Annotated in this window: 105 protein-coding genes, 6 tRNA genes and 1 pseudogene (2 of these 112 cut by a window edge); 42 read left to right on the plus strand and 70 right to left on the minus strand. The window is 63.7% G+C overall.

Translation table 11 applies throughout. The annotated features are described in order from the left end of the window. Both C7453_RS08585 and C7453_RS18685 read right to left on the minus strand, forming a co-directional pair. Window positions 1-940: the 5' portion of an O-antigen ligase family protein gene (locus C7453_RS08585; RefSeq protein WP_245948934.1), read on the minus strand. Its footprint begins 407 nt before the window's first position; the window shows 940 of its 1,347 coding nt (coding positions 1-940); its start codon is at window positions 938-940; the stop codon falls past the left edge of the window. 159 nt (window positions 941-1,099) lie between these two features. Next, the gene (locus C7453_RS18685) at window positions 1,100-1,432 is read right to left on the minus strand and encodes a hypothetical protein (RefSeq protein ID WP_141288970.1); all 333 of its coding nucleotides are present in this window, start codon (window positions 1,430-1,432) and stop codon (window positions 1,100-1,102) included. A 270-nt stretch (window positions 1,433-1,702) separates the two neighbouring features. Here C7453_RS18685 and C7453_RS08590 point away from each other — a divergent pair, with 270 nt between their 5' ends. Then, a complete protein-coding gene (locus tag C7453_RS08590; RefSeq protein WP_114727145.1) occupies window positions 1,703-2,914 on the plus strand; it encodes a tyrosine-type recombinase/integrase in 1,212 nt (403 codons plus the stop codon). A 31-nt stretch (window positions 2,915-2,945) separates the two neighbouring features. Here C7453_RS08590 and C7453_RS08595 read toward each other — a convergent pair whose 3' ends face one another. The 3 genes from C7453_RS08595 to C7453_RS08610 all read right to left on the minus strand — a co-directional run bounded on the left by C7453_RS08595 (window position 2,946) and on the right by C7453_RS08610 (window position 5,962). Then, window positions 2,946-3,329 (minus strand): helix-turn-helix domain-containing protein, encoded by a 384-nt coding sequence (locus C7453_RS08595; protein WP_114727146.1) that lies wholly within the window; start codon window positions 3,327-3,329, stop codon window positions 2,946-2,948. 45 nt (window positions 3,330-3,374) lie between these two features. Then, window positions 3,375-3,644, minus strand: coding sequence for a hypothetical protein (locus tag C7453_RS08600; RefSeq protein ID WP_114727147.1), 270 nt, complete (start codon window positions 3,642-3,644; stop codon window positions 3,375-3,377). Between the two features lie 1,067 nt (window positions 3,645-4,711). Continuing rightward, window positions 4,712-5,962: a site-specific integrase gene (locus tag C7453_RS08610; RefSeq protein ID WP_245948935.1), complete on the minus strand. Its 1,251-nt coding sequence runs from the start codon at window positions 5,960-5,962 to the stop codon at window positions 4,712-4,714. Window positions 5,963-6,429: 467 nt separating this feature from the next. Here C7453_RS08610 and C7453_RS08615 point away from each other — a divergent pair, with 467 nt between their 5' ends. Further along, window positions 6,430-7,212: a hypothetical protein gene (locus tag C7453_RS08615; RefSeq protein WP_114727149.1), complete on the plus strand. Its 783-nt coding sequence runs from the start codon at window positions 6,430-6,432 to the stop codon at window positions 7,210-7,212. Here the strand turns inward: C7453_RS08615 and C7453_RS08620 are convergent. From C7453_RS08620 to C7453_RS08625, 3 genes are read right to left on the minus strand one after another with little or no spacing between them, the layout of a single operon-like run. Next, a complete protein-coding gene (locus C7453_RS08620) occupies window positions 7,138-7,986 on the minus strand; it encodes a hypothetical protein (RefSeq protein WP_114727150.1) in 849 nt (282 codons plus the stop codon). The two genes, C7453_RS08615 and C7453_RS08620, sit on opposite strands and share 75 nt — an antisense overlap. 4 nt (window positions 7,987-7,990) lie before the next feature. Then, entirely contained in the window at window positions 7,991-8,251 is a 261-nt protein-coding gene (locus C7453_RS18690) for a hypothetical protein (RefSeq protein ID WP_141288969.1), read from the minus strand. Next, window positions 8,248-8,499, minus strand: coding sequence for a helix-turn-helix domain-containing protein (locus C7453_RS08625; protein ID WP_307723117.1), 252 nt, complete (start codon window positions 8,497-8,499; stop codon window positions 8,248-8,250). Before C7453_RS08625 ends, C7453_RS18690 begins: the two co-directional genes overlap by 4 nt. Before the next feature lie 345 nt (window positions 8,500-8,844). On the opposite strand from C7453_RS08625, the gene C7453_RS08630 reads away from it, so the two are divergent. The 22 genes from C7453_RS08630 (at window position 8,845) to C7453_RS08730 (ending at window position 23,396) form a co-directional block, all read left to right on the plus strand. Next, complete coding sequence (locus C7453_RS08630) at window positions 8,845-9,069, plus strand: hypothetical protein (RefSeq protein WP_114727152.1); 225 nt, start codon at window positions 8,845-8,847, stop codon at window positions 9,067-9,069. Then, window positions 9,066-9,491 (plus strand): hypothetical protein, encoded by a 426-nt coding sequence (locus tag C7453_RS08635; protein ID WP_114727153.1) that lies wholly within the window; start codon window positions 9,066-9,068, stop codon window positions 9,489-9,491. Before C7453_RS08630 ends, C7453_RS08635 begins: the two co-directional genes overlap by 4 nt. Then, window positions 9,488-9,760 (plus strand): hypothetical protein, encoded by a 273-nt coding sequence (locus tag C7453_RS08640; RefSeq protein WP_114727154.1) that lies wholly within the window; start codon window positions 9,488-9,490, stop codon window positions 9,758-9,760. Before C7453_RS08635 ends, C7453_RS08640 begins: the two co-directional genes overlap by 4 nt. Continuing rightward, window positions 9,757-10,050, plus strand: a complete 294-nt coding sequence (locus C7453_RS08645) for a hypothetical protein (RefSeq protein ID WP_114727155.1) — start codon at window positions 9,757-9,759, stop codon at window positions 10,048-10,050. Before C7453_RS08640 ends, C7453_RS08645 begins: the two co-directional genes overlap by 4 nt. Next, window positions 10,047-10,175: a hypothetical protein gene (locus C7453_RS19630; protein ID WP_255318199.1), complete on the plus strand. Its 129-nt coding sequence runs from the start codon at window positions 10,047-10,049 to the stop codon at window positions 10,173-10,175. Before C7453_RS08645 ends, C7453_RS19630 begins: the two co-directional genes overlap by 4 nt. Before the next feature lie 8 nt (window positions 10,176-10,183). Continuing rightward, entirely contained in the window at window positions 10,184-10,441 is a 258-nt protein-coding gene (locus tag C7453_RS08650; protein ID WP_170143166.1) for a hypothetical protein, read from the plus strand. Next, window positions 10,441-10,635, plus strand: coding sequence for a hypothetical protein (locus C7453_RS08655; protein ID WP_114727157.1), 195 nt, complete (start codon window positions 10,441-10,443; stop codon window positions 10,633-10,635). Before C7453_RS08650 ends, C7453_RS08655 begins: the two co-directional genes overlap by 1 nt. Next, on the plus strand, window positions 10,632-10,850 hold the full coding sequence (locus C7453_RS08660; protein ID WP_141288967.1) for a hypothetical protein: 219 nt from the start codon (window positions 10,632-10,634) through the stop codon (window positions 10,848-10,850). Before C7453_RS08655 ends, C7453_RS08660 begins: the two co-directional genes overlap by 4 nt. Window positions 10,851-10,888: 38 nt before the next feature. After that, the gene (locus C7453_RS19140; RefSeq protein ID WP_182977150.1) at window positions 10,889-11,395 is read left to right on the plus strand and encodes a MerR family transcriptional regulator; all 507 of its coding nucleotides are present in this window, start codon (window positions 10,889-10,891) and stop codon (window positions 11,393-11,395) included. Window positions 11,396-11,545: 150 nt separating this feature from the next. Then, window positions 11,546-11,749 carry a hypothetical protein gene (locus C7453_RS18695; protein ID WP_141288966.1) on the plus strand — a complete coding sequence of 68 codons (204 nt, stop codon included), beginning with the start codon at window positions 11,546-11,548 and terminating at the stop codon, window positions 11,747-11,749. A gap of 17 nt (window positions 11,750-11,766) precedes the next feature. Next, a complete protein-coding gene (locus C7453_RS08670) occupies window positions 11,767-12,618 on the plus strand; it encodes a hypothetical protein (protein WP_114727160.1) in 852 nt (283 codons plus the stop codon). After that, window positions 12,615-12,929: a hypothetical protein gene (locus C7453_RS08675; protein WP_114727161.1), complete on the plus strand. Its 315-nt coding sequence runs from the start codon at window positions 12,615-12,617 to the stop codon at window positions 12,927-12,929. Before C7453_RS08670 ends, C7453_RS08675 begins: the two co-directional genes overlap by 4 nt. Continuing rightward, the gene (locus C7453_RS08680; RefSeq protein ID WP_114727162.1) at window positions 12,926-15,460 is read left to right on the plus strand and encodes a DUF927 domain-containing protein; all 2,535 of its coding nucleotides are present in this window, start codon (window positions 12,926-12,928) and stop codon (window positions 15,458-15,460) included. Before C7453_RS08675 ends, C7453_RS08680 begins: the two co-directional genes overlap by 4 nt. Before the next feature lie 315 nt (window positions 15,461-15,775). Further along, entirely contained in the window at window positions 15,776-16,507 is a 732-nt protein-coding gene (locus tag C7453_RS08685) for a hypothetical protein (RefSeq protein WP_147280867.1), read from the plus strand. A 139-nt stretch (window positions 16,508-16,646) separates the two neighbouring features. Next, on the plus strand, window positions 16,647-16,901 hold the full coding sequence (locus C7453_RS08690; RefSeq protein ID WP_141288965.1) for a MerR family transcriptional regulator: 255 nt from the start codon (window positions 16,647-16,649) through the stop codon (window positions 16,899-16,901). Then, window positions 16,901-17,371: a DUF5681 domain-containing protein gene (locus C7453_RS18700; RefSeq protein ID WP_141288964.1), complete on the plus strand. Its 471-nt coding sequence runs from the start codon at window positions 16,901-16,903 to the stop codon at window positions 17,369-17,371. Before C7453_RS08690 ends, C7453_RS18700 begins: the two co-directional genes overlap by 1 nt. Window positions 17,372-17,563: 192 nt before the next feature. Next, window positions 17,564-17,788 (plus strand): hypothetical protein, encoded by a 225-nt coding sequence (locus C7453_RS08700; RefSeq protein ID WP_114727166.1) that lies wholly within the window; start codon window positions 17,564-17,566, stop codon window positions 17,786-17,788. Next, the gene (locus tag C7453_RS08705) at window positions 17,788-18,216 is read left to right on the plus strand and encodes a DUF2824 family protein (protein WP_114727167.1); all 429 of its coding nucleotides are present in this window, start codon (window positions 17,788-17,790) and stop codon (window positions 18,214-18,216) included. The genes C7453_RS08700 and C7453_RS08705 overlap by 1 nt, the downstream gene beginning before the upstream one ends. Then, the gene (locus C7453_RS08710; protein ID WP_114727168.1) at window positions 18,213-18,839 is read left to right on the plus strand and encodes a hypothetical protein; all 627 of its coding nucleotides are present in this window, start codon (window positions 18,213-18,215) and stop codon (window positions 18,837-18,839) included. Before C7453_RS08705 ends, C7453_RS08710 begins: the two co-directional genes overlap by 4 nt. Window positions 18,840-18,844: 5 nt before the next feature. Continuing rightward, window positions 18,845-20,395, plus strand: a complete 1,551-nt coding sequence (locus C7453_RS08715; RefSeq protein ID WP_114727169.1) for a hypothetical protein — start codon at window positions 18,845-18,847, stop codon at window positions 20,393-20,395. Then, on the plus strand, window positions 20,385-22,832 hold the full coding sequence (locus C7453_RS08720) for a lytic transglycosylase domain-containing protein (RefSeq protein ID WP_114727170.1): 2,448 nt from the start codon (window positions 20,385-20,387) through the stop codon (window positions 22,830-22,832). The genes C7453_RS08715 and C7453_RS08720 overlap by 11 nt, the downstream gene beginning before the upstream one ends. Before the next feature lie 246 nt (window positions 22,833-23,078). After that, on the plus strand, window positions 23,079-23,396 hold the full coding sequence (locus C7453_RS08730; protein WP_141288962.1) for a hypothetical protein: 318 nt from the start codon (window positions 23,079-23,081) through the stop codon (window positions 23,394-23,396). 18 nt (window positions 23,397-23,414) lie between these two features. Here the strand turns inward: C7453_RS08730 and C7453_RS08735 are convergent, their stop codons facing one another. Continuing rightward, complete coding sequence (locus C7453_RS08735) at window positions 23,415-24,206, minus strand: DNA/RNA non-specific endonuclease (RefSeq protein WP_114727173.1); 792 nt, start codon at window positions 24,204-24,206, stop codon at window positions 23,415-23,417. Between the two features lie 82 nt (window positions 24,207-24,288). On the opposite strand from C7453_RS08735, the gene C7453_RS08740 reads away from it, so the two are divergent. Then, the gene (locus C7453_RS08740; RefSeq protein WP_114727174.1) at window positions 24,289-24,600 is read left to right on the plus strand and encodes a DUF3761 domain-containing protein; all 312 of its coding nucleotides are present in this window, start codon (window positions 24,289-24,291) and stop codon (window positions 24,598-24,600) included. Between the two features lie 186 nt (window positions 24,601-24,786). Here the strand turns inward: C7453_RS08740 and C7453_RS08745 are convergent. From C7453_RS08745 to gatC, 4 genes are all read right to left on the minus strand, one after another. Then, a tRNA-Ser gene (locus C7453_RS08745) sits at window positions 24,787-24,879 on the minus strand. 95 nt (window positions 24,880-24,974) lie between these two features. Continuing rightward, complete coding sequence (gene gatB / locus C7453_RS08750; RefSeq protein WP_114727175.1) at window positions 24,975-26,423, minus strand: Asp-tRNA(Asn)/Glu-tRNA(Gln) amidotransferase subunit GatB; 1,449 nt, start codon at window positions 26,421-26,423, stop codon at window positions 24,975-24,977. Further along, on the minus strand, window positions 26,423-27,910 hold the full coding sequence (gene gatA, locus C7453_RS08755; RefSeq protein ID WP_174787983.1) for an Asp-tRNA(Asn)/Glu-tRNA(Gln) amidotransferase subunit GatA: 1,488 nt from the start codon (window positions 27,908-27,910) through the stop codon (window positions 26,423-26,425). Before gatA ends, gatB begins: the two co-directional genes overlap by 1 nt. Then, entirely contained in the window at window positions 27,907-28,194 is a 288-nt protein-coding gene (gene gatC, locus C7453_RS08760) for an Asp-tRNA(Asn)/Glu-tRNA(Gln) amidotransferase subunit GatC (protein WP_114727176.1), read from the minus strand. The genes gatA and gatC overlap by 4 nt, the downstream gene beginning before the upstream one ends. Window positions 28,195-28,270: 76 nt before the next feature. Here gatC and ruvX point away from each other — a divergent pair, with 76 nt between their 5' ends. Continuing rightward, a complete protein-coding gene (gene ruvX / locus C7453_RS08765) occupies window positions 28,271-28,750 on the plus strand; it encodes a Holliday junction resolvase RuvX (RefSeq protein WP_114727177.1) in 480 nt (159 codons plus the stop codon). 101 nt (window positions 28,751-28,851) lie between these two features. Here ruvX and C7453_RS08770 read toward each other — a convergent pair. After that, a tRNA-Val gene (locus C7453_RS08770) sits at window positions 28,852-28,926 on the minus strand. A 144-nt stretch (window positions 28,927-29,070) separates the two neighbouring features. On the opposite strand from C7453_RS08770, the gene C7453_RS08775 reads away from it, so the two are divergent. Beyond that, complete coding sequence (locus C7453_RS08775) at window positions 29,071-29,997, plus strand: N-formylglutamate amidohydrolase (protein ID WP_245948936.1); 927 nt, start codon at window positions 29,071-29,073, stop codon at window positions 29,995-29,997. A gap of 24 nt (window positions 29,998-30,021) precedes the next feature. Here the strand turns inward: C7453_RS08775 and C7453_RS08780 are convergent, their stop codons facing one another. From C7453_RS08780 to C7453_RS08795, 4 genes are all read right to left on the minus strand, one after another. After that, on the minus strand, window positions 30,022-30,378 hold the full coding sequence (locus C7453_RS08780; RefSeq protein ID WP_114727179.1) for a YidB family protein: 357 nt from the start codon (window positions 30,376-30,378) through the stop codon (window positions 30,022-30,024). Between the two features lie 288 nt (window positions 30,379-30,666). Beyond that, window positions 30,667-30,741 (minus strand) — tRNA-Val (locus C7453_RS08785). Window positions 30,742-30,809: 68 nt separating this feature from the next. Beyond that, window positions 30,810-32,714 (minus strand): hypothetical protein, encoded by a 1,905-nt coding sequence (locus tag C7453_RS08790; protein WP_114727180.1) that lies wholly within the window; start codon window positions 32,712-32,714, stop codon window positions 30,810-30,812. A gap of 81 nt (window positions 32,715-32,795) precedes the next feature. Beyond that, window positions 32,796-33,764 (minus strand): mitochondrial fission ELM1 family protein, encoded by a 969-nt coding sequence (locus C7453_RS08795; protein WP_114727181.1) that lies wholly within the window; start codon window positions 33,762-33,764, stop codon window positions 32,796-32,798. A gap of 103 nt (window positions 33,765-33,867) precedes the next feature. On the opposite strand from C7453_RS08795, the gene C7453_RS08800 reads away from it, so the two are divergent. Further along, complete coding sequence (locus C7453_RS08800; RefSeq protein ID WP_114727182.1) at window positions 33,868-35,052, plus strand: DEAD/DEAH box helicase; 1,185 nt, start codon at window positions 33,868-33,870, stop codon at window positions 35,050-35,052. A gap of 199 nt (window positions 35,053-35,251) precedes the next feature. Continuing rightward, window positions 35,252-36,283, plus strand: coding sequence for a M14 family metallopeptidase (locus C7453_RS08805; RefSeq protein ID WP_114727183.1), 1,032 nt, complete (start codon window positions 35,252-35,254; stop codon window positions 36,281-36,283). A gap of 59 nt (window positions 36,284-36,342) precedes the next feature. Here the strand turns inward: C7453_RS08805 and C7453_RS08810 are convergent, their stop codons facing one another. The 5 genes from C7453_RS08810 to C7453_RS08830 all read right to left on the minus strand — a co-directional run bounded on the left by C7453_RS08810 (window position 36,343) and on the right by C7453_RS08830 (window position 41,937). Then, a complete protein-coding gene (locus tag C7453_RS08810; RefSeq protein WP_114727184.1) occupies window positions 36,343-37,494 on the minus strand; it encodes a lactonase family protein in 1,152 nt (383 codons plus the stop codon). Between the two features lie 41 nt (window positions 37,495-37,535). Next, window positions 37,536-38,963 (minus strand): cytochrome c, encoded by a 1,428-nt coding sequence (locus C7453_RS08815; RefSeq protein ID WP_245948937.1) that lies wholly within the window; start codon window positions 38,961-38,963, stop codon window positions 37,536-37,538. Further along, window positions 38,960-40,618, minus strand: a complete 1,659-nt coding sequence (locus C7453_RS08820; protein WP_114727185.1) for a GMC family oxidoreductase — start codon at window positions 40,616-40,618, stop codon at window positions 38,960-38,962. Before C7453_RS08820 ends, C7453_RS08815 begins: the two co-directional genes overlap by 4 nt. Before the next feature lie 3 nt (window positions 40,619-40,621). Further along, a complete protein-coding gene (locus C7453_RS08825; RefSeq protein ID WP_245948938.1) occupies window positions 40,622-41,251 on the minus strand; it encodes a sorbitol dehydrogenase family protein in 630 nt (209 codons plus the stop codon). Window positions 41,252-41,421: 170 nt separating this feature from the next. Continuing rightward, the gene (locus C7453_RS08830; protein ID WP_114727187.1) at window positions 41,422-41,937 is read right to left on the minus strand and encodes a GlcG/HbpS family heme-binding protein; all 516 of its coding nucleotides are present in this window, start codon (window positions 41,935-41,937) and stop codon (window positions 41,422-41,424) included. Window positions 41,938-42,595: 658 nt separating this feature from the next. Between C7453_RS08830 and C7453_RS08835 the strand changes: the two genes are divergently transcribed. Beyond that, window positions 42,596-43,978: a carbohydrate porin gene (locus C7453_RS08835; protein ID WP_170143167.1), complete on the plus strand. Its 1,383-nt coding sequence runs from the start codon at window positions 42,596-42,598 to the stop codon at window positions 43,976-43,978. A 318-nt stretch (window positions 43,979-44,296) separates the two neighbouring features. On the opposite strand, the gene C7453_RS08840 is transcribed toward C7453_RS08835, so the two are convergent. Continuing rightward, the gene (locus tag C7453_RS08840; RefSeq protein ID WP_245948939.1) at window positions 44,297-45,295 is read right to left on the minus strand and encodes a LacI family DNA-binding transcriptional regulator; all 999 of its coding nucleotides are present in this window, start codon (window positions 45,293-45,295) and stop codon (window positions 44,297-44,299) included. A 346-nt stretch (window positions 45,296-45,641) separates the two neighbouring features. Between C7453_RS08840 and C7453_RS08845 the strand changes: the two genes are divergently transcribed. From C7453_RS08845 to C7453_RS08855, 3 genes and pseudogenes are all read left to right on the plus strand, one after another. Then, window positions 45,642-46,340: a gluconate 2-dehydrogenase subunit 3 family protein gene (locus C7453_RS08845; protein WP_245948940.1), complete on the plus strand. Its 699-nt coding sequence runs from the start codon at window positions 45,642-45,644 to the stop codon at window positions 46,338-46,340. Window positions 46,341-46,353: 13 nt separating this feature from the next. Then, on the plus strand, window positions 46,354-48,132 hold the full coding sequence (locus C7453_RS08850) for a GMC family oxidoreductase (protein ID WP_114727190.1): 1,779 nt from the start codon (window positions 46,354-46,356) through the stop codon (window positions 48,130-48,132). 62 nt (window positions 48,133-48,194) lie between these two features. Beyond that, a pseudogene (locus tag C7453_RS08855) lies at window positions 48,195-49,461 on the plus strand (c-type cytochrome). A gap of 125 nt (window positions 49,462-49,586) precedes the next feature. Here the strand turns inward: C7453_RS08855 and glyA are convergent. Then, window positions 49,587-50,885: a serine hydroxymethyltransferase gene (gene glyA / locus C7453_RS08860; RefSeq protein ID WP_114727191.1), complete on the minus strand. Its 1,299-nt coding sequence runs from the start codon at window positions 50,883-50,885 to the stop codon at window positions 49,587-49,589. 208 nt (window positions 50,886-51,093) lie between these two features. On the opposite strand from glyA, the gene C7453_RS08865 reads away from it, so the two are divergent. The 3 genes from C7453_RS08865 (at window position 51,094) to C7453_RS08875 (ending at window position 54,603) form a co-directional block, all read left to right on the plus strand. After that, complete coding sequence (locus C7453_RS08865; protein ID WP_114727192.1) at window positions 51,094-52,554, plus strand: APC family permease; 1,461 nt, start codon at window positions 51,094-51,096, stop codon at window positions 52,552-52,554. Window positions 52,555-52,653: 99 nt separating this feature from the next. Further along, window positions 52,654-53,649 carry a porphobilinogen synthase gene (gene hemB / locus C7453_RS08870; RefSeq protein WP_114727193.1) on the plus strand — a complete coding sequence of 332 codons (996 nt, stop codon included), beginning with the start codon at window positions 52,654-52,656 and terminating at the stop codon, window positions 53,647-53,649. A 174-nt stretch (window positions 53,650-53,823) separates the two neighbouring features. Beyond that, entirely contained in the window at window positions 53,824-54,603 is a 780-nt protein-coding gene (locus tag C7453_RS08875) for an arginyltransferase (protein WP_114727194.1), read from the plus strand. A 27-nt stretch (window positions 54,604-54,630) separates the two neighbouring features. On the opposite strand, the gene parC is transcribed toward C7453_RS08875, so the two are convergent. The 32 genes from parC to C7453_RS09035 form a co-directional block, all read right to left on the minus strand. After that, on the minus strand, window positions 54,631-56,850 hold the full coding sequence (gene parC / locus C7453_RS08880; protein ID WP_114727195.1) for a DNA topoisomerase IV subunit A: 2,220 nt from the start codon (window positions 56,848-56,850) through the stop codon (window positions 54,631-54,633). Window positions 56,851-56,929: 79 nt separating this feature from the next. Continuing rightward, window positions 56,930-57,679, minus strand: coding sequence for a DNA repair protein RecO (gene recO, locus C7453_RS08885; RefSeq protein WP_114727196.1), 750 nt, complete (start codon window positions 57,677-57,679; stop codon window positions 56,930-56,932). Between the two features lie 41 nt (window positions 57,680-57,720). Next, a complete protein-coding gene (tsf, locus tag C7453_RS08890; RefSeq protein WP_114727197.1) occupies window positions 57,721-58,626 on the minus strand; it encodes a translation elongation factor Ts in 906 nt (301 codons plus the stop codon). Window positions 58,627-58,744: 118 nt separating this feature from the next. Beyond that, on the minus strand, window positions 58,745-59,533 hold the full coding sequence (gene rpsB / locus C7453_RS08895; protein WP_114727198.1) for a 30S ribosomal protein S2: 789 nt from the start codon (window positions 59,531-59,533) through the stop codon (window positions 58,745-58,747). Window positions 59,534-59,701: 168 nt separating this feature from the next. Next, on the minus strand, window positions 59,702-63,130 hold the full coding sequence (gene dnaE, locus C7453_RS08900; RefSeq protein ID WP_114727199.1) for a DNA polymerase III subunit alpha: 3,429 nt from the start codon (window positions 63,128-63,130) through the stop codon (window positions 59,702-59,704). Between the two features lie 161 nt (window positions 63,131-63,291). Then, window positions 63,292-63,993 (minus strand): ABC transporter ATP-binding protein, encoded by a 702-nt coding sequence (locus C7453_RS08905; protein ID WP_114727200.1) that lies wholly within the window; start codon window positions 63,991-63,993, stop codon window positions 63,292-63,294. Beyond that, window positions 63,986-65,236, minus strand: a complete 1,251-nt coding sequence (locus C7453_RS08910; RefSeq protein WP_114727201.1) for a lipoprotein-releasing ABC transporter permease subunit — start codon at window positions 65,234-65,236, stop codon at window positions 63,986-63,988. Before C7453_RS08910 ends, C7453_RS08905 begins: the two co-directional genes overlap by 8 nt. A gap of 3 nt (window positions 65,237-65,239) precedes the next feature. Then, the gene (proS, locus tag C7453_RS08915; protein ID WP_114727353.1) at window positions 65,240-66,556 is read right to left on the minus strand and encodes a proline--tRNA ligase; all 1,317 of its coding nucleotides are present in this window, start codon (window positions 66,554-66,556) and stop codon (window positions 65,240-65,242) included. Between the two features lie 418 nt (window positions 66,557-66,974). Then, the gene (locus C7453_RS08920) at window positions 66,975-68,621 is read right to left on the minus strand and encodes a ribonuclease J (RefSeq protein ID WP_114727202.1); all 1,647 of its coding nucleotides are present in this window, start codon (window positions 68,619-68,621) and stop codon (window positions 66,975-66,977) included. 267 nt (window positions 68,622-68,888) lie between these two features. Next, window positions 68,889-69,671, minus strand: coding sequence for a biotin--[acetyl-CoA-carboxylase] ligase (locus tag C7453_RS08925; RefSeq protein ID WP_114727203.1), 783 nt, complete (start codon window positions 69,669-69,671; stop codon window positions 68,889-68,891). Beyond that, window positions 69,671-71,095, minus strand: coding sequence for an NADH-quinone oxidoreductase subunit NuoN (gene nuoN, locus C7453_RS08930; protein ID WP_114727204.1), 1,425 nt, complete (start codon window positions 71,093-71,095; stop codon window positions 69,671-69,673). The genes C7453_RS08925 and nuoN overlap by 1 nt, the downstream gene beginning before the upstream one ends. Before the next feature lie 23 nt (window positions 71,096-71,118). Beyond that, the gene (gene nuoL, locus C7453_RS08935) at window positions 71,119-73,059 is read right to left on the minus strand and encodes an NADH-quinone oxidoreductase subunit L (protein WP_114727205.1); all 1,941 of its coding nucleotides are present in this window, start codon (window positions 73,057-73,059) and stop codon (window positions 71,119-71,121) included. A 7-nt stretch (window positions 73,060-73,066) separates the two neighbouring features. Next, window positions 73,067-73,390, minus strand: coding sequence for an NADH-quinone oxidoreductase subunit NuoK (gene nuoK / locus C7453_RS08940; protein ID WP_012227311.1), 324 nt, complete (start codon window positions 73,388-73,390; stop codon window positions 73,067-73,069). Beyond that, entirely contained in the window at window positions 73,387-74,145 is a 759-nt protein-coding gene (locus C7453_RS08945) for an NADH-quinone oxidoreductase subunit J (RefSeq protein WP_114727206.1), read from the minus strand. The genes nuoK and C7453_RS08945 overlap by 4 nt, the downstream gene beginning before the upstream one ends. A 60-nt stretch (window positions 74,146-74,205) precedes the next feature. Beyond that, the gene (nuoI, locus tag C7453_RS08950; protein WP_114727207.1) at window positions 74,206-74,694 is read right to left on the minus strand and encodes an NADH-quinone oxidoreductase subunit NuoI; all 489 of its coding nucleotides are present in this window, start codon (window positions 74,692-74,694) and stop codon (window positions 74,206-74,208) included. Next, window positions 74,694-75,719, minus strand: coding sequence for an NADH-quinone oxidoreductase subunit NuoH (nuoH, locus tag C7453_RS08955; RefSeq protein ID WP_114727208.1), 1,026 nt, complete (start codon window positions 75,717-75,719; stop codon window positions 74,694-74,696). The genes nuoI and nuoH overlap by 1 nt, the downstream gene beginning before the upstream one ends. A 6-nt stretch (window positions 75,720-75,725) precedes the next feature. Then, window positions 75,726-77,792, minus strand: a complete 2,067-nt coding sequence (gene nuoG / locus C7453_RS08960) for an NADH-quinone oxidoreductase subunit NuoG (protein WP_114727209.1) — start codon at window positions 77,790-77,792, stop codon at window positions 75,726-75,728. Between the two features lie 5 nt (window positions 77,793-77,797). Beyond that, the gene (gene nuoF / locus C7453_RS08965; protein ID WP_114727210.1) at window positions 77,798-79,123 is read right to left on the minus strand and encodes an NADH-quinone oxidoreductase subunit NuoF; all 1,326 of its coding nucleotides are present in this window, start codon (window positions 79,121-79,123) and stop codon (window positions 77,798-77,800) included. 15 nt (window positions 79,124-79,138) lie between these two features. Further along, the gene (locus C7453_RS08970) at window positions 79,139-79,777 is read right to left on the minus strand and encodes a complex I 24 kDa subunit family protein (RefSeq protein WP_114727211.1); all 639 of its coding nucleotides are present in this window, start codon (window positions 79,775-79,777) and stop codon (window positions 79,139-79,141) included. A gap of 5 nt (window positions 79,778-79,782) precedes the next feature. Beyond that, complete coding sequence (locus C7453_RS08975; RefSeq protein WP_114727212.1) at window positions 79,783-81,033, minus strand: NADH-quinone oxidoreductase subunit D; 1,251 nt, start codon at window positions 81,031-81,033, stop codon at window positions 79,783-79,785. A 52-nt stretch (window positions 81,034-81,085) separates the two neighbouring features. Continuing rightward, window positions 81,086-81,724 (minus strand): NADH-quinone oxidoreductase subunit C, encoded by a 639-nt coding sequence (locus tag C7453_RS08980; RefSeq protein WP_114727354.1) that lies wholly within the window; start codon window positions 81,722-81,724, stop codon window positions 81,086-81,088. 19 nt (window positions 81,725-81,743) lie between these two features. Beyond that, entirely contained in the window at window positions 81,744-82,319 is a 576-nt protein-coding gene (locus tag C7453_RS08985) for a NuoB/complex I 20 kDa subunit family protein (protein ID WP_114727213.1), read from the minus strand. A gap of 35 nt (window positions 82,320-82,354) precedes the next feature. Further along, window positions 82,355-82,720 (minus strand): NADH-quinone oxidoreductase subunit A, encoded by a 366-nt coding sequence (locus tag C7453_RS08990; RefSeq protein WP_114727214.1) that lies wholly within the window; start codon window positions 82,718-82,720, stop codon window positions 82,355-82,357. Between the two features lie 285 nt (window positions 82,721-83,005). Beyond that, a tRNA-Asp gene (locus tag C7453_RS08995) sits at window positions 83,006-83,082 on the minus strand. A gap of 112 nt (window positions 83,083-83,194) precedes the next feature. Beyond that, window positions 83,195-83,269: transfer RNA gene (locus C7453_RS09000), tRNA-Val, on the minus strand. 76 nt (window positions 83,270-83,345) lie between these two features. Further along, window positions 83,346-83,630: an HU family DNA-binding protein gene (locus C7453_RS09005; RefSeq protein WP_114727215.1), complete on the minus strand. Its 285-nt coding sequence runs from the start codon at window positions 83,628-83,630 to the stop codon at window positions 83,346-83,348. 171 nt (window positions 83,631-83,801) lie between these two features. Beyond that, window positions 83,802-86,183, minus strand: a complete 2,382-nt coding sequence (lon, locus tag C7453_RS09010) for an endopeptidase La (RefSeq protein ID WP_245948958.1) — start codon at window positions 86,181-86,183, stop codon at window positions 83,802-83,804. A 357-nt stretch (window positions 86,184-86,540) separates the two neighbouring features. Then, window positions 86,541-87,800, minus strand: coding sequence for an ATP-dependent Clp protease ATP-binding subunit ClpX (gene clpX / locus C7453_RS09015; RefSeq protein WP_114727217.1), 1,260 nt, complete (start codon window positions 87,798-87,800; stop codon window positions 86,541-86,543). A 210-nt stretch (window positions 87,801-88,010) separates the two neighbouring features. Next, window positions 88,011-88,649 (minus strand): ATP-dependent Clp protease proteolytic subunit, encoded by a 639-nt coding sequence (locus C7453_RS09020; protein WP_114727218.1) that lies wholly within the window; start codon window positions 88,647-88,649, stop codon window positions 88,011-88,013. A 198-nt stretch (window positions 88,650-88,847) separates the two neighbouring features. Next, window positions 88,848-90,185 carry a trigger factor gene (gene tig / locus C7453_RS09025; RefSeq protein ID WP_114727219.1) on the minus strand — a complete coding sequence of 446 codons (1,338 nt, stop codon included), beginning with the start codon at window positions 90,183-90,185 and terminating at the stop codon, window positions 88,848-88,850. A 147-nt stretch (window positions 90,186-90,332) separates the two neighbouring features. Beyond that, window positions 90,333-90,417 (minus strand) — tRNA-Leu (locus C7453_RS09030). A gap of 29 nt (window positions 90,418-90,446) precedes the next feature. Beyond that, a complete protein-coding gene (locus C7453_RS09035) occupies window positions 90,447-91,964 on the minus strand; it encodes an NAD(P)H-hydrate dehydratase (protein ID WP_114727220.1) in 1,518 nt (505 codons plus the stop codon). 148 nt (window positions 91,965-92,112) lie between these two features. Between C7453_RS09035 and C7453_RS09040 the strand changes: the two genes are divergently transcribed. Then, complete coding sequence (locus C7453_RS09040) at window positions 92,113-92,565, plus strand: CopD family protein (RefSeq protein ID WP_114727221.1); 453 nt, start codon at window positions 92,113-92,115, stop codon at window positions 92,563-92,565. A gap of 79 nt (window positions 92,566-92,644) precedes the next feature. Here the strand turns inward: C7453_RS09040 and C7453_RS09045 are convergent, their stop codons facing one another. Further along, window positions 92,645-94,477, minus strand: a complete 1,833-nt coding sequence (locus C7453_RS09045) for a glycoside hydrolase family 15 protein (protein WP_114727222.1) — start codon at window positions 94,475-94,477, stop codon at window positions 92,645-92,647. Between the two features lie 254 nt (window positions 94,478-94,731). Here C7453_RS09045 and C7453_RS09050 point away from each other — a divergent pair, with 254 nt between their 5' ends. Continuing rightward, entirely contained in the window at window positions 94,732-96,375 is a 1,644-nt protein-coding gene (locus C7453_RS09050) for a DEAD/DEAH box helicase (protein WP_114727223.1), read from the plus strand. A gap of 212 nt (window positions 96,376-96,587) precedes the next feature. Then, window positions 96,588-97,868, plus strand: coding sequence for a class I SAM-dependent RNA methyltransferase (locus tag C7453_RS09055; protein ID WP_114727224.1), 1,281 nt, complete (start codon window positions 96,588-96,590; stop codon window positions 97,866-97,868). A gap of 170 nt (window positions 97,869-98,038) precedes the next feature. On the opposite strand, the gene C7453_RS09060 is transcribed toward C7453_RS09055, so the two are convergent. Beyond that, window positions 98,039-100,108 carry a M13 family metallopeptidase gene (locus C7453_RS09060; protein WP_114727225.1) on the minus strand — a complete coding sequence of 690 codons (2,070 nt, stop codon included), beginning with the start codon at window positions 100,106-100,108 and terminating at the stop codon, window positions 98,039-98,041. Window positions 100,109-100,554: 446 nt separating this feature from the next. Here C7453_RS09060 and C7453_RS09065 point away from each other — a divergent pair, with 446 nt between their 5' ends. Both C7453_RS09065 and C7453_RS09070 read left to right on the plus strand, forming a co-directional pair. Next, window positions 100,555-101,331, plus strand: coding sequence for a DUF2987 domain-containing protein (locus tag C7453_RS09065; protein WP_114727226.1), 777 nt, complete (start codon window positions 100,555-100,557; stop codon window positions 101,329-101,331). A gap of 242 nt (window positions 101,332-101,573) precedes the next feature. Beyond that, on the plus strand, window positions 101,574-102,245 hold the full coding sequence (locus tag C7453_RS09070) for a glutathione S-transferase (RefSeq protein WP_114727227.1): 672 nt from the start codon (window positions 101,574-101,576) through the stop codon (window positions 102,243-102,245). A gap of 49 nt (window positions 102,246-102,294) precedes the next feature. On the opposite strand, the gene C7453_RS09075 is transcribed toward C7453_RS09070, so the two are convergent. The 11 genes from C7453_RS09075 to C7453_RS09125 form a co-directional block, all read right to left on the minus strand. Further along, on the minus strand, window positions 102,295-104,475 hold the full coding sequence (locus tag C7453_RS09075; RefSeq protein ID WP_245948941.1) for a beta-N-acetylhexosaminidase: 2,181 nt from the start codon (window positions 104,473-104,475) through the stop codon (window positions 102,295-102,297). 88 nt (window positions 104,476-104,563) lie between these two features. Beyond that, window positions 104,564-105,364, minus strand: coding sequence for a glucosamine-6-phosphate deaminase (gene nagB / locus C7453_RS09080; protein WP_114727228.1), 801 nt, complete (start codon window positions 105,362-105,364; stop codon window positions 104,564-104,566). Between the two features lie 127 nt (window positions 105,365-105,491). Next, entirely contained in the window at window positions 105,492-105,875 is a 384-nt protein-coding gene (locus C7453_RS09085; protein WP_114727229.1) for a HesB/IscA family protein, read from the minus strand. Window positions 105,876-105,921: 46 nt separating this feature from the next. Further along, window positions 105,922-106,350 (minus strand): SUF system Fe-S cluster assembly protein, encoded by a 429-nt coding sequence (locus C7453_RS09090; RefSeq protein ID WP_245948961.1) that lies wholly within the window; start codon window positions 106,348-106,350, stop codon window positions 105,922-105,924. A gap of 37 nt (window positions 106,351-106,387) precedes the next feature. Beyond that, complete coding sequence (gene sufU, locus C7453_RS09095; RefSeq protein WP_114727230.1) at window positions 106,388-106,831, minus strand: Fe-S cluster assembly sulfur transfer protein SufU; 444 nt, start codon at window positions 106,829-106,831, stop codon at window positions 106,388-106,390. Window positions 106,832-106,842: 11 nt separating this feature from the next. Next, the gene (locus C7453_RS09100) at window positions 106,843-108,093 is read right to left on the minus strand and encodes a cysteine desulfurase (protein WP_114727231.1); all 1,251 of its coding nucleotides are present in this window, start codon (window positions 108,091-108,093) and stop codon (window positions 106,843-106,845) included. 2 nt (window positions 108,094-108,095) lie between these two features. Next, window positions 108,096-109,361 (minus strand): Fe-S cluster assembly protein SufD, encoded by a 1,266-nt coding sequence (gene sufD / locus C7453_RS09105; protein ID WP_114727232.1) that lies wholly within the window; start codon window positions 109,359-109,361, stop codon window positions 108,096-108,098. After that, the gene (gene sufC, locus C7453_RS09110) at window positions 109,358-110,131 is read right to left on the minus strand and encodes a Fe-S cluster assembly ATPase SufC (protein WP_114727357.1); all 774 of its coding nucleotides are present in this window, start codon (window positions 110,129-110,131) and stop codon (window positions 109,358-109,360) included. Before sufC ends, sufD begins: the two co-directional genes overlap by 4 nt. 15 nt (window positions 110,132-110,146) lie before the next feature. Beyond that, a complete protein-coding gene (sufB, locus tag C7453_RS09115; RefSeq protein WP_114727233.1) occupies window positions 110,147-111,637 on the minus strand; it encodes a Fe-S cluster assembly protein SufB in 1,491 nt (496 codons plus the stop codon). A gap of 15 nt (window positions 111,638-111,652) precedes the next feature. Further along, on the minus strand, window positions 111,653-112,123 hold the full coding sequence (locus C7453_RS09120) for an SUF system Fe-S cluster assembly regulator (protein ID WP_114727234.1): 471 nt from the start codon (window positions 112,121-112,123) through the stop codon (window positions 111,653-111,655). A 147-nt stretch (window positions 112,124-112,270) separates the two neighbouring features. After that, window positions 112,271-113,584, minus strand: a complete 1,314-nt coding sequence (locus C7453_RS09125) for a DUF445 domain-containing protein (protein WP_114727235.1) — start codon at window positions 113,582-113,584, stop codon at window positions 112,271-112,273. Between the two features lie 184 nt (window positions 113,585-113,768). On the opposite strand from C7453_RS09125, the gene C7453_RS09130 reads away from it, so the two are divergent. Next, a protein-coding gene (locus tag C7453_RS09130; RefSeq protein WP_114727236.1) for a phosphoenolpyruvate carboxylase crosses the window boundary here: on the plus strand, window positions 113,769-115,343 show its 5' portion. Its footprint extends 1,239 nt past the window's final position; the window shows 1,575 of its 2,814 coding nt (coding positions 1-1,575); the start codon lies at window positions 113,769-113,771; the stop codon falls past the right edge of the window.

The raw sequence follows: 115,343 nt of genomic DNA on the forward strand, positions 1-115,343 counted from the left end.
CCAACCAAGGATGCTCCTCCAGCATGACCCCGGCACGGATATAGATCTGCCCATAGGGGCTGTCGGAAAAATGCTGCATCTGCTCCAGGAAACGAACCACCAGCTTCGCGTAGGCCGGCGGCGACAGCACGGGCAGCAGGGCCAACCCCACCGCGCCCACCAATCCGGCGGCCAGCACCGGCCAGCGCAGCCGGCGGATCAGCACGGCCATGACGACCAGTCCCAGCCCGAACAGCAGCGCGGGCATACGCTGCCCGATCAGAATCATCGTCAGTGTCAGGAACATGATCAGCCCGATACCAGCCAGCCGCGTCCGCCACGCCGGCGCCTCCAGCCATCGCACGGCAAAAACCATCAGGCCCGGAAAAACGACCATCAGCAGTGCCGCCCCCGCACGCGGCTTGTAGAACGGCCCGGTCAGCGCGCCATCCACCCAGCGCGGATACCCCCACAGATTGGTTCCCAGCAGATATTGCTGCCAGCATTCCACGACCAGCCACAGAGCGGCCAACGTCACCGACACCCCCAGCCAGCGCCGCACAGCGCCATCGCGCAGCACCCAGCGTTCCAGCGCCACGCAGAACAGCAGGAATCGCCCCAGCACGAACGCCTCGGCCACTGCATGGCCGGTGCCATGCATCACCGACGACAGGATCGCGCATCCCCAGAACGCCAGGGCGAACACCGGCCACCCCCGCCACCAGCCGCGATCACGCACGCACACGCAATGCAATAGAAACAGCACGGCGACACAGGTCATGAATCCGTCACTGATCGCCCGCCCCCGCAACAGGAAGAACGGCAACATCAGGGTCATCGCCACGGCGATTCCGCGCATCACGCCATCGGGCACGCCCAGGCGCCCGTCTACCTTTTCCACCATCATCCCCACATAACGCCGCTTGCCTGTTCGTAGTCCCCCATACAGGCGCACACGCATCCCTGGCGACCAGACAGTCCGGCACGAATTGTTTCAACACCTGACGATGAAACGCGCATGCGCGGCAATCTGCTCCGCCCCGATGTCAGAGCGCCACGCCCGTCCGTTCATCATCCGCTCCTCCTGAAACCATTCTTCACTGGTCAGGCGCGATTGAATTCAGGAGAAAGCGCCAACGCCTCCAGCAGCGTGCCGCTTGACCAGCTGTCCGCCCATAAACACGCAGTTCGACAGGTCAGGGAAAGCCGGGTAGGACAAAAAATCGCAGCATCCAGGCAGATAGCCGCAGGTTGATCCCTGCCCATTATTCTGTTGCCGAAATGCGGAGACGATGAACGGCACCGCCCGTTCCACTAAACAGACCCTCATCGGCATGACGGCGTATGAAATCAGGCTCTTTCCTGACGGACGCCCCGCAGGAGAATCGTTCAGACCCTTCCCGATAAAAATATGGAATACCGCGCGGCCAATCCTCCTGGGATCACGCAGCACGGTCGTGTCCGACAGAGTTTTCCACCAAATTTGTGAAAAAGGCATACGGCATGCCGAACAGGCACACCATGCGTCAGACCAGTATCTATTTTCAGGAAAGGAAAGTTGGCGGAGGGGATGTCCACCTAATCCATGTCCCCCACTGTGTCTGAGCGTTCCATATTTCTTAGTATTAATAGGATATTGTGTGGTTCATTGTGTCCGGATGTCCCTGGTTGACCCCTGAAAGCCCGGTTTCTAAGATGGGTACCAAGAGGGGTACAGAACAACATGAGCCGGCGCTCACCACATCAGTTGACCGTGCGGCAAGTCGCCGCGTTAAAGGAAGGTGCCCAGGCGGACGGCGGCAACCTATGGGTCGTCGCAAAAGGCGGATCCAAGGTATGGACCTTCCGCTACACCAGCCCCAAGACGGGCAAGCGCCGCGAGATGGGGCTAGGCTCGGCAGTGAATGTCAGCCTAGTCGAGGCCCGTAAGCGCGCCGCCGACTGCCGCCATGCCCTGCTTGTCGGCGTTGACCCCTTGGAGCAACGGCGCGCCGAAGAGGCAGCGGCCAAGCGGGAACAGGGCCTCACCTTCCAGCAGGTGGCCGAGCGCTACATCACTGAGCAGTCGCCTGGGTGGCGGGACATGCGAGCAGCGGCAACCTGGACGGCATCGCTCGAACTGAATGCCTTTCCGGTTTGTGGCGCCACACCGGTAGAGGCCATGGGCACAGATGCCGTGCTGGAGGTTCTTCGCCCCATATGGGCGACCAAGACGGAGACGGCGAGTCGCATACGCGGCCGAATCGAGCGCATCCTTGACTATGCGCGGACCCATGGTTGGCGCAGCGGGGAGAATCCGGCTCGATGGAAAGGCCATCTGGCTGCCATCCTACCAAAGCCGACAGCCGTGGCGAAGATTGAGCACCATGCGGCTGTGGACCGAAAGGGAATCAGCAGGGTGATGGCGGCCCTGGCCATGTCCAGTGGCGTGGCCGCGAAGGCTGTGCGATTCGCCTGCCTGACGGCGGCCCGATCCGGCGAAGTGCGGGCAGCGGTGTGGTCGGAGATCGATCTGACCGAAGGGACGTGGGCCGTGCCAGCACACAAGATGAAGGCCGGGAAAGAGCATCGGGTTCCACTGACCAACGGTGCGCTGGCTATCCTGCGCGAGGTCGAGCCGCTGCGAGACCCGAGGGCTGGCGACCTGGTGTTCCCCGGTCAGAAGCGCGGGAAGCCGCTATCCGATGTGGCGTTGTCCAAGGCCCTGCACTTAGCGGCAGGGACGAAGGATGTCACTGTCCATGGTCTGCGGTCCACCTTCCGCGACTGGGCGGCCGAGGAAACCGACTATCCCCGGGAGGTGGCCGAAATGGCCCTAGCGCATGCGATCGGAGACAAGGTGGAGGCCGCATACCGCCGGGGGGATCTGTTCGAGAAGCGCCGGCAGATGATGGATGACTGGGCGCGGTGGGTGGCTTCATCAACCCGCAACTGATTACGTCGTCATAATCAGCCGAACGCAAAGCTTACGTTTTCTTCGCCGCAGCCTCGGCGATCCCCTTCATGGCAGCGAGGACGATCGGCCGCTGATCCGTAGGGATCTTCCGGATGAGCGCCAGAAGATCCAGTTCCAGCTTATTCTGCGCGGATGCCAGTATCTCGGGATCATGGCCGGTCAGCAGCCACTCGATCGAAGTGCCGAGAGCCTGGGCGAGCCCCTCGAGCCTTTCTTTTTTGGGGGATGCACGTCCCGTCTCATATTGAGTGATCGCCCCATGGGTCAGCCCGGCAGCCTCTCCGAGCTCTCTCGTGGTAAGGCCCAGAAGGTCCCGCTTTTCTCGGATGCGCGCCCCGATTTCGGGGGCCCTTTCGCTGCGTGGGCGTCGGCGGTGAAGATGCGTCTGGTTCATGACCCATCCTCGCCCGGTCAGTTGGGGCCGTAAAGGTCGCGGCCCCTACCGCCCCAACTCCTGGCAGATGATCTCCGCGTTGGTCAGCAGGCGCTTGGTCTCGTCGGCCGTGGCCTCCGCCATCACCTCGGCGGGGAGCGGCATCGGGATCAGGTCCAGGAACGCCCGGTCCTTCTGGAGACGGCGCAGGATCGCCGCGGCTTCCACCCGCTGCACTGTTGGCATGGCTACCAGCATGGCGGTCAGCAGCATGGCATGTGCCTGATTCTGGCCCTTCAGGCGAGCGATGGCATCTTCGAGTTCGGCCGGTGTCACGGTGCGGTAGCCCTGTCATTGGTGCCGGGCCGTGCCCGTAGCATGTCCTATGACAGACCGTGGTGGACGCTGGGAAGGCCGCCCCCTTTGGATTGACCGCATGACCCCGGGGAAGCGCCGCGCGAGTGGAAAGATTCGAGCACGCTGCCGTGCCGGCCGCTGGGCGGCTCGGCTTGGGCGGACGCATGTCAGACCCGGCACAGTGCGCATGTGCTGGCGGAGCGTCTTTCCGAGATGTCTAAACGAGCGGCAGGTGCGGTGCAGGAGGTCGTTCCTCAGATGTGAGGAACGGGAGAGCCTACCGAGCCCAAGCCTCGGACAGCATAAGGCGCGCCAGGCCTGCGTTGTCTCCCGCACCAGACTGCCGCGTCGTCCTGCTGTGTCCGTTCGGGCTGTAAACCGTGATCATCCCGCCTTTTACGATATAGTGTCCGATGATCTCGCCGTCTCGATGGACGGCAATTTTGTCCCCGCTCATACGGACTTCTCCTCCGACGAATTTTCTATCTTAGGGGGCCAAATAGGCACTCCGACATACTCGAAAAGTTCCGCAGCTATTTCCGGCGGAACCGACACGCGCCCATTAGGGGCCATCTCCGAAAAAGCGATCCATTGCTTGGCAGTGCTGGACCACCATCCCCAAAGTTGGCACCCTAACTCTCGAGACAGATCGCGGAGTGCATGCGGTCCATCTCTGAGAGGTTCAGGCGGAAGGCCGTTCCAATGTACCGTAGCCAAGCGATTTCCCTTCCCTGGATGACGTCACTCAATCTTCATCCTCGCGCGGCCCGCTCATCTCGTAAAGGCTGTATGGCGACACGTGGCTCCGCCGAAACTGCGCCGACATTACAAAATCGGGTCGGACCGGTCGGGCCGGTCGGGCCATCCCTTGCGGAATGGCGGTTTTCTGCTGTTTATCGAGCGCGAGTCTCTGGCCCGATCATCAAATCGCAAGTCGGGCCGGTCGGGCCAAAGCCGAGGAGATATAGACATCGTGAAACTGGTGATGATGCTGGCGTGTAGGCGGCAGGAAACCAGCATTTTAACCAGGCCGGCGCCTCACCATTTCAACTGCGATTTTGCGGGCAGCGTTGTCCGATTTTCGCCATGGCCTCGCGCGCGAGCCGCTCCTGATCCACGGCGAGCGTATATCGCTGGACTTCGGCAAGCGTCTTGTGACCCGTGATGGCGGCGATCTGGTGGGCTGTGCATCCGGCCTCTGCAAGGCGCCGCGCTGCTGCCTTCCGAAGCCCGTGAGGGCTTAGGCCGGCAGGAAGGCCCGCCGCCTTAACCCATCCCGCGAAGCGATTATAGAACCCGACGGGTGACGATGGGTTGCCCTGTACAGTATCCAGGAACGTTCCTTTTGCTGGGTCGGACCGCCCAATCTCAACCGCCAGCGCCGGATGGATAGGGATGAGCAGGCTTGCTCCGGTTTTGACCTGCTGAACTGCAAGCAGTCCATCGCCAATGTGCGCTCGCCCCATGGCGACTACATCGCTGCGACGTTGCCCAGTATATAAGAGCAGGGCGAGCGCCATCCGTTGGATGCTGCCGGAGGGCCAGCGAGCTTCATACCGGGCGATTTCGTCCTCGGTCCAAGATTTCGCACCGGCCGCTTTCTCTTTGAGCCGCTTAACACCTAAAGTCGGATCGGATTGAACCCGACCATCCGCCACAGCGAAATCGAATAGGAGCCGAAATAGCCGTAGCCAGTGGTTTGCAGCCGCCGGCGTACTGGCCCGGCGGGCGACGAATCGTCGGATATGCTGGGGCTCGAAGTGGGCCAAGAGATGCATGGCGTAGTCCTCGGCCTGCATCCGCATGAGGATACGACGATAGTTCGTCTGGGTTGGCGCCTTGAGTTGCTGGAACTTGGCCGACCGAAGCCAATCTTCTATCAGTGCGGTCAGAGTGTCGGTCGCACGTCTTGTTCTTTCCTCAGTTTGTGCCTGCTGGCCGAGTTCGGCCCGAAACGCTGCCCAGAACTCAGGTGAATTGGTTGCCGGCAGCGGCCCCTGGGGCAACCTCTGGTGCCGGAAAGACAGGCGAACATGACTGACCTCTTTGTCCCTCAGTTCGTCGACCCACTTGTCCAAATCCTCAATCAAGAAAGACTTCCGCTTTGGAGTAATGCGGATTTCTCTTATTGCCGGAGCAACGATGCTCATGAATGTCGATTGCGATATCGAGAGGTAAAGGGCGGAATCCTTTGCCGACAATAAACGCGGACGAACCTGAACCAAACGAGTGCCGAGGTCGGTTGGTTGCCTTCTCATGGCTTCAGGTCCCCTGGGTGACGGCCGCGCTTCTTCCATTCAGCAGATCAAACGTTTCCCTGCTGATCTGGGTCATGTCGAGATACCGATCGGCTTTACACTTTCCTGTGCGTAAGATGCTCAGCCCCTGTTGGCGACTGAACGCGTCCTGCGGAGCAAGGTAGCCAAAGGGCAAGTACGGCTTCTGTCGGCGAAATCGGCAGCGACGTCATCTTGAGCTAATGCAGTCCCCATCCTGATAGCAGTCGATACGGCTAATAATGACGCTAGATGGCCGTAGTGGCGTTTTTTTCGCTGCTCGGCTTCGTAATGGATGCAGGAATTTCTGACCACTAACGAATTAATTGTTTATAAACAGATAAATTTACTAAATATTAACCATATAATTTACATTTATAAAATTACTTTGAAAGAATAAAGTATTAAATGAGGGTGATCAAACCATTATTTTTAGAAATAAGTAATAAATTCCACGGGCAATCTCGCCCCAGAGGAATATTGCTTATATGGAAACGCAACTCCGTCCATTGCTGGACGCGATTGAGATCAACCACGGTCCAAAAATTGAACTCGGCAGATACTTTCTTCAACTTGCAGAGGAAGCTCGCAAACTTGGTATATCGTTGCATATGGGGCGCGGTAGCGATCGCTTGAATGAAGTGAACAAGCACCACCAAGACACCTGGGAGCCATTGGCCCCCGTCTATAATCCTGATCTATCAGGCATTAACGAGGATAATGCCATCTACGTCGAAGGACAGCATGAGGGTGATCCCGTGGCTACGCTGATTCTGCGCCGGTACGACTGGCCGAAAAGCACGTTACGCGAGGAATGGGAGGCTGGCCGCTTTGCATATCGCGATCCAGATGCCCAGATGGACCCACAAGAAAAATGGATTGCTGAAGCCCCGATGGCGTCCTCTATTTCTGGCCGCGTCGTATTCGCTGGTGGATTGTGGTGCCATCCGAGCTTTCGTCGCAAGCGGGTACCCGTGTTGACGGTGGCGCTGATGCGGAGCATTTCACTTGCCGTTTGGAATCCAGATTTTGCCATTGGCATGATAAAGACCGGCCCCTTGGCGCGGATGTTGCTACCCCTTTATGGGAATCCACCGGTACAGCCTGGCATGAAAATTACCGGTGCTTGGAGCACTTTTGAGAGCATCTTGAGTTGGGAAACGCCCGCAGTGCTGACGAATCATGTGCTGAGAAATTTAGCACCTGCGAACCAACCTAACCATCGGGACAGAGCAAACGAAGGTATCCGAAGCACTGGTTCGCCACGGTAAAACCAACCGTTCATAGCGACACCAAAATCTGGAGCCATCGAGGCGTGTCATAAGCGCCTCGATGAGTTCCAATCGCGCTGTTTGCTGGTGGGTCGCGGCAAAATAGCTACGAGTGGTCGGGATGGTATAATCTCTGTCAGGCAAGTCCCGGACGTCACGTCCTAAGAAGTTGTCGCAGGAGACATCTCCATATGACCTGTAGCTTTGCGGCCATGCTTCGATCAAGCAGCGGTCCCGGCCGGGCATCCATACCACGCCGCCACCTCCGAATGCGGCGTCTTCGGCAAGACTGGCTATATTCTGCGTGGTGACATAGCGGTTTTCTTGCTTCCAAATTTCGAATGCCGCTCGCAAGCTGGCTCGTTTCGGGTCCTCCAGCCGATCAAGGGATAAGCCGATTATGCTAGGAGAGCCAGGCAGTTCCTCTTTGTCCGACGTTGCAGCTTGCAGAGAAACCAGTCGAGCGACAGTGTCGTTGATATTCCGTATCACTTCCAAGGGAGAAAAGGACGTGCCAACGCGTTCGAGAACAAAACGCAGCTTTCCATCATACAGGATGATCTCAAGTACGGTTTGGAGGCAGGCCGCCGGGAACAATGCCGGTTGAAAACGAATGCGCGTATAGCTTGGAAATGTCGCTACGGCTGCGAAGCCAAGGTTTTTGATTGCGTAAGAAATCAGATCGATGTCTTGTCCAAAATACCCAATGTATTGAAAAAACTCTTGGGTTCCTGGGTAAAATATTTTTCCGTCCGGTCCAATGAGTAGGATCATTTTTCTATTTTCTCTTTAATGAATCAATAATATTTTTCGCCATATCAATGAATTCTTCAGATATCCGTATAATTACAGTATTACCCCTAGCCTTTCCGGGATCATCTGAGAACTCAATGAAAATATCATCCCCTCCAGTTGGGTATATTCTATCAATATGCATCTTCGAACGAACGGGCTTGGCGGTTGCTTTGCGGGGATGGCTCGTCGCCGAAAAACTTTCGCGCAGAAGGGCGGCTAGTTCTGCCGGCACGTGCTTGCTCACGTAGTGATTTCCTTCCTCAACCGCACCCCAGCCCCTCCGCCGTTCTCGGCTATGAACTCCACCCCGGCGGTCTCCAGGGCGGCGCGTATGGAGGCCAAATTGCTCGGATGGGGCGTGCGGGCGCCACGCTCAAAGTCTTTGACCGTGGGCCTGGAGATGCCAGCAGCTTCTGCCAAGCGCTCCTGGCTCCATTCGAGCATGGCTCGGGCGCCTCGGCACTGAGCTGGCAAGAGGTTAGGATGCGGCACTATTTACCTTTTTGGTTGACTTTAAATCTATAGTCACCCAATTTGGCAAAGGTTGCGTGCCGACGCAACCAAAAGCGGCCGAACGTGGAGCTTGCACCCTCCTCGTCCGGCCTAACCACAACCGCTCGAGCAGGAGCAGGCAATGGCTGAACACGCCCATAGCGTACGGGTAGACGCCTGTACAACCCAAAATCGCACGCCGTCGCATTGGCAGGACATTGTTCTTGCTTTGTTTTCCCCGATTTTGGTGCTGATCGCACTGGCGGGAATGGCCCGTACGGAAACTCTGGCCGGTCATACGGCTCGGCCCGCTCACGCGCCCCTGGTGCTGGCGGAGGGCGCCCGATGAGCCAGGAACGCATGGACCGCATCGCGGCCGCCGGCTTCAAGGCCCAGAGCATCGCGACCCTCCTGACCTGGGCAGGAAATGCGGCCGGCCAGGTGTGCTTCGAGCCTACCAGAGAGCGGATGTCCGCCCTCGGATGCGCCATCCAGTGGGCCGGCGAAGAACTCTCCCGGCTGTCGGACGAAATCACCACCGGCATCGAGGAACTGGAGGCGCGGTCATGAGCGCCGTAACAGCACAAGACCTCGAACAATCGTATGACGCCGTCACGAGCATCGGCACGCTGTTGCAGATTGCTGGCCGCGAAATGCGGGAGCCAGATGGCGAGATGGACAGCGTCCGGGCGTCGGGAATCGGGCACGCCCTGGTGTGGTGCGGCGAAGAACTGTCCCGCCGCAGCACGACCATTGCCGAAGCCGCGGGCGACTATGTGCATCAGACCGTCCCGCCTCGGCAGGGCCAAAAGGATGCCGCCGACCAGGTTCACTCCGTCGTGTGCGGTATGGCCACTTTACTCGATTCATTGGAACGCATGGCAGCCGAGAAGAAGGATAAGCGGCTCTCACGCGCCTCATCAGAGCTCAAACGCCTGTGGGTTGCTCTCGACACGGCTTGGCTGGATTTGGGCAAGGAATATGAAGCATGAGCGGGCGCCCAGCAGCCAGCCGGAAGGATCCGGTTGCTCCGCCGCCGGCAGATGGCGCCGCTTCCCTCGACCGGCAGACTTTCCACACGCGCGACCTGCGCGATATCGCCCTGGCGATCGGGCGGGACATGAACCTGGTGCAGGACGCGCCCGAAGACACGGTGTCGGAATGGCACGGCGCGTTGCTTTGGCTGGCGGCCTATGCCGAGCGGATTGCGGAGGTCGCGGAGAGAGACGCGGAAGCCCTGCGGAAAGGCGGTGCAGCATGAGCATTCAATCCGCCGCGCAGGCCGCGCTGACTTGCAGCCGCCGTGTCACGCGCGCCATCCCCTCCAACCGCCTTCAAACATCGGTAGAGGAAGACGTGATGGACACGGCTATCAGTCGGTGGCGGCGGGCGTGGGATGCCGCCTGGTCGAGCCCGGCCCGCTCCAAGCGTGACCTGATAGCCCGCGCCCGCCTGGCCGTGTCTGATCCTGACGGGATGGACGCTGCTGAAGGCGAGCGTCTGGCCCGCGACGTGCTGGCCGTCCTTGGCGACGGGAGGATCGCGCGATGATCGGTTCCATCTCGAGGCAGGTGGCGCTGTTCGTCCTGCTGCCCCTGTCCTGCTGGGCGATGCGCTCGGCCGGCGCACTCAGCCAGTTCACGTTGCGCCTGGCCCGGCGGGAGGGCGCGCTATGAATGAGGGAATGCGCGCCTTCATCCTCGACCGGGTGCATGACCGGAAGGTCACGGAGCAGGAGCGGGATATCCTTGATGCCCTGCGCGACAAGGTCATCCTGGCGCAGGATGCCCGACGCATCGCGGAACTGATAGTGATGCTGAACTGCGGGGATCTGCAGCCCGAGGACAGCGAGCCGGAAGCCATCAAGTGGCTCGCGAAACGCCAGCTCGAGCGGCTGGAGATCCTCGAAGCCATGCTGCTCCGCGACGAGAGGACCGCCTGATGGGCCGCCCCCGCAAAGTCTGGCCCGAGGCGCGGGTCAAGGAACTGGTCCGGCTGCGCGAGGCCGGACGCACCTGGAAGGAAATCGGCGCGAAGCTCGACCTGCCGCACATCACCTGCTCTCGTTACTGGCAGGAGGTGCTGGGGCGCCCGGCGTATCGCGTGCAATTGGAAGATCGGAGGCCGGTGACATGAGGCGGAAAGCCTCGCCCGTGGCGACGCCTGATCGCATTGCTGCAATCACCCAGCAGACACGCGACCTCGGCATGCTGTCGGTGCTGATGATCGGCGCCAGTCGGGCGGCGCTGCTGGATGATCATCCCAGGCCCAGCGATTACGCGATGGCCATGGAGTGGGTCGGGGTCGAGATCGATCGGCGGGTTGCGGCGATTGAGGAGATGCTGTCGTGATAGGACGGATTACATTTTCTACATTGGGAAAATCGTGCTTGCACACTCGTCCCATTTTTCTTAATGATCAAAGCACGGCGCGCGAAAGCGTAGGCGGCCAACTTCCAGCTCAGGTCAAAGAGTTTCTCGGTCAGTTCGAGAAAGTTGCGTCGTCATGCTTTCGCCGTGACGGGTCACAATTAGCCTCGGTTTTGAGCACGCAAGATGCGTGTGAGGTTGTGTCCGTCGTGCCGGTTTGGATTTTTCCGAAGCATCGTCAGGCGCAACTGGGCCGGGGTCTCGTAAACCCATCCAGGAGCATTATGACGACTATCCTGAACAAAAATCCTGTTACAGCAAGCCATGTTGTGATCGAAGAACCGTATTTCGTGACGGTCGACAACTGGTGTTCCAGAACAGGAATCAGCAAGAGCGACACCTATCGCAAGTTAGGTGCCGGGATTTTGCGTGCCAAAAAGGTCGGACGCCGTACGCTGATCGATTTTCAGCATGGCTTGGCCTGGCTTCGAGCACGGCCTGACGCAGAGATCACGACGACAAAATGAAAGCCTGAAACGGAAAAACGCCAGCCTGCGATTTGCAGACCGGCGTCCCGTTGAAGGCTTATCGATTGAGGCTACCGAACACCTCGATTGATACGGTTCGTCGGGCCGCTCGTCCAGAAAAAATCGCGGTTGGCACATAGGAAAAGTGCCATGCCGAGCTTGAAAAAGCGCGGGCGCCCGAAGTGCGTCCGCAGTGGGGGAAGTGTGCCCCGCCTGATCCTCCTGTCCGATGCGTGCCGCCCCGATGGCGAGCCGCGCGTCGGTGTGCTGATGCCGGGTTGCCGGCTGCCTGTCCTCATTCCGTCGATTGCGGCCGCCAGTGCTGCCATCGAGGTCGGGAGGGCTACGCGATGAGTAAATGCGCGCACCAGATGAAACTGCCCGTGCCTTATCTGAGCAGCGGGAAGGAAGCGCCACAGGACATCGTCCCCGAATGGATCATCGACTGGGGTTCGGTGCTGCACCTTTGGGTGCTGGAAATGGAGAGTGACGACGGACCGGTCTATGCGCCGTGCGTGGTCTTCTGCGACGACACCTGGTCAAAGATCGGGCCGATATCGTCGCTGGAGGTAGTACGGCAGACCTGCCATCGGTGGGCCGCCATCCACGACCGTACGGTTCGGGATATGACGCGCCCCCGTCGGCAACTCATGTCTCAGGCAGAAGCCACAGTCGATATCGAGCCATCCGAGCTTGATGCGGATTTGCCGGGCGATCCTTGGTCCTATGATGAGGAGGTTGGCCGCTTTCGCCTCAATCTTGCCTGTCTGGGTGTCGAAATTGCGGGAGAGGTTACCGGGAGCGATCTGCCGATCGACCAGAAGGCTGAGGCGCTTGGTCCTGGCCTTGCGCGCGTCGAGAGCATTTTCCGCAGTTGCAGTGCGATCCAGCCGCATCACATCGCGCCGTGGTTGGCCAAGGTTCGCGCTGCTGCTGTGTCCTGGCTGACCGAAATGGATGCGGTCGATGTCCTCGAAACCGACGAAGACCTCGGCCGCTCCATGGCGGATGAAGTGCGGCGGGACGACCTCACCCTTGATGAGGCTCTTTCCCGCCTGGGTAACGACATCGTCGATTTCTACCGAAGCCTTCCTGTGCAGGAGACTCGGCCCAACGAGGATCCATTTTCTCGTGCGAGGAAGGCTTGGTCGGCAGGGGTGGACCGCCTCTCCTATTTCGCGGCGCTGATCCCCGCCCAACAGGCGATGGAGGGGTCGGAATGAGCACCACCATTCCCCGTCTCGACTTCGACCACATCAACCGTACCGCCATGAACGTGCTGCCGACCCTCCTGGCGCGCTGGCTGCCGGACGGCCGGCGCCAGGGCCACGAGTGGGTGGCGCGCAATCCTCGCCGCGGCGACCGCTCGCCCGGCTCTTTCAAGGTCAACATGAATAACTGCCGTTGGTCCGACTTCGCGACTGGGGATCGCGGTGGCGATCCCGTGTCCCTGGCTGCCTACCTGTTCGACCTGAAGCAGGGGGAAGCCGCCCAGCGGCTGGCCGCCATGCTTGGTCTGGGAGGTGAGGCATGAACGCTGTGCCACCCAATGCGTCGGCCGCGCTGTCGGCAGGAATTCCTGCTGACCCGTTCCGGCCGCTGACCCCGGCGGAGAGGCAGAATGCAACACCCGCCAGCGGCAAGGATGAGGTGTGGGAGCCGCTTTCTCCGGCGCCGTGCGAGCCGGACTTGCCGCGCGGAGCGTCTGGCATGTGGGTCTACCACGACGAAGAGGGCCGGCCGCTTTGCGCCCGGTTCCGCGTGGATCGTGAGGACGGCGGGAAGGACATCCTGCCGCTGACCTATGGACGTCGGGTATGGATCGATCGGACGGGCCAACGTCGGGATATTACCGGCTGGCATTGGAAACAGGCGGCCAAGCCTTTGCCGCTCTATGGCTTGGATCGGCTGGCGGCCCAGCCTGATGCGCCCGTGCTGCTGGTCGAGGGTGAGAAGACGGCGGATGCGGCCCAGCGCCTGTTCCCTGACTATGTGGTGATGACGTCGCAGGGCGGTGGCAAGGCGGTCGGCAACAACGACTGGTTGCCGCTGGGTAGCCGCACGGTGACGATCTGGCCGGACAACGATGAACCGGGCATGGCCTACGCAGATGCCGCCATCACAGCGATGCGCGAGGCCGGAGCGCTGATCGTGCGGCAGGTCGCCCTGCCGGCGGGTCTGCCGGACGGATGGGACGTTGCCGATGACGTGCCGCCGGAATTGACCAGTGGGGAGATCGCCGGCGTCGAATTCCTTCGGCCATGCCTGGACCAGGCCCCGCTGGCCGAGGCCAACGTGAAGATGCCCCTTGGCTACGCCATGACCGGCAAAGGGCTGCAATTCCTGCCCGAGCAGACCGGTGATGTGCCGGTATTCCCCGTCTGGATCTCGGCTCCGTTCGATGTGGTGGCCGAGACGAACGACGGTGACGGCTTCGGCTGGGGGTTGCTGATCCGCTGGCTGGACCGTGACCGGCGCGAGCATCAATGGGCCATCCCGAAACGGATGGTGCATGGCGAAGGGAAGGACATCGCCGGAGAGCTTGAGGATGCCGGCCTGAATTGTTCTATCTCGGCCACGCGCTACCTGCGCCAGTTCATCGCCTCGGTTCACACGAAGACCCGGCTGCGGTGCGTCGATCGGGCGGGCTGGCACCGCACCGACGACGGGCATGCCTTCATCCTGCCGGGTGGCTTCACCATCGGTGGCGGCCGGCGCTCGGTCGTGTTCCAGTCCAGCCGGGCCACTGTCGGGCGCGAGTTCACTCCCGGCGGCACGCTTGCGGACTGGCAGAAGCAGGTGGCGGCCTATGCGGTGGGCAACAGCCGGCTTGCCCTGTTTGTCTCGGCTGCCTTCGCGGGGCCGCTGCTGGACATCATGGGCGAGCAGTCGGGCGGCATCCATCTGGTTGGTAAGTCCCAGTCCGGCAAGAGCACGTCCGCCTTCATTGCCGGCAGCGTGTGGGGCAAGGGCGACCGTGACGGCCAGATCAGGGCATGGCGCGGCACGGCGAACGGACTGGAAGGCATTGCCAGCGAAACCTCCGACACCGTCCTGATCTTGGACGAGATGGGACAAGCCGAACCGCGCGAGGTGGGCGAGATCGCCTACATGCTGGCGAACAACACCGGCAAGCAGCGGGCCGGGCGGAATGGCGACGCCCGGGCACGCAAGACCTGGCGGGTTCTGTTCCTCTCGACCGGCGAGGTCACACTGGCCGCCAAGATGGGCGAGGCCGGGAAGCGTGCCATGGCGGGCCAGGAAGTGCGCCTGGTCAATATCCCCGCCGATGCCGGTGCGGGTATGGGCGCCTTCGAGCAACTGCACGACATGCGCTCGGCCGGCGCGCTGGCGGACCATTTGCGGGTGGCATCCCGTACCTTCTACGGCGTGGCCTCGCGGCATTTCCTCGAGGCACTGGTGCGGGACCGGGCCGCCGATCCGAAAGCACTGGAAACTGTGGTTCGTGCCATCCGGTCGCAGTTCGAGGAAGCGTATGCGCCCGCTGGCAATGTCGATGGGCAGGTGCGCAGTGTCGCGGCCCGGTTCGCCCTGATCGCGGCGGCCGGCGAGCTTGCGACCGACTATGGCGTGCTGCCCTGGGAACGGGGTGAAGCCATGAAAGCCGCCGGCGTGTGCTTTCTGGCATGGCTGGGAGAGCGCGGCAGCGTCGGGGCCAGCGAAGACGTGAAGGCGGTCGAGCAGGTCCGGGCCTTCATCGAGCAGCACGGCGAAAGCCGGTTTACCAACCTGGAACGGTTGGCATCGCTCGCGTCGGATCTGGGCGCCATCCCTGACAGCAAGACCATCAACCGCGCCGGTTTCAAGCGGAAGGTCGAAACGCCGGACGGTGATCGCTGGGAATACCTGATCCTGCCGGTAATGTGGAAAACGGAGATCTGCAAAGGACTGGACGCCGCAAACGTCGCCAAGGTGGTGCGTGATGCGGGCTATCTGGTGCCAGGGAATGACGGCAAGTCAGCTCAGTCTATCCGCATTCCCGGCGAGGGGCGGCTTCGGCTCTATGTCGTGATGAGCAAAATCATGGGAGGGGCCGATGCTTAAGGCGGCCTACTCCCATGTGCTTCATTCAATTTTCCGGTGTTCCGGGTGTTCCGGGTGTTCCAGTCTGCTGGACTCCGCAGCATTCCGCCGTTTTTGGCGTGTCCGGTCTGGAACACATCCCAAAGTGGCCAGTGTTCCAAGTGTTCCCGTAACACTCCGAGACAGAGAACTGGAACACCTGGAACACGTCGTTTCTTGCCCGGTGTTCCACCGCGCCATCCCTGAATGCGTTGGGAAACAGCCGTTTTCTCGACATGGAACACCTGGAACACTTGGAACACCACATTCCAGTCATGTCGGGGCGGAGGACGGCGCATGGTGAGCCCGAACCTCCTGCGTTGGGCAGAAGATCAGGCACCGACGCCCTCAGATCCAAGGCGGTCTGCCCCCATCGATCTGGCGGCCGTAACCGATGACGAGCGTGCCGCTGCGCTGGCTGGAAACTCCAGGGGCGTGATCCGGGAACTTGAATGGTGCGGGGCCACGGTCCTGCTCAAGGATGGCGTGCCGGTCATCAAGGGAGCGGCGAACGTCGAGCCGGAGACGATGGTGCTGGCTCGCGAGTATCGGCGCGAGATTGCCATCGTGCTGGACTGCTGGGCCCGGGAATGGCTGCCACCCCGTGATCCGCTCTCCGCTGACGATCCGGCGTCAGTCTCAGCCGCTGCCGATAATGGGAACCATATCGAACGAGACCCCGTCACCGCCAAGCTGCGCATCATCGGAGAGGCGCCAGATGAGCGGTGGCTGACAGACCGTGGCTGGACGTGGTGTCGCACCCGGCACCGGTGGATGGCGCCCTACCCGCACGACGTTGCAGACCCGACGCCGGAATGGTTCGTCCAACTCGCGCCCAGGCAGAGCGTGAACGGCAAGTCGGCGCCCGACATGGACCCGACCGAGGTGCCGTGTTCGCTATGTGGTCTCGCCCATTGGTGGCGCAGGCATGATGTTTCCAGCCGGGAATGGGTGTGCCGGACCTGCCATCCGCCCCCGCCGGGCATCGGCATCACTGCGCCGAGAAAGGAGATCGGCACCGAGCGGTGATGCGACGGCATGCCGCTGGCCGCCGAGTCGAGGCGCCTATCTGGGACGCCCAGACACGTCCTGGGACAACTGGGGACACAAGTAATTAGCAATAAATATTTGTCTTTTACTTGTTTGCATAAAGGTGTATCGTCTCGTTATGCCTGAAATGCAGAAAAACAGCGGTCCCCGCCGAAAACCTTCTCCGTTGGAGAATGCTGGACTGACGCCCCGTTATATGCCGCTCAGTCTGTCTTCTCCTTTCTTGGGCCTGACCCGGTGCAAGCTGTATGACCTGCTGGGGTCGGGCGAGATCCGGGCGGTCAAGGTCGGGAAGCGCACCTTGATCGATATCGAACATGCTCTTGCATGGCTCGGGTCACTGCCGCCGGCCCGCTTCGGGAAGCAGTCGTGATGGCTGACGTGGCAGCGAGTCAGCAGCCAGAAAAGAAACGTGGAGGCCCTGGGCGTCCATTTCCCAAAGGACAGTCAGGCAACCCTGATGGCCCGAAGAAAGGACGTCGGCATCCTGCCTTTGCTGCTCTCGACCAGATCGGTCAGGAGAACGCCGAACGGATTGTCCAGGCTGTGACCGCATCGGCACTCAGGGGCGACATGCGGGCGGCCGAGATCATGCTCCGGCGGGTCTGGCCCGAGCGGAAGGGGCGCCCCCTCAGCCTGTCATTGCCGCCGTTGACCGATGCGGCCGACCTCTCTGCCGCGATGGCCACCATCATCCAGGCCGTGACTGCTGGCGAGATCACGCCGGATGAGGGGCAGGCATTGTCGGCACTGATCGAGGCGCAGCGGAAGACGATCGAGACCCACGACTTGGCCGCGCGGATGGATGCGATTGAGCAGCTATTACCCAAAGGCAAGCCATGAATCTGAAAGCCCGCTTGAATGCACTGGAAGTTTCTCTTAGCCCGCGCCCGTCCTGGCGCGTGCTTTTCCATCCGCCTGGGATCGATGGCAATCCCGAAGCGTGCGCAGCGTGGCTGGCCCAGCAGCCGCCGGCCCCGCGCGGGTGCCTGACGATCATTATCAGGAACTTCAGCAAACTTGAGGAAGAGGCGGATGGCGTCCAGTCAACTTAATCAGCGCCTCGATGCGCTCGAACGCAGGATCGCACCGCCAGACCAAGGCACACATGTGGGCTTCATCCCCTCATCGGTCACCGATGAAGAGGCCGAGGTTCTGAGCGGGCAGATCGCCAAGAAGGCCGCCGATCTCGGGAAGAAACACATCGTCGTGCGGTTCGTCGCCGCGCCGGCGAGGCATCAATTCGAAGGGGCGGCGTGATGATCGCGCTGCCGCCTATCCCCGGTGCCGCGCTCAACGATCTGGATGCGATCAACGCGGTTTTGACGCACCCGGCCGTGTTCGGAGAGGTCGCGCGCCTGAAGGATATTGGCTCGGGCCTCATCGTCTCGGTGCCTGGCGTCGTCGTGGGTTTCCAGGAGGTGCGGCCCCGTGTTCATGAATGCCACCAGGCCGTGATTCCTGAAATGCGGGGGCGTCCCGCGCTGGAGATCATGCGCCGGGTTCGGGACTGGTGGTGGGCCACACAGCCGTCCGATCTGATGATCGCCCCTATCCCCGAGCACAAGAAGCCGGCGCGCTTCCTGATGCACCTGCTCGGTTTTCAACGCATCGGCCCATATCGCGCCGTCAGCAATGACGGGATCGAGCGCGAATATGTCGCCTATCAAATGGAGCGTCCGCAATGAGTGATATGTTCGGCATCGGCCAGGGGGTGCAGGCGGCGACTACCGCCGCTTCGACCGCTGCCCAGATGGTCATGACCCAGAACGCGATGAATCGCGCCAACTCGACCGCAAAGGATGTCGCATCCAACATCCAGCAGGCGGGCAGCTATGCAAACAACCTGCTCAATCCCTATGCCACAACCGGCACCAATGCTCTGAACAGCCTGTCGAATGGCCTGACAGAAAACTACCTTCAGTCCACGCCCGGCTATCAGTGGAACCTGAACCAGGGCGAGCAGGCAGTGACGAACAGCGCGGCGGCGCGGGGGCTGGCGAACAGCGGCGCCGCACTAAAGGGGGCTGCGACCTATGCCAGCGGGCTAGCCGACAGCACCTATCAGAACCAGTTCAACGACACGAACGCCTTGGCCAACTACGGATACAACGCCCTGAATACGCAGAGCACCAACACGATGAACACGGCCAACCTTGCTGCACAGGCACGCATGGCCGGCGTGGGGGCGACCATGAGCGGCACTACCGCCATGTCGAACGCTCTGACGAACGGGCTGAATAGCCTGGGCAACCAGGCGTCCGGGCTCAGTTCCAATTATCTGGCCTACAAAAGCCTGCTGGGGGGATAAATCTGATGAGCCAATATGATTTCAATGCCAATGCCTTGATGGGGATTGGGCAGGGCGTCGTACAACCCCAGACCAATCAGCTTCAGAACATTGCGGCAGTGCAGAGCATCAAAAACACTGCACTCGCTTATGAACAGAATGCCCTGGCGTTGGCAGGCGCTCGGGCGCGCGGCAAGGCCTATGCCGATAATTACAATCCCCTGAGCGGCAAATACGATCTGATGGGCATTCAGAAAGAAATGTCTTCCTCAGATCAAGGGTCGTATGCGCTGCCGGATACCGTGACCCAGATCCGCAGCCAGCAGGCCCAGCAGATCGGAAACGATCGGGCTCAGACCCAGTTGCAGGCCGCTCGGGCTGGGCACATTGCCGGGTTGGCCGCCCCGCTCATGAACAATCCTGACGTGACAAAGGCCGACGTTGCGCGGCAACTCGGCGTTGGGGTTGCTACGGGGACGATCGACCTCAGCACGGCGCAAAAGGTCTATTCGTCACTTCCGGCGGACAGCAAGGGTATCCGCACCTCTGTCCGTGGCTTGATGGACAGCCTCATGCCGGGCGCCGGGCAGTCCGCGGACGCTTTCGGCTCAATGCAGCTCGTTGATGTTGGTGGCCATCTCCAGTGGCAGAACGTCGGTTCTCCGGCCAGCGGCCAGGGTGGCGTCAATCAGGGCGCGCCGATTGCCAAGACGCTGTCGCCTGGAGAGGCCACCGCACTGCAGCCGTATAATGACGCAGGTGGAAACCCGAAGATCGGCACGCGGGCGCAAGTTGCTCAAGCGAACGGTCAGGGTGGGTATGTGGATACTACCAATAAGCCCACCGTCCCGCTCGATGTGATGGGGAGCGGCCGTTATCCGGGCAGCCAGAACGATTTCTCGGGTGCAGGAACCGACGCGCAGTCGGCCGGCTTCTCCGCTGGTCCGCCCGCAGGACAGATCGAGGCGCAGCGCGCCACGGCCGAAGCGGGCGCCAGGGGCGCGAATGCCCTGATGTCGGCCGCTGCCAGTCGGAATGACCGGCTCGGGATGCTGGGGAATATGGCGACGGATCTGGATGGATTCACTAGCGGCCCCGGCCATGAAAAATGGCGCGCCTTGAAGGCGTTCGCTGCCAATTGGGGGATGCCGATCGATACCAGCGACGTGGATTCAGCCCAGGCCTTCAACAAGTGGGCTCAACAGCTTGCGAACGCCCAGTCGCAAGCGCTCGGGAGTTCCGATGCTCGCCTGTCAGCCGCCGAGCACGCGAACCCGAACAGCCGCCTTCAGGGGGCAACCAACCAACTGATGATCCATGAGTTGATGGGCAATGAGGACGCCCTCAATGCCAAGGCTCAGGCATGGCGCGCGTCGGGTCTGCCGGCAGCGCAATACCAGGCATGGGATCAGCAGTTCAGCCAGGGTTTCGACCCGCGTGCGTTCCAGATTCTGCGTATGACGCCGGCAGAGCGAAAGAAGAAGTTCGACGGCATGCGCGAAAGCGGGCAACTGGACGAGTTCAAGCAGACCTACAACCGCATGGCCGCTGCCGGGCTGGTGCCGAGTGGCCGATGATCTCGACAGGCATTACGAGCGCGCTGGCCAGTATTGGGGCGTAGATCCTGACATCCTGCGCGCCGTCCACCAGGTGGAAGATCCATCTGGCGACCCAGCCGCACGCAGCCGGGCCGGCGCGGTCGGACATATGCAGATCATGCCAGCCACAGCCCAGGCGGTTGGCATCGATCCGCGCGACCCGGTGCAGTCGATCTACGGTGGTGCGCGTGTCCTACGTGAGAACCTGGACCGGTATGGAAACCTTCCCGACGCCCTGCGCGCCTACAACGGCGGCACGGACCGGTCGAAATGGGGAAACGACGAGACCATGGCTTATCCGCACAAGGTGGCCGACCGATATGCCGCCCTCAAGGCGCCGGCCGATGACCCTTTTGCCGGGCCAGGAACAGATGCGCGGCCGGGTGCATCCGGTCCGAAGCAGAGGGCGCCGGCGACCCAGGACGCGTTCGGCAGCATGTTCGGCACTGATCACGACAGCAGCACGCATCAAGAGCCGAAGGAGAGCGCATTCGAGGGGATGTTCGGGCACGAGACCGCGTCCGCCATTCCCGCCGAAGCGCGGGCCCACCAGGGATCATGGTACGGTAACATGGCGCAGTTCGCGCAGGACATGGATCATGCTGCGCGCAACCAACTGATGCGTGTTGGCGTCGAGGCTGTTGACCATATCCCCGGCGTCCATGGGCTGCTGAAGGGAACGGCACTTGATCTTCAGGCCCGGCGCGCGGGCCTGGATCGAGCGGACCAGTCGGTGGCCGAGCGTGACGGTTCCGGTGCGACGGCGAACGAAGCGGGCCGCTTTCTCACGAATGCTCTGCTGGCCGGTGCCGCGACGGAACTGGGCGCCGGGGCGATCGGCGCAGGAGGTGGCGCACTGGCGGGTGCCGCGGGCGGCACGGCCGGACGGATCATCCAGGCGGGGACGAATGCACTTACGGGTGGTGGTGGCCTGCTGACGCGGGCGACCAGTGGTGCAGCCCAAGGCGCAGCAGCAAATGCGCTGACAGGCGGCGACCCGCTGACCGGTGCTGCGCTTGGCGGTGCGCTGGGAGCGGGGTTGCCCATGGCAGCCCGAGGTGCGCGCGCTGTTGCGGGGCGTGCTTCGTCGATGGGCACGCGCGCCCTGAACCACCTTGCTCCTGAGGCAGCGGAGATCCCGGTGGATGAGGGGGCAGCAATCCCCGGCGAGACGCCGGTGGCGCCTCCTTCTGCTGCCAGTGCGGGGCGCGCTTCGTCGGCACCGCCGCCATCGAACCCAGCACCCGAGGCCGTGAAGCTGGGATTGTTCACGTCGCCGAAGGATGCCGACAAGCTGGCCGGCCGGATCTGGTCCGATTACCAGAAGGGTGGCCCTGTCGCTCTGGTGCAGTCCAAGATCCCCGGCGTACAGCTTACCGCGTCGCAGGCCACGGGGAATGCCGGCCTGGCGCAACTGGAGCGCGTCCGCCGCGCTGCAAACCCGTCGCCATTCACGGCCCTCGAGCAGCAGAACAGCGAAGCACGCAATGCCTTCGCGCGAGACGTGATCGGAACGGAAGACCAGTTGCAGGCGTCGGAGGCGGCCCGCAGCGCGATCGAGGCCGAGCACCGCAACGCAGCATTCGGGAATCAGCAGCCGGTCGATGTGACGCCGATCCGCCAGCATCTCGCACGCCTGATTGATGACAATCGAGGGCGCGACACGGTGCGGGCGCCATTGATCGGCGTTCTGAAGCAGATCGGCGCCGTGGCCGACAAAGACGGGAATGCACTGCCGGAGCATCTGTGGAACGTCCGGAAATACATGGGCGACATCATCTCCCCGGCGGCACGTGGAACGGCGCAAAGCGGGCATGCCGCAGCCTCTCAGCTTATGGACCTCAAGCCGACGATCACGGATGCGATCGAGGAAGGTGCTCCAGGCTTCAAGGCTTACGCCCAGCGATACGAGGAACTGTCCCGTCCAATCGATGCCATGCGGTTCCTGCAATCGCGCAACCTGACAGACACGCAGGGCAATGTGCGGTTGGGGCAACTGGACACGCTGCTGAAGGCGATCCGGCGCGAGAAGGGCAAGCCGGGCTATCGCGAGGCTGACAGCGTGACGGACGAGCAGTTGAAGGCCCTGGAGACCCTGCGCGACGACATGAGGCTGGCGTCACGCATCGACATCGGAAAGGCGCGCGGGTCAGACACCAACATCAACCTGACGACCAGCGGGCGCGTTGCGGATATGGCGCAGGGCATCGCCGGGAAGTTGGCGGGCGCGGCCGGTGTGGGCCTCGGCGGCGCGCTGACCGGCGGCATTGAGGGCGGAGCCGTCGGGACGATGCTGGGGAATGCTCTGGCCGCCGGGGCGTCGCGGCGTGTGGCCGGCCGGCTGGCGAACACCCAGTCGGCGACTTACGACGCCTTGGACAATATGCTGCTCAATCCCGCGAGGCGAGGAAACTGACGCCGTGCAAGGTGCGCTCGATCTGTCGGGCGCGCCGCCGGGCGAGAAGGTGGGGGATGAAGGCGCATATCGAGAAGATAACGAGAAGTGCCAGGAACTCTGGCGGGTCAAAGTGCGGTCTATCCCCAAAGTCAGTGTAGGACGCCCATTCAAACATCGTGCATGCCAGAGGCACCATCAGCGCTGGCCAGATCGACCCACGCACCCACCAGATGCACCAAGCAACGAAGAGGATACCGCCTACCCATGTCATATGATCAGGATAATGCGATTCGTGACGCCAGCACCATGGAAGAATTGTGTGCGGCCATGTCGGGCCAGCCGGGAAGCCCCAATTATAGCGTCGGCAAGCACCTTGCGGAGATCGCCGCGGTCGGTGGCCACAACGAGGTGGAGTTCATGGAGCTACTGAGAGAAAAAGCCCGCGACGGCTTGGCGTCGATGCTTGGACAAGGGCTTCCGCTCGATCAGATCAGCGCCGCCATCGTCAATGAAGTCGCCTTGGCTATTACCGGTCGCTCGATGCTCCGCGCGCGAGGGGCCGGACAAGCCGGGTCCGCGTGAAACTGAGACCGCTGCGATCTACGGGAAAGCGCTTTCGTTCATCTGGCGGTGCCGCCCGTCTGGGAGCCGATAGGGACGCGCCTTCACATCAGCCGAAAGAGCCGGGAACGGATCGACCCCCGTCACCCGGATGAGCGTCGCTACCGTGACCTGGCTGCAGGGCGGGGATCGCATCTCGTTGCGGCAGACATAGACCCCGGCACCACCCGTCTTGGGGTCATAGACGGCCTTCCAGGTCGAGGTAGGCACCTTCACATGGTCTGGCCCGATCGTCGCGATGACCGACGAATGATAAGCGGGCCCGGTGACGACATAGACCTCGCCGTCCCGGAGCGCGAGGTTCCGCACCATCTGCTCAATGTGAGACCAGGGGCCGCTGTTCAGGGCGTTGGTCTGCGGGACGACGTTCGAGAGGGCGAAGGTCTCGGCCTGCAGGGCTTCGGTGGGCGCGTCGCCACTGGGCGTCATGTGCCCGCGATCGAAGCCGGACCGGCGATAGTCCTCAAGCTCGGATCGCGCTTCGATCGGTAGCCGCGTGTCTTCATGGAATTGCCCGTGCCGCTTCAGGCGCTCGGCTGCCTTCACCTCATCTCGCGTCAGGTGCTCGGCCGACCAGAGCGGGGCTCGAGTCGCGTCCGCATCCAGTAACGCATAGCTGCCGTTGCATAGCGGGGTCGTGCGGCCGGGGAACTGCTGGTGGACTAGCGCGGGCAGTTGCCCCTGGACGCCGAACTGAGGGCACGAAGGCGAGGCATGAGCAAAAAGCGGAAGAGCGATGAGAAAGGGCGCGAGAATCGGCAGTCTGGACATCGCCGCCGCTTAACGGTCGATTGTGTCAGGAGCAAGGGTGCAGCGCGGTCGGCCCCCTGCCCTTCACCGCCTGGAGCAACGAATGAAACGCATCTTGTTCGCGATCGGCGTTATCACGCCCGTGCTATTCGGCGGCGTGCCGGCATTCGGCTTCGATCAGACCGGCTACCATGCGCCTCAGACTGAACCCCAAGAGCAGCAGCTTGCCGGCCATGGACACTATGTGAACTCGAATCGTGAACTGGTGCATTCGCCGGCGCGTTCCCTCACCGGACAGGTGCCCGTGGGTGCTGTGGCGAGGTGCGGTGATGGCACATACAGCTTCAGCCATCATGCCCGGGGTACATGCTCGCACCATCAAGGCGTGGCGGAGTGGATTACTGAACCGGGATGACCCGGACATTCTCGGCCGGCGGTGGCCAATCGAGCGGCTGCGTTGAGAGAGCTTTCGGCGCGTGGATATGCCCCGCTGCTCATCGCTGTATCTGGGCAGCGCGGTTTCTAAGAGGGATAGCAAGAGGGGTAGAATACCTACGTCCTTCGCTAAGGCCCTGATTTACAATAGGAAAATGGGAAGTGTTGGCGGAGGGGATGGGATTCGAACCCACGGTACGGCTTGACACCGTACAACGGTTTAGCAAACCGCCGCCTTCAGCCACTCGGCCACCCCTCCGCCGAGGAGCGTGTTTGTTAACACGGCGTTTGCAGCGCTGCTTGTAGACTGTCACCACAGCGCCGTCAAACCCCAAACCGCCGGTTCCCCGGCGATTACAGCACTTTCTTCAGCGCCTCGTTCACCAGCGCCGGATTCCCTTTACCGGCCATCGCCTTCATGACCTGCCCGACGAAAAAGCCGAACAGCTTGTCCTTACCACCGCGATATTCCGCCAGCTTGTCAGGGTTCTTGTCCAGCACCGCCTGCACGGCAGCGTCGATCGCCCCCGTATCGGTCACCTGCCGCAGCCCCTTGCGCTCGACGATATCCGCCGCCGACTCACCGGTCTCCAGCATCTCCTCGAACACATCCTTGGCAATCTTGCCGTTGATGGTGCCATCGGTGATCAGGTCCAGCATTCCGCCCAGCGCATCCGCACTGATCGGACTATCCTGAATCGTGCGACCGGTGCGGTTCAGGGCCGCGAAAAAATCGCCGATCACCCAGTTCGCCGCCAGCCGCGGATCACGCCCGCGCGCCACCGTCTCATAGAAATCGGCCGTCGCCTGTTCCGCCACCAGCACCCCCGCGTCATAGCGCGGAATGCCATATTCATCCTGGAAACGCTGGCGCTTCGCATCCGGCAGTTCCGGCAGATGCGCGGCCAAGCCCTGAACCCACGCCTCCTCGATCACCAGCGGCAGCAGGTCGGGGTCGGGGAAGTAGCGATAATCATGCGCATCTTCCTTGCTGCGCAGCGACCGCGTCTCGGAACGCGCCGGGTCGAACAGGCGCGTTTCCTGATCGACCGAACCGCCATTTTCCCAGATCTCAACCTGCCGCACGGCCTCGACCTCGATCGCCTGCATGACATAGCGGATCGAATTGACGTTCTTGATCTCGCAGCGCGTCCGGAACGGCTCACCCGCCTTGCGCACCGACACGTTCACGTCGGCACGCATCGAGCCCTCTTCCATATTGCCGTCGCAGGTGCCCAGATACCGCAGGATCATGCGCAACTTGCGCAGATACGCCCCCGCTTCCTCCGGCGAGCGAATATCAGGCTCGCTGACGATCTCCATCAGCGCCACACCCGCCCGGTTCAGGTCGATGAACGAACGCGCAGGGTCCTGATCATGCATCGACTTGCCGGCATCCTGTTCCAGATGCAGACGGGTAATACCGATCACGCGGGTCGAACCGTCAGCCAGTTCGATCTCCACCGCACCCTCACCGATGATCGGATGCGTAAACTGGCTGATCTGGTAACCCGTCGGCAGGTCCGCATAGAAATAATTCTTGCGGTCAAACCGACTTTCCAGATTCACCCGTGCCTTCAGCCCCAGCCCGGTGCGCACGGCCTGCGCCACGCACTCCCGGTTGATGACCGGCAGCATGCCCGGAAACCCGGCATCGACCAGGCTGACATGCGTGTTCGGCTCACCACCGTACGAGGCCGAAGCCCCCGAGAACAACTTGGACTGGCTGATGACCTGGGCATGGACTTCCAGCCCCACCACCAGTTCCCACGGGCCGTCGCGCCCTTCGATCAGATAGGTCATCACACCACCTCCGCGCGCACGGCCGGACGATGCGTGAAGCCCGCCGCCCGCTCCAAGGCACTGGCCGCCGCGAAAACCGATTCCTCGTCGAACGACCGGCCGATCACCTGCAAGCCCAGCGGCAAGCCGGATGCGCTCAACCCGGCGGGCACCGACATCGCCGGCACGCCGGCCATGCTGGCCGGCACGGTAAACACGTCGTTCAGATACATCTGCACCGGATCATCCATCTTCTCGCCCTGCGCGAAGGCGGGCGACGGCGCGGTCGGCGTCAGCAGCACGTCCACCGTCCGGAACGCATTTTCGAAATCCTTGCGGATCAGGTTCCGCACTTTCTGCGCCCGCAGATAATAGGCGTCATAATAACCGGCCGACAGCACATAGGTCCCCATCAGGATACGGCGCCGCACCTCGGCCCCGAACCCTTCCCGCCGGGTCGCCTCATACAGCGCATCCAGCGACTCACCGGGCACCCGGCGGCCGAATCGCACACCGTCATAGCGCGCAAGGTTCGACGAACATTCCGCCGGCGCCACGATGTAATAGGTCGCCAGACCGTATTTCGTGTAGGGCAGCGAAACCTCGACGATCTCGCATCCCGCGTCACGCAGCCACGCGATGCCCTGCTCCCACGCCGCCTCGACCTCGGCAGGCATGCCCGCCACACGATATTCGGCGGGAATACCCACCTTCATACCCTTCAGCGACCGGCCGCAGGCCGCACGATAATCCGGCACCGCGATATCCACGCTGGTGCTGTCCCGCACGTCGAAACCGGCCATGGACTGCAGCAGGATGGCGCAGTCCTCGACCGTACGCGCCATCGGCCCGGCCTGATCCAGCGAACTGGCGAAGGCAATCGTCCCCCAGCGGCTGCACCGCCCGTAGGTCGGCTTGATGCCCGCGATGCCGCAATAGGAGGCAGGCTGGCGGATCGACCCGCCCGTATCAGTCCCGGTCGCCCCCATGGCCAGCCGCGCGGCCACCGCCGCCGCCGACCCGCCGGACGACCCGCCGGGCACGAGCACGGTCTCCTCATCCCCCGCCCGCTTCCACGGATTCTCCACCGAACCGAAGGCCGAGGTGATGTTGGCCGAGCCCATGGCGAACTCGTCCAGGTTGGTCTTGCCCACAAAGACCGCGCCATCGGCCAGAAGGTTCGCCGTCACCGTGCTTTCATAGGGCGGCACGAACGCTTCCAGCATCCGACTGGCAGCCGTCGTCCGCACGCCATCGGTGCAGAACAGGTCCTTGATCCCCAGCGGGATTCCAGTCAACGCCGGCGCATCCTCGCCACCGGCCAGGATCGCATCGGCCCGCCGCGCCGCATCCAGCGCCAGGTCGGACGTGACGGTGATAAAGGCATTCAGCCGCCCGTTCAGCCGCTCGATGGCCGCGACATGCGCCCCCACCAGTTCCGTGGCGGAGAATTCGCGGCGACGCAGCCCCCCCTGGGCACCGGCGATCGTGAGTTCGGTCAGCATCATTCCACCACCTTCGGCACGGTATAGTACGGCCCCGCCGCATCGGGCGCGTTCGACAGCACGGCATCGCGCGCATCGCCATCGGTCACCACATCCTCGCGCATGCGCAAGGCAGCGTGTCCGGTGCCGACCATGGGTTCGACACCGTCGATATCGACTTCGTTCAATTGCTCGATCCAGCCGAGAATGCCGTTCAGTTCCCGCTGAAGGGCGGGCAGGTCGGACTCGTCGATACCGATCCGTGCCAATCTGGCGATACGTCGGACCGTCGCGGGGTCAAGCGACATGAAGCACAACTTTCCATTATCATCTGGGGGGAATATCCTGCCGGTCAGGACACCGCGCGGACCATAGACCCAGACCATGCCCCTGTTCAACATGCACCAGATCCGCGCCCAGTTGGGCCGCGGCCAACGCCTGCTGGGCATCGACCCCGGCCAGAAGACGATCGGCCTCGCCCTGTCGGACCCGCTTCTGATGCTGGCCTCGTCCTACGGCACGCTCAAACGCGGCAAGCTGGGCGCCCTCGCCGCCGAAATCGGCAAGATCGCGGCGCGTGAGGACGTCGGGGGCCTGGTCTGCGGCCTGCCGCTGTCGATGGATGGCAGCTTCGGCCCGGCGGCCCAGGCCGCACATGACTGGATGCTGAACCTGTCGGCCCTGGTCGGTCTGCCCGCCGCGATGTGGGACGAACGCCTGTCCTCCAGCGCCGTCAACCGCATGCTGATCCAGGACGCCGACCTCACCCGCCAGCGCCGCGCCGAACTGGTGGACAAACTGGCGGCCGCCTACATGCTGCAAGCAGCGCTGGACGCCTCGGCCACCCGATCGGAAAGCGTTTGAAAACACACCCGCCCCACGCGCCGCTTTCGCGGCCCGCTCACGCGACGTTCGTCTTTTCAGACGATCTATATTCTTTTTTTCAGAAAAAGGAGCCCGAAGGATGGTGGGCGCAACAGGGATTGAACCTGTGACCCCTACCATGTCAAGGTAGTGCTCTACCGCTGAGCTATGCGCCCATCCGTTCGGTGAACAGGCTTCTAGCCGGGCAACCGGCGTTGCGCAACCCATCCGTACGGAAAAAATGACGAGCCAGTGACCATTTTGGCTAACAAATTAAAAAAGAAGGATAATATCCTTCTCACCGCGCCGGATGGCCGCACGTGACGCACACGGACTCCCCGGTTTCCCCTGAATCGGAGACGATGTCGGGCACGACATCGGAATCGCCCCTCAGCCCATTCGTGCTGGTGCCACCCATGATCGCGGGCGTGCCCCTGGTCGTCGCCTCCCCCCATTCCGGGCACGCCTATCCGCAGGATTTCCTCACCCTGGCGCGCCTGGACCGCACGCTCCTGCGCCACAGCGAGGATTTCCGCGTCGACGCGTTGCTGGCCGGCGCCCCCGGCGTCGGCGCCCACATGATCCACGCCACCTTCCCGCGCATCTATTGCGACGTGAATCGCGATTCGGACGAACTCGACCCCACGATGTTTACCGAGCCCATGCCCCCCGAGCGCACGACCATCACGCCGAGGGTCCGCGCGGGCCTCGGCGTCATTCCCCGCATCTCCGCAGCCGGCGCGCCCATCTACCGCACCCGGTTGCCGCTTCGGGAGGCAACGGACCGAATCGCCCGCTTCTGGGCTCCCTATCACGCCGCCCTGTCGGCCCTGATCGCGGCCCAGGTCGCGGCCCATGGCGCCTGCGTGCTGGTCGACTGTCACTCGATGCCCAGCACCGGCCTGCGCGCTTACGACATGCCGGATTTTGTGCTGGGTGATGCCTGGGGATCGTCCTGCGCGGCCGCCCTCACCGAGGCAGCCGAGACCTGCCTACGGTCCTGCGGGTTCCGGACCAACCGCAACGCCCCCTATGCCGGGGGTTACGTCACGCGCCATTACGGCAGGCCCGCAACAGGGTGCCACGCGCTCCAGGTCGAAATCCGCCGCGGGCTCTACATGGATGAAAACAGCCTGACGCCGAACACCGGATTCGGCGACATCCGCGCCGTCATGACCGCACTGCTGCGCACGCTGGCCGGCGTCGCCACCGACCTGCCCCACCCGTCCGGCATCCGGACGGGCTGACGCGGAAAGCGCGCGCAGGCGCGCTCAGGCGGTAGGAGGCGTGCCGCCCGGCGTCTGATGATCGACGGCAGCCGGCAGAAACTGCGCCAGCGCCGGCAGGATCGTCGCCGCCGGCAGGCCCGTCTTGTCGACCAGCGCCTGCACCTGCTGGTTCGAGAGAATCGAACGCAACTGGTCGGGCGACACCGGCAGGTTCTCGCCGGTACCGATCCACGACCGCACCTTGTCCCCCAGCCCGGCCTGCTCGGCCTGCGCCAGCAAGGTCGAAATACCGTTGGCCGACGTCAGGTCGGCCAGATGCTGATGCACCTGATCGGTCAGACCCGTGCTGTCCGCCAGTTCCGTCAGCTTGTTCACCAGTCCGTCAAAAAGTCCCGCCATGATCCACCTTCAATGCCGATCGGTTCAGTAGAGGCCGATCATCAGGGATCGGCCAAGAGGCCCGGACAAAAAAAAGACGGTGCCGAAGCACCGCCAAGTTTAGGGAGGAAACGTCCAAGAAGCAGCCGTTCAAACGAAACGCTGCAACCCGATTTTGATGGCTCAGATCACTTTTAAGTGTCAAGAAAAATCGCGACGCCAAACGCACGTCCGCGGCTGATGCGGCACGACGGGCGTATTGAACTCAATTCTAGATCGCAGAATTTAAACAGGATTTTTCCGGTCGGATGGTGGGTGCGACAGGGATTGAACCTGTGACCCCCGCCGTGTGAAGGCGATGCTCTACCGCTGAGCTACGCACCCATCCGTGCCCGGTGGGGACCTCTTAATGGATCTCCCTCCGGGCTGCAAGACACCCCGTCACACATTCTTCAAAACCCGAACATATGGTCCAGCGAGAAGGCGCCATCGGCCCGCATCACGCCGTGATAGCCGAACAGCCGGCACGTCACGTCGCGGATCATGACATACCCCCCCATCCCTGCACGCTCGATCGCCGCCGCGCCGAACAGGCGATGCGGCCAGACCATCGCCGATCCCGAACAGGCAATCTCCAGATCCGCCTTCGCTACCGCCTGCCCCTGCCCGTCATGCAGGCTCAGCACGGTTCGCGACCACGGCCGCCAGGCGGCCGAGGCAGGATAGATCAGGCAGCAGAACGCCTCGCCCAGCCCGTTCCCTCCCTTCAGGAACAGCCGCGTGGTCAGCCCCGGCGGCGGCCCGGAATAGGATTGCGGCTCACCGCGATAGGTCATGACGGTATTGAAGATATGGGCCCCGAAACTGGTCTCGGCCGCATGGCCGCCCTCCCGGGCGGTAAAACGGATCAGCGCATGCAGCCAGCCATCTGCCTCGCCGCCATCGCGGAAATCATAGACCAGTTCCCCATGCCCCTCGGGCACGCCCAGTTCCGCCACATCCTGCGCCAGGTCATGGTCGCGCCGCAGGCAGCCGAGGAATTTCCGGCCGGTCAACCGCCCCTCGGTATCGAAACAGTCCAGCCGCAGCGGCAAGGTCACCTGCGATTCGGCCATGGGCGAAGGCTGGACCACCGTACGAAACCGCGCCGGGTCCAGAATCGGGAACGGCAGCAGATACCCCCGTCCCAGACTCGGCGGCAACTCCGCAATCCCCGGATCGGGGCGCAGATCCGCGCGCTCCACGTTCAGATGGGCGATGCGCGTCCGCGCGGCCTGCGTGACCTCGTAGCGCGGCCGCACCAGATACCGCCCCGACCGAAGCTCGATCTGCGCCGGCCAGCGCAGGTCGGGCAGACACTCGGCCACAGGAATCGCCACCGTTTCATAGGGGCCGATTCCACGCAGGATCGGCACCTGCCGCTCGTCCCCCATGCGGTTGAGCGCCATCGCACCGGCCGGAATCGACACCGCGTGGCTGTTCTGCACCCATAGCACCACCTCTTCGCCCACATCCGGGGCCGGCAGGTTGGCATAGCGGTCCGATGGCCAGGCATTGGCGTCGTGCGTCACCGACAGGCTCGGATTATCGCCGGTGCCATAGGTATCCAGCGCATATTTCACCACGTCGTGCCCGGCCACGCCGATGGCATGCACGAACAACTGCCCGACGAAGGGCGGCAGGCCGAACCGCGCGCGCACCGCGCGACTGTCGATCACGATCGCACTTTCACCGTCGGGTACGGCCTCTTCCCAACTGGCCAGCACCTCGCCCCGCGCCCCGAACAGCCGCAGCCACAGCCGCACGTCCGCCGCCCCATAGCGCGCCCAGTAATTCGCCGTGACCAGACGGGTCGACAATCCCTCCGCATCGCGGAAAAAGGCATGATTGGTCGCGAAATTCAGCCGGTCGAGATACCGCTCCGGCACGGTCAGCAAGGCATCGGGCAACCGCACGCCGTCCAGAGCGAAAACCCGCGCCCCGTCGGGCAGCAGATGCGCGATCCGGTCGCGTACCCGCGCACCATCGAAACTGACGACCAGCACCGCCCCGACCGATGCAAGGGGCAGATCCGCCAGCGCCCGCGCGGGACCGGCCGCCGTGGGCCGGCCGACGCGCTGCGTATCATGGACATACACGCCTTCGATCACGCCCAGGCCGGACACTCCATCGAGGGCACCGGGGCAGAGCGCCAGCACCATGGCGAACATGCCCTCGGCGTCATACACCGCCACCGGCCCGGCGGCGCGAACCGAAGCCGCCAATCCCGCCAGCGCCTCGGCCGCCAGCGGATGCGCCAGCGCCTTGTAGAGAACATTGCCGCCCGCCTGGGCGTCATAGGTATGGATGTCCAGCATGGAGATTCCATACCGCATAATCCGGTCCCCAGAAATCATACCGTTTCGACAGGTTGCGGACACCGGGTGCGGGGCAGAACCTCAGCCCAGCCCCAACCGCCGACGCATCGTCTCCGCCACCTCGATCGTATCGTCCAGCGGCCCCACCGGCCACGCTTCCATCCGCCCCGAAAAGCGGCGGATGCGCCCGGCCGACGCCAGTTCCCGCAGAAACAGCCCGATCCGCCGCGACCGTCCCGGCAGATCGACAACCATCACCGGCGCGGTCCCCGCCACGGCCTCGGACACCATCGAGACACTGTCCTGCGTCACCACCACCGCATCGGCGCAGGCCAGCAACCCCAGATACGGATTTTCGCCCTGCATGTCCCACACCCAGCCCCCCAGAGGGGCCAGCGCCTCGCGTATGATCCGGCACACCCCTACACCCGTCCGCCGCGACGGCGTCACCGCCACCCCGACTCCGTCACGGCGCATCATGTCCGCCAACTGCCCCGCCAACCTGGCCGCAACCGCCTCATCCAGCCGGAACCGCCCGTTGGAACCACCCAGCAGCACGGCCACCAACGGGCGCGGCAGATGGGCCAGACGCGGCAACCACACCGCCCGCGCCGCCGCCAGCCGCTCGGGCGAGACCCCATGCAGCGCGGTGCGCGAAAGCAGCACGTTAGAACCACTGATTTCATCATGCCGGTTGGCAATGACCAGATCGAAGCGGTCCAGCCGCATGCGCGGGTTCTGGATCTGCACTACCCGCCGCGTGCGCGCCCGCAACGCAGCCCCCACGGCCCCCCCGGTCCCGCCGACGCTGAAGACCAGCCCCGCCGCCCCAGCATCCAGCGGATCGACGGCCCGCAACGGTGCCGGCCACCATGCGGCCGGCACCCGGCCCCACAGGCCCCGCGCCCGCACAGGGCAGAAAAACGGCTCCAGTCCGGCCCGCGCCGCCAGCCCGAACGCCTGCGACCGCATCCCGGCCAAGTCTTCCGCCACCACCGCCACCGCGCGATCCGCGGGGGGCAGAACAGAAGGGGCGTCATGCGTGTTCATCGCCCCATCTGCCGTCCATCCCGGCCGACCGTCAATGCCACGACCCGCCCCGAAGATTCGCTTTGCTTCCCCCGGACCGCCACACACGGTATCCCCTCATGGAATGACCGACACGCCCTCCCCGGCCGACAGCGCCAGCACCGACACCCCCACCTTCGCGCAGCTTGGCCTTCAGGAGCGAATCCTGGCCAATATCGCCCGCGCCGGCTACGCCGCGCCCTCGCCGATCCAGGCCCTGGCAATCCCGCCGATCCTGGCCGGAAAGGATGTCGAGGCCCTGTCGCGCACCGGCAGCGGCAAGACCGCCGCCTTCGCCCTGCCGCTGGTCCAGAAACTGCTCGCCTCCCCCCAGCCCGCCGCGACGGTGCAGGAAGGCGTCCCCGGCGTGGTGCGGACACTGATCCTGTCGCCGACCCGCGAACTGGCCAGCCAGACCGCGACCGCCATCCGCACCTGCGCCCATGGCTGCCAGTTGATGATCGGACTGGCCATCGGCGGCGTCCCCAAGGACCGCCAGACCCGCGCCCTGCGCGGCGGCGTCGACATCCTGGTCGCCACCCCCGGCCGCCTGCTCGATCACCTGGCCGACGGCACGATCAGCCTGGACCAGACCACCTGCCTGGTGCTGGACGAGGCCGACAGGATGCTGGAACTGGGCTTCATCGAAGACATCCAGTCCATCGCCGAACGCCTGCCGACGCGGCACCAGACCCTGCTGTTCTCCGCGACCATGCCGCCCGCCGTCGCCACCCTGGCGCACCGGCTGCTGCACCGGCCGCTGCACGTCGCCCCGCCCGAGGCCACCGCCCCCCCCCCCCGGATTCGCCAGCAGGTCGCGTTCGTCGCGACGGCACGCAAGAACGCGACGCTGATCGCCCTGCTCAGGCGCGACACGCCGGACAGGGTCATGGTCTTCACCCGCACCAAACAGGCCAGTGACAGCGTGGCCCGCGCGCTGGAATCCGCCGGCCTCTCCGCGGCGGCCCTCCATGGCGACCACAGCCAGGCCAAGCGCGACCGCACGCTCGCCACGTTCCGACGCGGCACGCTGCGGGTGCTGGTCGCCACCGACGTGATGGCACGCGGCATCGACGTCGACGATGTGACGCTGGTGGTGAATTACGACATTCCCGAACAGCCCGAGACCTATATCCACCGCATCGGCCGCACCGCCCGCGCCGGACGGCGCGGCACCGCGCTGTCGCTCTGCGCGCCCGAGGAACGGCAGTTGCTGCGCGAGATCGAACGCCAGACCAGCGCGAGAATCACCGCCATCGACCCTACCTGACCACCCGTCGGCCCGCCTGCCCCAGGAATGCAGGCGGCGACACCCAGCCCCCATGCCGGGACAGGCCCCAGGCGCGCCATGGCATTGCAGGTCCGGCGCGACGCTATAAAATCATTTTCATGACCTGTCCGACCGCTCCCATGGCGCATGACGATGGCCTGTCCGGCACCTGCCGCCCGGACGCGCGGCGCGTGACGGGATGAGCTGCGGCACAGGGTCCCGCCCCGGCGCGTCCCCGCGCGTACGCGCCAGGCCGAAATTTCTCGAAATCCTGCCGCCCCCGCCGCAGGCGCTGCCCGCCTTCACCCAGGACATCACGCCGCCCGACCTCTCGCCGTGGCTGACCGATCATTGCGGCATTCCCGGCGTGGTGCATCACGAGGCCCCCCGCCCCGGCCCCCATGTCGTGCTCACGGCCCTCGTCCACGGCAACGAGTTCGCCGGCGCCATCGTGCTGGACCGCCTGCTGCGCGAGCGGGTCCGCCCGACACGGGGCCGCCTGTCGCTGATCTTCGCCAATCCGGAGGCATTCGCCCGTTTCACCCCGACCAATCCGGTCGCCTCCCGCTTCGTCGAGGAAGACATGAACCGGGTCTGGAGCCGGCAGATCCTGTCCAGCCCGCGCCGTTCGGTGGAACTGGACCGGGCACGGGCGATCCTGCCGGTAATCGAAACCGCCGACATCCTGATGGACCTGCACTCCATGCTCTGGCCCGGCGCACCGCTGATCCTGGCCGGCGCCACCGAAAGCGGCCGCCGGCTGGCAACGATGATCGGCAACCCGCCGCTGGTCGTCTCCGACCACGGCCACAAGGCCGGCCCGCGCCTGATCGATTATGACCGGTTTTCCGACCCATCCGGCCCCTACGCCGCCTGCCTGCTGGAGGCCGGCGCACACTGGTCGGCCGACACGGTCCAGACGACGGATAGCGCGGTGCGCGCGCTGCTGCGGCATAGCGGCCTGCTGCCCGTCGAACCGGCACCACCGGCCGCCGCCAGCCGCCAGTTGATGGTCACCGATATCGTCACGGCCGAAACGCCGGGCTTCCGCTTCGTCCGTCCCTTCCAGGGCGGCGAAATCATCCGCCGCCGGGGCACCCTGCTGGCCCAGGACGGCCCAGACGAAATCCGGACCCCCTACCCAGACTGCATGCTGGTCATGCCCAACCTGCGCCCCGGCCGGGGCCAAACCGCCGTCCGCCTGGCCCGAACCCTGCCCACGCCACCGTAGGCAGTCGCCCGACACCCCGCCGACCGGTCAGGCCGATCGGCGGGGTGTCGGGCCGCTCGTCACTCCGCCGCCGAAGAGCGCGCCAGATCCGCGCCGCCGCCCGGCAGAGGCGCTTCGCCAACCCGCTCCAGTTTCTCGCCATCCCAGCCCAGCGTCAGCAGGCTGCGATCCATGACGCCCTGAACGAGGATTTCCTTCCCATCGGGCGCAAAGGCCAGTCCCTGCGGCCACAATGTTCCCGGCGCCTGGGCAAGCGTGTGCAACTGCCCGTCCTTCAGGGACAGGACCGTCACCACGCCACGGGGATGATAGCGTGGCGAGGTCGGCGGCACCGCCGAACCGTTCTGCGACACGACGGCGACATACTGCCCATCGGGGGAGATATCGAGTCCCTCGGGCGCATTGGGCACCGTCACGCGCTGAACCTCCCGGATCGGCGACGCCGTCAGGTCCAGCACCGACAGGGCACCCGGCAGTCCTTCCCCATGCCCCAGCATGCCCATGACCGCGTAATGCCCATCCTTCGTCATCCGGATGTTCCACGGGCCGGGCGCGATGTTCAGCGGCGTGGGATCGACGGAGATCGCGTCGCCGTCGATATGCAGCAGATAGACCCGATCCGCCTGCCACAGGCTCACAAGCGCCCGCTTGCCATCCGGCAGGATCGCAATGCCGGCCGGAAAGCCCGAAACCGGCAGCGTGATGACCTTGCGGTCGCCAAGCCTGTGTCCGTCGAAGCGAAACCACGTCAACACGCCCGACTTGCCATTGGCGACCAGCAGATGCTGTCCGTCGGGGGTAAAGCGCATCGTGGTCGCCCCGGCGGCGGAGGCCACCTGCTGGACCAGCCGGGGCTTCGCCCCGGACAGGTCCACGACGCTGATACGATCATCGGGGACGATCTTGTTCGTCTTCACGTCGGGCTTCGACGCCGAGGACACCAGGACGGTCTTGCCGTCATGCGTGAATTCAAGCGCCGTCGGCGGCCCGATCACGCTTACGGGCACATTCAGGCTCGCCCGCACACCCCAAACACCGTTCGCGGCCCTTTCCAGAACGGACAGCGTGTCGGGAACCAGCGGCTTCGGCAGGACCTGCACCCCATTCTGTAGAATGGAGTGCCCGTCATTGGCCGAAACGACCGTCTGCGCGCAGACCGGCGAGGACATGGCAAGCAGTGCCGTAAAGGCAAGCGTCAGTTTGTTGCGCATCTTCGATATCAACCCATCAGTCCCTGAAACCGGCCTATCTTTCAACGTGTCTTCCGGACCCGGCGCACAACCAGCACGACAAGACCGGCCAGGACCAGAACCCCGACGATCATGCCCGGCACGGCAAAGGCCCCGAGCTTCGCGATCAGCGGCTTGGGACCACCCGAGCGGATCAGCTTCACGTCATCCGCCGAGACCTTCACAGCCGGGTTGCCGAATTCCTGCTCAACATAGTTGCTGATATCGGCAATGTCCTGATCGGAGAGCGCATCCACGTACGAGCCCTCGCCAAAGCCCGGCATATAAACCGTATGGCCGCCCACTTCGCGCCTGACGCCCATCAGGATCGTCGAGATCAGGTTATCCGCGATCGGTGCGCCGACAGCCGTATTATGGAAGAGCTGCGGATAATACCCATCGGGGCTGCCCTTGCCCGTCGGGCGATGGCAGGCCGCGCATTCGCCGGTAAACAGGCGCTCCCCACGGCTCATCCCGCTTTCCGCCAGCCCACGATAGGCGGTCTCGCGGTCGGAAGCCTTGCCATACGCATCGCGCGGCGCGGTGTCCCTGCTGTCCGAAATCGCGGGAACCTGCTTGATATAAGCAACGATCGCGCGAATATCGCTGTCGTCGAGATATTGGAAACTGTGCTCCACAGCCTCCGCCATCGGACCGCCGGCCTGGGCCTTCCCAGGCACGTCGCCGGTCTTCAGGTACCGGGCGAGGTCATCATCGCTCCAGGACCCGACACCACTTTTCTGATCGGACGTAATATTGGGCGCATACCACGACGCCAGCGATGCGCCGCCCAGAGCCTTGCTGCCGATCTCGGCCATCATCGCATTGCGCGGCGTGTGGCAGGTATCGCAATGCGCCAGCGCGTAGGACAGGTAATGCCCGCGATTGACTTCCGCCGACTTGCCCGGCTCCGGCTTGAAGCGCGTATCGTCCAGGAAGAGCAGGTTCCAGAACGCCATGCTGGCGCGAATATTGTACGGGAACGGCAGCGCCGTCTCCCGCGCCTTCGCCTCGACCGGCTTCACGTCGGTCATGAAATAGACATACAGCGCGTGAATGTCTTCGTCGGTCAGCTTGGTGTACGACGTGTATGGCATCGCGGGATAAAGATGCGCGCCATCGCCACGAATCCCCTCGCGCAACGCGCGGGCAAACTGCGCCTCGGTATAGGCGCCGATGCCGTACGTCTTCGAAGGCGTGATGTTGGTGGCATAGATCGAGCCCAGGGGCGATGCGATTCCATAGCCACCGGCAAACGGCTTTCCGCCACCCGGCGCCGTATGGCAGGCGGCGCAATCCGCCGCGACGGCAAGATAGTGCCCGCGCTGGGCAATGGCCTCATTCGGCTCCGGCACCTGCGCCCGAACGACAGAGCAGGACAATACCAGCGCTGCGGCGGCCAGTCCGAGATGACCGGCCAGTTCCCGCACCTTCCTGGAACTCTGCATCATGCCCGTCCCTTTTCGAAATCCGCTTTGATGGAGTCGGCCGCCTTCAGGCCGAGGGCCGCCATGCTCAGCGTCGTGTTCACCACGCTGGCCGAAGGCATCGCCCCGCCGCCAGGCAGCCAGAGGTTGGGGTGGTCGTGGGCGCGGCAATCACCGTCGACGACCGAATCCTTGGGATTCTTTCCCATGATCGTGCCGCCCATGATGTGATTGTTCGCGTTGTAATCGGTCGTGATGCGCAGCTCGGTGCCGCCCAGAAGACCCGCGATCTGCTTGACCTGCTCGTTGACCGATTCCAGTCCCTTGCGAACATAATCGCCGACATCATAATGAATGTCCGGGCATGCCAGACCCAGCGGGTCCTTGCGCGTGCTGCTCAGGGTCAGCCGGTTATTGGGGTCAGGCAACGGCTCCAGGCTGATCGACAGATCGACACCGCACGCCGCGCGACGGCGGATCTCGTCATCCAGTTCCTGGCCAACCAGCCCGAGCGCCAGCGCCTGCTGGGTCGCCGGCGCAACACGGCTGATATTGTTCAGGATCATCTTGTTCGCGGAATACTCGCTGCGGAACCCACCGTCCCGCGGCCCGACGATGCAACTGCTCTGCGCCGGCCCGCGCCCGAACCAGAGCGGCTCGTTGGCCAGGAACGACGCATGCACGCCCGAATGGTCCATCATGTTCCGGCCGACCTGGTCGGACGAATTGGCAATGCCGTTCGGGTTGCGGGCATTGGCCGCCAGCAGCAGCAGACGGGGCGTCTCGATCCCGTTGCACGCCAGCACGAACGTCTTGCCGGTCGCCTTGTGCGACTGGCGGTGCGCATCATACCAGTAGACGGCCGTAATCCGGTTGTTCTCGTCCGTATCCATCCGGTAGACGACGGCTTCGGCGAGCGTCACGGCTCCATTGGCTTCCGCGCGGTCGATATGCTGGATGCCGTTATACATGGCGCCGATCGGGCAGATGGGCTGGCAGTTGTTGTTGCCGCAGCACGACGGACGGTCGCCGAAAGGCTCCATGCTGCGCCCCTGCGGAATGGGCACAAGATGAAAACCGTGCGGATTCACAATCTCCGCCACCCGCCGATCGCCATAGCCGAAGGGGATCATGTCGCGGGGATAAGGCCGGCTCCGTTCCGGAGGCGACTGGAGGGAAACGTCATGCGGGCCGGAAACGCCCATCTCCTCTTCCGCGCGGCAATAGTACGGCTCAAGCTCGTTATAGGAAATCGCCCAGTCCCGGCCGACGCCATAACGCGATTTCATCTCGAAATCGGCGGGCAGATGCCGCCAGCAGGACGCCGCCCAGTGCCAGGTCGTGCCACCGACCGTCCGCAGATACCCCTGCTTGAACGCCGAACCATTGGGACCGGACAGACCGACATAATCGTTGGCAGGAAAATACAGCGGCGCCTGGGCCAGCGGAGATTGCGGATAAAGCCCCTGGAAATCGGAATGCAGGCGGTTATGAAACGACATGTTCCGCCAGTTTTCGACATACTCTTCCCGCTTGAGGCGCAGGCCGGCTTCGAGAATGACGACCGAGCGACCAGCGGCCGCCAGTTCGTTCGCGATCATGCCGCCCACGACCCCCGAACCGACGACGACGACATCGGCCGAAACGTCGCCGGACTGGGAAAATTCTGGTTTGGCCACGATTTATTGCTCCCTGTGCGGCAACGGAGAATGAGGGGGAGATGACGGGGGAATGGTCCCCAGCGGCGGCGTCTGCCGGGGCGCCTTGCCTTCGACGCCCGCACCCTGCGGCATCGGAGCCGGCGGCGTGGCCGGCAGCGGCGCATGAACGGGAATCCCCAGCGGCGGCGGCGTCTCCGTCCACCAGCCCGGACGATCGAAGCAATAGGTCGGAACCGGCAGCCCATCGCGCGTCGGCTGGTACATCAGCGCATCATAGTAAGCGACCGTCGGCGCATTCGTCTTGTCCTGCACCGAGCCGGTATACCAGGCCGCGTTCAGGGCCAGCAGGTCATCCTTCAGGTCGCCGGCACGGTCCAGAATCTCCCGGGGCGTACCCCCCTGGGCAACCAGACCGGAAAGTGCCTGTATCTTTGCGGCATAATCCGGAAACGTCTTCTGCATCGCCGCAAACAGGCGGCGCGCGATGACCGGATGCAATTCCGAATGCCCGGTAATGGCACGAGAGACCGACAGGAACGTCGCATCATCGACCGTCGCGGCATGCGCGACATCGCCGGAGAACCCGAACTCGCCGAAAGCTGCCGAAAAGCCGGCAACGACCGTCCCCAGCATGAGCGAGCGGCGACTCACTCCGGGTTTCCGGGCGGACCCGTCGCCGTTCACGTCACTATTTCTGTTCATGCCTCACTTTTCTCCAGAACACGCATCGGGATGGCCGAGGACAAGACGGTTTCGCAACGGAAGGGCGGGCGATCCGATCCACGAATCCTGCCCCGTGAAAAACCGTCCGGAATGCCCGCTCACTCTTTCATCGCTGCCAGGCCGGCTTCCGCCGCCTGCTCATCCTGAGCGTTGTTTCCTCCGCTCACCCCAATGGCGCCGATCAGACGGCCATCATGAAAAATCGGTATTCCACCAGCAGCCGGCATGGCATGCGGCAAGGCCAGCACGGCCATTTTCCCACCCGTCAGCGCCGTTTCGAATGCGGCGGAGGGGCGCTTGTAAAAGACCGCGCTGATCGCCTTGCGTTCCGCCAGTTCGAGGCTCGCAATCTGCGCATCCGCCATCCGTTCGGTCAGGATCGTCCGCCCGCCCGCATCCACCACGTACACGACAACGGCCGTACCATTCGCCACCGCCTTGCTCTCCGCCGCCTGCGCCATCGCCCGTGCCTGAGGCAGCGCAATCACACCGGCAGAGCGGGTCTCCGCGAAAGCCACCCCCGACAGCAGGTTCAGGCCGACGACGAACCCGCACACCAGCCGGCACGCAACGCGGGAAACGGTCTTTGTCGATGCACTCTTGAGTCGCAGCATCCGGCTCGCCTTTCGGGTCGTGTCGCTTAACGTCTTGAGCGCCCTTTGCCATGCACGGGCATAGTTTCACTAGATCGATCTAAATCACTATATTGTGAACACCGTATCATGATCGCCGCCGCCAACCCGCGCATGCCACACGAGAAAGACTCGGAAAATCGGCCATCCTTATGAGAATATGTATTTTTTTTCATAATCCCGACCGGTCAGGATTTTATATCGGTCTAAAATGGATTTCATGATTCACCACCCGCACATACCTGATCACGGTTTTCGTGATCTGGCATGATCTGTGAAGCATGACGATTGTATGGCATCTCGCTGGCTTAACGATATCGAGTATTTTATCCGAGCCCCCGCGCTATTCGGATAAGGTGCAAAGTATATAATACACTTCAGGTCACAGGATTTCAGATGACAGGCTCTGTATATAAACAAAAAATCGCACAGTGTTCCTGCTTCAGTTTCGGGAAATACAGGAATTTTTCGCTTACTACTCTTACCTTACTCCAATTGTCCGGAAACACCGTCCCGTCATTCGCACAGGACACCCAAGGCACCGCCAAGGTGGCCAAAGCTACGAAGCGGAGCCAGGCTCAAAACCAGAATCTCGGTCCGCAGCAGAATGCGTCGTCACCACTTAACTCGGTCCAAGAGAATGCCCCCCCCTCAGGCATCCATTCCGCCGGGCATCCTGACGACGTACCCGTCTCCTCCCCTCGCCTCTCGGGGCGGGCAGCCGGCCCCCATCACCAAGGGGCCCCCCGCCCTGTTCCCCGCTCTTTTCGGCGTCACACCCTGGCTCCAGCGGCGCGGCATTGGCTTTCATTTCGACAACACCAACGAATATGCGGGCGCGCTGCAGGCCCCCACGCGCGGTCCCCATTACGGCAACTATCGCCAGGGCTCGAGCAACGCGGGCCAATACTCGGCCAACCTGACCGTGGACTGGGAACAGCTGGCGGGCATCAAGGGGTTCATGACGCACATGACCACCGTCGGCCGCTACGGCACGACCGCCAACCGCATGTTCGGCGACTGGCTCGCCCATAGTTCGGAAATCTATGGCGGCGGTGGCAACGTGGTCGTGCATCTTGTCTCCCTGTACGGAGAGCAGAGTCTCTACAAGGGCAGGCTCCTGATCGCCGGCGGCCGCATGTCCCAGATGTCGGATTTCGCCTCCAGCCCGCTCTTCTGCAATTTCCAGAACAATTCGTTCTGCGGGCGTCCCAAGGCGGCGGCGGACAGCACCTTTTACGGCAGTTATCCGGCCGCGACCTGGGCCTTTCGCCTCAAGGGCCGTCCCCGTAAGGATCTTTACGTCCAGACCGCCGTCTATTTCGCGGAAAACGGCATTTACATGAACTATCAGCACCGCACGGGCTTCAAATGGAACGGCGCCAACATCGTCGGATACGAAATCCCCGTCGAAACCCAGTGGGAACCGAAATTCGGCGCCGACCACGACCTTCCCGGCCATTATAAACTCGGCTTCGTTTTCGACGATGTCCAACGCGCCGACAATTACTACAACACCGCCGGACAGTCCTATTATGTCTATGGCGGCAAGCAGCTCATGCGGAAATCCTCATGGCAGACATATTTCATGTTCGACCAGAAGATCATGAACTATCCCGGCCGCCCCAAGACCAGCGGCCTGACCTTCATGGGTGGCTATATCTACAACTCTCCCCACACCTCGGTCCGTGATTTCGAAGTCTATGGCGCGTTCATGAGCCAGGGCCTCTTCCCCGGCCGCCCCCAGGATATCCTGGGCGCCGCGTTTTCATATGTCAGCATCGCACCGGGCACGAGAGACACCACCATGGCGATGGTCAACGCCGACAAATATACCGGCATGCCCAACCATGCCACGGGTGTTCAGACGAATGCTCAGGTGCTGGAACTCGATTATTCCATACATGTTATGCGCGGCGTGACCTTCAGCCCGGACTTTCAGTACTATATGAACCCCAACGGCCAAAAGGGATTGCGGAACTCCGTGATGCTGGGCTTTAAGTCCTATGTCTCCTTTTTTTAGATCGGTCCAAGCGGATATTTGCGCATGACGGTTCCGTCCGTATCTGATCGTTTCGGCACAATGCCGCCCAACCGGGCGGCATCGTACCCTCGCGTGTCCAACGATCGCGTAACGCACGGATATGTACAGGCGGGCAGGACACGGCCCGCAGCCCTGCGGACTGTCGGCAAGGTCCTCCTGCCGGCGATCCAACGCGCATGTCCTGCGCCTCGCGGCTGCCGCCCATCAGAGCCGCTCCGTTCCCATGCTCAAAAATACACGCAGGCCCTGCCGTTGCGCGACACGCTCGCCCGGCTGGCCGACTGCGCAGACAGGCTCTTACGGCAGGGGGCCGCCGCAGCTTTCCCTGACCATCAACTGGCCCGATACGAGAATACGCATGCTGGACGCACGCGGTTCCGTAATCCGGTCCAGCAGCAGCCGCGCGGCATTGCGTCCCACCCCGACGGGGTCCGTCACGATCGTCGTCAGCGTGGGGAAGGACGTCGCGGCCTGCGGCAGGTTATCGGCCCCGATCACGGCGAAATCGCGACCGGGCAACTCCCCCTCGGAGAGCAGCCGCCCCATGAGCGACAGCGCAACCATGTCGTTGTAGCAGATCGCGGCATCCGGCGGGGACGCGGACGCCATAAGGCTTTCCAGCGAACCGAAATCGGACAGATTGTCAAGGTCCGTCGGTATGATCAGGTCGCTTTCCAGACGATGACGCCTGAGCGCGCGCTGGAAGCCTTCCAGCCGCTCGCAGGCCGCCGAGTGCACGCGGTCTCCGCCCAGAAAGGCGATTTTCCTGCGTCCATGCCGCACCAGATGCGAAACCGCCAGGTCGGTGCCCCCGGCGTAATCCGGCCCCACGTAATCGCCGGCAGTCGGGGACACGTGGCGCAGCACCTGCACGTAAGGCAGACCCGTTTTCTCGATTTCGGAAAGGAGCGTTTCATCACTTCCCACCGCCGGACAGATGATCAGCCCATCCACGCCATGTTCCCGCAGGCGCCAGATCTGGCGCATCTGCCGTTCGGTGTTCTCGGCGCTGTTGACCAGCAACGCCACGATCCCGGCATCGACGAAGACTTCATCAATGCCGATCAGCAGCTTGCTGTAGAAGGGGCTGCCGATATTGCACAGCACCACGCCGATCGTGCCGGTCCTCTGCCGCCGGAGATTGGCGGCGCCCCGGTTGTAGATGTAGCCAAGCTTGTGCATGGCCGCGATCACGCGCTTGCGCGTTTCGGCCGAAACAAGGGGGCTTTCCCGCAACACCAGCGAGGCGGTCGCCCGCGAAACCCCGGCTTCTTCGGCAACCGACTGCAGATTCACCCTTTTCTGACTGCCGCCTGTGCTCACCAGCCTCTCTCCTCTGATCGCGACGGGCCATGAGCATTCAAGCGATGCATTTCAGACAGTCACTTCTTCGTCCGGCGATCATCCCATAGCTCCGGTCATCCGCAAAGGGGCATTCCCCCTCCCCACAGAGACATCGGAAGTGTTGATCATGGTCAGAACGATCCCCAAGGAAGACAAAAACAAAAACAGACCAACGAAAAGGAGCTTAATATCGAAAGACGCATAAAAATTTCGCGAGCATGGCGCCCTATACACAGAGACATCTGCTGAGCGTCATCAAAAACCCACCGTGTGTATTTTTTATTAGATGGAGTCCACAATGAAAATGCCCTCACCGACCCGGCGCCACTTCATCGGCGGCCTCCTGGGGTCCGCGTCGTTCTGGCTTTACAGCGACCACAAGGTCTGGGCCGATGCGCTCGCCGTCGGCAATGCAGGCCCCTATGCCCCGCGCTATTTCAACAAGGAGGAATGGCGCTTCCTGAACGCGGCGTGCGAGCGGATCTACCCGACCGATGCCCACGGTCCCGGCGCGCGCGGCCTCGGCGCTCCCGAGTTCATCGACCGTCAGATGGACACGGCCTATGGACGTGGCGAATTGTGGTACATGTCCGGCCCCTTCGTCAGCGCGCCGGCCAATCTCGGCTACCAGCTCTCCCTCCCCCCGCGTGAAGTCTACCGCCAGGGCATCGCGGGCGCCGACGCCTATGTCCGCGCGCACCATGACGGCCGCAGCTTCGCCGACCTCGAAGCCGCCGAGCAGACGGCCGTCCTGAAAGAGTTCGAGCACGGCGAGATGGCGCTGGGCGCCGTTCCGGCACATCTCCTCTTCGAGCAGTTGCGCCAGAACACGCTCGAAGGCGTTTTTTCCGATCCTCTCTACGGCGGCAACAAGGGCCTCGCCGGCTGGACGCTGCTCGGCTTCCCCGGCGCCCGCGCGGATTTCATGGACTGGGTCAACCAGGAAGGCGCCGCCTACCCGTTCGGACCCGTCTCGATTTCCGGCGAAACAGCCTAAGGATTTTCATATCATGACCACGAAGAAGACCGACGCCATCGTGATCGGCGCAGGCTGGGCAGGATCGATTCTTGCCAAGGAACTGACCGAGGCCGGCCTCTCGGTCACCATTCTGGAACGCGGGGAAGATCGCGCGACGGCCGTGGAGGGCGATTACCCCACCTCCATCGACGAACTTCGCGGCGCCATCCGCCACCGCCTGTTCCAGAATCTTTCCCAGTCGACGGTCACCATTCGCAATACGACCGACCAGGTCGCGGTGCCCTATCGCCGCCTTGCCGCCTTCCTCCCCGGCGAAGGCGTCGGCGGTGCCGGCCTGCACTGGTCTGGGGTCCATTTCCGCGTCGCGCCCGACGACCTGGCGCTGCGCACCAACGTCATTGCCAAATACGGCAAGAACTTCATCCCCGAAGGCATGAACCTTCAGGATTACGACGTGACCTATGAAGAACTGGAGCCGTTCTTCGACAAGGCGGAAAAGGTCTTCGGCACGTCGGGCGAACCCTACACCATCAAGGGCAAGGTCGCCGGCACCGGCAACCCCTTCGCCCCGGACCGCTCCGACGCCTTTCCCCTGCCGGCGATGAAAGACGTCTATTCCGCCAGCATCTTCAAGAAGGCGGCGGCCAATGTAGGGTACCACCCCTACTCCCTGCCGGCGGCCAACGCCTCGGCCCAATATACCAACCCCTATGGCGTGCAGATGGGGCCATGCAATTTCTGCGGATATTGCAGCGGGTACGATTGCTACATGTATTCCAAAGCGTCGCCCAACGTGAACATCCTGCCCGCCCTGCGCCAGGACCCGAAATTCACGCTGATCACCAAGGCCCATGTCCTGAAGGTCGATCTCGACAGCGACGGCAAGAAGGCAACGGGCGTCACCTATCTCGATCTGCGCACCAACCAGGAGGTCCAGCTCAAGGCCGATCTGGTCATCATCAGCGCCTTCCAGTTCCACAACGTCCATCTCATGCTGCTCTCCGGCATCGGCGAGCCCTATGACCCGGTCAAGAACACGGGCACGATCGGACGGAACTTCGTGTACCAGACCATCACGACGTCCCGCGCCTGGCTGCCCTCCAAGCAGTACACCAACCTGTTCGTCGGCGCCGGCGGCGCGGGTGTCGCCATCGACGATTTCAACAGCATGAATTTCGACCACGGCCCGCTCGGCTTCGTGGGCGGCTCGCCCGTGTGGGTCAACCAGGCCGGCGTCAAGCCGATCGCCGCCGCCATCGGCGGCCCCGGCGGCAAGGCCCCGACCTGGGGCGAAGGCTACAAGGACGCGATGGTGGAAACCTACCGCCATTCGCTCACGATCGATGCCCACGGCAGCAACATGGCGTATCGGGACATCTATCTCGACCTCGATCCGACCTACAAGAACGCCTACGGCCAGCCCCTGCTCCGGATGACCTTCACCTGGAAGGACAACGACATCCGGATGAACCAGTACGTGGTGAGCAAGATCGAGCCCATCATGAAGGAACTCGGCGCGACGCGCTACGCGCTGGGCACGCTCCACGCCAACGACGTCTTCGATACCCGCCGCTATCAGACGACGCATCTGGGCGGCGGCGCCGTCATGGGTGCCGACCCGAAGACCAGCGCCATCAACCGCTACCTGCAAAGCTGGGACGTCTCGAACGTCTTCGTCATCGGCGCCAGCGCCTTCCCGCAGGGCATGGGATACAACCCGACCGGCATGGTGGCCGCACTTGCCTATTGGGCAGCCTATCACATCCGCACGACCTATCTGAAAAACCCCGGCCCCATGGTGCAAGCATGAAACACTGCACGTTCTCCTTCACGACCGCACTTGGCGCCGCCGCCCTTCTCGTGCTTGGCCACATGCCGCAGGCACGCGCGGACGCATCGGCGGATCTGGTCGCCAAGGGGCGCTACGTCGCGGAAGCCTCGGATTGCAGTGCCTGCCACACCATCAAGGGCGGCAAGCCCTACGGGGGCGGCATGGAATTCAAGCTCCCTATTGGATCGATCTACTCATCCAACATCTCGCCCGACCCGGCTCATGGCATCGGCACCTATTCCGAGGCCGAGTTCGCCCGCGCGGTGCGTGAGGGCGTCCGCAAGGACGGCGCCAGCCTCTATCCGGCCATGCCGTTCCCGTCCTATGCCCGCATGAGCGACAGCGACATCCACGCGCTCTACATCTATTTTATGAAAGGCGTGCAGCCGGTCGCCCAGGCGGCCCCCGCCAACGGCATCCCCTGGCCCATGTCGATGCGCTGGCCGATGATTTTCTGGCGCGCGGTCTTCGCCCCCTCCGTCGCCTCGGCACAGAAGGACGTCAATCGCACCTTCCCCACGCCCGCCATCGCGCGCGGCGCCTATCTGGTGGAAGGCCCCGGCCATTGCGGCGCCTGCCATTCTCCGCGCGGCATCGCCTTGCAGGAAAAGGCCCTGTCCGCCAGTTCGGGCACGGCGTTCCTGTCGGGCGGCGCGCCGATCGACGGTTTCGTGCCGACCAGCCTGCGCCAGGACCAGCGCACCGGCCTGGCTTCCTGGTCCGAGGATGACATCGTCGCGTTCCTGTCCACCGGGCGGAACCTGAAAGGCGAATCGTTCGGCGGCATGACCGACGCCGTCTATCACGGCACGCAGCATCTCACCGTGGAAGACCTGCACGCCATGGCGCAGTATCTCCGCTCTCTACAGCCCAACAGCCCGAACGTGGCGGCATGGCAGTACGACCCAGCGGCCGCGACCGCCCTGCAGCACGGCGATGCCTCGGCCCGCGGGGCCAAGGTGTATGTCGATCATTGCGCCGCCTGCCATCGCACGGACGGCCACGGCTACGCTCCGGCCTTCCCGCCGCTCGCCGGCAACCCGGTGGTCATGAGCGACCAGCCGGATTCCCTGGTCCATGTCGTCCAGAGCGGTGCGGCCCTTCCGGGCATGACCAAGGCACCATCGGCCTTCGTCATGCCGTCCTACAGCCAGATGCTCAGCGCACAGCAGATCGCGGACGTGGTGACATTCATCCGTGGCGCCTGGGGGGAACAACGCCTCCCCCGTCGATGCGGCAACGGTCACCAGCCTGCAGAAATCCGCTCCCCCGCGGGTGCTGGACGAAAAACCCGTTCCGCTGAACTGAACCAGCGGCAACGCAAGGTGTCCGGCATGGTCGCCGGGCACCGAAAGGCGGCAACGGACGCACAAAAAGAAACGGGCGCCGGATCATCTCCGGCGCCCGTTCTCATTTGAAAATTCAGAGAAATTTCAGCGATAGATGGGGAAGCGGGCGCAAAGCGCCTTCACCTTCTCATGCACCGCCTGCTCGGTCTCGGTGCATCCCTCGTCCCCCTTCTCGGCCACGGCGGTCAGAACCTCGTCGATCATCTCGCCGATCGCCCGGAATTCCTCCACGCCGAACCCGCGCGCCGTGGCGGCCGGGCTGCCCAGACGGATGCCCGACGTCACCGCCGGCTTCTCGGGGTCGAACGGCACGGCATTTTTGTTCGCCGTGATGCCCGCCCGCTCCAGGGCACGCTCGGCGGCCCGGCCGGTCACCTTCTTGGGGCGCAGGTCCACCAGCAGCAGATGGCTGTCGGTTCCGCCGGTCACGATGTCGAAGCCGCGCGCCAGCAGCGTCTCGGCCAGCACGTTGGCATTGGCCGCCACCGCTTCCTGATAGGTGCGGAATTCCGGCTGAAGCGCCTCGCCGAACGCCACCGCCTTGCCGGCGATCACATGCATCAGCGGGCCGCCCTGAAGGCCGGGGAACACCGCCGAATTGATCTTCTTCGCCAGGTCGGCGTCATTGGTCAGGATCAGCCCGCCACGCGGCCCACGCAGCGTCTTGTGCGTGGTGCTGGTCACGACATGGGCGTGCGGCACCGGCGAGGGATACAGGCCGGCCGCCACCAGCCCGGCGAAATGGGCCATGTCGACCATCAGATAGGCGCCGACCTCGTCGGCGATGGCGCGGAAGCGCGCGAAGTCGATCACGCGCGGATAGGCCGAGCCACCGGCCACGATCAGCTTCGGCCGCTCGGCGCGGGCCAGGCGCTCCATCTCCTCGTAATCCAGCAGGCCATCCTCGCGGCGCACGCCATACTGCACCGCATTGAACCATTTGCCGGAATAGTTCGGCGCGGCCCCGTGCGTCAGATGGCCGCCGGCGGCCAGGCTCATGCCCAGGATCGTGTCGCCGGGGCTGACCAGCGCCATGAAGGCGGCCTGGTTCGCATTGGCGCCGGAATGCGGCTGCACATTGGCGAACCCGGCCCCGAACAGCGTCTTCACCCGCTCGATCGCCAGCGCCTCGACCTTGTCGACCTCGACACACCCGCCGTAATAGCGCCGGCCCGGATAGCCCTCGGCATATTTGTTGGTCAGGACGCTGCCCTGGGCGTCCAGCACGGCCTGCGAAACCATGTTCTCACTGGCGATCAGTTCGATCCCGTCGCGCTGCCGCTCCAGTTCACCGGCGATCATCCCGGCCACGGCCGGATCACGTTCTGAAAGGGGGGCACGGAAATAGGACTGCAACCCGCTCTGGCTCAACTGGTCCGGCATCGTTATATTCTCCAAACTTTCGTGCAACGCCTTTAGCCGGTCCCCGGAAAAGTTCCCATGGTCCCCGCCCGCGCGTCATTGCAATTTTGCGCATTCTAGCGTCTCCACCCCGGCGAGGCCACACGCCGAATAACCGATATCCTCCCGCCGACCGCTCCGCGACCCGGCATGTTCCCCTCCGACACCCCCTTCTCAGGAGACGCCCTGCATGGCGCAGCCGCCCGTTACTCAGTCCAGCTCGAGCCTGCTCCGCCGCAAACGAATCGAAATTCCCTCCGACAGCCAGGGTCTGCGCCGGGTCCTCGGCCCCGCCAGCCTGATCGCCCTGGGAGTCGGCTGTACCATCGGCGCCGGCCTGTTCTCGCTGACCGGTATCGCCGCGTCGGAAAACGCCGGCCCGGCCGTGGTGCTGTCCTACATCATCGCCGCCATCGCCTGCGGCTTCGCCGGCCTGTGCTACAGCGAACTGGCCAGCATGATCCCGATCGCGGGCAGCGCCTACAGCTATGCCTACATGGCGCTGGGCGAGGTCGTCGCCTGGATCATCGGCTGGGATCTGGTGCTGGAATACGCCGTCGGCGCCGCCGCCGTGTCGGTCAGTTGGTCGCGCTACGTCTCGTCGCTGCTCGGCAGTTGGGGGATCTCGCTCCCGCCCAGATTGCTGGCCTCCCCCTTCGAGACGGTCGCGCTGCCCGACGGCAGCCACGTCACGGGGCTGATGAACCTTCCGGCGGCCTTCATCATCTGCGTCGTCTCGGCGCTGCTGATCCGCGGCGTGTCCGAATCGGCACGGGTCAACGCCGTCATCGTGGTGGTCAAGCTGGCCATCATCGTCGCCGTCGTCGCCTTCGGCCTGCCCTATATCAAGACGGCGAACTACGTCCCCTTCATCCCCGACAACACCGGCACGTTCGGGCATTTCGGCTTCTCCGGCATCATGCGCGCGGCCGGCACCATCTTCTTCGCCTATGTCGGCTTCGACGCCGTCTCCACGGCGGCGCAGGAAGCCCGCAACCCCGGCCGCGACATGCCGATCGGCATCCTGGGCAGCCTGGTGATCTGCACCATCGCCTATGTCCTGTTCTCGCTCGTGCTGACCGGCCTGGTGAATTACAAGGACATGCTGGGCGACGCCGCTCCTGTCGCCACCGCCATCGACCAGACGCCCTTCACCTGGCTGAAACTGGCCGTGAAGTTCGGCATCATCTGCGGCTTCACCTCGGTGCTGCTGGTACTGCTGCTGGGGCAGAGCCGCGTCTTCTACGCCATGTCGCGCGACGGGCTGCTGCCGCGCCTGTTCGCCTCCATCCACCCCACCTGGCGCACGCCGTGGTATTCCAACCTGCTGTTCATGGTCCTGACCGGCGCGCTGGCGGCGTTCCTGCCGATCGACCAACTCGCGCACATGACATCGATCGGCACCCTGCTGGCCTTCGTCATCGTCTGTATCGGCGTCATGTTCCTACGCCGCAGCGCCCCGGACATGGAGCGCCGCTTCCGCGTGCCCGGCGGCCCGATCATTCCCGTCCTCGGCATCGTCTGCTGCTCGGCGGTCATGCTGTCGCTGGATGGTCTCACATGGGTCCGGCTGGCCGTCTGGCTGGTCATCGGCATGGTGATCTATTTCGGCTATAGCCGCCGCAATAGCCATCTGGCCAAAGACGCCTGACCGCCACGCGGCCGCCGGGGCACAGCCCCCCGGTGGCCGCGTCTGGCCACACTGGCGAACGCGCTCCATAATGTGCCGGTCATTTCCGGAGACCCCATCATGACGCTCGGCCAGTATCCCACCACCCGTCCGCGCCGCAACCGGCAGGACCTGTTCACCCGCCGCCTGGTTGCCGAGACGACACTGACGGTCGACAATCTGATCTGGCCGATCTTCGTCATGGAAGGCACCAACAGCGAAACCGACGTGGCCTCGATGCCCGGCGTGCGTCGCGTCACGCTGGATCGGCTGGCCGCCCATGTCGAACCGGCGGCCAGGCTGGACATCCCGGCCCTCGCCCTATTCCCGATCACCCCCACCAACCAGCGCGACGAACAGGGCACCGAGGCCGTCAATCCGGACAACCTGATGTGCCGCGCCGCCCGCCTGCTGAAGCGCGAATTCCCCGAAATGGGTCTGATCGGCGACGTGGCGTTGGACCCCTACACCAACCATGGGCATGACGGGCTGATCCGCGACGGCTACGTCGTCAATGACGAATCCGTCGAAATCCTGTCGCGGCAGGCGGTCAACCAGGCGGCGGCCGGCATCGATATCATCGCCCCTTCCGACATGATGGACGGCCGCATCGGCGCCATCCGGCGCGACCTGGACGCCCAGGGGCTGGTCGGCACCCGGATCATGTCCTACGCCGCCAAATATGCCAGCGCGTTCTACGGCCCGTTCCGCGATGCGCTTGGCTCGGGCGGCCTGCTGAAGGGCGACAAGAAGACCTATCAGATGGACCCCGCCAACAGCGACGAGGCCCTGCGCGAAGTCGCGCTGGACCTGGCCGAAGGCGCGGACATGGTGATGGTCAAGCCGGGCATGCCCTATCTGGACATCATCCGCCGCGTCCATGAGCGCTTCGCCGTCCCCACTTTCGCGTATCAGGTGTCGGGCGAATACGCGATGCTGACCGCCGCCATGGAAAATGGCTGGCTGGACCCCGAGCGCACAATGCTGGAAAGCCTGCTGGCCTTCCGCCGTGCCGGCGCCAGCGGCGTGCTGACCTATTTCGCGGTCGAGGCCGCACGCCGCCTGCGCAACGGCTAGTCTCGTCATGCGCATGTCACAAATCGTCATTTCCATGGCGGTTTGTGATGCAAGGCAGCTCCTTTACGGTTACCATCGGTTCTGGCCGCTGCTTCCCGACGCTTAAGGTTTATCCGCACGGGGCCGCTGTCACCGTCGGCCCATATGGGGCGCTGAAGCCAGTCGAGGAGGCGTATGACCTATACATCGCCGCGTCGTCCGCAGCTTTTCTACACGACCGCCCCCATGCCATGCCCCTATGTATCCGGCCGCATGGAGCGCAAGGTCGTGACCGACATCGGCGGCCCGGACGCCGAACGGCTGCACAACCGCCTGTCCCGCGCCGGCTTTCGCTGCAGCCACACCATCGCCTATGCCCCGGTGTGCCCGTCATGCAATGCCTGTGTCCCCATCCGGGTGCCAGTCGCAACCTTCAGCCCCGACCGGACGCAGCGCCGCACCCTGCGCCGTAACGCGGCGATCGAAGGGTTCGAAGTCCCGGCCCACGCCACGACCGAACAGTTCGTCCTGTTCCAGCGCTACCAGTTGGCCCGCCATGCGGAAGGCGACATGGCGGGCATGAATTTCTACGATTACCGCGCGATGATCGAAGATACGCCGGTCGATACGGCCATGGTCGAATTCCGCACCCAGGAAGACCAGCTCGTCTGCGTCAGCCTGATCGACCGGATGGATGACGGGCTGTCGGCGGTCTACAGCTTCTTCGACCCCGGCATGGAAGACCACTCGCTCGGGTCCTACGCCATCATGCATCTGATCGCGTACGCCGGCCGCCTCGGCCTGCCCTATCTGTATCTAGGCTACTGGATCCGCGACAGCGCCAAGATGGCCTATAAATCCCGCTTCCGCCCGGCGGAAATCCTCCATCACGGCAGTTGGACGGCGCTCGACCCCGCCAACCTGCCTCCCCATGGCAGCAACGCGTCCCGCTTCCCGGTCAGCCTGCCGGAATAGCGGGGCGCGTCGGCTTCCCGCCCGGCCTCACGTCTTCGGCTTGGGCTTCCGGGTCGCCCATGCGGGTGCCGCGCGGCCGACATCGGCCCGCTTGCCCAGGTAATCGCGGAAATCGGCGAAACCACGCACGCGCGCGGGGTCGGGCCAGGCCACACCGGCCGTCGACGAGAGGATGCAGGCATCCAGCAGCCCACCGTCCTTGTATTTCTGCAAGGCGACGCCGAGTCCCCGCGCCATTTCCGGCAACTGCGCCACCGGAAAGACCAGCATGCGGTGATTCTGGCCCAGCACCACCACATGGTCGCCCTCAACCGGCAGGCAGATGCGCGCGCTCTCATCGTCCTTCAGGTTCAGCACCTGCCGTCCGGTGCGCTTTTCCGCCACCATGTCCTCATCGCGCACCACAAGGCCACGCCCGGAACTGGAGGCCAGAAGATGCCGTTCGCCCTCGCGCACAGGGAACACCGCCACCACATCCTCGTCGTTCGACAGATCGGCCAGCAGGCGGATCGGCTGGCCATCGCCTCGTCCACGCGGCAGGTCGGCGGCCCGCAGCGTAAAGGCCCGTCCATCGGTCGCGAAGAAGCACAGCCGGTCGGTGGACTGGCATTCCACCGCCAGGCGGAACTTGTCCCCCTCCTTGAATTTCTGGGCTGCCGGATCGGCCGCATGGCCCTTGACGGTCTTGACCCAGCCATTGGCCGACATGATCAGGGTCAGCGGCTCGCGCTCCACGGCCTCCACGACCGACACGTCGATCACGCGCGGCGGGGCCGCCAGTTCAGTGCGCCGCGCACCCAGCTTACCACCGCCGAACGCCTTGCGGATCTCCTTGATTTCCCCGGCGATCGTCTTCCAGCGCAGGACCTCGCTCTCCAGCAGGTCATTCAGGCCCGCGCGCTCGGCACTCAGGTCGGCATGCTCCTTGCGGATCTCGATCTCTTCCAGCCGGCGCAGGCTGCGCAGCCGCATGTTCAAAACCGAATCCGCCTGCAACTCGGTCAGCGAGAACGTGGCCATCAGCCCGGCCTTCGCATCATCCTCTTCGCGGATAATCCGAATCACCTCGTCAAGATTGAGGTAGACGGCCAGGAAACCGTCCAGGATCTCCAGCCGGCGATCCACCGCCTGCAACCGATGGCGGCTACGCCGTTGCAGCACCTCATGCCGGTGGTCGAGCCACGCCTGTAACACCTCGCGCAGATCGCGCACGCCCGGCACGCGGTCGGCCCCCAGCACGTTCATGTTCAGGCCGAACCGGCTTTCCAGCGGCGTGGCGCGGAACAGCGTCTCCATCAGCACTTCAGGCTCGACGCCGCGTGATTTCGGCTCCAGCACCAGCCGAATGTCCGTGGTGCTCTCGTCACGGATATCGCCCAGAAGCGGCAGCTTCTTCTGCTCCATCAGATCGGCGATCAACTCGATCAGGCGCGATTTCTGCACCTGATACGGAATTTCCGTCACCACGATCTGCCATGTGCCGAAGCGACCCGGCTCCACCGCCCAGCGGGCACGGATGCGGATGCTGCCGCGCCCGGTCTCATAGGCCTGCAACAGCGTCTCGCGATCTTCCACAATGACGCCACCGGTCGGAAAATCCGGGCCCGGCATCAGGGCCATCAGGTCCGCCACGCTGGAATCGGGTTTGCGGACCAGCAGCATCGCCGCGTCGCAGATCTCGCCGACATTATGGGGCGGAATATTGGTGGCCATGCCCACCGCAATTCCCGCCGCGCCATTGGCCAGCAGGTTCGGAAAAGCCGCCGGCATGACGACCGGCTCTTCTTCCTCGCCATCGTAGGTCGGGCGGAAATCGACCGAATCCTCGTCGATTCCCTGCAGCAGCGCACGGGCGACCTCAGTCATCCGGGCTTCGGTGTACCGCATGGCCGCCGCGTTATCGCCGTCGATCGAGCCGAAATTCCCCTGCCCTTCGACCAGCGGGTACCGCACGGCAAAATCCTGCGCCAGCCGCACCAGCGCCTCATAGACCGAGGCATCGCCATGCGGGTGGTATTTACCGATCACGTCACCCACGACGCGCGCGCATTTCTTGAACCCGGAACTCGGGTCCAACCGCAACTGCCGCATCGCGTAGATCATCCGCCGATGCACCGGCTTCAGCCCGTCACGCACGTCGGGCAGCGACCGCGACATGATGGTGGACATCGCATAGGCCAGGTAGCGCTCGCTCAACGCCTCCGCGAGGGGGGTCTCCTCGATATGGCCACTGGTTTCCACTGACATGCGCGCTCCTCCTGTCCGGGGGAACAGATAGAGAAAAGACAGGATTTGTCCATCACGCGGATGAATGGCGAAAGAACGCTCAGGCCGTAGCCGCCAGCGCCCCAATCATATCCACCAACCGCAGACGCGCCGCCGGCAGCGGCCGATGATGCTGGCCGAAGGCGTCGCGTGCCAGGAAATACCCCGTCAGCCGCAGCCCATCCTGCCAGTCAGTGCTGGTGCCGGGGTCGGTCTCATCCAGAAAAAGAGGGGGCAGACGCAGCAGGCGCGGTCGCCACGTCCCGGCCCCCGCGTCGCTGACCGCCCGTCCAGTCCGGGGCGATACCCAGGCCAGCCCCTCCGTCGCCCCCGTGACCGCACAGGCCGACAGATCAAGGCCATACCCCAGATCACTCAGCAGACAGGCCTCCCATCGCAACAGGGCCGCCATGCCGCTCCACGCCGCCATGTCGGGGTCGAGGCTGATCAGGGCGAAGAAACGGGTCAGCAGATGGAAAATACGAGGATGAGGCTCCCGTTCCGGCAGGCTGCCATCAGCCACCGCACAGACCGAGGCCAGCATGGCCAGAGCCAGCGGGGCAGACATCACCCGCGCCGCCGACCCATGCACCAGTTCGCCGGAGAGATTGCCCAATTGCTCGGGCAGGCGCCCGCGCCAAACGGCCCGGACCAGATTACCAGGCTGCCACAAGGCCCGCCCGGCGCGCGCGGCCCCACCGCGCGACAGACCGTGGAACAATCCATGCTCCTCGGTCAGCAGATGAACAATGGCGCTGCTCTCCCCGTACGGGGCTGCAGACAGCACAAGGGCGGGTGCCTCCCATTCCATCAGGAAGGCCCCGCCCCGTTCATGCCGTTACCGGGCGTCGATCAGCCGCCAGCGGCCTTCGCGACTTCAGCCGCGAAGTCGTTTTCTTCCTTCTCGATGCCCTCACCAAGCTGGAAGCGCTCGAAGCCGTTCAGCTTCGCACCGGCCTTCTCGACGACCGCGCGCACGCGGCTCTCACCGTCATGCACCCACACCTGCTCCAGAAGAACGACTTCCTCGTAGAACTTGCGGATACGGCCATCGACCATCTTCTCGATGATCGCCTCGGGCTTGCCCGACGCACGCGCCTGCTCGACCAGCACAGCGCGCTCACGCTCCAGCGAGGCCGGATCGACGCTGTCGATATCCAGCGCGGCCGGGCGGGTAGCCGCGACATGCATGCCGATCTGGCGGCCCAGCGTCTCCAGCGCTTCGCTCTCGGACGGCGCTTCGATGGCGGCGAGGACGCCGATCTTGCCCAGGCCCGGACGAACGGCCGAGTGGATGTAGCTGGCCACGACGCCCGACGGCACGCTCAGCACGCGGGCACGGCGGATCGACATGTTCTCGCCGATGGTCGCAATCAGGTGCGTCAGTTCCTCGGCAACCGTGCGGCCGCTCTCGAGCACGACTTCCTTGATCTTCTCCAGATCCTCGCCAGCCGTCAGCGCTGCCTTGGCCACGGCCTCGACGAAGCCCTGAAAGCTCTCGTTGCGGGCGACGAAATCGGTCTCGGCGTTCACTTCGACGATGGCGGCACGGTTCGGGGCCGAAGCCACGCCAACCAGACCCTCGGCGGTGACGCGACCCGACTTCTTCGCCGCGGCGGCCAGACCCTTCTTGCGCAGCCAGTCGATGGCCGCCTCGATTTCGCCAGCGGCCTCGTTCAGGGCCTTCTTGCAATCCATCATGCCGGCGCCGGTCTTCTCACGAAGTTCCTTCACCAGAGCCGCGGTAATCTCCGCCATATCCGTCTCTCCTCAAGGCAGGGGCGCGCCCCGCCTTTCGGCCGGACGCGCCCGCGCTTTCATCATCATCAAGACCCCGTCCCGGATGAGCCGGGGTCCTTTCAGCGATCCGCCGGGATCAGGCCGCCGGAGCGGTCTCGACTTCCGCCGCCGCCACTTCGGCGGCCGTGTCGATCGGCAGTTCCTCGGCAGCGCCGAAATCCTCGCCCGAAGCGCCCAGCTCGGCCGAAATACCATCCAGCACCGCGCCGGACACCAGCTCGCAATACAGGGCAATGGCGCGGATGGCGTCGTCGTTGCCCGGAATCGGGAAGGTCACGCCACGCGGGTCGGAATTGCTGTCCAGGATCGCCACGACCGGAATGCCCAGCTTGTTGGCTTCCTCGACCGCCAGCTTCTCCTTGTTCGTGTCGATCACGAACAGGATGTCCGGCAGGCCGCCCATTTCCTTGATGCCACCCAGCGAGCGCTCGAGCTTCTCGCGGTTACGGGTGATGTCCAGGATTTCCTTCTTCGTCAGGCCGTGCGTGTCGCCGCTCAGCATGTCGTCGATCTGGCGCAGGCGCTTGATCGAACCGGTGATGGTCTTCCAGTTCGTCAGCATGCCGCCCAGCCAGCGATGGTTGACGTAATACTGGCCAGAGCGCTTCGCGGCTTCGGCGATCTGGTCGGCGGCGGCGCGCTTGGTGCCGACGAACAGGACGCGGCCGCCACCGGCGACAGTGTCACGGATCGCCTTCAGGGCGCGATCCAGCATCGGAACCGTCTGCTGCAGGTCGATGATATGGACCTGGTTGCGCACGCCGAACAGGAACGGCGCCATGCGCGGGTTCCAGCGACGGGTGTGATGGCCGAAATGGACACCGGCTTCAAGCAGTTGGCGCATGGTGAAATCGGGCATAGCCATGATAGCTGAATCCTTGATCTTCTGGTTGGTCCTCCGCGAGGCCCCCGTCCCGCGTGGGGACACCAGAGGAATTGCCTCGCGTGCGAATTGCCGGTGTTTCCACCGACGGGCGTCCTATGGCCATTTTTACCCCGCAATGCAAGCGGAGCGTCGCAGAAAACCGCAGCCTCAGGCCTGCTCCACGCGCGCGACACCCGCCACCGCCCGGATTGCCTGGGCCATGCGCGGCGTCACGCGATAGGCACCGCGCAACGTCACCTCGACATCCCGCGTCTCGGCCACCGACGGCAGCAACACGACCTTGCCCCGCCCGCCCCGGCTGTCGGCCAGGATATCATGGATCGGCGGCACCGAGTCCTCGCGGTCGAACCAGATGCGCAATTCGGCCGCCGCCTCTGCCGCCGCCTGCTCCAGCGAGACCACCTCGCTGGCGGTGATGCGCAATGCCTCGCCGTCCAGCCGCAGGTCCGCCGTCACCAGGATCGCGCTGCCGGCGGTCAGGATCTCGCGTGTGCGCGACAGCACCTCGGAAAACAGCGTGACCTCGCAGCCGCCGCTGGAATCGGAAAGCCGAACCCAGGCCATTTTGCTGCCGGTGCGCGTTGGCCGCTCCTTGCGATCGACTACGCATCCCGCGATCTTCACACGGGTCAGCCCAGCCTGGGCTGCGGCCTCCAGCCCCGTCGCCCGCACTGCCCCCAGGCGACGCAGCAACGGCCCATAGGAATCCAGCGGATGCGCGGTCAGGTGAAAGCCGATCGCCTCGGCCTCCATCCCCAACCGCTCGAATTCCGGCCAGTCCACCACGTCGGGCAGCCGTAGCGGCTCGGGCTCCGCCGTCGCGCCGCCGCCACCGAATAGCCCGATCTGCCCACTGGCCGCTTCCTCCGCCTGTGCGTTTGCCCGCCGCAGCACGGTTTCCGCCGCCGCCGCAACCAAACGCCGGTTGGGCGTAATGGAATCGAATGCCCCCGCTTTAGCTAGGTTCTCGATCTGCATCTTGTTCAACTGTCGCGGATCGACCCGCGCCGCCATATCAGCCAGGTCGGAGAACCGGCGTCCCCCGCGCGACACTACCAACGCCTCCATCGCCGAGAAGCCGACCTTCTTCACCGCCGCCAAGGCATAACGAATACCCAGCCGCCCGTCAGCCAGACGTTCAACGGTAAAATCCGGACCTGAAGCGTTGATGTCGGGCGGCAGCACCGGAATGCCCAGCCGCTCGGCCTCCTGTCGCAGCGCCGCCAGCTTGTCGGTCTTTTCCCGCGCCAGCGACATGCACGCCGCCAGAAAAGGCACCGGATGGTTCGCCTTCATCCACGCCGTCTGGTACGATACCAGGGCGTAGGCTGCGGCATGGGATTTGTTGAACCCATAATCCGCGAACTTGGCCATCAGATCGAAGACCTCGACCGCCTTCTCGCGGTCGATGCCCCGCCCCACCGCGCCCTCGGTGAAGATTTCGCGCTGCGTGTCCATCTCCGCGCGAATCTTCTTGCCCATCGCGCGACGCAGCAGGTCGGCGCCGCCCAGGCTATAGCCCGCCATTTTCTGGGCAATCTGCATCACCTGCTCCTGGTAGACCATGATGCCGTAGGTCTCTTCCAGGATCGAACGGATCTCCTCGTGTGGCGGCTCCCACGCCTCGCCATGCTTGCGACGGCAGTAATCGGGGATATTGGCCATCGGCCCCGGCCGATACAGCGCCACCGCCGCGATCAGGTCCTCCAGGCGCGTCGGCCGCATCTGCTTCAGGACGTCGCGCATGCCAGCGCCTTCGAACTGGAACACGCCGCCAGTATCACCGCGTGCCAGCATCTCGTATGTCAGCGCGTCGTCCAGCGGCAGGGCCGACAGTTCCACCGTCTCCCCCAGCCCCTTGAGGAACTGCACCGCACGCTGAAGAATCGTCAGCGTCGTCAGGCCCAGGAAGTCGAACTTCACCAGACCCGCCTGCTCGACGAACTTCATGTTATACTGCGTCACCAGCATGTCGCTCTTCGGATCGCGATAGAGCGGCACCAGTTCAACAAGTTGCCTGTCGCCGATCACCACGCCGGCGGCGTGGGTGCTGGCATGGCGATACAGGCCCTCCAGCTGCTGGCCGATCTCCAGCAGACGGCGAATCGCCTCGTCGTCGTCGCGCATCTCCTGCAACCGAGGCTCCCCCTCGATCGCCTGCTTCAGGGTGACGGGCTTGGCCGGGTTGTTCGGAATCAGCTCCGCGACCTTGTTGACCATGCCGAACGGCAGACCCAGCACCCGCCCAACGTCGCGCACCGCCGCTCGGGCCTGCAATTTTCCGAAGGTGATGATCTGCGCCACCCGATCGGGGCCATATTCCCCCCGCACGTAACGGATCACCTCGTCACGCCGATCCTGGCAGAAATCGATATCAAAATCCGGCATCGACACGCGCTCGGGGTTCAGAAACCGCTCGAACAGCAGATTGAAGGGAATCGGGTCGATATCGGTGATCGTCAGTGCCCAGGCGGCCAGCGATCCCGCGCCCGATCCGCGCCCCGGCCCCACCGGAATGTCATGCGCCTTCGCCCACTGGATGAAGTCCGCCACGATCATGAAATAACCGGGGAACCCCATCTTCGCGATGATGTCGAGTTCGAAGGTCAGCCGCTCGCGATAGACCTGCCGCGTCGCGTCATCCATCGTCATGCGCGCCAGGCGGTTTTCCAGTCCTTCGGCCGCCATAGCCCGTAGCGTCTCTTCCTCGGTCGCCCCCGGCTGCACCTTGGGGCACACCGGCAACAACGGCTTGCGAGTCTCCACCCGCACGGCGCAACGCCGCGCAATGGCCAGCGTATTGTCGCAGGCCTCCGGCAGGTCGGCGAACAGTTCGCGCATCATCTCGGGCGGCTTGAACCAATGTTCCGGCGTCACGCGCCAGCGGTCACGCTCAGCAATCGTGCGGCCCTGCGCGATACACAGCAGCGCATCATGCGCCTCATACATTGCCGGATTGGGGAAGAAACATTCATTGGTCGCCACCAGCGGCAGCCCCAGCCGGTCGGCCAGCGCGATCATGCCCGGTTCCACCGCCTGTTCGACCGGCAACCCATGGCGGTGCAGTTCCACCGCCAGCCGGTCGCCAAACGCCTCGTGCAGAGTCTCCAGCAGCCGGCCAGCCTCATCCTGCTGCCCATCGGCCAGCAGACGGAACAGCGGCCCCCGCGTTCCACCGGTCAGCAGGATCAACCCTTCGGCGCGGGCGCACAGCATCTCCAGCGACACGGTCGGTTCTGCGGTATCACCTTGCAGGAACCCCTGCGAGGACAGATATTGCAGATTCATCAACCCGACATCGTCCTGCGCCAGCAGTACCACAGGCTCCACAGGCAAGCCCGGCTTGTCTCCGCGCGGTGGCAGGGCGATCTGGCAGCCGATGATCGGCTGCACGCCCTTGCCAGAGCAATATTGCGAAAATTCAAGGGCGCCGAACAGATTACCCGTATCGGTGATCGCCACCGCCGGCATCCGCATATCCTTCGCCATCCCGGCGATATCCGCCACCCTGATCGCTCCCTGGCTGAGCGAATAGGCGGAATGAACACGAAGATGGACGAAATCGGCATAGGACATGCCGCAACTGTATCACATAGCCTTCGTTTTTTTTGAAAAAGACCCCAAAAAAAACGCCTGACCCGTTCAGAAGCTTTATACTTTCACCTTACAAAGGTCCAAAACCGCGAAAAGTCTTTTTGCTTCTTTTTCTTCAGAAAAAGAAGGTCTTCCCACGCCCTCTACCGACTCAAACTCAGATCCATCAATTGCCCATCCCGCAGCGTCACCACCCGGTCCATCCGCGCCGCCAGTTCCTCGTTATGGGTCGCAATCAGCGCCGCCACCCCATGTCCCCGTACGATATGCAGCAATTCATCGAACACGGCGCCGGACGTATTCACATCCAGATTTCCCGTCGGTTCGTCGGCCAGCAGAAGGCCCGGCCGGTTGGCCAAGGCACGGGCGATCGCCACACGCTGCTTCTCGCCACCCGACAGCCGCCCCGGCAAATGCTCCAGCCGGTGCGCCAGCCCGAACGAGCCCAGCAGCGCCTCCCCCCGCACCCATGCATCTGCACGGCGGACACCCGCGATCAATTGCGGCAGCACCACATTCTCAAGCGCCGTGAATTCCGGCAGCAGATGATGCGCCTGATAGACAAAGCCGATCATGCGCCGACGAATCGCCGTCCGTTCCAGGTCGCTCAGCCGCCCGGCATCCTGCCCGCCAACGACCACCGAGCCCGCATCCGGCGATTCCAACAGACCCGCCAGATGCAGCAGGGTCGATTTACCCGTCCCCGAGGGAGCAACCAGCGCCACGATTTCACCTGCCCGCAAGGTCAGGTTCACCCCCCGCAGCACATCCAGCCACTCGTCACCGCTGCGAAAGGTACGGCAAACATCGCGCAGAACCAGCGGGGTCGCGGATGTATCATTCATGGCGCAGGGCCTCCACCGGATCCGTCCGCGCCGCGCGCCAGGATGGATAAAGCGTCGCGAGCAACGACAGCACCAAGGCCATACCGATCACTTCGAACACCTGCGGCCACACCAGCTTCGCAGGCAGGCGCTCCAGATAATAGATTTCCGGATTAAACAGATTGGTACCGGTCAGCGATTGCAAGAACTGGCGGATCAGCTCGATATTCAGGCAGAATACGATCCCTATCGCGGTGCCGATCGCCGTCCCGGTCACACCAACCGATGCCCCGCACATCAGAAAGATGCGCATGATCGCCCCCCGCGTGGCCCCGATGGTCCGCAACACCGCGATATCGCCAGTCTTGTCTTTCACCATCATGATCAACGATGAAATCACGTTAAACGCCGCAACCAGCACGATCAATGTCAGGATCAGGAAGAGCACGTTCTGCTCCACCTGCACTGCGCCAAAGAACGCATTGTTGCTCTGCGTCCAGTCCAGCACCCGCACTCTCGGATCGCCGACGACCGCCTGCTCGATCGCCTGACGCACCGGGCGCACATTCGTCGGGTCCCGCGTCATCACCTGGATCTGCGTTACCTGCGCCGGCATCTCGAAATAGATTTGCGCCGCCGCCAGCGGCAGGAACACATAACCCACGTTATAATCGTTCATGCCGGCATCAAAGATACCAACCACATGATAGGCGCGAATGCGCGGCATGGTGCCGAAAGGGGTCGCCGCCCCGTTCGGCGAGATCAGCGTGATCTTCGACCCCACCGAGAGCCCCGCCCGTTCCGCCAACGTCACGCCGATAATAATCGCATCATTGCCGACAAACTTGTCCAACGACCCGGCGACCAAGGAATCGCTGACCTCATGCAGGTCTCGCAGCCCCTGCATGCTCATGCCCCGCACCATCCCACCCGCGTTGTACGAGCCGGAATTGAGCAGGGCCTGCCCCTCGATCAGCGGCGTCGCCGTCACCACGCCTGGCACTTGCCGCACCGTGGCGGCCAAATCGTCATAATCCCCGATGGTCCGGGCTACGCCGAACAGGCTCAGGTCACCATTCAGGCCCAGGATTCGCCCCATCAGGTCGGCCTTGAACCCGTTCATGACCGACATGACGATGATCAGCGTTGCCACGCCCAATGCGATACCGACCAGCGAGAAGATGGCGATGACAGATACGAACCGCTCCCCCTTGCGGGCGCGCAGGTATCGGCCGGCAACCGCCCGTTCGAACGGACCGAACATGAATCAGCCCCCGAGAATAAGTGCCAGAGCCTCGTTCACCGGCAGTTCCAGGCGCGTGCCGTCCGCACGGCGCTTCAGTTCCACCACCCCATCCTTCGCACCGCGCGGGCCGACGATGACCTGCCACGGATGCCCCATCAGATCGGCATCGGCAAACTTCACACCCGCACGCTCGCTCCGGTCGTCATACAGGAACGTCTCCGGCGCGGCGGCATAGATCGTCTCACAGATGGCGTCACATGCCGGGTCGCCCGATTTCAGGTTCAGGATCGCCGCACGGAAGGGGGCCACATTGTCGGGCCAAATGATCCCGTTCTCGTCATGGCTGGCCTCGATGATCGCGGCGACCAGACGCGAGACGCCGATCCCGTACGAACCCATTTCCGGATAGAGCGGTGCGCCATCCGGCCCGCTGACGGTGATCCCCATCGATTCGGTATATTTGCGGCCGAAATGGAAGATATGGCCGACCTCGATGCCCCGTCCCTCGCGCCGGCGCTCATCCGGCACGTCCGCCCAGGCGGCCTCGTCATGCTTCTCATCCGTCGCGGCATAAAACGAGGTCATACGGGTAAAGAAGGCGTCCAGCGCATCCCGATCATCGATATCCACCGGTTCCGACAGCCAGTCCTGCGCCTCGAACGCACTGTCAAAAAACACGCCACTTTCACCAGTCGGCGCCAGGATCAGGAATTCATGGCTCAGTTCGCCGCCGATAGGCCCGGTATCGGCCACCATCGGGATCGCCTTGACGCCCAGCCGCTGGAAAGTGCGCAGATAGGCCAGCATCATCCGTCGATAGGAATCGACCGCCGAGGCGTAATCGACGTCGAAACTATAGGCGTCCTTCATCAGGAATTCGCGCCCACGCATCACGCCGAAGCGCGGCCGCACCTCGTCGCGGAACTTCCACTGGATATGGTACAGTGCCTGCGGCAATTCGCGATAGGATTTGATCACCTGCCCGAAGAGATCGGTAATCATCTCCTCGTTGGTCGGTCCATACAGTAATTCGCGCTCATGCCGGTCCTGGATGCGCAGCATTTCCGGGCCATAGGCATCATAGCGGCCCGACCGCTTCCACAATTCGGCCGACTGGATCGTGGGCATCAGCAGTTCCTGCGCCCCGATCGCATCCTGCTCCTCGCGTACGATGCGCGCGATATTTTGCAGTACGCGCCATCCCGCCGGCAACCAGGCATAAATCCCCGCTGCCGTCTGGCGGATCAGCCCGGCCCGCAACATCAGTCGGTGGGAAATGACCTGCGCCTCGGCAGGATTCTCCTTGAGAGTGGGCAGGAAGCCACGCGACAGACGCATACCGTTATCAACCTCGAAAAACCGGCGGAACACCGGGTGGATCATTATTCAGGATAAAAGGAATACGCCAGAATCCACGCCGCCGCCATGTCCGGTGATGCAGCCCGCACGAACACCCAACTGTGAAGGGTCAACGCCATCCGGACCCGTTCAACAAGCTCGTGAGGCTGATGACAGGCCGAGTCAGGACACATAAAGTGCGGCCACCCAATCCGGAGGAAGCGCCGGGTTTAGGGAAAAAACGTCCAGGGCCGGCAGGAAGGGCGACGCGCCCCTTTCTGCCGCAACCCTCATGAAGGACGCAATCTCCCGGATCTGAAACCTCTCCGGGTTCAGATCCCTGGCAATACCCGATCAACCAACAATGCGACGGCCGTCCGATCTCTGAAATTCGCAGGCGAATTTCAGAGATACAGCATCAGACCCGCAGGAGATGGACGTCGACCAGCGGCCGCTTCTGCAATTTCCGCCCGAGCGCCCTGCGCAACGCCGTCTTCGCCGCCTCGCGGAAGGTGTTGTCGTCCCGGCGCAGTTCGTCGGGGATCTCGTCCAGCGCGTTGCCGAACTCTTCCGTCAGGCGGGCGGTCTCCGTGTCTTCGGGGTCCAGCAACCCGGGTGCGCTCACCTTCGGATCGCCGATCAGATAGCCTTCGTCATCCACCGCGAAGCTGCCCATCACGATACCATTGAACAGCATGCGCCGCCGCGCCGCCAGCACGCCGCCATTCATCGGCAGTAGCCGGCCACCATCCAGCACAAGCCGACCGGTCGGCGCGGTATCCACGACCTCGACCGTACCCGGCGCGAGGTTCAGGATGTCGCCATCCTCCAGCAGGATCGGCAGCACGCCCTTCTCGCGCGCGATGGCGGCATTGGCCGTCAGATGGCGCCACTCGCCATGCACCGGAACCGCAAAGCGCGGCCGCACCAGATCGAACAACCGCCGCACATCGCCGCCCGTTGCATGACCAGACACATGCACCAGATGGTCACGGTCGGTCAGCACCCGTACCCCGCGGCGGGTCAGATTATCCTGGACCTGCATCACCGCCTGCTCGTTCCCAGGGATCATACGGCTGCTGTAGATGACCGTATCCCCCTGCCCCAGCGAGATATTGGGGTGGCTGTCGCTGGCGATGCGCGAGAGAGCCGAACGCGGCTCGCCCTGGCTACCGGTGATGATCATCACCACTTCATCATCCGGTAGCGAATTGGCTTCCTGCTCGGACAGGAAAGCTGGCACATCGGCCAGATAGCCGCATTCCCGCGCCGACACGTCCAGATTGCGCAGTGAACGGCCGACGATCACCACCGACCGTCCGGCCGCCTGCGCCGCCTTGGCAATCGTCTCGATACGGGCAACGTTGCTGGCAAAACAGGTCACGGCGATGCGCCCGCTCAGCGACGCGATCAGGTCGGTCATGCTGCGCCGCACGTCGGATTCCGACGCCGACGGTCCCTGCGTCATCACATTGGTGCTGTCGCAGACCATGGCCAGGACGCCCTCGTCCCCCAGAGCCTCGAACGCCGCCACGTCCGTGGGCGGACCCACCATAGGCTGAGGGTCGAACTTCCAGTCGCCAGTATGCACCACGATGCCATGCGGCGTGCGCAGCACCACTGCCTGGGCCTCGGGCACCGAATGCGTCACCGGGATGAAACGCAGGTCAAACGGCCCGACATTGAACGCGCCACCGGGAGCAATGACGTGGATCTTCACCTGCTGGGTCAGATGCGCCTCGCCCAGCTTGCGGCGCAGCACCGAAGCGGCAAAGGGCGTGGCGTAGATCGGGCAACCCAGACGCGGCCACAGATGGGCCACCGCTCCCAGATGGTCTTCATGCGCGTGGGTAATGACCAGACCCGCCAGATCAGCCTTGCGATCCACGATAAAGACCGGGTCCGGCATCAGGATCTCGGCCTCGGGCGTGTCGTTGCCGGAAAAACCGATGCCGCAATCAATGGCAAGCCAGGTGGTCCCCAGCCGGTAGAGATTCAGATTCATGCCGATCTCGCCCGTTCCGCCCAGAGGCAGAAAGGCCAGACCATCATTGGTGTCGTTCATAACCTATCCTTTTGTACCAACACGAATCATGACGGGAAAACAGCCCCTTCATGGGAATATGCATATCGGGATGGCCCGCGCGGCCCGCGAGGGGCCTGCCGGCATCTCTCCCTTTGCGGACAGTGATTCTGTCCATCAGACTCCAACGCCCCCTTCGGGGCAATCCCACCGTATCCGGCCGCACGGCCCTTCCGATCGGAGCCCGGAACCACCCGTTCCCGCTCGACGATCATCGGCCCCATACGACCCTAAAACCCTGACCGGCCGTCAGGTTCCCGCCCGCCCGGATCCCCCGGTAGCGTCACGGTCCAACAGCAGAATCTCGCCGGTCGAAATCCGTTTCAGCCCGTCGGCACAGTCCAGCAGGAGCATTCCTTGCTCGTCCAGCCCCACGAATGAACCTTCTACCTGCCCGCTTTCGCCGCGCACTACAAGTCTCGTGCCAAGCGGATGGGCCCGTTCCAGCCATGCCGCGCGCAGCGAACCGAACCCATCCGAGCGCCACACCGCCTGCCAGCGATCCAGTTCGACACAGATCGCACGCGCTACGACCGCAGGATCCGGTGCGGTCCCATAATCGGCGACGCAGGCAAGAGTCCGCCCGGCAATCGAAGGCGCGGCCCGCAGATTGGCTCCGAACCCAATGACCAGCCACCGCCCGATGGCGTCGCTCCCGCTCTCAATAAGAATGCCGGCGGTCTTGCGTCCACCCAGCAGCAGATCGTTGGGCCATTTCAGCCGCAACTGTGCGGGATCGCGAATCCAAGGCAGGATCGCCCCATGAAAGGCCAGCCCGGCTACGAACGGCCACAGCCCAACCGCACCTTCCGCCTTGATGGGGCGCAGCAGAACCGAGAAGGCCAGATTGCCGCCTGGATCCTGCCAGTCACGGCCTCGGCTCCCCCGGCCACTGGTCTGGCGCCGGGCCATGATCGCCAGACCAGCCTCAGCCCCGACGCCGGCCTGCGCGATGCAGCAATCGGACGTAGACCCCAGTTCGTCATGAATCTCGAGGCGCCAGGCTGTCGCCCCCGGCACCGGCGGCGCCATCACCTGAACAGAGCCTGAGCCGCTGCCTGGGCCGCCGTCGAAACCGGCCCCAGCACCACCAGGAATCCTACGGTCGCAACCCCCATCCCGACGGAGACGAAGGACAGCGACAGGGGCCGCCGGTCAAGCGGCGCCGTCGCCTCGTCGAAGAACATCACCTTGATGATACGCACATAATAATAGGCACCGATCACACTGCTGACGACACCGACCGCCGCCAGCCCAAACAGATGAGCATTGATCGCGGCATAAAACACCATCAACTTGCCGAAGAAACCGGCCAGCGGCGGCGCCCCCGCCATGCTGAACATGAAGATCGCCATCGCGGTGGCCAGCCCCGGATCAGTGCGGCCCAGCCCGGCCAGATCGGCAATCCCCGTCACCGCCCGCCCCTTGCGACGCATGGCGATAATCACGGCGAACGCACCGACATTCATGAGCAGATAGGTCGTCAGATAAACCAGCGTACCACGCATGCCTTCTTCGGTACCAGCCGACAGACCCATCAGCGCGTAGCCCATATGGCCAATCGAGGAATAGGCCATCAGCCGTTTGATATCGGTCTGCGGAATGGCGGCCAGCGACCCGAACACCATCGAGACGATCGCAATGGCTTCGACCAGGATCTGCCATTGCGGCGCGACGTGACCGAACGGCCCGGCCATCACCCGCAGCAGCAGCGCAAAGGCCGCGATCTTCGGCGCACCGGCCATGAAAGCCGTCACCGGGGTCGGCGCGCCCTGATAGACGTCAGGCGTCCACATATGGAACGGCACCGCCGACAGCTTGAAAGTCAGACCCGCCAGCATGAACACGATGCCGATCATCAGCCCCATCGGCACGGCGGACGTCGCGCTGAGCGCGGTCTGGATGGCGCCATATTCCATGGTACCGGCAAAGCCATAGACCAGAGCCGAACCATAGAGCAGCAGCCCGGAGGCCAGCGACCCAAGCACGAAATATTTCAGCCCAGCCTCCGCCCCCCGCACATCATCCCGTGCAAAAGCGCAGAGGATGTAGATGGCCAATGACGACAGTTCCAGCCCGATGAACAGCGTCATCAGATTACCCGACGAAGCCATCATCATCGTGCCAAGGGTTGAAAACAGCAGCAGGACCGGGAATTCGAATCGTTCCACCTTCAGTTCCCGCGCATAGCCGACCGTCAGCATAGTGGCCAACGCCCCGCCGGCCAGGCTGAGAATCTTCATGAAACGGGCAAAGCTGTCATTGACGAAGATGTGGTTGTAACCGATCCCGTCCGGCGACATCACGACCAGGAATGCGGTCAGGACGAAGGCGCCGATCGTCAGCATGGAACAGGCAAGAAAGGGCTGCCCTTTCTTCTGCACCACCCCGAAGACGAGGATAGCGAGGCCACACAGCGCCAGGACGATTTCCGGCAGAGCAAGTGTCCAGTTCATCGGTTCAAACCCGTTCCCGGAGATCAATGGAAGACCAGCAGGGTGGAGACGAGCACCACCAGACCAATCAGCATCGTGAAGGCATAGATCGCGATCGAACCGGTCTGGGTCCGCACCGCCTGAGCAGCGGTTCCGGCTGTCATCCTGGCCAGACCGTGCGGAATCCCCTCGATCACCCCTTCGTCCGCGCCCTTCCACAACAGGTTGGCCAGCGCGCGGTACGGCCGGACGAACAGATGGTCATACAGTTCGTCGAAATACCATTTGTTCAGCAAGAACAGATAGATCGGCCGCAGGCTGGTCGCGAACGACGCCGGAATGGTCGGGCTGGCCACATAGCAGAGATAAGCGACCAGAATCCCCAGCACGCCGGCAAAGGTCGGCACCAGCGCGATCAGTTCCGGCGTCTGTTCCAGCGTCGCGATGACGGTGTTACCCGGCGCATTCACAATCGCCCCGCTCCAGAACGCAGCCTGCCCTTCGCCGACATAGTACGGCGCCAGCAGCAGCCCGGCCAGCACGGCACCCACGCCCAGCAGAACCAGCGGCAGCGTCATCCAGACCGGGCTCTCATGCGCGCCCTCATGCAGGTGCGCATCGCGCGGCGCACCATGGAAGACCAGAAAGATCAGACGCCAGCTATAGAGCGCGGTAATGAAGGCCGTAATGCAGCCCAGCGTCCAACCATAGAAGCCGAGACCGCTATGGGCCATCCATGTGGCCTCCAGAATCGCGTCCTTCGACCAGTATCCGGCGAAGGGAAAGATACCGGCAAGCGCCAGGCTGCCCAGCCACATTGCGCCATAGGTCAGCGGAATCTTCTTCCACAGGCCCCCCATGCGGAACATGTTCTGCTCGTCATGAACGGCATGGATCACCGAGCCCGCACCCAGGAAGAGTAGCGCCTTGAAGAAAGCATGCGTCGTCAGATGAAACATCGACGCCTGGTACGCCCCAGCCCCGACCGCCATGAACATGTAGCCAAGCTGCGAACAGGTCGAATAGGCGATCGTGCGCTTGATATCCGGCTGCACCAGCCCCACCGTGGCGGCGAAGAAGCAGGTCGTCGCGCCGATGAACAGAATGAAAGCCTTGGTATCAGGCGCGAATTCCACCAGCGGCGACATCCGCGCCATCAGGAACACGCCGGCGGTCACCATGGTCGCGGCATGGATCAGCGCGGAGACCGGCGTCGGGCCTTCCATGGCATCCGGCAGCCAGGTGTGCAGGAAAAGCTGCGCCGACTTGCCCATCGCGCCGATAAACAGCAGCAGGCAGATCGTCTCATAGATCCGGTGCGTGCCGAGCAGCGTGTAGGTGTCGTCACCATGTGCCGGCACCAGCGCAAAGATATTGTCGTAGGTGACCGAGCCGAATTCGACGAACAACAGCGCGATCCCGACCATGAAGAACAAATCGGCGACGCGATTGACCACGAAAGCCTTGATCGCGGCCGCACAGGCGCTGGGCCGATCATACCAGTAGCCAATCAGCAGATAGCTCGCGAGGCCCACCCCTTCCCAGCCGAAGAAGAGCTGGATCAAGTCGTTCGACGTCACCAGCATCAGCATGGCAAAGGTGAAGAGCGAGAGGTAGGAGAAGAACCGATAGGTCGGGGTCGTCTCGTGCCCCATGTAACCGATGCTGTAGATATGCACGAGAGCCGAGACCGCCGTGACCATGGCGACCATCGACAGCGACAGCGTATCCAGTCGCAGCGTCCAGGCGGCATGGAAGCTGCCGGCACGGATCCAGTCCGCCAGTTGCACCACGACCGGCATGCCGCCGATATGCATCGCGGTGAACAGCGCGCCACTGCCGCACAGGGCTGCGATCACCATGATGGACGTAGTCAGCGCCTTGGCCGGCCCGTCGCCCATCATCCGCCCGAACAGTCCCGCCACCATGCAGGCGAACAGGGGCCCAAGGACCGCGATCTCGAAAAGGGTAGATGCCGTTTGCATGGCCCGCTCAGCCCTTCATCATGGTGATGTCTTCGACCTCGATCGAACCGCGATTGCGGAAATAGACCGTCACGATCGCCAATCCGATGGCGGATTCAGCCGCCGCGATGGTCAGGACGAACAGGGTGAAGACCTGCCCGGACAGATCGCCGAGCGCGGAAGAAAATGCGACGAAATTCAAATTCGCCGACAGCAGGATCAGTTCGATCGACATCAGGATGATGATGACGTTCTTGCGGTTCAGGAAAATGCCGAACACACCCAGAACCAGCAGGATGGCACTGACCGTCAGATAAGGCCCGATGCCGATGCTTCCCAGTCCGCCGGTCATTGCGCCAGCCCTCCATGGTTGTCGGCACCGTGTTTCAGGGGGCCCTCGACCGGCTTGCCCTGAGGCACGGGGTCGGCTGTCACCCCGTACGATCCGGGCACCGACGCGATGTAGTAGGATTCTTCCGGCCGGCGGAAACCGCCATTGGCAGCCACACCCTGCCCCAGCGGCACAGTCATCATGGCAAGCGTATCCGTCACCGTACGTTCGTGCTGCCGATCGATGTTCTGCCGCCGCCCCATCGGCCGTTCGCGCAGCGTCAGCACGATCGCGCCGATCATCGCCACCAACAGCACCAGACCGCAGGATTCGAACAGGAAGATGTAATGCGTATACAGCACGTCACCTAACGCCGCGGTATTGGTCCGTCCCGGCGCCGCCACCACATGCGGCACGGAACCGATATCCTGCGCGACTTGCCAGTGGCTGAATGCCAGCGCCAGTTCGGCCAGCAGCACCAGCCCCACCGCCGCCCCGAAGGGCGCGTAACGCTGCAATCCCTCGCGCATCTGCGCGAAACGGACATCGAGCATCATCACGACGAACAGGAACAGCACCGCAACGGCACCGACATAGACGATGACCAGGATCATCGCGAGGAATTCGGCCCCCGCGACCAGAAACAGACCCGCAGCATTGAAGAATGCCAGGATCAGAAACAGCACGGAATGAACGGGATTACGCGCGCTGACCACCGTGCCGGCCGACAGGACCAGTACCGTCGCGAACACGTAGAAGACGATTTGGGTCATCATCGGTGACCTTCCTGCCGCATGGCTCTTTTCTCCCGCTGTCCTACCGTCTCGGCAGCGCGCTCAACGATAGGGCGCATCGAGTTCCAGCCGCCGCGCCAGGACACTTTCCCAGCGGTCGCCGTTGGCGAGCAGCTTGTCCTTGTTGTACATGAGTTCCTCGCGCGTCTCGGTCGCGAACTCGTAATTCGGCCCTTCGACAATCGCATCGACCGGGCAGGCCTCCTCGCACAGGCCGCAATAGATGCATTTCGTCATGTCGATGTCGTAGCGCGTCGTGCGCCGCGACCCGTCATCGCGCGGTTCGGATTCGATCGTGATCGCTTCCGCCGGGCAGGTCGCCTCGCACAGCTTGCAGGCAATGCAGCGTTCCTCGCCGTTCGGATAGCGACGCAGGGCATGCTCCCCACGGAAACGCGGCGAGAGCGGCCCCTTTTCGTATGGATAGTTGATCGTCACCTTGGGTTTGAAGAAGGCCCGCAGCGTCGCTCCCATGCCGGCCACCAGTTCGGCCAGCAGGAAGGAACGGACCGTCCGGTCAAGATACCCCATCAGCTCGCTCCTCCCTGGGGCAACAGCCCGGTGGCCAGCAGAAAGCCCGCCGTCAGCACCATCCACACCAGCGAGAGCGGGAGGAACACTTTCCATCCCAGGCGCATCAACTGGTCGTAGCGGTAACGCGGAAACGTCGCGCGCACCCAGATAAAGACGAACAGGCAGAACAGGATTTTCGCAATCAGCCACAGCGGCCCCGGTATCCAGGTAAAGGGCGCGATCCCGATCGGCGGCAGCCAGCCACCGAGAAACAGAATGCTGACCATCCCCGACATCAGGAACATGTTGGCATATTCGCCCAGGAAGAAGAGGCCGAAGGCCAACGCCGAATATTCGACGAAGAAGCCAGCCACCAGTTCACTCTCGCCCTCGGGCAGATCGAATGGCGCGCGGTTGGTCTCCGCCAGCGCCGAGATGAAGAAGATGATGAACATCGGAAACATCGGCAGACAGAACCAGACATGGCGCTGCGCGAGCACGATGTCGTTCAGGTTCAGGCTGCCCACCGCCAGCAGCACCGACACGATCACAAGGCCGATCGACACCTCATACGACACCATCTGCGCCGCAGCGCGAAGGCCGCCGAGAAAGGCATATTTCGAATTCGACGCCCAGCCCGCGATCAGCACGCCATAGACACCTAGCGACGAGATGGCGAGCAGGTAGAGAACACCGACATTGATATTCGCGATCGCCCAACCATCGTTTGTGGGAATGACCGCCCAAGCCGTCATAGCCAGTGAAAAGGTCAGGAAGGGTGCGAACAGGAACAGAAACCGGTTGGCTCCGGACGGGATCACGGTTTCCTTGGTAATCATCTTGATCGCGTCGGCAAAAGCCTGCAGCAGACCAAAGGGGCCGTTGACGTTCGGCCCCTTGCGAAGCTGCATCGCCGCCATGACCTTGCGTTCGGCCAGCGTCAGATAGGCGACGCCCAGCAGAAGCGGCACCAGAACGGCCAGGGCTTCGAGAACCGTCAGGATCACCTGACCGATCATTGTGTGCAGAAAGAAATGCGCCACGTCGCCTTACTCCGCCGCCACAGTCCGGGGATGGACATAAATCCGCGAACATTCGCCCATCGTCGGGCTCGCCCGGCAGATCGGGTCCGTCTGATAATAATCGTCGAAGACCGGACGGAACGGCACCGGCGACACCGCACCGCCCCCCGCCGGCCCCGGCAGCACGGACACGTCCACCGCATCCAGCCCGCCGATCACCCGGAAGACCGGATTGACCGTCGCCAGCCGCTCGCGCAGCACCTCCATGGTGTCATAGGGTAGCGTATGACCCACGACCTCGGAGAACGCCCTCAGGATGCGCCAGTCCTCGCGCGCGTCGCCGGGCGGCATGATCGCCCGAAACGACCGCTGAACCCGCCCCTCGGTATTCACATAAGTGCCCGATTTCTCCGCATAGGTCGCGCCAGGCAGGATCACATCCGCCCGCGCCGCCGCCGCGTCGCCATGATGCCCCTGATAGATAACAAACGTCTGCGGCCCGATCTGCGCGGTATGGAACTCGTCCGCCCCCAGCAGCCACAGCACGTCGACGCCGCCACTCATCATCCCGGCAGCGCTGCGCCCCCCCTTGCCCGGCACCAGCCCCAGATCCAGCCCGGCGACCCGACTGGCCGCGCGATGCAGGACATTGAATCCGTTCCACCCCGCCGCGACTGCCCCCGTCTCGACGGCCAGCGCCCAGGTCGACGCCAGGATCGCCCGCGCATCGGGCCGCATCAGCGCACCGTGCCCAACGATGATCATCGGCTTCTTCGCCGCCTTCAGCGTCTCGGCGAACGGATGCGTGCCATCGCGCAGAGCGGCCAGCACGTCCGGCCCCTCGCCCAGCAGGTCCGCCTTGTAGGTCGGGTCAGCCGTCGGCGCACCGATCAGCCCGATCGGGAACCCGCCCCGGCCCGCCGACAGGAAACGCTTGCGAATACGCGCATTCAGCACCGGCGCTTCCTGGCGCGGGATCGCGCCGACGATCAGCAGCGCGTCGGCATCTTCGATCCCGGCAATGCTGGTACCGAAGGTGTAATAGGCCCGATGCGACAGATCATACTCCGCACCATCCTGGCGGCAGTCGATATTGGGCGAACCCAGCGCTGTCATCAGGTCCTTCAGCGCCAACAGGCTCTCGGCATCGCACAGATCGCCAGCAATGGCCCCGATCCGATCACCCGGCACACCATCCAGCCGACGACCGATAGCCACGAACGCATCCTGCCACGAAACCGCCTGCAACTTGCCATGGACCCGCACCCAGGGTCGGTCCAGACGACGATGCTTCAGCCCATCGACCGAGAAGCGTCCCTTGTCGGCCAGCCATTCCTCGTTCACCGCGTCATTGACACGCGGCACGGCCCGCAGCACGGCGCTGCCACGCACATGCAGGCTGATATTGGCGCCCACCGCATCGCTGACGTCGATCGAGTCCGTCCGCTTCAACTCCCAGGGCCGGGCGGTGAAGGCATACGGCTTCGAGGTCAGAGCCCCCACGGGGCAGATGTCGATCAGATTACCCGAAAGCTCAGAAGTCAGCGCCTTCTCGACATAGTTGGTGACTTCCATGTTCTCGCCGCGCGAGACTGCGCCCAATTCAGGCACGCCCGCGATCTCTGTCGCGAACCGGATACAGCGCGTGCACTGAATGCAGCGCGTCATCACCGTCTTGACCAGCGGGCCGAGATATTTGTCCTTCACGGCGCGCTTGGCTTCCTGATAGCGCGAGTGATCGGCACCATAGCCGAACGCCTGGTCCTGCAGGTCGCATTCGCCACCCTGGTCGCAGATCGGGCAGTCCAGCGGATGGTTGATCAGCAGGAATTCCATCACCGCCCGCCGCGCCTTGCGCACGATCTCGGTGTCGGTCAGGATTTCCATCCCCTCAGCAACCGGAAAACCGCAGGACGCGACTGGCTTTGGCGCCCGCACGACCTGCACCAGGCACATGCGGCAATTGCCCGCGACCGACAGACGCTCATGGAAACAGAAGCGCGGAATTTCCTTGCCGGCCGCCTCGCACGCCTGCAACGCGCTGGACCCGTTGGGAACATCGACGACGATTCCGTCGACGGTTACTTTCACCATCGCCCTTACTCCGCCGCCACAGGAATACCGAGCGGCACCTGCGTAATCCGTCCACCGCCATGAGCCGCCTTGTAGGCGGTAATCCGCTCTTCCATCACCGGACGGAAATGCCGGATCAGGCCCTGGATCGGCCACGCGGCCGCATCGCCCAGGGCACAGATCGTGTGGCCCTCGACCTGGCGCGTCACCTGTTCGAGCATGTCGATTTCCTCGATTTCCGCCCGCCCCTCGACCATCCGGTTCATGACCCGCATCATCCAGCCGGTACCTTCGCGGCACGGCGTGCACTGGCCGCAGCTCTCATGCTTGAAAAATTGCGAGAACCGGGCAATCGCCTTGATGATGTCGGTCGATTTGTCCATCACGATCATGCAGGCGGTGCCCAGGCCCGAACGCTCGGCGCGCAGGCTGTCGTAATCCATCAGCACCGTTTCACAGATCGACGCCGGCAGCACCGGCACCGAACATCCGCCGGGGATCACCGCCAGCAGATTGGCCCAGCCGCCGCGCACGCCGCCGCCGTGCTTCTCGATGATCTCCTTCAGCGGCACGCCCAGCTCTTCCTCGAACACGCAGGGCGTATTCACATGGCCCGAAATGGCCATCAGCTTGGTGCCCGCATTGTTCGGCCGCCCCAGCGCCGAGAACCACGCGCCCCCGCGCCGCAGGATGGTAGACGACACCGCAATGCTCTCGACATTGTTGACAGTCGTCGGACAGCCATACAGCCCCATCGCCGCCGGAAAGGGCGGCTTCATGCGCGGCTGCCCCTTCTTCCCCTCCAGGCTTTCCAGCAGTGCGGTTTCCTCGCCGCAGATATAGGCTCCGGCACCGCGATGGATGTAAAAATCGAAGTCCCACCCCGATCCGGCGGCATTCTTGCCGATCAACCCGGCCGCATAGGCTTCGTCTATCGCGATCTGGAGATGGCGCGCCTCATTGAAAAACTCGCCGCGGATATAGATATAGGCTGCATGGGCTCCCATCGCGAAGGAAGCGATCAGAGCGCTTTCAATCAGCTTATGCGGCTCGTGCCGCAGGATCTCACGATCCTTGCATGTCCCCGGCTCGGACTCGTCGCCATTGATGACCAGGTAATGCGGCCGCCCATCCGAACTCTTGGGCATGAACGACCATTTGACACCGGTCGGAAACCCCGCCCCGCCGCGACCGCGCAGGCCAGAGCCCTTCATCTCGTTGATGATGGCATCCCGGCCACGCGCCAGGATCTCGGCAGTGCCGTCCCAATCGCCGCGCTGGCGCGCGCCTGCCAGCCGCCAGTCGTTCTGACCATACAGGTTGGTGAAGATCCGGTCTTTATCCTGAAGCATTGCCGTCTCTCCCGCTCAGCCCTGTTCCGCCGGACTATCCGCCAGCGTCCTGCGTCCACCGGCTGGCGCCGAGTTCACCCGGTCGATCGTCGGTCCCGGCGTCGGCCGCTCGCCACGACGCAACGCCTCGATCAGTTCGATCGTGCGCGGTCCGTCCAGATCCTCGTAGAAATCGTCATCAACCTGCAGGATAGGCGCATTGGCACAAGCCCCCAGGCACTCCACCTCGGTCAAGGTAAACAGCCCGTCGGCGCTCGACTGACCGAAACCGTCAATCCCGGTCGCCTTCTTGCAAGCCGCGACCACATCGTCCGACCCACGCAACCAGCAGGAGGTCGTTGTGCAGACCTGAAGATGATACCGCCCGATCGGCTTGGTATTGAACATCAGGTAGAAGGTCGCCACCTCGTAGACACGGATCGGCGCGACTTCCAGCCGGTGGGCGACCTCGTCCATCGCCACGCGCGGCACCCAGGCGCTACCCGTCTGCCGCCCCATCTGCTTCTGCACGACATACAGAAGCGGGAGCGTGCCGCTGGCCTTACGTTCGGGCGGATATTTGGCCAGGATCGCCGCGATCTGCTCTTCGCTTTCAGCATCAAAGGCGAAGCTGTCGGGCTGTTCGATCTGATCGATGGGGGAATGAGCAGACATCTCTGTCACCTGTCTATCTCGCCGAACACCAGGTCGAGCGACCCGATGATCGCGACCGCGTCGGCCAGCATGTGGCGGCGCGACATCTCGTCGATCGCCTGAAGATGGGCGAAGCCGGTCGGCCGAATCTTGCATCGGTAGGGGCGATTACTGCCGTCCGCGACCAGATAGACCCCGAATTCGCCTTTTGGGCTTTCCACCGCCGTATAGGTCGCGCCGGGCGGCACGTGATACCCTTCGGTGAACAGCTTGAAATGATGGATCAACGCTTCCATCGACCGCTTCATCTCCCGCCGCGGCGGCGGGGTGATCTTGTGGTCCTGGATCTTGACCGGCCCCGGCTTGATCTGCGCCAGGCACTGCTCGACGATCTTCACGCTCTCGCGCATCTCCGCCACACGCACCAGATAGCGATCGTAGCAATCGCCCTGGCGCGTGACGGGGATATTGAACGTCACCTTGTCATAATTGTCATATGGTTGCGCGCGACGCAGATCCCACGGCACGCCCGAAGCCCGCAGACAGGGACCGCTGAAGCCCCAGGCCAACGCCTGCTCGGTCGTGAACACGCCGATCCCGACCGTCCGCTGCTTCCAGATGCGGTTATTGGTCAGCAACGTTTCCAGATCGTCGATCCAGCGCGGGAATTGCCGCGCCCATTCCGCAATCCGCTCTTCCAGACCCGCCGGCAGGTCTCGGGCCACACCACCCGGACGGAAATAATTTGCATGAAAGCGCGCGCCAGACGCGGCCTCGTAGAACTCGATCAGCTTCTCGCGCTCTTCATACCCCCACAGCGCCGGCGTCAGCGCACCGCAATCCAGCCCGAACGAGGTCAGATTCAGGATATGGTTCAGGATGCGCGTCATTTCTGCGAACATCACGCGAATCCATTTCGCGCGGTCAGGAATCTCGATCCCCAGCAGCTTTTCCGTCGCCAGCGCGAATGCCTGCTCTTCGCACATCGGCGAAACGTAATCGAGCCGATCGAAATACGGCAGCGCCTTGGGATAGGTCTTGTATTCGATCAGCTTCTCGGTGCCACGATGCAGCAATCCGATATGCGGAATGGCACGGGCGACGACTTCACCTTCCATCTCCAGCACCAGACGCAGCACGCCATGGGCCGACGGATGCTGCGGACCGAAATTCAAGGCGTGGGAATCGATCTCCACCGTCCGGATCTGTGCCTCGGCAGCCGCGTCCGCGGACATCAGATCTTCCGGAATATCCTCGTGAAGGACAATCTCGCTCATCGTCCGCTCTCCCTCACCTTGCGCACCCTCGCCATATGCCTGAACGGTCCCGTCATCGCGGCAACTTCAGTCCCTGGCGGGATTCATGGGCCTTCTCATCACCCGGCAGGGTCAGGATACCCTCCCACGGCGATTCAAAATCGAAATTGCGGAAATCCTGCGTCAGCTTCACCGATTCGTAGACCACCTGACGGCGATCCTCGTCGTACCGCATCTCGACATAGCCGGTCAGCGGGAAGTCCTTGCGCAGCGGATGCCCCTCGAACCCGTAATCGGTCAGAATGCGCCGCAGATCCGGCTGCCCCGAAAACAGGACCCCATACATGTCGTAGCACTCGCGCTCCCACCACGTAGCGCACGGCCACAGATGATGGACCGACGCCACCGGATTGGCCTCATCCGTCGTCACAATGACACGAATCCGGTGGTTATGCGTCACCGACAACAGATTATAGACGACCTCGAATCGTTCCGCCCGAGCGGGATAGTCGACACCACACAGATCCATCAGTTGCTCGCAGGCATAGCGCGGATCATCGCGCAGCAGACCCATCAGCGCGAGCAAGCGGTCCCGGCCGGTCCTTACAACCAGTTCGCCCTCCTCAATCGCGGCTGAATGGATACCGGGTACGCCCGTCGACAGCGCGAAAGCCAGCGACCCCAGCGCACCACGCGCCAGAGACACCTTCATCGTCAGTTCGGTGCCCGGTTCAGCCACGGAGAATCGTCCCTGTCCTGCGGATTTTCTTCTGGAGCTGCAGGATGCCGTAGATCAGCGCCTCCGCCGTCGGCGGGCAGCCGGGAACATACACGTCCACCGGCACGATCCGGTCGCATCCGCGCACCACGGAATAGGAATAGTGATAATAGCCCCCGCCATTGGCGCAGGATCCCATCGAGATCACCCAACGCGGCTCGGCCATCTGGTCGTAGACGCGGCGCAGGGCGGGCGCCATCTTGTTGGTCAGGGTCCCGGCCACGATCATCACGTCCGACTGGCGCGGCGATCCGCGCGGAATGATGCCCATCCGGTCCAGGTCATAGCGCGGCATGTAGGCGTGGATCATTTCCACCGCACAGCACGCCAGCCCGAAAGACATCGGCCACAGGCTGCCAGTACGGCCCCAATTGACCAGTTTGTCGAGGTTGGCGACGACGAACCCCTTCTCGGTGATCTCGCCGGTAATACCCTTGATGACGGCATCCTGCTCCGGCCCCGGCGGCAGCATGTCCCGATTCCAGGCTATCGCGCCCTGCCCATCACTTGTCGCATCAGCGGTACTCATGCCTCGTCTCCTCCCGTCGCTCGATCCTAGGCCGCTCAATCCCAGTCCAGGGCACCCTTGCACCACTCATAGATGAACCCCACCGTCAGAATGCCCAGGAACCCCATCATCGACAGAAAGCCGAACAGGCCGATCCGCGACAGACTGACCGCCCAAGGGAAAAGAAAGGCGACTTCAAGGTCAAAAATGATGAACAGGATCGCCACCAGATAGAACCGGACATCGAAACGATGCCGCGCATCGTCGAATGCCTCGAACCCGCACTCGTAAGCCGAGACCTTTTCGGCATAGGGTTTCTGATGACCGAAGAGCAGGGAGCTTCCCAGCATCGCGCCGGCAATCACGACCGCCAGGACACCAAAAATCAGAACTGGAAAATAATCCGCAAGAACGGACGTCATGGCGCGTCTCCCTGACTGATGGCCCGCTTGCTGCAGGCGTCATGACGAACAGGGCGTCGTCATGGTCAGGAGGTTAGACCCATCGCCCGGACGCGACCAGACCACGACCCGCCACCAGGGGATGAACATTCCCGTGATGATGAATACGCTACGCGGATATGCGCGTTAGGGACGACTTATCCGTCCTCGCACCAAAATATTGGGGAACGGAACAGATCCGATTATTGGGGAGATGCCCTTTAACAGGCTCAACACAGTCGATCATTATTAAACATGAAACGACTATGGCGCGAGTGACGGGGCTCGAACCCGCGACCTCCGGCGTGACAGGCCGGCGCTCTAACCAACTGAGCTACACCCGCGAAGGCGTGAGGCGGTGTTTAACCATGCCGCCGGGAAGCGTCAACCGGAGATGATCATTTTGTCCGGCATCCCGACGAGACAGGACAGGCAAGCCGGCACCGAGCCGGCAGGTGGTGGGCGATGACGGGATCGAACCGCCGACCCTCTCGGTGTAAACGAGACGCTCTACCGCTGAGCTAATCGCCCATCAGACAAAGGCTGACCCCTCAGGGCCAGCCAGGGCAGGCGGACGAGCCACCTGCCCGGTCGTATCAGCGCGTGATCAGTTCACGGCTTCCTTCAGGTTCTTGCCCGGCTTGAAACGAACCGAGGTCGAAGCCGCGATGTCCATTTCCATACCCGTGCGGGGATTACGCCCCTTGGCCGCCTTGCGGGTGGCAGTCACGAAGGTCCCGAAGCCCACCAGGCGGACTTCCTGCTTCTTCGCAAGGGCCTTCTCGATCGCGTTCAACACGGCGTCGACCACTTCGCCGGCCTTCGCCTTCGGCAGATCCGCATCATCGGCCACAGCGGCGACGAGTTCCTGCTTGTTAAGTGGCTTCTCCATTTTACGCCTTTCTTTCTCTGTGCATGCGTCGGAACCGAGTTCTCGCCAACGCCGCATTGGCCCGCACTATGCAGCCGTTTTTTGCCGCGTCAACCGAGCACACCGCCCGGATAAGCCGAAAATTCGGCCAAACCGGGGCGTTGGTGCCATTTTGACACAATCAGCAGGGTCTCAATGCGGCAGGGACGCAGCAGCCATTCCCGCGGCAGGGGCCGGTTTGGCAACGGCGTCTTCCGATTCCTGGCTCCATTCGATCGGCTCGGGCCGCCGAACCAGTGCCTGACCGATCACGTCATCGACATGGGAGACAGGGATGACGCGCAACCCCTTCTTCACCGTCTCGGGAATATCGACCAGATCCTTTTCGTTATCCTTGGGGATGAAAACGGTCTTAATTCCCGCTCGATGGGCGGCCAGCAGCTTCTCCTTCAGCCCACCGATCGCCAGGACACGTCCACGCAGCGTGATCTCGCCCGTCATCGCCACGTCACGCCGCACGGGAATGCCCGTCAGCACGCTGACCAGCGACGTCGCCATCGCGATACCGGCCGACGGCCCATCCTTCGGAGTCGCCCCCTCGGGCACATGAACGTGCAGGTCGCGCTTCTCGAACAGGGTCGGCTTGATACCGAAGGTCACCGCGCGGCTACGGACATAAGACAGTGCCGCCGCGACACTTTCCTGCATCACGTCGCCCAGCTTGCCGGTGTGCTTGATCACACCCTTGCCCGGCACCATCACGCTCTCGATGGTCAGGATCTCGCCGCCGACCTCGGTCCAGGCCAGACCGGTCACCACGCCAACCATGTCCTCGGCCTCGGTCTCGCCATAGCGGAACCGCTTCACGCCCGCATATTTTTCAAGGTTCTTGCGCGTGATCGCCACCTTCTTGGTCTTGCCGGTCACGATTTCGCGCACCGCCTTGCGGGCCAGCGTCGCAATCTCACGCTCCAGGTTCCGCACACCAGCCTCACGGGTGTAGCTGCGCACCAGTTCGCGCAACGCATCATCGCTGACCGACCATTCGTCCGGCTTCAGGCTGTGGGCTTCACCCTGCTTGCTCAGCAGATGGCGCTTGGCGATTTCGACCTTCTCGTCCTCGGTGTAACCGGACAGGCGAATGATCTCCATGCGATCCAGCAGCGGCTGGGGCATGTTCAGGCTATTCGCTGTGGTGACGAACATCACATCCGACAGGTCGTAATCGACCTCCAGGTAATGATCGGCGAACGTGCTGTTCTGCTCCGGATCCAGCACTTCCAGCAGAGCCGAAGACGGATCGCCACGCCAATCGGCACCCAGCTTATCAATTTCGTCCAGCAGGAACAGGGGGTTGGAAGATTTCGCCTTCTTCATCCCCTGGATGATCTTGCCAGGCATCGAACCGATATAGGTCCGCCGGTGACCACGAATCTCAGCTTCGTCGCGCACACCGCCCAAGGACATGCGCACGTAATGGCGCCCCGTCGCCTTGGCGATCGACCGCGCCAGCGAGGTCTTGCCCACGCCAGGCGGCCCAACCAGACAGAGAATCGGTCCCTTGACCTTCTGCGACCGGCTCTGGACCGCCAGATATTCCAGAATCCGCTCCTTGACCTTCTCAAGACCATAATGATCGGTATCAAGCACCTTTTCGGCTTCGGTCAGATCAGCGCGCACCTTCGACCGCTTTTTCCACGGCAGGCTCAGGATCCAGTCCAGATAATTGCGCACGACCGTCGATTCGGCCGACATCGGGCTCATCGCCCGCAATTTCTTCAACTCGCCCAGGGCCTTGTCGCGTGCCTCCTTGGGCAGGCGGGCCTTGGCGATCTTCTCCTCAAGCTCGGCCGTCTCGTCGCGGCCTTCCTCACCCTCACCCAGTTCCTTCTGGATCGCCTTCAACTGCTCGTTCAGGTAGTACTCGCGCTGCGTCTTCTCCATCTGCCGCTTGACACGGTTACGGATGCGCTTTTCCACCTGCAGGACACCGATCTCGGCCTCCATGTGTGCGAACACCCGCTCCAGCCGGGCATTGACGCCAGGGATCTCCAGGATTTCCTGCTTCTCGGCGATCTTCAGATTCAGATGGCTGGCAATGGTGTCGGCCAGCTTCGACAGATCTTCGATCTGGTTCAGCGAAACCAGCACTTCGGGCGCGATCTTCTTGTTCAGCTTGATATATTGCTCGAACTGCGAGACCACGGTGCGCCCCAGCGCCTCGCCCTCGTTATCGGATGCCGGCTCCTCGGCAACGGCCGTAATCTCAGCCTCGAAATGTCCATCAATGTCATGTAGCGCGGTGATCCGCGCCCGACGCACGCCCTCGACCAACACCTTCACCGTGCCGTCGGGCAGCTTCAGCAGTTGCAGGATCGTCGACACAGTGCCGTAACGATAGATATCGTCAGCCGACGGATCGTCCTGCGAGGCGTTCTTCTGCGCGACCAGCAGGATCTGCTTGTCATGCTTGGTGACCGCTTCCAGCGCCCGGACCGATTTCTCGCGCCCGACGAACAATGGAACAATCATGTGCGGGAAGACGACGATATCGCGCAGCGGCAGCACCGCCATCGTCTCGGAATCGGAAATCCCGGCTTCATCCCCATCGGAGTCGGAGACTGAAACAGGCACGGCCAGATCGTGGCTCTCGACAGGGGCGGGCTCACCGCTCTCGGGACGGTCAGAATCGGATCGGTTGGGTTTGGGCATATCGTGTGACCTCCTGAAGGACGATCGCGGGCGGGCGCCCAATCGCGGCGCGCACCGCCCGGTGTCATCGCTGACGCGATGACGGATAACATCATGTCGTCATTCGGGGCCGCCACGGCAAGGCCCCGGACGACGGGAAGAAACCGGGACCGCCCACATGGGGCTCACCTCCGCTGCAAGGCGGAAATCCCAAAAAGAAAAGCGAGAGATAACAATCGGTCAGGCCGACTGCTCCGCAGGCTTTTCCTTGCCATAAACATAGACCGGACTGGTCTTGTTCTCGGCGACCTCCTTGTTGATCACCACCTCTTCCACGTTCTCCAGCCCAGGCAGGTCGAACATGGTGGACAGCAGAATACTCTCCATGATCGCACGCAGGCCGCGCGCGCCGGTGCGCCGCGCAATCGCCCGCAGTGCCACCTGCTTCAGCGCATCCTCGGTGAAAGTCAGCTTGACCCCTTCCATCTGGAACAGACGGGCATACTGCTTCACCAGCGCGTTCTTCGGCTTGGTCAGAATCTCGATCAGCGCCGCCTCGTCGAGATCCTCCAGCGTCGCCACCACCGGCAGACGGCCGATGAATTCGGGAATCAGCCCGAATTTCAGCAGATCCTCAGGCTCGACATCACGCAGGATCGCACCCGTGCGCCGCTCGTCGGGAGACTGGACATCCGCGCCGAAGCCGATCCCCGAGCCCTTGCCGCGCGCGCCAATGATCTTGTCCAACCCGGCGAAAGCACCGCCGCAGATGAACAGCATGTTGGTGGTGTCCACCTGCAGAAATTCCTGCTGCGGATGCTTGCGGCCACCCTGGGGCGGCACCGAAGCCACCGTCCCTTCCATGATCTTCAGCAGCGCCTGCTGCACGCCCTCGCCGCTGACATCGCGCGTGATCGACGGATTGTCGGATTTGCGCGAAATCTTGTCGATTTCGTCGATATAGACGATGCCGCGCTGCGCCCGCTCAACATTATAGTCGGCAGCCTGAAGCAGCTTGAGGATGATGTTCTCGACATCCTCACCCACATAGCCGGCCTCGGTCAGCGTCGTCGCATCGGCCATGGTGAACGGCACATCGAGAATCCGTGCCAGCGTCTGGGCCAGCAGCGTCTTGCCCGATCCGGTCGGCCCGACCAGCAGGATGTTCGACTTCGCGATCTCGACGTCGTTGTTCTTCTGGCTGTGGGCCAGGCGCTTGTAATGATTATGGACCGCGACCGACAGCACCTTCTTCGCGTGGAACTGCCCGATCACATAATCGTCCAGAACCTTGCAGATCTCCTTGGGAGTCGGCACGCCATCGCGCGACTTCACCAAATGCGTCTTGTGCTCTTCACGGATGATATCCATGCAGAGTTCGACACATTCGTCACAGATGAAGACAGTCGGACCAGCGATCAGCTTCCGGACCTCATGCTGCGACTTGCCGCAGAACGAGCAATACAACGTGTTCTTGGAATCGCTGGACTTGTTATTCATAACCGCTCCTCCCCCCGGAATGCCAAGCCGCGTGCTGCCCGAACCGGGGTCGAAAATCTTGACTCAGGACAGGACTTCCATCAAGCCCACCCAAGCCGGCGGGTTGCGCCGAAGATAGATAAAGCGCACCCGCCCCATATGCCCGAAACCTGAACTCCAGGAATTTCAGGTCACGGACATTAAAATAAATCAATACCTTAAAGACCGGCCTCAACTTTTGGCGGCAACCGTCGATGCGTGATTGCGCACAACCTCGTCCACGATGCCAAAGGCCAGCGCCTCGTCCGCCGACATATAACTGTCGCGCTCCAGCTTGCGTTCAATGTCCTCGAGCGACTGGCCGGTATGGGTTTCATAGATCTCGTTCAGGCGCTGGCGAATCGTCAGGATCTCACGCGCCTGGATTTCGATGTCGCTGGCCTGCCCCTGGGCACCGCCCGAAGGCTGATGTACCATGACCCGCGCGTTCGGCAGGGCGAAACGCCGCCCCTTCTCACCGCCCGCCAGCAGCAGCGACCCCATAGAGGCCGCCTGACCGATGCACACCGTGCTCACGGGGCTGCGGATGTACTGCATGGTATCATAGATCGCCAGACCAGCCGACACCACCCCGCCCGGGCTGTTGATATAGAACGAGATCTCCTTGGTCGGATTCACGCTCTCCAGATACAGAAGCTGCGCCGACACCAGGGCAGACACCTGATCATAGACCGGCCCGGTCAGGAAGATGATCCGTTCCTGCAACAGGCGGGAATAGATGTCGAAAGCCCGCTCCCCGCGAGAGGTCTGTTCGACCACCATGGGCACTAGGGCGTTGCTGAAGATCTCCACGGGATCCCGATCCCTCATAGTCTCATTCCCGTTCTGAAGACGCGAAGACCCGACTCACCACCCCAAGGAACGCCGGGGCGTTCCTTGGGGTGGGTGGCCGGGTCATTCCCCGGTTACCTCCAACAAGATAGAGATAAACCGGCCGGATACCACCCCACCGCCATCATTTCGCGGCGATAAAAGCGATGGGGTGCCGATGGCGGGAGTCCGAACCGATCAGAGATCGGCAGGCGGGATCTCGGCCAGTTCCTCGGGCGTCACGTCCTTGTCGGTCACGGTGGCCAGTTCGATCACATAATCGACGACCTTGTTTTCGAAGATCGGGCCACGCAGACTCTCGGCTGCCTGCGGGTTCTTGCGGAAGAAGTCGAACACCGCCTGCTCCTGGCCCTGATAGCGCATGGCCTCGGCCCGAATCGCCTGGAGCATCTCGTCCTGCGAAACCGTGATGGCATTGGCACGGCCAATCTCGGCCAGCAGCAGACCCAGCTTCACCCGGCGCTCGGCGATCTTGCGGTAATCGGCCCGCAGAGTCTCTTCGTCCTTGCCCTGGTCTTCCTCGTCAAGCTGCCCTTCCTTGCGGTCGGCCTCGACGCGCTGCCAGATCTGGGCGAACTCGGCATCGACCATGCCCTGAGGAGCCTCGAAGTCGGTCTTTTCCGCCAGGGCATCCAGCAGTTCGCGCTTGATACGCAGGCGCGAAAGCTGCTCGTATTCCTGCTCGACCTGCTTGGTGATCAGCTCGCGAACCTGCTCCAGGCCCTCGAAACCCATCTTCTTGGCCAGATCCTCGTCGATCTCGACATCGACCGGGCGCTTCAGCCCCTTGGCCTTGATGTCGAAGGTCGCTTCCTTGCCCGCCAGAGCCTCCGCCGAGTAATCGGCCGGGAAGGTCACGGTGATCACCTTCTCCTCGCCGGGCGACAGTCCCTCGAGCTGCTCGGCGAAGCCGGGGATGAAGCCGGCGCCGCCGATCTCCACATTGACGTCGTCAGCTGTACCGCCCTCGAACGGTACACCGTCCAGCTTGCCCACGAAATCGACAACCACGACGTCGCCCGCCGCAGCCGGACGAATCTCTTCGACCGTCACGAAGTTGCGCTGGCGGCTCGCGATATCCTTCAGGGCCTTGTCGACCGTCTCGGCGTCCGCCGTCGCCTTCAGGCGGGTCAGCGTCAGATCCGACAGGTCCGGCTGCGCGATCTCGGGCAGCACTTCCATCTCGATCTTGAATTCCAGGTCGGCCTTGCCATCCGCCTCGGCGCCCGAAACCAGATCGACACGCGGCTGCAGCGCAGGGCGCAGATTGCGTTCCTCCAGCAGTGCACGGGTCGCGTCGCTGACGGCCTGCTCCAGCACTTCACCCTGCACAGCGGCGCCATAGCGCTGCGTCACGAGGCTCAGCGGCACCTTGCCGGGACGGAAACCCGGCAGATTCATGGACTGCCCCATTTCCTTCAGGCGAGCGGTCCGCTTGCTCTCCAGTTCGCCGGCGGGCACCGTGACGGTGAAACCGCGCTTCAGGCCGTCGGAAAGCGTTTCAGTAACCTGCATCTGCGAGGCCATCCTCTCGGTCAGAACTTCCAAAGAACGCACGAGCCCACCCGGGACGGCGGTATCCGCACGCAAAAACAACCGGCGCGAGCCACAGCCGCATTCGCGCCCGCATCCCGTGCCAATTCAATCAGTCTCTCGCCGGGCTGGTGCGGGCGGAGGGACTTGAACCCCCACGACTTGCGCCACCAGAACCTAAATCTGGCGTGTCTACCAATTTCACCACGCCCGCATCGGCGCCCGGTCTCCAAGCGCGCGGCTTTAGCGCACACCGCCTGATCCGGCAAGCCGACAATGGCGCGAGTCCGCGCCCCGGGGCGTAGCCTCCCCCAACCCCAGCGAGACAGCACGAGCCCGCGCCGCACCCAGATGTCGGTCGAACTGCTCAGCCACCGGCCACGGGCCGGCACGCATGCCGGCCTCGCCATGGATCCACACGCCGGCGCAGGCCGCATCCCAGGGCTCCATCCCCGCCGCCAGCAGCGCGGCAATGATGCCGGTCAGCGTATCGCCCGAACCGGCCGTCGCCAGCGCCGCCGTAGCATGGTCGTTGATCGCCGCCCTGCCGTCAGGCGCCGCGATCACGGTGTCCGGCCCCTTCAGCACCACCACGGCCCCGATCCGCCGCGCGGCCGCTCGGGCCGCCTCCAGCCGCCCATTCACCGGCGCCCCGAACACCCGCGCGAATTCCCCTTCATGCGGCGTGATCACCCCAACCCCGACAAGCCGTTCGGGCTGCCCGGCCGCCCAGGCAAACACTCCGGCATCGGCCAGCACGGTCCGCCCAGCCTCCACCAGCGCCGGCAGCGCCCGGCCGACCTCCGCCTCCGTCAGGCCCGGCCCGCAGACCCAGACCATCCGGCGCCGATCCTCCAGCAGACCGGACAGATCGCCGTCATCCACGATCAGTCCCGGCTCGGTCATTCGATACAATGCCGCCGCCGAACCCGCCGCCAGCCGAACCAGCCCCGCCCCAGCCGTACGCGCAGCCCCGGCAGCCAGTCGCGCCGCGCCAGGCATCGTGCCCCCACCGCAGATGCTGACCACCCCACGCGCGTATTTGTGACTATCCACCGTCAAGCCCGGCACCTGCCATAAGCCCGGCGCATTACGCCAGGTGCGCACCGGTACCGTGTCCCACACAGTGGCGGGCATGCCGATATCGGCAACCACCAGCCGCCCCAGCCTTTCACGCCCCGGCAACAACAGATGCCCCGGCTTGGCCCGCACAAAGGTCACGGTCATTTCCGCGGAAGGTGCATAACCAAGGACGCGCCCCGTCGCCCCATCGATGCCGCTAGGCATGTCCACCGCCACCACCCGCCGCGCGGCCGCCAGCACGGATGCCAGGTCCGGTTCGATCGCGCGGCTGAGCCCCGCACCGAACACCGCATCAATGACCAGGTCAGCGCGGATGACCTCGTCCGCCGTAAACGCCACACGCGGCCCCTGCCATTCAGCCGCCGCAGCAGCAGCGTCGCCACCTGCCCGAGGGGGCGCCAGTGCTGCCACAGCAACCGGCCAGCCGGCCTGCGCCAGACGCCGCGCCGTGACATAGCCATCTCCGCCATTATTGCCCGGACCGCAGAGCACCAGCACCCGGCACGGCGCAACATGGCGCATCACGGCGCGCGCCACGCCCCGGCCCGCATGCTCCATCAGATCGCGCACCGGAACGGTTCGACTCCCCACCCGGTCGATCAGGGCCATCTCCGCCGGGTCCGGCAACAGCAGCGCGGTCACGGACGGGCATTCGCTCTTGGATTGGGGCTGGCCCATCGGGCAATGTCCTCCGGTCAGGGGCGGGTTATAGGGGGCATCCGCGCACCGCCGCCTTGCGCGCCGGGGCGGAATTGGCGATCAAGCATACCATCGACGCCCGCACCCCGTCACGCGGGCCATCCACTCACCCCGCCCGGGAGTTGACATGACCTCCTCGATCCTCTGGAGCCTCGTGCTCGCGATCCATCTACTCGGCATGACCGCCTGGGTCGGCGGCATGATCTATGCCGTGTTCGTCCTGCATCCCAGCCTGGGGCTGCTGGACGCCACCCAGCGCGCGTCGGTCCACCTGCAAACGCTCACCCGCTTCTTTCGCGTCGTCTGGCACACAATGCCCACCGTCCTGATCACCGGCTGGCTGATGATCCTGCACGAGGGCGGTTTCGCCGCCATCCCGTGGCAGGTCAACGTAATGCAGCTTCTGGGCCTGGTCATGGCAGCTGTATTCGCCCGCATCTATTTCGGTCCGTTCCAGAAGGCCCGCCGCGCCATCCGCCCCCAACCCGCCCTGTTCGACACCATCCGCTCGCTGGTGACGATCAATATCGGCCTCGGAATTCTCACGATCCTCTCCGCCGCCATGGCCCGCGGCCTGTAGGCCGGCGCGGCTGCACCGCTCCTGGCGATCGACGCGCGTTTTCTCCGCTTCGGTGCAGCCGCTCAAGCCTATGTCAGCACTACAGAACCGGCAGCGGCGCCGCCCCCATGGTGGTAATGCGGCCGGCACTGAGGATCGACGCCGAGTTGATCAGCGACAGGTGCGAGAACGCCTGCGGGAAATTTCCCACCTGCCGCCCAGTGATCGCGTCATATTCCTCAGCCAGAAGACCAAGGTCGCTGCACAGCGCCAGCAGCCGGTTGAACAGGGCATGGGCCTCCTCCATCCGCCCCTGGGCGACATAGGCATTCACCAGCCAGAACGAGCAGGCAATGAACGCCCCTTCGTCCCCGGCTACGCCTTCGATCACACGATCGGGCAGATAGCGGCGGACAAATCCATGCTCGTCCAGTAATTCGCGCTCGATCGCCGCAATGGTGCCGCTGACGCGCGGATCATCGGCGGGCAGAAAGCCGACGACCGGGATCAGCAGCAATCCCGCATCCAGCCCGGTGCCGCCGAAATACTGGACAAAGCTGTTCTTCTCCGCATTGAACCCCTCGCGGCAGACCGTGTCGTGAATGTCCTGCCGCAGGGCTTTCCATTCCTCCAGCGGCGCCTCGAGCCCATATTTCTCGACATCCCGGATCGCCCGGTCGAATGCCAGCCAGCATGAGATCTTGGACACGGTAAACTGGCGCCGCCCCCCGCGGACTTCCCACATCCCTTCGTCCGGTTCCTTCCAGATCGTCGCCAGATGCTGCAACAGCCCGACCTGTAACCGCCAGCCATCGGTGATCGCGCAAAGGCGCGTCTGGCGGGCGACATGCAGGGCCGCGATCGCCTCGCCATAGACATCGAGCTGCAACTGACCGGCCGCCGCATTGCCGACCCTAACCGGCTTCGACCCCTCGTAACCGGCCAGCCAGCCGGCCTCCCATTCGTTCAGCAGCCGCTCGCCGGCGATGCCATACATGATCTGGACTTGGTCGGGGCTACCTGCGACGGCCGCCTGCAACCAGTCACGCCACGCCATCGCCTCTTCAAAATACCCACCGGCCATGATCGCGATCAGCGTCAGCGAGGCATCACGCAACCAGCAATAGCGATAATCCCAGTTCCGTCCGCCCCCCAGTTCCTCGGGCAGCGAGGTCGTCGGCGCCGCCACGATCCCCCCCGTCGGCTGGTAGATCAGCGCCTTGAGCGTCAGCAGCGAGCGCCGCACGATCGAGGCATGCTCGCCCTGATAGGTACAGCGCCCGATCCAGTCCGACCAGAATTGTTCCGTCCGATGCAGCGCGGCCCGCGCGTCGATGGGCTGGGACAACGCGCCGTGCGAATCCATATAGGTCAGCACGAAAGGCACCTGATCACCTTCCGACACGATAAACCGCGATACGGTATGGCGATCCTCGCCATGCAGGGCCACCGGGCAGCGCAGCACGCAACGCGAGGGGCCGGCAATGGCACTGATGCCCATATTGTCCGGCAGGCGCGTCACCCACGGCACCGACAGCCCGTAATCGAAACGCAGCACCAGCCAGTTGAGGATCGGCACCGCCCCGCGCCGGCCTTCGACAATCCGGATCAGGGTCGGTTCGGCGGCACCGATGGCCATGAAATCCAGTACCGCGACCACGCCGGTATGCGTCTCAAACACCGTTTCCAGCACCATGCCCTGGTTGCGGTACGACCGCGTCACCGTAACGGGCGTGCCCCCACGCTCTTCGTCCGGCGCCAGTTGCCAGTGCCCGTTCTCCCCGTCTCCCAGCAGGGCGGCGAAACAGGCCGGACTGTCGAATCGCGGCCAGCAGAGCCAGTCGATCGACCCGTTCCGCCCGACCAGCGCGCAACTGCGTCCATCGCCGATCAGGCCATAATCCTCGATTTTCAACGGCGTGACTGTGACCACGAATCCCCCAGAGACAAAACGCCAGAGACATGACACGCAAAGACCTGCGACACCCCGGACAGACTCCGCTCGCTCCCGTGCTCGGTGCTTGATTTTCGTCGCATTTACCGATACGGACAGTCACGCGGAATCGGAGGATTCGCCTTCATTTTCGCAAGGCCCTGCTTCGTCGCAGGAAAACAGGCCGAAAAGCCTGCCGGACCACATCGTGGCGGAATGGACGGGACCACACCACTGACACGTTCGAGAGAATTTTGAGCGCCAAGACGAATGCCTCCGCTTCGGCCGAACCTGACGCCGCAGCCCATCCCGTCTCCATTGTCCCACCTGACACGGACGCCGGCTCCCCCGGTGACGCGCTGTCTGCTTCCGGTGCCGTGGACACCCCCGACGAGCAGGCCGAAGCCGCTGCACAGCCTCTCTTTTCCGATCTTGGCCTGTCCGAGCCGATCCAGCGTGCCATCGACGAAGCCGGCTACATTCACCCCACGCCGATTCAGGCCCAGGCCATCCCGTATGTGCTGATGGGCCGAGACGTGCTGGGCGTGGCCCAGACCGGCACCGGCAAGACCGCCAGCTTCACGCTGCCGATGCTCGAAATCCTTTCGGGCTCCCGGGCACGGGCCCGCATGCCGCGCTCGCTGATCCTGGAGCCGACGCGCGAACTGGCGCTCCAGGTGGCCGAGAATTTCGTCAAATACGGCAAATATCTCAAGCTGAACCACGCGCTGCTGATCGGCGGCGAGAGCATGGCCGAGCAGAAGGACGTGCTGAATCGCGGCGTCGACGTGCTGATCGCGACGCCGGGTCGGCTGATCGACCTGTTCGAGCGCGGCGGCCTGCTGTTGACCCAGACCCGCCTGCTGGTGATCGACGAAGCCGACCGCATGCTCGATATGGGGTTCATTCCCGATATCGAGAAAATCGTCGGCATGTTGTCGCCCCTGCGGCAGACGCTGTTTTTCTCCGCCACCATGGCACCGGAAATCCGGCGCCTGGCGGACATGTTCCTGCAGAACCCCAAGGAAATCACCGTCAGCCGCCCATCCTCCGTCGCCACGACCATCGAGGCCGGACTGGTAGTGGTCGACGAGGACGACAAACGGCGCGTGCTGCGCCAGATGCTGCGCGACGACACGGTGCAGAACGCCATCATCTTCTGCAATCGCAAGCGTGATGTCGACGTGCTGTGCAAGTCACTGGTCAAGCACGGCTTCTCCGCCGGCGCGCTGCATGGCGACCTGCCGCAGTCGGTTCGGTTCTCGACGCTCGAACGCTTCAAGGCTGGCGACCTCAAATTCCTAGTCTGCTCCGACGTCGCGGCGCGCGGCATCGATATCGGCGGCCTGTCGCACGTCTTCAATTTCGACCTGCCGTTCCATGCCGAAGACTACGTGCACCGGATCGGCCGCACCGGCCGCGCCGGTCGCACCGGCCACGCCTACAGCCTGGCTTCGCCGCATGACCGGGGCCTGGCCGAGGCGATCGAAAAGCTGATCGGCCACCCGATTCCGCGTCTGGCGGTCGAAGGCGTGACTCAGCTCGACTGGTCCGAGGAAGAGCGCCCCCGTGGGGGCAAGGGTCGCGGACGCGGCCGGGAGAAGGACGACCGGCGCGGCCCCAAGTCCGCCCGTCCTGCCGCCACTCCCGCCGTACCGGCCGAGGCCACCCCTGTCCCCGAGACCGCCGTGGCTCCGCCGCCGCCTGCCCGCAAGCCCCCACCGCCACGCCATCATCGGGAGCGCGAACTTGAAGACGCCGCCGTGCAGGCAAACGGCAACCCGGTCACGGGCTTCGGCACGGAGGTTCCCGCCTTCATGCTACTGCCCCGCCGACAGTTCACGATCACGCCCTCGGCTGACGAAGAGAGCACCCATACGGCCGACGAACCGGCCTGAGAGCCCGATCGCATGTGCGCGCTGGTGGCGATCCAGCGCGCGCATGCAAGGTATCGGCGCTCAAGCCGATCAAGGCTGCTCCGATACGTGAAAACCCATGCCGGAGCGGCCATGATCGCTCCCGCTCACCAGCCCATATGCCAGTCAGGCTCTGAGTTCCGGGCGTCCTGGCCGACGCAGACCGGCCGGGACGATCTGGATATAAAACCCTGATGAACACCGAAATCGAAATCAGCGCACTCGGAGCGGACGGCGATGGTCTGGCCCGGATGCCGAATGGCGACCCGCTGTTCGTTCCCGGCGCCCTGCCGGGCGAACATGTCCGTATCGAACCGTTCGATGCCCGTTCTGCCCACTTGCTGTCGGTGCTGCGCCCCAGCCCGGACCGGGTAGAGCCGCCCTGCCCCCTGTTCGGGCAATGCGGCGGCTGCGCCATCCAGCATCTGTCCCTCCCCGCCGCGCTGGCGTGGAAGAGCGAAACAGTCGTCCATGCCCTGGAGCGCGCCGGCTTTGCCGAACCCCTCGTCACGGCGCGATTCCAGAGCCCGCCCGCTTCCCGGCGGCGCGTCGATCTGGCGATCCGTCGCCGGCCGGACGGTGTGGCAATCGGCCTGCACGCACGACGCGGGGAGGTGGTCGATTTGACGACCTGCCCGATTCTCACTCCCGCTCTGTTCGCTCTCCTCCCCGCGTTGCGCGAGGTCACCCGCTCGCTGGGCGCATTGCGGCAGAACGGCGACGTGCTGATCAACCTCCTCGACTCGGGGCCAGACCTGCTTCTGGCGACCGATGGCCCCCTGGAGCCGAGCGATCGCGCCAAACTGGCGGAATTCGCGCGCAGCCAGCGCATCCCCCGCATTGCCTGGCGCCGCGTCGGCAGCACCGACACGCCGGAAACCGCCGCCCAGACGGGACCGGTGCATCACCTGTTCTCGGGTGTCTCCGTCGCCCCCCCCTCCGGCGCCTTCCTCCAACCCAGTCGCGAAGGCGAAGCCGCGATCATTGCAGCGGTCCTGGCCGCGCTGCCGCGCAAACTGGCACGCCGCGATGCGATCATCGAACTGTATGCCGGCTGCGGAACCCTCTCTTTTGCACTCAGTGAGAAAGCCAGGGTCATGGCGTTCGAAGGCCATACCGACGCTGTCGCCGCCATGCGCCGCGCGACCAGCGGCACCCGCGTCGTCGCCGAACAGCGCGACCTGAACCGCCAGCCGATCATGGCCCGTCAGATCGCCGAAGCCAGCGCCATCGTCCTCGATCCCCCCTATATGGGCGCTGGCGCCCAGATGGCGCAGATCATCGACGGAAAGCCGGCCCGGATCATCTATGTCAGTTGCAACCCGCAGGCCCTGACCCGTGACACCACCGGACTGAAGGCGGCGGGATACCGGCTGGATGGCGTAACGGTCATCGACCAGTTCCTGTGGTCGACCGAAGTCGAAGCCGTCTGCGTGTTCAGCGCCCCGCCCGCCCCACGCCGCCGCCCACGATAAACCACACGGGGGCATGGTCCCCCAACAAGCGCATGATCGTTTCCGGCTGCCCCGAAACGCGAATCGCCCATCCAAAAAAACAGGCCCGGATCGCCTCCACCTGAAGCGCTCCGGGCCTGATATGAATACCCCATACGAACCGGCCGGGCTTTTGCCCGGCCGGTCTTGCGTTACCAGATCTTCACGCGGTCCTGGGGCTTGAGATAAAGCTTCTGCCCGGCCTCGACGGCCCATGCAGCGTACCAGGCGTCAATATTGTGCATCGGGATATTGACGCGCGCGACCGGCGGCGAATGCGGATCGACCACGATTTCCTGACGAACGGCATCGTCACGCACCTTCTCGCGCCAGACCTGCGCCCAGCCGAGAAACACGCGCTGGTCACCGGTCAACCCGTCGATCACAGGGGCCGGCTTGCCCTGAAGCGATGCGTGATAGGCATCGAGCGCCAGCGTCAGCCCGCCGAGATCGGCAATGTTCTCGCCCATCGTCAGCTTGCCGTTCACATGCACACCCGGCAGGACCTCGAATGCGTCGTACTGCGCGCCCAACCGGTCCGCGAGCTTCTGGAACCGCGTCGCATCCGCCTTGGTCCACCAATCGCGCAACCGTCCATGCTCGTCGAACTTGCGGCCTTCATCATCGAAGGAGTGGGTCATCTCATGCCCGATCACGCCGCCGATCGCGCCATAATTGATCGCCGCATCCGCCTTCGGGTTAAAGAAGGGCGGCTGGAGAATGGCAGCCGGGAACACGATCTCGTCGAAGACCGGCATATTGTAGGCATTCACCGTCTGCGGCGTCATGTCCCACTCGTCGCGATCGACCGGCTTGCCCAGATGGCCTAGCCAGTACTGCCATTCAAAGGCAATCGCCCGCGTGGCATTGCCGTACACATCGCCCTTGTGGACCTCCAGCGTGCCATAGTCGCGCCACTTGGTGGGGTAGCCGATCTGGATGGTAAAATTGTCCAGCTTGCGAAGCGCGGCGGCGCGGGTGGCCGGCCCCATCCAGCTATTATGTTCCAGACGGACATGGAACGCGGTCTTCAGCGCATCCGTCAGGTGCCCCATCTCCACCTTGCTCTCCGGCGGGAAATAGCGCGCGACATAGACGCGGCCGATCGCCCACCCCATCGCGGAACTCGTCGCCCCCACCGCACGCTTCCAGCGCACGGGCAGTTGCGGCTGGCCGGACAGAGTCTTGCCATTGAAGGCAAACCACGCATCGACGAACGGCTTCGACAGGTCGGGGGCCGCATTATCCGCCAGATGGAACGCCATCCAGGCCCGCAGGGTCGCGATATTCGTCGCGCCGAGAATCTTCGCCTCTCCCGCAATCGCACTCGGCTCGCCTGCGATCAGGACGCGCTGCGCAAGGCCCGCCTCGGGGAGGCCCGCCGCCTTCAGCCATGTCGGCCAGTCGAAACCGGGCGCATCCTTCTGGAGTTGCTGCACGGTACGCGGATTGTAGCTTTTCTCCGGATCGCGCATCTCGTCGCGCGCCCAGTGCACCTTCGCAATCGCCGTCTCAAGGGCAACGATATCGGACGCGGCCTGCTTCGCGTCGGGCCAGCCGATCAGGCCGAGCATCTGCTCGACATAGGCCAGATACGCGGTCTTCTTCGCGGCGAAAGACGGCTTGGAATAATAGTCGCGATCCGGCATGCCCAGGCCAGCCTGGTCCAGATCGAGCGCGTACCGCGTCGGGTCCTTGGCATCGGGCTGGATCATGAGCGAGAACGGCGAGGACTGGAATGTCTCCTGCGCTTTCGCCGCAAGAGCAGCAAAGGATGCGGCATCATGCACGGCACGGATCGCCGCCAGGTCTGCCGCCAGCGGCTTGGCGCCCAGCGCCTCAACGGCCGCCTCATCCATGAACGAGGCATAGAATGTCCCGAGCTTGCCTTCGATCGTCGCGGGATTCGCCTCAGGCCGGGACGATACGTCCTTCAGGATCGCCTGCACCCGCGTGCGCGACAGTTCCGCAAGCTCGTTGAACGGGCCCCAGCTTGTCCGATCCGGCGGAATGACCAGATGATCGACATAGGTGCCGTTGGCATAATCGAAGAAATTATCGCCCGGCTTGACCGAAAGATTGCGGCCGGGCAGGTCGAAGCCCCACGGCCCCTGCGCCATCGCGGGCACGCTCGGCGTCGCGGGCGCCGTCATGGTCGCGGCGGCCTGCGCTTGCGTCCCCGCCAGCACTCCGGCAAGGCAGGCCGTGCCCAGCAGCATCATGGTCCTGACACGGCGCTTCGCGGCACCATGAAGTTTCGTCCGGATCAAATCATATTCTCCCCGGCGCGCAACCGCGCACCGATTACATGTTGTGGTCGTCCAGGCCCTGCATGACATGGATGTCCGCACCCAGACGTTTGCGTGGCCCCTGAGTCGGCCAGAACAGCCGACGATGCCATCGAAAGAGCATGAGGCCGAACCCGCATCAAGATGTTACTGCTTCAGATTGAACACTTTCTTGATATTCGGATCGGCTACATAATGTTTAAAAAATGCTGGGTCGGCGGTTGCACTTAAAGTAAAATATTATTAATACCCAGAATGAAAACAGGTATTCGCGGTGACATTCCAGGCATAATGCCTCATCGCCAGGGAATCAGTCGCCAGCGGCGGCATACGTACCATCGCGAGTAAATGATATTGATCGTTATGCCGACCAGTATCCGATGGACAGTTACAGGATCGTCGTCACACAACGTCTGGCAAAGGATGAAGCAATGCGCTTGACGCTCTTGGCCGCTCTACCGGCCTGCCTGTTCGTTGCCTCCCCGGCATCGGCTGAAGATATCGCCATTCGCGGTGCGTTTCATCATGTCGTGCTGTCGAATCTCAGCCGTATGACGGGTATGATGAACGCCATTGGCCTGAAAGACGGCCACCCAACGGGTCTTCACCTGCACGTCCGGGCGCTCCTGGAGCCCGGCGACCATCAACCCGAAGACGCCCACATTTTTCTCGATGCGAAGCAGGGCCATGTCTCCCTGTTTCCCAGAGGCGACAACGAAATCGTCCTCCCTACCGAGCCAGCCTTGCAGGCGGAAAACCCGAATGTCGTGGCAGCCCTCTCCAAAGGCCAGGAGATCAGGTTTCAGGCGACAGTCAGCATGGACTCGCCACCGACAACCCGTTTCACGGGCAACGACGCCAGAGGATGGCTATCGAGGCTTGATCATCAAATAAGCCGCAAGGCCGGTCTCGTCATGTCAGCCTTTCTACCGGACGCGAAGACGGTCACCCTTACCCTGCCGCCCCAATCCGAACTGTCCGTGACCGAAGCAGGCAAGACATTCAGCCTCGTTCAGAATAATGGCGATAAACCCTATGACTTCTCTTTTCAACCTCGCGTTTATCCTGCTGAGGCCGTGTTCGTCAGCACAAAGCCGATCGCCGGCATGACAATGATTTTTCCAGTCCCGTTCACCCCCTGGAAGCGGACAGACTAAGCGGTTGCCTCAAAGGCTCCGGCGGCGAACGGCCCGTCAGGGCCGCCACGCTTGCGCTCGCCATCCCAGTTCTTGAAACCGCCTCTGAAAAACGGAATGCGTCGCCCGGCATCTCCGATGCCGCGCGCGCCCATGGTCACAGTCACTCCAGCGGCATGAACGCAACCACGCCATCCGACGTTATCATGGGTCCCGATGCTCCAAACGGCGCCTGAAGAAGGACGCGACAAGGACGGCCTCTCATGATCATCGTGCATCATCTCGAAAATTCCCGCTCGCAACGTGTACTCTGGCTGCTCGAAGAACTCGGCGTGCCATACGAGATACGCTTCTACAAACGCGATCCCCGAACGATGCAAGCGCCGCCGGAACTCCGGAAAATCCATCCCCTGGGCAAGTCACCGATCATCACGGAAGGGGATGTCACGCTCGCGGAAAGCGGGGCCATCCTCGAATATCTTCTCGATGAATATGATCAAGGCCATCTGCGCCCTCCTGTCGGAACCCCGGAATATCGCAGTTTCATCTACTGGCTGCATTATGCTGAAGGATCGGCCATGCCACCACTGGTGATGAAACTGATCTTCGGGATGTTGCCATCCCGCGTACCATTCCTGCTCCGCCCGTTCGCCTCCCTCATCGCGAAGGGGGTCCAGACCCACCTTCTGGACCCGGAAATCAAGCGTCACACAACCTTCTGGGAAGACTCGCTGACGCAGACCGGCTGGTTTGCCGGAGATGCGTTCAGCGCCGCGGATATCCAGATGAGTTTTCCACTGGAGGCCGCATCCACCCGAACGGGGGCGGTGCGGCACCTTCCCCATGTCGGGGCGTTTCTGCGTCGTATCCACGCAAGACCGGCCTGGAGGCGGGCACTCGAACGAGGCGGCCCTTATGCCTATTCAGGGGTATGATGCGGACCTGACGTGACGGGTGGAGAATGATCCTGCCGCCCCCACATCCTCATTGCTGGCCGAGAAGTTTTCTCACTGCCGGCTCGGCCGCGATCATCAGCCCCGCAGGCGGCAGGCTAGCGGGGCCACCCGATGAACCGGAGACATCGGCCGAACTGTTGATGGCCGCATCTTCCTGGTCGAAAATCTCCTTCTCCGCGTCAGAGAGCGTCGGCTTGCCATCGAGCGCCCTCAACCCTGCCTGGGCGATCACCGCGAGATGCCGGGACGTCACCCGCGCCTCGGACAGGCCACGGACAGAGGCCACCGGGGCAAACGCCGCATCATTGTCGCGCCACGCCACAAGCTGCCGCCGAAGTGCCGGCGCCACCGCATGGTCGCCCGACACATAGCGCGTCACCAGCATCGAGAACCGCAGCGCGGGCGCCGGATCGGGCGACGCCACTTCCCCGATCTCGTCCAGCCTCCTGCCGTGGCGTCCCACATAACGGTTCATGTTGTAATTACGCAGCGGCACCGTCGCACCTGCCAGAACCATGACCGGATCGACCGCGCCGGGCGAGAGTCGCGCCGCCATGCGCCATCTGTTCGCCTCGGCTTGCAATCCCGTGATCTGAAGTTCGGCATTCACCACCGCGAGACGGCGATACATGTCGTCGACATCCCGCACCTCGGCAGGCGACCAGAACCGTTCGGCAATCGCGGCGGCACGGGGCCAGATCCGCGCATCGAGCATCTCGTCGGTCACGAGTTCCGCCCACAGCGGCGCCTCGCCCCCAAGGACGAAGGCTTTCTGCTCCCCGGTCAGCGGCGGAGGGGCCGGCTCCTTCAGGAACGCATTCACCAGATCGGGGCGCATCCCCTTCTTCAACAATCTGTCGGCCTGCTCTCGGGTCACGCCATTCGCGGCCGGATCGTATGGGTCAACCAGATAATGCTGCCCGGCCGGCTGAAGAAGATCGAGATAATATCCGGCAGAAACGATAACGGGATGATGGCCTGCGGTCGCGGACGCGATGAATTTCGAACTCCGCCAGACATCGACCACCACGTCGGATGGAATAGCGGCCTCGCTGACTTCATCCCACCCGACCATGACCTTCCCCTGCGCGGCCAGGATCTTCTGCACCTGGACGGTAAACCCCGCCTGCAAGGCCTGCGGCGTGGTATCGCCATGCACATTCATCCAGGCGACGATCTTCGGATTCTTCACCCATTCGTCCGGCTCGACCTCGTCGCCACCGGCATGAAAATAGGCATCCGGAAACAGCCCTCCCATCTCACCATAGAGCCGGCGCACCAGTCGCAGCGTCGCCGGCAGGGTGGGATCAAGCGCGGCCGTATTCTTGTTCTTCGGCTCCGGATCGACCGGATGGGTGGCCGCCAGTTCCGGATGGGCCAGCAGCACGGCCAGGGCGTGGCCCGGCAGGTCAAATTCGGGCACGATCCGAATGCCCCGATCCGCCGCATAAGCCACCAGATCGCGGATCTGCGCCTGGGTATAATATTGGCCGTGCGATCCCTTGGCAGTCAGTTCGGGCAGCACACGGCTCTCCACCCGAAAGCCGGTGCCGTCGCTGAGATGCAGGTGCAGAACATTGAGTTTCAGCATCTCCATCGCATCGATCTGGCGCTTGATGGTCTCGACCGTCACGAAATGGCGCGACGTATCGATCATAATCCCGCGCCAGACGAAACGAGGATGATCCGCAATGGTCGCAAAACCGATTTTCGGGCCATTTTCATCCCGGACAATCAGTTGCGTGAGGGTCGCCAGACCATGGAGCACCCCATCAGGACCACTGGCCGTCAGCCTCACGCCGTCAGAGCCGACCACCAACCGGTAATCCTCCTTCGCCCGCGTGCTCAGCCAGCCCGCATCCAGCCCGGCATCAATCCGGAGCGAAACCGGCCCGGCCGTGGAGTCGACCGGGCGCTCCGCCACAGGCAACACCCGCCCCGCAAGCGCATCGGCACGGCGCAGAAAACGCCCGGCCGCCGCGCGCAGCATCGCAGAAGGCGGATGACCCCACGTCACGGCAAACCCCTCGGACAAGGGAAGCGCACCGCCGGAGAAGGTAACCGAGGACGGAAGCGGCATCAGCGCGGGGGCCAGGGACTGCGCCACCGCCGGCTGTTCACCCGAGGGCGCCGCCCACGCCGGAACGACCATCATCGCGGCCAGCAACGAAGACCCGAAGAGGGCCGCGCGCCCGGTCGAAAACGTCATGCTCATCCTCTCTGGGGACTCTCCGCGGATACCGCCACGACGCGCCCAAGGCGTGTCGCACCACCCACATTCCCGCCCCATCAATGTCTTACCGACCGATCGCCTGAATCGCGAGCAGTTCCGCATCATGGCGCATCTGCCATTCGATCGCGTCGCGCCGCATCAGCGCGGACGCCGCCGCCAGATCGAGGAGGACAAGGCAATCGGGGTGACATTGCAAGGCAGATCCCGGCACCGAGGCGCTGACCGGCCCCTCGATGGCCCGTGCGGCAATCTCGGCCTTCCGGGCGCCGGTCACGACCATCAGCGCCTTGCGCGCCTCTAGGATCGTTCCCGTACCCATCGTGATGGCCCGCATCGGCACGCGGGCCGGATCGCCATCGAACAGTCCTGCATTCTGCTCCAGCGTCGCCCGCGCCAGGGTGACGACGCGGGTGCGGCTGGCAAGCGAGGATAACGGCTCGTTGAAGCCGATATGTCCGTTCTCTCCCAGACCAAGAAGCTGCAGATCAATCCCGCCCACCCCGGCAATGCGCGCTTCATAGGCCAGGGCTTCCGCATCGGCATCCCGCGCCGCACCGTCGGGAACATGGGTTCGCGCACTGTCGAGATTGACGTGCCCGAACAGATGCGCGTGCATGTAATGGCGGTAAGATTGGGCATCTCCACCCGACAGGCCGACATATTCATCAAGGTTGAAGGTGGTCACCGCGCCAAAATCGATGCTATCCGCGCCGGCGATTCCGACCAGCCGGCGGTAGATGCTCTCCATCGTCCGCCCCGTCGCCAGTCCAAGGACGGAATCCGGCTTGCCGCGCACCTGTCCGGCCAGCAGCCGCGCCGCCAGTTCGGCCACGCGACCGGAATCGGAACAGATGAGAACCTTCATGCCATTTCGCTCCTTCCCAATACCACCGGCGGGTCGCCCATCCACCCAGGGAAAGAGCACGGCTCACGGCCTCTACAACCCGGCTTCAGACCGCATGACAACAGCCCATCGCCCGGAGACGCCGCATTCAGACGTGGAAGCTTTCGCCGCAGCCGCAGCGGCCCTTCTCATTCGGATTATTGAAAGTAAAGCCGGATTCGAGCTGCTTGACCTCATAATCCATCGTCGTGCCGATCAGGAACAGCGTCGCCTTGCGGTCGACCAGAACGGTCACGCCCTTGTCGGTCACCACTTCGTCCCCCGGCCCGGCCGCCTCGACGAAACTCATGTCGTAGGCATGGCCGGAACAGCCCTTGGTCGAGATCGCGATCCGCAGCAACTGCCCGGCATGGGCCGTGGCGTACAACGCCCGCAGCCGATCGGCCGCCCGGTCGGACAGCGCCATCAGGGGCGGCAGAGCCCGCCTGGCAGGGGTGGGCGATGCGGTCGTCGCATTGCTGGAAACAGTCATTGGCAATCTCCCGATCCCGGCGGGCATGGCGCCCCGCCGCGACGTGTCAGAACATATTCAGGCTCAGGCGGGCATCGTCGCTCATGCGCGACATGTCCCACGGCGGATCCCAGACGATCTCGACCGTCGCATCGGTCACGCCGGGGACGGTACGAACCGCTTCCTGCACCTGGGCCGGCAGTTCCTGCGCACTCGGACAATTGGGGGCCGTCAGTGTCATTTCAACACGCACCGTGCCGTCACGATGCAGGTCGATGGCGTAGATCAATCCCAGTTCATAGATATTCACCGGGATTTCCGGATCGAAGACGGTGGCGATCGCCGCGATCACCGCCTCCTCGTCAGGCACCGCGACGGCCGCCTCAGCAGCCGGCTGGCCATCGGGCGTCCAGCCTTGCACGGAGGGACTATCGCCGGCCGGCGGCGCATCGAACGAGAAGCCATGCCCCTCCGCCCCGGTCCCGGTCTCTTCCATCGCGGCCATCCTGTCGGTCTCAACCATCATTCCCGCCTCATCCGTCCTTCGAGTCTTCCGCCGGGGCCCCGGTCAACGCCGCCTCCAGCGCCGACCACGCCAACGTCGCGCAACGAATGCGCGACCGATGCTGCCGCAAGGGCGCGAAAACCATCAGTTCCGGCCGAACACCATCATCCTGCCCGGTCTGCAACAGGGCAGTGAACGCGCGCCCCATCATCACGGCCCCGCTCTGCTCCTGCCCCACCGCCAGTTCGGCCATCATGTCGGCCGAAGCCAGGCAGATCGCGCATCCCCTGGCCTGATGGCGCACCGTCCCGATCCGCCCCTCTCCATCAAGCCAGACCCCGACGCGCACCCGGTCGCCGCACATCGGGTTCGTTCCTTCACCCCGCCCGGTCGCACCTTCCAGCGGGCCGGCGTGAACGGGCGTGCGGGCCCGCTCGATCACCTGCTGCTGGTAAAGCCCGTCCTGATCCATCGGTATCCGCCTCAGACGAAAAAGCCGCGGATCTGCGTCAGCGTCGATGCCAGGGCATCCACCTCCTCGCGCGTCGTATAAAGTGCGAAGCTCGCGCGCGCGGTGGCGGAGAGGCCCAGGCGCCGCATCAGCGGCTCGGCGCAATGATGGCCCGCCCGCACCGCAATCCCGTTGCGATCCAGCAGGGTGGCGATGTCGTGCGGATGCACGTCATCCATCGTAAACGAAATGACGCCCCCACGCTCGGCGGGTGCCCCCACCACATGCAGACCCGGCACCTCGGCCAGACGCGGTAACGCATATTCGACCAGCGCCGCCTCATGCGCCGCGACGGCCTCATACCCAATAGCCTCGATGTAGCTGATAGCTGCCCCCAGCCCGATCGTCTCGATGATCGCAGGCGTGCCGGCCTCGAATTTATGCGGCACGTTGGCCCAGGTGGAGCGCTCGAAGGTCACGGAGGAAATCATGTCGCCGCCGCCCATGAACGGCGGCATCGCATCCAGCAGTTCCCGCCGCCCCCACAACACACCGATCCCCGTAGGACCATACAGCTTGTGGCCGGTGAAGGTGTAGAAATCAGCATCGATCGCCTGCACATCGACCCGGCGATGCACGACGAACTGACTGCCATCGAACAGCACGCGCGCCCCTGCCGCATGGGCGATATCGGCAATTTGCCGTGCCGGCGTCACAGTCCCCAGCACGTTCGACATATGGGTAACGGCCACCAGCGCCACCTTGCCGTCCGCCACCAGACGCTCCAGCGCGTCCAGTTCGATATCGCCGTCATCGGTGATCGGCGCCACGCGCAGTTCAATGCCCGTCCGGTCCCGCAGCATCTGCCACGGCACCAGATTGGCATGGTGCTCCATCTCCGAAATCACCACAGCCTGCCCCGGCCGCATCATGCTGCCGAAGGAGTAGGCAACCAGATTGATGGCTTCGGTGCTGTTGCGGGTAAAGATCACCTCTTCCCGCGCCGAAGCACCGATCAGCCCGGCCACCTGATCACGCACCGCCTCGTAGACATCGGTGGTGCGCTCGCTCATCCAGTGCAGGCCGCGATGAATGTTGGCGTATTGCGTACGCATGGCGTCGCCCATCGCATCGATCACCTGGACGGGCTTCTGTGCGGAGGCCGCACTGTCCAGAAAGACCAGCGGGCGGCCATGCACCGTCTCACCCAGGATCGGGAAATCGGCGCGCCTGTCGCGCAACGAATCGATGGGGTCGATCATCACCACGGGCGGGACATCCATAATCATGCGTCCTTTCGGTTCCACCAGGTCTCGACCGCGCGGTTCAGCACCTCCCGCAAGGCCTCGTCGCCCATCAGTTCCACCGCATCGTGCAGGAAGGCCTTGACCAGAATCGCCCGGGCCTCATCTCCCGCCACACCGCGGCTGCGCAGATAGAAAAGCTGCTCCGCATCCAGCGCCCCCACGGTCGCGCCATGGCTGCACCGCACGTCATCGGCATAGATTTCCAGTTCCGGCTTGGCGTCGATCTCGGCGGTATCCGACAGCAGCAGGGCCTGATTCATCTGGTAGCCGTCAGTCTTCTGCGCAACACGCTCGACCAGGATCTTGCCCTGGAAGACGCCCCGAGCATGGCCCGCCAGCACGTTCTTCACCGTCTGGCGCGAATTGCACGACGGCGCGGCATGGGTAATCACGCTGGTCAGGTCAGCCACCTGCCGCCCGTCCAGCAACTGCGCGCCATTGACATGCACGATGCCACCCTCGGCCGCCAGCCTGGCATGCACTTCGTGCCGCGCCAGCGCCGCACCCAGCGTCAGGGTAAAGCTGTCATAGGACGCATCACCCGCGACCTCGGCATGCACCACCGCCAGATGCCGGGCAACCGGGTCCTCGGTCTGCAGCTTGGCGTGGATCAGATGCCCGCCTTCCGCAACCGCGACATCCAGCACCGGGTTGTTCAGATAATCGCCACGCCCGACCGACAGATCGAGCACCGACAGGCGCGCTCCCGCCCCCAGCACGATCCGGTGCCGGGGATGGACCGACAGCACGACACCATCCGGCGCCACCACGACCGACAGCAGCGCCATCCGCCCGGCATCGACACCGGCCGCCACGATCAGCGTCAGCCCGTCTTCCGCCAGCAGGGCATTCAGCGCGCTGGCCACATCATCATGCGGCACCAGATCCGCGCCCGCCGCGAAGCGCGTCACCGACACCCCGTCCGGCAGGCGCGACAGGTCAGGCGCAAAACACCCATTCACCATCACCGCGCGCGGCAGGCCGGCATCCAGTGCGTAGGCCCGCACGGCCTCAGCCAATAGGGCATCGACCGCCGCCGCATCAGCCTGCGCCGGCGCGCCGGCAAACGCGATATCCGCGAGCGTCCGCAGCGACGTGTATTTCCACGCCTCGACACCCGCGCGCGGCAGTCCCGCCTTGCGCAACAGGTCAGCCGCCTGGGCGCGCGTGGCATTCCCCTCCCCGCCGGCATAGCGGTTCAGGAACGCAGCGGCGCTGACGCCGGCGGGAGAGATCGCGTTCACGCGGCCTCCGCCAGGAAACGGGCATAGCCCTGGGCCTCAAGCTGCTTCGCCAGTTCCGGCCCACCACTATGGATGATGCGCCCGCGCGCCATCACATGGATGCGGTCCGGCACGATGTAATCCAGCAGCCGCTGGTGGTGGGTAATGACCAGCGCCGAGAAATCCGGCGCGCGCAACGAATTCACACCCTCGGCCACGATCCGCAGCGCATCGATATCCAGTCCGCTGTCGGTCTCGTCCAGAATGGCGAAGGACGGGTTCAGCATGCGCATCTGCAGCACTTCGTTGCGCTTCTTCTCACCACCCGAAAAGCCGACATTCACATTGCGCTTCAGCATGTCGTCGGACATCGACAGATGCTTCGTCTCCTGCCGCACCGCCTTCAGGAAGGCCACCGCATCCAGTTCTTCCTGCCCGCGCGCCCGGCGCACCGCATTGACGGCGGTGCGCAGGAAATTCGCATTATTGACGCCCGGCAGTTCGACCGGCGCCTGAAACGCCAGGAACAGCCCCAGCGCCGCACGCTCCTCCGGCTCCAGGGCCAGCAGGTCCTGGCCCTTGAAGGTCGCGCTGCCCGCCGTCACCTCGTAATCCTCGCGCCCCGCCAGAACGTAGGAGAGCGTGGATTTACCCGACCCGTTCGGCCCCATGATCGCATGGACCTCACCGGCCGGGATTTCCAGATCGACGCCACGCAGGATTTCCTTGTCCGCGCCGTTATCCGAAATCTTGGCGCACAGGCCGGCAATCCGCAAAAACTCGTTGCTCACGTCACTCATCTCCGTTCAGCCGACGCTGCCTTCAAGGCTGATCTGCAGCAATTTCTGGGCCTCGACCGCGAATTCCATCGGCAGTTCCTTCAGCACGTCCTTGCAGAAGCCGTTCACGATCAGGCCCACCGCATCTTCCTCGGACAGGCCGCGCTGGCGGCAATAGAACAGCTGGTCTTCCGAAATCTTCGAAGTCGTCGCCTCATGTTCGATCTTGGCCGACAGGTTGCGGCTTTCGATATAGGGCACGGTATGCGCACCACACTGATCGCCGATCAGCAGGCTGTCGCACTGGGTGAAGTTCCGCGCCCCGGCGGCCTTGGGCATCATCCGCACCAGACCGCGATAGGTACTGTCGGAATGCCCGGCACTGATGGTCTTGGCGATGATCGTCGAGCGCGTATTGCGCCCCAGATGGATCATCTTGGTCCCGGTATCGGCCTGCTGATGATTATTGGTCACCGCGACCGAGTAGAACTCACCCACCGCGCCATCGCCCTGCAGGATGCAGGAGGGATATTTCCAGGTAATGGCCGATCCGGTCTCCACCTGCGTCCACGAGATCTTGGACCGGTCGCCCCGGCACGCGCCGCGCTTGGTCACGAAATTATAGATCCCGCCGCGCCCCTGCTCGTCGCCCGGATACCAGTTCTGGACCGTCGAGTATTTGATCGACGAATCTTCCATCGCCACCAGTTCGACCACCGCCGCGTGCAACTGGTTCTCGTCGCGCATCGGCGCCGTGCAACCCTCCAGGTACGAGACCGACGCCCCGTCCTCGACCACGATCAGCGTCCGCTCGAACTGCCCGGTATTGCGCGCATTGATGCGGAAATAGGTCGAAAGCTCCATCGGGCAGCGCACGCCCTTGGGCACATACACGAACGAGCCATCGGTAAAGACGGCCGAATTCAGCGCCGCATAGAAATTGTCGGCCACCGGCACCACGCTGCCCAGATAGCGGCGCACCAGTTCGGGGTGCTCGCGCACCGCCTCGGAAATCGGGCAGAAGATCACGCCGGCCTTGGCCAGGGTCTCGCGGAAGGTGGTCACGACCGACACGCTGTCGAACACCGCATCCACCGCCACCGGCGGCCGCGCGGTCTCCCCCTCGGGCAGTTCCACCCCGGCCAGCATCGCCTGCTCATGCAGCGGGATACCCAGCTTTTCGTAGGTGCGCAGCAGTTCCGGATCGACCTCTTCCAGCGATTTCGGCCCCGGCTTCTTCTTCGGCGCGGCATAATAATGCGCGTCCTGGAAATCGATCGGCGGATGGCTGACCTTGGCCCAGGTCGGCTCGGTCATGGCCTGCCAGGCCTGGAACGCCTTCAGCCGCCATTCCAGCAGCCATTCGGGTTCCTGCTTGCGGTGCGAGATCAGGCGGATCGTGTCTTCGGTCAGGCCCTTGGGGGCCATGTCCATCTCGATCTCGGTCTCGAAGCCCCACTTGTAGGTGGATTGGCCCAGAGTCTCGACCGCATCGCGGGTTTCGGCAATCGCTGGCATGTCTTCCTGCTCCCCTCAGACTGCGACGGCCGGGCCGGCAGCGGATATGTCATGGGCCGCGCAACCGGCCCCCGGTCCCCGCGCGGCCTGCCCGCGGGTCTGCATGTCGGCCAGCGTGATCGAGGACAACGCCCCCCGGATCGCGTCATTGACCGCATCCCACTGCCCGCACAGGCCGCACAGGGTGCGCGCATCGCACTCCCCGCCATCGACGCACGCCGTCAGCGAGATCGGCCCATCCACGGCGGTGATGACCCGCGCCACCGAAATTTTATTCAGCGGCTGCGCGAGACGGTATCCCCCACGGGCGCCGCGCAGGGAAATCACCAGTTCGTCGGCTGCCAGAATCTTCAGCACCTTGGCCACCGTCGGTTCGGGAATCCCCGTAGCATGCGAAAGCGAAGGCGAGGTCATCATCTCGTCCTGCTGCGCCAGGCGCACCAGGGCAACGACGGCATAGTCGGTCAGCTTCGAGAGTCTCAGCACCCGCCCCCCCTTTTCGTCCCTGGATTCCGGCCCGCTCCATAGCGGACCAATTCAGTCCTGATTTACGATCCAGATGATGCCCAACAGCGCCATCGTCAAGTGCAAACCGCGCACACCGGGTCGTCAGGACCGCATGGCGCGGCCCGATCATCCCACCTGCGCCCCAAAAACAAGGTGCAGCGCCAGCGACAGCACTGCCCCCGCGAGGAAGCCGACCAGCGTGCCGTTCAGCCGCACGAACTGAAGATCCCGGCCCACCCGCAATTCCAGCCGCGAAACCAGCATGTCGGTATCCCAGGCCGCCACGACCCCGGCAATGAAGCGCGACAGCCGCTCGCGCACGAAAGGCAGGCTACCCAGGATCATGCGGCGCGCCCACCCGACCACACGCTCGCGCAACGCCTGGTCGGTACGCATCTGGTCGGCCAGGCGCTGCAACGTGTCCCGCACGATCGACGCCGTCCAGCCATCGGAGCGGGTCATGTCGGCCTCGATCATCTGCCGCATCCGGCGCCAGACGTCGCTCCCCCAGTCGCGGATGCTGTCATGGGTCATCACGCCTGCGATCGCGCCCGTGATCTCCCGGCGCCGCTCGGGGTCGGTCTCGATCCGGTCGATCTCCCCGCGCACCCAGGTGGTGAAGCCCTCGCGCAGGTCCGAATTCTGCGGATCGACCCGATCCAGTTCCTGATTGACCGCAATCAGCACCTTGGTCGCGATCGAGCCACCGATGGCCCAGCCCAGAATCCGCCCACCCTGCTCGCGCACGCGGTCCTCGATCATCGCACGCAGCGATTCTTCCTTGGCCTTCAACCCGTCTTTCAGCCGCGCCAGCAGGAACGACAGCACTTCCTGATGCCGATCGCCTTCCACCAGCGCCCGCAAGGTCCGCGCCACCACCGGCGCCACTTCCTCGCCTCCCAGAATCAGCGGCAGCATCCGCGTCACGGCCGATCCCGCGCGCCCATCCTCCAGCCGCGCCATCACGGCGGGCGCGGCGCCGGCCAGCGTACGGCATACGGTCTGGGCGGTCGCCGGGTCATCCAGCAGGCCGGCCACGATTCCGGGCAGGTCGATCCGCTCCAGCGCAGCCGCCACATCGGCCTCGGTAAAGACGTGGGTCGCCACGAAGCGGCCCAGCGCCTCGCCCAGACGCGCTTTCTGCGCGGGCAGGATAGCGGTATGGGGAATCGGCAGCCCCATGGGCCGCCGGAACAGGGCCGTCACGGCGAACCAGTCGGCCAGACCGCCCACCACACCGGCCTTCGCGCCCGACCGCAGCACATCAAGCCACAGGGCATTGGTCACCAGGCCGGCCGCCGGCGCGGCACAAGTTGCTACGGTCAGCACCCCCATGCCGGCCAGAAGGCCGCCCGCCGCGAGGCGATATCGGCGCAATGTCCGCCAGGCGGCCCGATCCGCATCGGACATGGCGTTTTCCGCATCGGGGCTCGTCTTCATCCCCTGCTCGATACCACTCCGCACGCACAGACCCAAGCGCCGCCCACGAAACCCGCGGCCCCCTCGCGGCACATCGACCGAAATTCGACGTGATCGACACCACCAGAGATTGCGATGGGAACGCGAACATGAAACCCTGCCGGGGCGTGACGCCACGGATGATTACAGAAAAGACAGGCCAGCAATGACCGACACCTCCATCAGCGACGCGGCGGAAATGCTGCTCGACCTCGCACGGCAATCGGTTACGGGGGCCGAGGATCTGTCCGCGGGCAATCCCATCATCACCCTGGCGCGCCGAATCGGCCGGCGGCTGACTGCCGGTACACTCACGACCGACATGCTCGACGGCGTGGTGCGCCAGCTGCGCGACGACGCCTTCCGCGCCCGGGCCGCCCGGCTGGGCAGCTATGTCGACGGCACCGACGATGCGCAGATCGCGGCCCGCCTGCGCGAGGTCGCGCGCACGGTTGCCACCGCTGCGGGGCCGGAGGGCACACCGCCCACCTTCGGCGCCTTCCGCAAGACCGTGGAACGCTGCCGCTTCGCAGCCGTCTTCACCGCCCACCCGACCTTCGCCCTGGCCAATCCGGTCTACGCGCTCCTGGTGACGATGGCGTCAGCCGATCCCGCCGCACCGCCCCCCCTGCCGGAGATGGAAACCCATCGCCGCGCCGCACCACCCACCCTGGAAGAGGAATTCACCCTCGCCTCGGCTGCGATCCTGCGCGGACGCGACGCGCTGGACCGGCTGACCGGCGCCTTGCTGGCCGAAGCCCGCGCCCGCTGGCCGCATGAATGGTCGGTCCTCAGCCCCCGCCCGGTGATCCTGACCAGCTGGGTCGGCTACGACACCGACGGGCGCACCGATATCGGCTGGTGGGACACGATCCGCCTGCGGCTGCGAATGAAGAAGCTGCAACTGGAGCGGCTACAGGCGCAGATCGCACCATTGCTGCCCCTGGCCGAAACCCTGCATGCACGGGTCGGCAGCGCGCTGGAGGCCGTCACCGCCCAGATCGAGGCCTGCCCGGTCGGCACCTCCGTGCAGCCCGAAGCCGTCGCCGCCTTCGCCGCCGTGCTGATCGAGCGCAGCGACGAGGCCATCCCCGCCGCCAGCCTGCTGGCCGCTCCGTTCCAGGAGGCCATCGACGCCGCCCCGCCCGACGACCGCATGGCCCTCTCCATCGCCCGCGCCGGGCTGCTGGCCCACGGCATGGGCGCCGCCCACACCCATGTCCGGCTGAATTCGACGCAGATCCACAATGTCGCGCGCCAGCGGCTTGGGATCGAGGACAATCCGGACAATCCGTCGCAGCGCCGCGCCCTGCTCACGCATATCAACGACGCGCTGGAACAGGCCCAGCCGGTCGAGATCGATTTCGGCTCGCTGCTGGTCGAGCAGGCAACCGCCGGCCGCCTGATGATGACGGTGCGCCAGATCATCCGCCACATCGACAATGAAAGCCCGGTCCGCTTCCTGATCGCCGAGACCGAAAGCGGCTATACGCTGCTGGCCGCCCTCTGGCTGGCCCGCACCTTCGGCATCGCCGACAAGGTCGAGATCTCGCCGCTGTTCGAAACGCAGGAAGCGTTGGAAAACGGCGCCCATATCGTCGAGGAAGCCCTGCGTTCGCCCCATTGGCGCGACTATCTGCGCCGCACCGGCCGGATGAGCCTGCAATTCGGCTATTCGGATTCCGGCCGCTATGTCGGGCAGCTCGCCGCCACCTATCTGATCGAACGCCTGCGACTGAAA

This window comes from Gluconacetobacter liquefaciens, from assembly GCF_003350405.1.
Lineage (GTDB): Bacteria > Pseudomonadota > Alphaproteobacteria > Acetobacterales > Acetobacteraceae > Gluconacetobacter > Gluconacetobacter liquefaciens.

Coding starts and splice junctions, on each gene's coding strand:
- C7453_RS09060 (WP_114727225.1), bottom strand. CDS start 100,108: ATGATGCTGCTGGGCACGGCCTGCCTTGCCGGAGTGCTGGCGGGGACG.
- C7453_RS09020 (WP_114727218.1), bottom strand. CDS start 88,649: ATGAGGGATCGGGATCCCGTGGAGATCTTCAGCAACGCCCTAGTGCCC.
- proS (WP_114727353.1), bottom strand. CDS start 66,556: ATGCGTCTGTCGCGTGGCTTCCTGCCCACTCTCAAGGAGAATCCTGCC.
- C7453_RS18695 (WP_141288966.1), top strand. CDS start 11,546: ATGCCGAGCTTGAAAAAGCGCGGGCGCCCGAAGTGCGTCCGCAGTGGG.
- nuoN (WP_114727204.1), bottom strand. CDS start 71,095: ATGAACTGGACACTTGCTCTGCCGGAAATCGTCCTGGCGCTGTGTGGC.
- C7453_RS09035 (WP_114727220.1), bottom strand. CDS start 91,964: ATGGGCCAGCCCCAATCCAAGAGCGAATGCCCGTCCGTGACCGCGCTG.
- hemB (WP_114727193.1), top strand. CDS start 52,654: ATGACGCTCGGCCAGTATCCCACCACCCGTCCGCGCCGCAACCGGCAG.
- C7453_RS09075 (WP_245948941.1), bottom strand. CDS start 104,475: ATGACGTTTTCGACCGGGCGCGCGGCCCTCTTCGGGTCTTCGTTGCTG.
- C7453_RS08710 (WP_114727168.1), top strand. CDS start 18,213: ATGAGTGATATGTTCGGCATCGGCCAGGGGGTGCAGGCGGCGACTACC.
- parC (WP_114727195.1), bottom strand. CDS start 56,850: ATGTCAGTGGAAACCAGTGGCCATATCGAGGAGACCCCCCTCGCGGAG.
- C7453_RS18700 (WP_141288964.1), top strand. CDS start 16,901: ATGGCTGACGTGGCAGCGAGTCAGCAGCCAGAAAAGAAACGTGGAGGC.
- nagB (WP_114727228.1), bottom strand. CDS start 105,364: ATGAAGGTTCTCATCTGTTCCGATTCCGGTCGCGTGGCCGAACTGGCG.
- C7453_RS08970 (WP_114727211.1), bottom strand. CDS start 79,777: ATGTCTGCTCATTCCCCCATCGATCAGATCGAACAGCCCGACAGCTTC.
- C7453_RS08830 (WP_114727187.1), bottom strand. CDS start 41,937: ATGCTGCGACTCAAGAGTGCATCGACAAAGACCGTTTCCCGCGTTGCG.
- C7453_RS08630 (WP_114727152.1), top strand. CDS start 8,845: ATGAGCCAGGAACGCATGGACCGCATCGCGGCCGCCGGCTTCAAGGCC.
- C7453_RS08715 (WP_114727169.1), top strand. CDS start 18,845: ATGAGCCAATATGATTTCAATGCCAATGCCTTGATGGGGATTGGGCAG.
- C7453_RS08635 (WP_114727153.1), top strand. CDS start 9,066: ATGAGCGCCGTAACAGCACAAGACCTCGAACAATCGTATGACGCCGTC.
- C7453_RS08815 (WP_245948937.1), bottom strand. CDS start 38,963: ATGATGCAGAGTTCCAGGAAGGTGCGGGAACTGGCCGGTCATCTCGGA.
- C7453_RS08865 (WP_114727192.1), top strand. CDS start 51,094: ATGGCGCAGCCGCCCGTTACTCAGTCCAGCTCGAGCCTGCTCCGCCGC.
- lon (WP_245948958.1), bottom strand. CDS start 86,183: ATGGCGGTGCTGCCGCTGCGCGATATCGTCGTCTTCCCGCACATGATT.
- C7453_RS08835 (WP_170143167.1), top strand. CDS start 42,596: ATGCCCCCCCCTCAGGCATCCATTCCGCCGGGCATCCTGACGACGTAC.
- C7453_RS08645 (WP_114727155.1), top strand. CDS start 9,757: ATGAGCATTCAATCCGCCGCGCAGGCCGCGCTGACTTGCAGCCGCCGT.
- C7453_RS08845 (WP_245948940.1), top strand. CDS start 45,642: ATGAAAATGCCCTCACCGACCCGGCGCCACTTCATCGGCGGCCTCCTG.
- C7453_RS09055 (WP_114727224.1), top strand. CDS start 96,588: ATGAACACCGAAATCGAAATCAGCGCACTCGGAGCGGACGGCGATGGT.
- C7453_RS08990 (WP_114727214.1), bottom strand. CDS start 82,720: ATGACGTCCGTTCTTGCGGATTATTTTCCAGTTCTGATTTTTGGTGTC.
- C7453_RS08615 (WP_114727149.1), top strand. CDS start 6,430: ATGGAAACGCAACTCCGTCCATTGCTGGACGCGATTGAGATCAACCAC.
- C7453_RS08985 (WP_114727213.1), bottom strand. CDS start 82,319: ATGAGTACCGCTGATGCGACAAGTGATGGGCAGGGCGCGATAGCCTGG.
- C7453_RS09125 (WP_114727235.1), bottom strand. CDS start 113,584: ATGAAGACGAGCCCCGATGCGGAAAACGCCATGTCCGATGCGGATCGG.
- gatC (WP_114727176.1), bottom strand. CDS start 28,194: ATGTCGCTTGACCCCGCGACGGTCCGACGTATCGCCAGATTGGCACGG.
- C7453_RS08800 (WP_114727182.1), top strand. CDS start 33,868: ATGACCGACACGCCCTCCCCGGCCGACAGCGCCAGCACCGACACCCCC.
- glyA (WP_114727191.1), bottom strand. CDS start 50,885: ATGCCGGACCAGTTGAGCCAGAGCGGGTTGCAGTCCTATTTCCGTGCC.
- nuoK (WP_012227311.1), bottom strand. CDS start 73,390: ATGACCGGCGGACTGGGAAGCATCGGCATCGGGCCTTATCTGACGGTC.
- C7453_RS08700 (WP_114727166.1), top strand. CDS start 17,564: ATGGCGTCCAGTCAACTTAATCAGCGCCTCGATGCGCTCGAACGCAGG.
- nuoG (WP_114727209.1), bottom strand. CDS start 77,792: ATGGTGAAAGTAACCGTCGACGGAATCGTCGTCGATGTTCCCAACGGG.
- C7453_RS08650 (WP_170143166.1), top strand. CDS start 10,184: ATGCGCGCCTTCATCCTCGACCGGGTGCATGACCGGAAGGTCACGGAG.
- C7453_RS08790 (WP_114727180.1), bottom strand. CDS start 32,714: ATGCTGGACATCCATACCTATGACGCCCAGGCGGGCGGCAATGTTCTC.
- C7453_RS08655 (WP_114727157.1), top strand. CDS start 10,441: ATGGGCCGCCCCCGCAAAGTCTGGCCCGAGGCGCGGGTCAAGGAACTG.
- C7453_RS19630 (WP_255318199.1), top strand. CDS start 10,047: ATGATCGGTTCCATCTCGAGGCAGGTGGCGCTGTTCGTCCTGCTGCCC.
- dnaE (WP_114727199.1), bottom strand. CDS start 63,130: ATGTCCTATGCCGATTTCGTCCATCTTCGTGTTCATTCCGCCTATTCG.
- C7453_RS08705 (WP_114727167.1), top strand. CDS start 17,788: ATGATCGCGCTGCCGCCTATCCCCGGTGCCGCGCTCAACGATCTGGAT.
- gatA (WP_174787983.1), bottom strand. CDS start 27,910: ATGATGCTGACCGAACTCACGATCGCCGGTGCCCAGGGGGGGCTGCGT.
- rpsB (WP_114727198.1), bottom strand. CDS start 59,533: ATGGCTATGCCCGATTTCACCATGCGCCAACTGCTTGAAGCCGGTGTC.
- ruvX (WP_114727177.1), top strand. CDS start 28,271: ATGCCCCTGTTCAACATGCACCAGATCCGCGCCCAGTTGGGCCGCGGC.
- C7453_RS08685 (WP_147280867.1), top strand. CDS start 15,776: ATGGTGAGCCCGAACCTCCTGCGTTGGGCAGAAGATCAGGCACCGACG.
- C7453_RS08805 (WP_114727183.1), top strand. CDS start 35,252: ATGAGCTGCGGCACAGGGTCCCGCCCCGGCGCGTCCCCGCGCGTACGC.
- C7453_RS08610 (WP_245948935.1), bottom strand. CDS start 5,962: ATGGAAGAAGCGCGGCCGTCACCCAGGGGACCTGAAGCCATGAGAAGG.
- C7453_RS08780 (WP_114727179.1), bottom strand. CDS start 30,378: ATGGCGGGACTTTTTGACGGACTGGTGAACAAGCTGACGGAACTGGCG.
- clpX (WP_114727217.1), bottom strand. CDS start 87,800: ATGAATAACAAGTCCAGCGATTCCAAGAACACGTTGTATTGCTCGTTC.
- C7453_RS09070 (WP_114727227.1), top strand. CDS start 101,574: ATGATCATCGTGCATCATCTCGAAAATTCCCGCTCGCAACGTGTACTC.
- sufU (WP_114727230.1), bottom strand. CDS start 106,831: ATGGATCAGGACGGGCTTTACCAGCAGCAGGTGATCGAGCGGGCCCGC.
- C7453_RS08620 (WP_114727150.1), bottom strand. CDS start 7,986: ATGATCCTACTCATTGGACCGGACGGAAAAATATTTTACCCAGGAACC.
- C7453_RS08660 (WP_141288967.1), top strand. CDS start 10,632: ATGAGGCGGAAAGCCTCGCCCGTGGCGACGCCTGATCGCATTGCTGCA.
- tig (WP_114727219.1), bottom strand. CDS start 90,185: ATGCAGGTTACTGAAACGCTTTCCGACGGCCTGAAGCGCGGTTTCACC.
- C7453_RS08975 (WP_114727212.1), bottom strand. CDS start 81,033: ATGAGCGAGATTGTCCTTCACGAGGATATTCCGGAAGATCTGATGTCC.
- C7453_RS08730 (WP_141288962.1), top strand. CDS start 23,079: ATGTCATATGATCAGGATAATGCGATTCGTGACGCCAGCACCATGGAA.
- C7453_RS08740 (WP_114727174.1), top strand. CDS start 24,289: ATGAAACGCATCTTGTTCGCGATCGGCGTTATCACGCCCGTGCTATTC.
- gatB (WP_114727175.1), bottom strand. CDS start 26,423: ATGACCTATCTGATCGAAGGGCGCGACGGCCCGTGGGAACTGGTGGTG.
- recO (WP_114727196.1), bottom strand. CDS start 57,679: ATGGAATGGGAGGCACCCGCCCTTGTGCTGTCTGCAGCCCCGTACGGG.
- C7453_RS08945 (WP_114727206.1), bottom strand. CDS start 74,145: ATGATGACCCAAATCGTCTTCTACGTGTTCGCGACGGTACTGGTCCTG.
- nuoI (WP_114727207.1), bottom strand. CDS start 74,694: ATGGGGTATCTTGACCGGACGGTCCGTTCCTTCCTGCTGGCCGAACTG.
- nuoF (WP_114727210.1), bottom strand. CDS start 79,123: ATGCTTCAGGATAAAGACCGGATCTTCACCAACCTGTATGGTCAGAAC.
- C7453_RS09085 (WP_114727229.1), bottom strand. CDS start 105,875: ATGACTGTTTCCAGCAATGCGACGACCGCATCGCCCACCCCTGCCAGG.
- C7453_RS08680 (WP_114727162.1), top strand. CDS start 12,926: ATGAACGCTGTGCCACCCAATGCGTCGGCCGCGCTGTCGGCAGGAATT.
- C7453_RS08850 (WP_114727190.1), top strand. CDS start 46,354: ATGACCACGAAGAAGACCGACGCCATCGTGATCGGCGCAGGCTGGGCA.
- C7453_RS09090 (WP_245948961.1), bottom strand. CDS start 106,350: ATGGAAGAGACCGGGACCGGGGCGGAGGGGCATGGCTTCTCGTTCGAT.
- C7453_RS08795 (WP_114727181.1), bottom strand. CDS start 33,764: ATGAACACGCATGACGCCCCTTCTGTTCTGCCCCCCGCGGATCGCGCG.
- C7453_RS08810 (WP_114727184.1), bottom strand. CDS start 37,494: ATGCGCAACAAACTGACGCTTGCCTTTACGGCACTGCTTGCCATGTCC.
- C7453_RS09040 (WP_114727221.1), top strand. CDS start 92,113: ATGACCTCCTCGATCCTCTGGAGCCTCGTGCTCGCGATCCATCTACTC.
- C7453_RS09005 (WP_114727215.1), bottom strand. CDS start 83,630: ATGGAGAAGCCACTTAACAAGCAGGAACTCGTCGCCGCTGTGGCCGAT.
- C7453_RS08910 (WP_114727201.1), bottom strand. CDS start 65,236: ATGTTCGGTCCGTTCGAACGGGCGGTTGCCGGCCGATACCTGCGCGCC.
- C7453_RS08590 (WP_114727145.1), top strand. CDS start 1,703: ATGAGCCGGCGCTCACCACATCAGTTGACCGTGCGGCAAGTCGCCGCG.
- nuoL (WP_114727205.1), bottom strand. CDS start 73,059: ATGCAAACGGCATCTACCCTTTTCGAGATCGCGGTCCTTGGGCCCCTG.
- sufB (WP_114727233.1), bottom strand. CDS start 111,637: ATGCCAGCGATTGCCGAAACCCGCGATGCGGTCGAGACTCTGGGCCAA.
- C7453_RS08670 (WP_114727160.1), top strand. CDS start 11,767: ATGAAACTGCCCGTGCCTTATCTGAGCAGCGGGAAGGAAGCGCCACAG.
- C7453_RS08875 (WP_114727194.1), top strand. CDS start 53,824: ATGACCTATACATCGCCGCGTCGTCCGCAGCTTTTCTACACGACCGCC.
- C7453_RS08690 (WP_141288965.1), top strand. CDS start 16,647: ATGCCTGAAATGCAGAAAAACAGCGGTCCCCGCCGAAAACCTTCTCCG.
- C7453_RS08735 (WP_114727173.1), bottom strand. CDS start 24,206: ATGTCCAGACTGCCGATTCTCGCGCCCTTTCTCATCGCTCTTCCGCTT.
- C7453_RS08595 (WP_114727146.1), bottom strand. CDS start 3,329: ATGAACCAGACGCATCTTCACCGCCGACGCCCACGCAGCGAAAGGGCC.
- C7453_RS09100 (WP_114727231.1), bottom strand. CDS start 108,093: ATGGATGTCCCGCCCGTGGTGATGATCGACCCCATCGATTCGTTGCGC.
- tsf (WP_114727197.1), bottom strand. CDS start 58,626: ATGGCGGAGATTACCGCGGCTCTGGTGAAGGAACTTCGTGAGAAGACC.
- C7453_RS08640 (WP_114727154.1), top strand. CDS start 9,488: ATGAGCGGGCGCCCAGCAGCCAGCCGGAAGGATCCGGTTGCTCCGCCG.
- C7453_RS08905 (WP_114727200.1), bottom strand. CDS start 63,993: ATGAATGATACATCCGCGACCCCGCTGGTTCTGCGCGATGTTTGCCGT.
- C7453_RS08925 (WP_114727203.1), bottom strand. CDS start 69,671: ATGGCGCCGCCGGTGCCGGGGGCGACAGCCTGGCGCCTCGAGATTCAT.
- C7453_RS08675 (WP_114727161.1), top strand. CDS start 12,615: ATGAGCACCACCATTCCCCGTCTCGACTTCGACCACATCAACCGTACC.
- C7453_RS08920 (WP_114727202.1), bottom strand. CDS start 68,621: ATGAACGACACCAATGATGGTCTGGCCTTTCTGCCTCTGGGCGGAACG.
- C7453_RS08980 (WP_114727354.1), bottom strand. CDS start 81,724: ATGAAGGTGTCTCTGGCGCGTGGTGCGCTGGGGTCGCTGGCTTTCGCG.
- C7453_RS09065 (WP_114727226.1), top strand. CDS start 100,555: ATGGACAGTTACAGGATCGTCGTCACACAACGTCTGGCAAAGGATGAA.